Raw genomic sequence first — 104,450 nt, 5'->3', positions numbered from 1 at the left:
AGGACCTCAAGGATTCCAAGGACCTCAAGGGTTCCAAGGACCTCAAGGGTTCCAAGGACCTCAAGGGTTCCAAGGACCTCAAGGATTCCAAGGACCTCAAGGATCTCAAGGACCTCAAGGATTCCAAGGACCTCAAGGATTCCAAGGACCTCAAGGGCCGCAAGGATTCCAAGGACCTCAAGGACCTCAAGGATTCCAAGGACCTCAAGGACCTCAAGGATTCCAAGGACCTCAAGGACCTCAAGGATTCCAAGGACCTCAAGGATTCCAAGGACCTCAAGGATTCCAAGGACCTCAAGGACCTCAAGGGTTCCAAGGGCCTCAAGGATTCCAAGGACCTCAAGGGTTCCAAGGACCTCAAGGATTCCAAGGACCTCAAGGACCTCAAGGATTCCAAGGACCTCAAGGACCTAGAGGACCTGAGGAAGGTTTTGCTTTCATTTATGACACTACCGAGCAAGATCTAGATGCAAATGAGGCAGTTACCTTTCTTGTGAACGGAATCATCGCACCTCCAGGTCTTGTTACACACGTTCCTGGGGATGCTGAAATTGTGATCAATCAAGACGGAACCTATCTCATTACCTATGAAGTATTCCCTCAAAATGGGACTTCTGCATTCGCTTTATTCAATGGTGTGACCCAAATACCAGGTTCCAATTATGGATCACGCTCTGGTAACGAAACTTATGGGGGCCAAATTATCACAGTATTAGCCGCAGGGGATATTATTACCTTACGCAACATTGATGGTACGACTCATTTGAATAATACGGTTTCCGGTTCGGGTCCTTTGGTTGTAAGTGCATCTATTGTGATTCAACAGCTAGCATAAAACAAAATGTAAGATATCGCTGAAAAGAACCACCTCCATTTCATGTAATTAAATGGTGATGGTTCTTTTTTTTAGATAAAATATCCATTTCAAGGAAACAAATCACGAGACATGGTCTATTTATATGATTTCAGTACAGCTTGACTAACCTTGTCAACATCATCAGCCGCTTTCCGAAGTTTTTTAGCGTCCCCAGCTACAAATGTTTGAGCATAGTGGGCCATTAGCATGTGCTCTAATTTTATCAGCACCCATACAAATAACGGATGCAGAACTTGCCTCTATGCCCGTTTCGTCAAAGTAACAACTTCTTTATGGTCTTACAAATATCAATTCCTAAAAAAACATCACCACCATAAGAATTAACGGTAGTGATAAAGATAAATATAAAGATAATAAAGATACAGATTCCTCAAGTAATTCTAAAAATGAACCTTTAAAGGAGGAAGTATATCCATCATCGGGATACCAGGAATGCGTTGATCGTGCCTTTCGTATTCCCATATTTTTAAGCACATCAAATACGTTAAAATCAAAAACAACAACAGTTTCAAAACCGTCTTATTTTAGAGATTGAGAACGCATTGCTTCCACGTACTTGCCTGTAAGTGAACAATATCTAGAAACTATTTTAACAAGTATTCGTCGGTTGGTTTCATCAGGCTATAGAATGTTGGCAATCAACTTTCGTCGCTTCCTCGTTGAGATTATTGATACTAATGTAGGACAACCTCCATCATTCACTCCGTTTTGGGAAGGCTCAATTTTTTACAAAAAGAGCCCTCAATGGCTTTTCAATTTAGACTACCCATATTATTAGTAAGAGAAGATAATACTGACACAAATACTGGAATTTGGGCAGGAGGAATTGCCCCACTCAACACATTTATAGTTTGGGATTCTGAAAATCAATCTGTTGATGAATTCTTTAGTAGTATTCAATGGAGAGAAGCTTTGCGAATTTGAGCGCAGAGGTAAGAAATGGATATTTTAATCAGACAGAGCCTAAATTCAAGTACAGATCCAGTACACAGGATTAAAAAATTACTTGATTGGAGTACACTTTTTCAAAGCAGGATTATCGTAAATAAAAGAGTGATTTAAAACAAATTGAGATGATGTCTTTGTTTAGCGATCTGTGAACTGGCACTTTAGTACCAAATTGAATATTTTATAAGTCGAAAATATACATGTTTTTATTCATCTTTATATATATTTTCGGCTTATTTTACATACAAAAAAATATTGCCATAAACAGCAGTTTTTAGTTTCCAAATACACTCATCCAAATTGGAATTTTCAGGCTAAATTTTTTAAGTTAATGATAAATTTTTATTCTTATCATCCTTATATACTTTTTTTAATAAACTACTGATTTCGCATTCATTAAGTCTGATGTACATTTCGCTTTGAAGCCACTTTGCAGTACTAATAATCTCTCTGTCCATTTACTGAACTTATAAAGATTGGCCATGTTACCAGCTCCCTTTGCCTACTCAATTCGACACTATAGACTAATTCCCTGCTTTGTTATTCACTCTAAACCAGACACCACGGCTACACTAACCGGGCCACTTGTTAAACGATCATGTAGTTATGCATGTGCCACAGTAGTTTCTATAATCAGCAGTAAACAAAGTTAAATAAAAAAAATTTTGTGATTTATGTAAAAGGGACGAAAAGGAACATAGATATAAGGGAACACATCTAAAAAAATGTATTCCATTTATACAACTATGATTAGGAGTGAATTATTATTAGCAATCTGGTAACTTTGACGATAGCTTCAGAAACGTTTCTCTTGCTATCCTTCATCATTATTTTTTTATCAACCAGGAATACGAAAAAGAATGTTTTATTGGTCATCCTGCTCATCATTGGAGGTGCGCCGCTTCCATATTTAGCCATAGATCATGTGAACAGCGATTATGTGGATGCAAATATCGGATTGGGCCTTGCTTTTATGTTTACCTGGATATATAGCGTAATAGCTTTTGTCATTGCAATCATTCTTTTAGTAAAAAAGAAAAGGAATAATAATATTTCAAAAGAACAGTAAACATCACATTTTGTCTGGTTTGCAGTGAACAAGAAAGGTCTCTCGGCCATACTCCAAGCAACCACGAATAATAACCATTCAGGGAAAAAGGTGCAACAGCTAAAAACCATTACACTTAATTTAGAAGTCTTCTTCAAAACTTCTGTACTCAGAATATACAGGACTCCTCTGCAGAGAACTTTTCAAAAGCTCTAGGTAACAAGAGCATTGAGCAATAAATGTGGTCATTTAACTAAAAAAGCGATGGAGAACCCTATCAAATAAAGGATTCTCCATCGCTTTTAATTACATGACCCGCTTGAACATCTTCTCCATCTCATAAATCGAATATGAGATGATTATTGGTCTTCCGTGTGGGCAAGTAAATGGGTCTGTTGTTTGTCTTAATTCATCTAATAGTGCTTGAATTTCGTCATTGCGCAGATGACGGTTTGCCTTTATTGAGGCTTTACAGCTCATCATGATCGCCGCTTCTTCGCGCAGTTTTTTGATGTCGACTTTTTTCATAGATAATAATTGTTCAATCATTTCTTCAAGGATTTCCTGTTCAATACCTTTAGGAAACCACTGAGGATGTGAACGAACAATATATGCATTATAGCCGAACTCCTCTAAATAGACGCCGACTTTTTCCAGTTCATGCTGGTATTCATTTATTCGGATACATTGGTCGGTCGAAAATTCAAGTGTGATGGGAACCAGCATATCCTGTAGCTCGTTTTCGACACGTCCGACTTTTTCTTTAAAATATTCATATTTAACCCGTTCCTGGGCAGCGTGCTGGTCAATGATATACAAGCCTTTTTCGTTTTGGGCGAAAATATACGTACCATGCATTTGCCCGATAGGGTACATGGGCGGGACGCGGCTTGCCGTTTCATCGATTTCGTTTTCTTCGTCATGTTCGACTGTATATGTTGTATACCCTTCGGAGGATTCGACATATGGTCTTCTTTCGTCTTCCGGAATGACCGGGATATATACGTCTGCCATTTCCTGCTGTTCGTCAACACTGTAAATTAATTCCTCTATTGGTTCAATATCCATGATTTCTCCAACAGGGTCTTGGTAGTTCTTCTGCTCCTGATTTTCACGAATCAAGGTATTTTTCAGGAGTGAGGCTTCTTTCTTTGCTTCTTCAAGGACCCGCTTTCCGCTTTCCACGACATGATCTAAATCTAGCGTAGTTTGCTCACTTTTTACCTGTTCCAGCTTTGGTGAGGGTGTATATCCACTTGGTATTAAAGACAGTTTTTTGAACGCAGATTTAATTGTTTCCGACACTAAACTGTACAATTCCTGTTCCTTACTAAGTCTTACCTCCATTTTAGATGGATGAACGTTGACATCGACCAAAATTGGATCCATTTCAATATTTAATAAGGCAATCGGGAAACGGCCAATAGGAAGAAGCGTATGATATCCATCCAAGATGGCTTTCACAATTGCATAGTTTTTTATAAACCGACCGTTTATCATCGTTGATATATAATTTCGTGAGGCACGGGTGACCTCGGGCATAACGATATATCCAGATAGAGTGAAGTCCAATGAGCTTGCCTGAATTGGAATCATCTTTTTAGCGATATTCATACCGTAAATTGCTGCTAGTACTTGCCTCACATCCCCATTACCATTCGTATGCAAGATACGCTTATCATTGTGTGATAAACGAATAGAAACATCCGGGTGGGAAAGTGCTAGTCGGTTAGCTACATCCGTAATATTACCGAGTTCGGTATGAATTGTTTTCATATATTTCAACCGGGCAGGTGTATTGTAAAACAAGTCGGAAACCATGATATCCGTACCTTTCCGACTGGACGAAGCTTCGAGTTCCTTAACGATGCCACCTTCAAGAAGTATACGTGTTCCCACTCCTTCACCGGTGCAGCTTTTCAGTTCGAAACGGGAAACTGAAGCGATACTCGGCATAGCTTCGCCTCGGAATCCAAGCGTCCGAATCCGAAATAGGTCATTCTCATCTTTTATTTTACTTGTAGCATGACGTTTAAAAGCTGCCTCAATATCATCAGCTAATATCCCATCCCCATTGTCTACAATTCGGATGGAACCAAGTCCAGCCTCCACTAATTCAATCTCTATGATGGTACTGTTAGCATCAATGGCATTTTCCACTAGTTCCTTCACAACTGAGGCAGGGCGTTCAACAACTTCGCCAGCTGCGATTTTATTCGATAAAGCCTCGTCAAGCTGTATGATTTTCCCCATTTCCATCGCCTCACTTTAATATTTCATTTTAGTTTCTTTTGCAATTTATAAAGAATATTCATCGCCTCGAGTGGTGTCATTTCCAGGATATCAAGCGATTTAATGTCATCTAGCACCTTTTTTTCCTTAGGAGAAGAACTCATTTTTTCTTTAGGAGTCTCTTCTCTGAAAAAGGATAGCTGTGCCTCATTGACCTCCGCTTTAGGAGCTGTTTCAGTAATTGGTGCTTTTGAAACAACGGCTGGCTGAGCAGGCAATTCCTTTACTTGGCCATTTTCATTTTCTAACTGTGCTAAAATAGCTGCTGCACGGTCAATTAACTGTTTCGGTAAATCAGCAAGCTTTGCCACATGAATTCCATAACTTTTATCTGCTGGACCTTCTTTTATTTTATGAAGGAAGACAACATTTCCATTTTGCTCAATTGCACTAACATGGATATTTTTCAATTTAGGTAGCTCCGATGCGAGTACAGTCAATTCGTGATAGTGTGTTGAAAAGAGTGTCTTTGCACCAATTTCTTCATGAATATATTCTATGATGGCCTGAGCAAGTGCCATACCATCGTAAGTGGAGGTCCCACGTCCGATTTCATCAAACAAAATCAGACTGTTTTCAGTTGCATTAGTGATCGCATTTCTTGCTTCAAGCATCTCGACCATAAACGTACTCTGGCCGGAAATCAGATCATCGGCCGCTCCAATCCTAGTAAACACTTTGTCAAAAATAGGTAATTCAACTGTAGTTGCTGATACGAAGCAGCCAATTTGTGCCAGAATAGATGTTAACGCAATCTGACGCATATACGTACTTTTCCCGGACATATTCGGACCTGTAATTAAAAGTAGTTCCCCTTCGCTATCCATAAAGCAGTCATTTGGGACATACTCCTGTGATTGAAGCACTTTTTCGACTACAGGATGGCGTCCTTCCTTCAAAATAATTCTTCGATTCTCTGAAAAGACCGGCTTCACATAATGACGCTCTTCGCTAATTGTGGCAAAACATTGTAGAACGTCTAGCTCACTTACGCCTTTCGCTAGATCTTGTAAACGCGGGATATAGCTTTTTATCTCTTCGCGAAGATTGAGGAATAAGTCATATTCTAAACCGATGCTTTTTTCCTCGGCTTGTAAAATTAACGCTTCCTTTTCTTTTAATTCAGGTGTGATATAACGTTCAGCATTCGTTAAAGTCTGCTTCCGTTCATAGCGCCCCTCTTCAAGCAGATGTAAATTCGCACGGGTGACTTCAATATAATAGCCAAACACACGGTTATAACCGATTTTCAATGACCTAATCCCTGTGCGTTCTCGTTCCTCGCGTTCAAGCTGAGCAATCCAAGTTTTTCCGTTCCTACTGGCATCTCGGTATGTATCCAGCTCCGTATGGAAACCATCTCGAATAATATTCCCTTCTTTAACGGACAACGGCGGGTTTTCAACAAGCGCAGTTTCGAGCATATCTGTCACTTCTTCACATGGGTCCAATTTATCAGCTAGAACAGAAATATCCTGATTGGAGGCCATTGACTTTACGATTTCACGGATGACAGGCACCTGTTGCAACGAACGTTTCAACTGGATCAAGTCTCGCGCGTTAACATTCCCAAAGGCGACCCGTCCGGCAAGCCTCTCCAAATCGTACACTTCCTTCAGGCGCTCACGGAGGTCTTGACGTTCGAAGTATTGACTCTTTAGAGTTTCAACAAGACTTTGTCTCCGCTCAATTTGTTTTTTATTAATGAGTGGTCTGTCAATCCACTGCTTAAGCATACGTCCACCCATTGCTGTTTTTGTTTCATCAAGAAGCCATAATAATGATCCTTTTTTGCCTTTGGAACGTATGGTTTCAGTCAATTCCAAATTTCGTTTGCTATAATAATCAATTTTCATATAATGTGACGTCTCATATGCAAGAACCGGCTGCAAATGATCAAGACTGCGTTTTTGGGTACGATATAAATAATTCAATAAACGCGAGGTCGTTGTTCTCTGCTTTTCATCCTTTAATAGATGCAATAAAGGAGCGAACGACTCACTTTGTTCCAAGTTGTCCTCTTGTGATAAAGCGGCAGCGCCCCGTTCCTGAAGATTCTTTTTCCATTCTTCATTAAAATCACTAGCAATAACCACTTCGCTCGCACCAAGGATGGCAAATTCATTCAGTACCTCATCAAAGTTCTCAATCAAGGTGACCTTATTTTCACCTGTCGATAAATCGTTGTATCCAAAACCAAACTGGCCATCAGAAAAATTTGTGATTGTCGCGATGTAATTGTTTTCTTTCTCACGAAGCCCCTTGCTATCCATTTTCGTTCCCGGCGTAATTAGTTGGACGACTTCCCTGCGTACTACCCCTTTAGCTTGCTTAGGATCTTCTGTCTGTTCACAAATCGCTACTTTAAATCCTTTTTCTATCAATATATCAATATAATTAGCCGCCGAATGATACGGAATCCCACACATTGGAATTCGGTCTTCACTTCCACCTTCTCGGCTCGTTAATGTTATTTCGAGCTCCTGTGACGCATTGAGCGCGTCATCAAAAAACATTTCATAAAAATCGCCTAAACGAAAAAATAAAAAGGCATCCTGATACTCTGCCTTAATTTTTAAATATTGTTGAATCATCGGAGTATATCCAGCCATTCTTTCAAAACCTTTCCTAACTAAAATCTATTAATTTCATATGTCCTTTATTATAACATATGGGACAACATTGCCTGTATTCGAATTGCAGGGTAAATTCCTGAACCTGTGAGTACCTCTGATAAATTTACTATTATCAACTGGTGTTCTCAAGTAAAACTTAGACTAATTGACTGGTATATCAATATGCCTGTAAAAAGCCTGTCCCTCTTCAAATTAAATAAAACCGGATGAAGGGAATGTCATCCGGTAGTGACTTTCTATATTCTATTCGTCTTCGAATTCATCTAGGAAATCCGGATCTAAATCTTCGAACTCCTCATCATCGAAATCAGAGCCCCAGTCATCCTCACAGCGGCCATCTGGATTTACAGCGACACAAATTTTTGTTTCGCCGACGACTTCTACAAAGAATTCTCTTTCCACATGAACAATGATTTTTTGTCCACACGGGGAGATGCAAGCTTCTAAACAATTTGGCTGTTGGACAGCTTGTGCAACGATTTCGTGGTCATCATGACAATCCGGATCACGGTATTTCAGCGAAATCACGTCGGTATATTGTACTTTTTCAGTAACAACTTCCGTCTTTGAATTATGGTTATAGGAATACCAAACGTTGATTTCGTAGCTGCCGTGAATTTCTACCTTTTTGCCGACTTTCTTTGCATCGTATTTATGGTTGATGATCCAACAACCTAGAATGCTAGAAGGATGATGAGCCGGGCAAATGGTGTGAGAGGACTTAGTGAATTTCCGTCCCTTTGCCACCACCGCTTTAGTAATTATCTCTCTATATTGTGACATGCTAGCGAACCCTCCTCATACAGTTTCCATTCATCCTATGCGTGGTAAAAGTCTAGTGTGCGTAGAATTTTATAGTTTGAAAACTGCTGTATTGTTTTAAACCTAGGTTATTTTATGCGCATGTTTTGGGATATGTGTCACGAATGGGCACTGTATAAGGATTTACGAGTATAAAAAAGCCCTCCTGAAATCAGAAGGGTTTTAAAAAAGTTTATGAACAGCTTCCGCCGCCGGCCTGTACCTGCGAACCTGTTTCACCGCGAAGGATGTCTCCTTCGGTTGATTCAATAATTAAATCCGTAACCTTATTTGAAACTTGTGAGGAGACCATTTGTAATAGATCATTTACATCAACTTGGGATTGTTTGAATTCTTGGACAATCGGAAGTTCGTCTAATTGTTTTTCAAGTGCATCAATTTTGGCCTGAACTTGGCCGTACGCTTTCTCTTTTCCATAATTTTGGAAGTTAACAGCCTGCTTTTGCAGGCTTTTGATGCTGGCGATCATTTCACGGATTTTTTGGTTTTCGTTGATGTGAGCTTCCGCCCGTTTAAAGAAATCGACTTCCTCCGTGCTGGCAATCATTTCAGCCAACTCGGCCGCTTTTGTTAATATATCGTCTTTTGTATACTTCGTCATTTTACTCCACCTCAATTGCTGTAGCTTCTTCAACCATATCCCCATTTAATGACCATGTTTTCGTTCCAGTGATTTTCACCTTTACGATTTGGCCAATCGCAGATTTCGGTCCTTTGAAGTTCACAAGCTTATTTTTCGTTGTATAACCTGCTAACACATCCGGATTCTTCTTGCTTTCACCTTCTACAAGGACTTCAACAATCTGTCCATCATACTCTTTCATTTTTAACGCACACGTTTCATTAACAAGCGCATTCAAGCGTTGCAGGCGTTCTTTTTTCACTTCCATCGGTACATTATCCTGCATTTTCGCGGCTGGTGTTCCCTCACGTGGTGAATAAATGAAGGTATAAGCAGCGTCGAAACCAACTTCTCGGTATAAAGACATTGTTTCTTCAAAATGCTCTTCCGTTTCATTCGGATAGCCGACAATGATGTCTGTTGTTAAAGATGCAGTTGGGATCGCTTCTTTAATTTTTCTAACTAGCTCTAAATATTGTTCGCGCGTATATTTACGAGCCATAATCTTAAGCGTTTCAGTACTTCCTGATTGAACAGGAAGATGGATGTGGTCTACTAGATTACCACCTTTAGCTAGGACTTCAATCAAATGATCATCAAAGTCACGTGGATGACTAGTTGTAAAACGAATACGAGGAATATCAATCTTGCGGATTTCATCCATCAAATCACCGAGACGGTATTTAATATCCGTAAAATCTTTACCATATGCATTCACATTTTGGCCAAGCAAAGTTATTTCTTTGTATCCTTGTGCCGCTAAATGACGGACTTCCTGAATGATATCTTCCGGACGGCGGCTTCTTTCTTTTCCCCTCGTGAAAGGTACGATGCAGTAAGTACAAAATTTATCGCAGCCATACATGATATTGACCCATGCTTTCGTTTTGCCTTTACGCACTTTCGGAAGGTTCTCTATTACATCGCCTTCTTTAGACCAAACCTCAATGACCATTTCCTTAGAAAGATATGCTTCATTTAGGATTTGGGGTAGACGATGAATGTTGTGAGTTCCGAAAATCATATCAACAAAATGATGTTTCTCAAGGATTCTTTTTACAACTGATTCTTCTTGAGACATACAGCCACAAACACCAAGCAATAAATCAGGTCGTTCCAATTTCAATGATTTTAAATGGCCTAGTTCCCCGAATACTTTATTCTCTGCATTTTCCCGAATCGCACAAGTGTTAAGTAAAATGACGTTAGCATCATCCACAGTGTTTGTCGGTTGATAGCCTAGGGCCGTTAAGATACCAGCCATGACTTCTGTGTCATGTTCATTCATTTGACAACCGAATGTACGAATATAGAACTTTTTGCCTTCTCCCATTCCACGGAAATCTTCTGGAATCGCAAAATCATCATGATATTCGACTTCTTCTTTACCTCGTTTTTTAGCATCTTTTAAGGACGGCGGAATATAAACGGCCTGAAAGTACTTACTGTAGTCCTTGTCGGATTTTTTGTCCGCTGGATTTTCAGCCTGTACTCGTTGTGATTCTAATCGTTGTTTCTCGTTCATGTTAATCTCCTTTCAAAATAGTTAGTTTATTTGCTTCCCCAACTATTTCAAGACCTGTCTTGTTCTAATGATTTTTATACGTATTTTTCTTTTAAAATTACCAGTAAATATTAGCTATTAAGTGTGATATATCCACATTAACATAGTATAAAGCTTTTACCAGCAAGAAACAATCATTCTGTCGTGCCAACTTCATTTGTAAGAAAAATTTCACAAATTCGGTAAAGATAAGTATTAAAAAAGCTCAATTCACCACATTTCATGTGACGAACTAAGCTTCTTCTTATTACTTAATTAAATAATTCCTAGTTCCTTTCCGGGTTTTTCAATAGCCGACAATGCAATGGATAGTTCATCTTTTTTATGCTCGGCCGTCACTAGTGTTCGAAATGTTCCAGCTTTTTTTAAAGCATCACTTTCTCCTTTTAAATATCATAACCTTTCATTTCTCTTCTTTTCAATTGGCTAAGGTATTAAGAGAACCTTACCGCACTGTCCCTTGATCATCAGTTCAAATCCCTTTTCAAAGTCACTTAGTGAAAAACGATGCGTAATCATCGGTTTGACATCAACTTTTCCACTTCCTAGCAGGCTTGAAACCTGCTGCCAGGTTGAGAACATTTTTCTTCCTGTTATCCCTTGGACAGTAAGACCCTTAAACACAATATCCTCCGTTATATTAAGCGTGACCGATTGAGCTGGCAAACTCAAAATTGATATTCTTCCGCCATTTGTAGCCATTTTAAACCCTTGATCGATGGCTGTAGGATTACCGCTCATTTCACAGATCACATCCACCCCATCCTTATCTGTGAGTCTGGCCGTGATTTCCAGAGGATTTTGCTTGATTGAATGAATTGTGTGCGAAGCCCCCATCTTTTTTGCCAGCTGAAGTCGATAATCATTAACATCAAGAGCGATAACTTTATCTGCACCGGCCGCCTTTGCTACAGCCACAGCCATAAGCCCAATCGGCCCGCAGCCGATGATAGCCACCGTTTTTCCAAGCACTTCACCAGCAAGCACAGAATGGACGGCATTTCCCATCGGTTCTTGGATCGTAGCTATATCAAGTGGCATGTCAACCGGATTTTTCCAAAGGTTCTTAGCTGGCAAAGCTACATATTCAGCAAAGCATCCCTGTGTATCGAGACCAATAATGTTTGTATTTTTACAAATGTGTGACTGTCCCGTTAAACATTGCCGGCATGTACCGCACACGATATGGGTTTCGGCGGAAACGTAATCACCGACTGAAACATTACTCACATTCCCCCCTACCTCAATCACTTCTCCGGCAAATTCATGCCCAAATACATATGGTGGATTCACTCTTCCCTGCGACCATTTATCCCACGTAAAAATGTGAAGGTCCGTCCCGCAGATCGAAGCCATTTTAATTCGAATTAAGACCTCATCTTCACGAATATCCGGAATATCGACAGCTTGCAATTGTGCCCCATATCCTCGGTGATGTTTGACAACTGCTTTCATTTTCCCTTTCAACATATACATTCCCCCTGAAATAGGGCTACATTTCCTGAATATATTAAATGTATGAAAAACAGACTGAAAAAATACCAGTATTCCTAATGTACGTGCCATTTTCCCTTTACCTTTAATGACTAAACATAATGTTAGGGCTATCGTACATTTTCACTAACAAGGTCATATTCCCATAGCATCCTGTCCGCTCTTGAATAAGATATCTCGTACAACAAAAATAATTTAAGGAGTGACTTATATGTCATGTTCTGATAATCATAATCGTGACCACCATCACCATGAAAGGAACGAAGACGATTTCTGTCGTCGAGTGAGACGCTGTGATAGACGCGATCGTGACCGTGACCGCGATTGTGACCGCGATCGCGATCGCGACTGTGATCGTCACCGCGAGCATCATCATCATCATCATCATGAACGTTGTTGTTGTAGAAGAAGGAATCGTTGTTGCTTCGGTTTCGGAGGCGGTTTCTGTGGCGGTTTCGGTCGCGGTTTCGGTGGCGGATGCGGTGGCGGATGCGGTTTTTAACCGTAACTTCGGCGGATGCCATAACGATTGTTAAGCTAAGCCAGTAGTATGTGTTCTTACATTAGGCATTGCTACTGGAACGCTTAATTTCCCACAAAAAAGGTTCACCCCATCCATTGGGGTGAACCTTTTCTTTTACATAAATTCTGCAACAAGCTTATCAAAATGAGCTTGATCTAGAGTTAGATCAGATTTATTTAATGCTTCTTCTGCATAACCTGGAACTAATTCCTGATAAGAAGGGCGTGAAGAATCTTGATAGATGATCCCTGTCACAAGACTGTCATGCTTCATTAATGTTTGCATGGCCTGTTCTTTATTTGAAGAATCATAACCTTCAATCGTGCTTAGTTTTGTTAAGTTTTGTTTGAACCAATCGTACGTATTAATCTTGTTATATGTTACGCATGGAGAGAAAACATTGATAAAGGAGAACCCTTTATGATTAATCCCTGCTTCAATGATCGCTGTCAAGTCTTTTAAGTCAGTCGAAAAGCTTTGTGCAACAAATGTAGCACCAGCCGATAACGCTAATTCCATTGGTGAAACAGCCTGCTCGATTGATCCTTCAGGAGTGGATTTTGTCTTAAATCCAGCAGCTGATCGCGGAGAAGTCTGGCCTTTTGTCAAACCATAAATTTGGTTATCCATTACAATATACGTAATATCAATATTACGACGGATTGCATGAATAGTATGTCCCATCCCGATTGCAAAACCGTCTCCGTCTCCGCCTGAAGCTATAACGGTCAATTCACGGTTGGCCATTTTCACTCCTTGGGCAATCGGCAGCGAGCGGCCATGAATTCCGTGGAAGCCATATGACTTGATGTAACCTGAAATACGGCCTGAACAGCCGATACCAGAAACAACAGCCAAGTTTTCCGGCTCCAATCCTACATTGGCTGCCGCACGCTGCATGGCAGCCTGAACGGAGAAATCTCCGCAGCCAGGACACCAGTTAGGTTTAACATCATTACGAAACTCTTTAAACGTTGCCATATTCGAACATCTCCTTGCATTGTGTGTGAATTTCATGCGGGAGGAATGGGTTGCCATCATATTTTAGGATGCTTTTAATTTTATTAACATGTCCGACATTCATCTTGATAATATTAGCCAATTGTCCAGTCGCATTATTTTCAATTACTACTACTTCCTTAGCCGATTGTACTAAAGATAGAACTTCATCGGTTGGGAACGGATGAATCAAACGAATTTGCGCATGATTCACTTTTACTCCATCCGTTTCTAGTCTACCAATAGCTTCATCAATCGTACCACGGGTAGAGTTAAAACCAAGAATTAATAAATCCGCTTCTTCATGCGGTGTGTTTTTGTATACTGGTGTATGGAAAGTGTTAGCTAAATTATTCAGCTTACGCATCCGTTTATCCATCTGCACTTTACGATTCACAGCCGTCTCAGAAGGTCTACCTGTTTCATCATGTTCAACACCAGTAACATGGTGAATTCCATTTTTCATACCAGGAACAACACGAGGTGAAACGCCGTCTTCCGTTACTTTATAACGTTTGAAATATGATTTGTTTTCTGGTTCTTCAATTTCAAAATCTATCAATTTCCCGCGTCTGATCTCCACTTTGCTGTAATCAAGCGGCTGAACCGTTTGTTTACCTAGCGATAGCTGTAAGTCGGATAAAATGATAACCGGACATTGATATTCTTCCGCGAGATTGAACGCTTCTGCCGTATCATAAAATGCTTCTTCAACAGTACTTGGAGCCATGACGATTTTGGGGATTTCACCGTGTGTACCATAAATCATGGCCATTAAATCAGATTGCTCTTGTTTCGTAGGAAGTCCAGTAGAAGGACCGCCACGTTGTGTATCAACAATAACAATAGGCGTCTCGGTAATACCCGCTAAGCCAATTGCCTCCATTTTTAAAGAAAGTCCTGGACCAGCAGAAGCTGTGATAGCACGAACACCACCGTAGTTTGCACCGATTGCCATTGTGGCTGCTGCGATTTCATCTTCTGTCTGAATGACAGTACCACCTAGTTGCGGAAGTTTTTTGATTAGATATTCCATAATTTCAGAGGCCGGAGTAATTGGGTATGCTGCCATGAAGCGACATCCACCTGCCACAGCTCCTAGAGCGATAGCATCATTTCCGATCATGAATAAACGCTTCTGTCCGTCTGCTTTATCTAGCTCCATTGCGCCAAGCTTTTCTCCAAGCAGTACTTCCATGGCTTTGTAGCCTGCAGTAATGGCATCCATATTCTTTTTAACGATTTCTTCACCTTTACGACCGAAGATTTCATCAACAACATCGTTGAATACGGAAATTTCCATACCCAGTACGGCACATGTTGCACCGATAGCCACCATGTTTTTCATTAATGACGTGCCTAATTCTGCAGCGATTTCCGTAAATGGAACAATATATAATTCTGCCTTTGTATCTTCTGGGCAGACAGGTTTGAATTTTGCATCCGCGATTATGATGCCACCTTCATGTAATTCTTTATAATTGACGTCAATTGTTTCTTGGTCAAAAGCAACTAAGATGTCTAAATCATCAGAGATAGCACGAGTTTCGGTAGTACTTACACGAATTTTATTATTCGTGTGTCCTCCCTTAATTCGGGATGAGAAATGACGGTAGCCATACAAGTAATAACCTAAGCGATTGAGGGCAATACAGAATATTTCTCCTGTACTTTCAATACCTTCACCTTGTTGTCCGCCAACTTTCCATGAAAGTTGATTGATCATGTCTTACACTCCTTTAGAACGTTCGTATATAAATGCATTTAACCGCACCTCTCGCCAGAACATTAGACTATGTATATAAATCGTTCTATTTAGGAAAGGTGTACTAAACGCTTTCAATTCTATCGGTTAAATCATTAAATTGCAACCTTTTTGCTCCCATTTTTTATATTTTCAGAATATTTATTCATATCTATATAGTCAGATTTAATTTCATCACCTTTTAACGTGGAAAATTCCGAGAGAAATTCTCAAAAAGAAGTCCTTTTACAAACTCAGAAGAATAAAGCCTATTCAGCTCATTGATTAAGTTATAATAATCATTAAATGATGTTAAATTGTCTACCATATGTTCTATTCCATCGAAGTCAGACCCAAACCCAATTTGTTTTTCCCCGCCCAAACTGCATATATGGTCAATATGGTTCAAGATATCTTTTATAGAAGCCGAATGACCACTGGATAGAAATTGTGGAACAAAAGTTACCCCTATCACACCATTTTTTTGTAAAAGGGCTTTTATCTGGCTATCTTTTAAATTCCGCGGATGCGAACATAGATTATTCGCATTCGAATGGGATGCAATTGGAAAATCCGCTCTTTTTAAGGTGTCCCAAAAACCAGCTTCAGATAAATGGGATAAATCACACCAAATCGATTGCTCATTTAAAAGGGTCACAACCTCTGTTCCAAATCGTGTCAACCCACTTCCTCTTGTTTCTAATGCCCCATCAGCCACAAGATTGGCATAATTCCATGTTAGTCCTACTGAAGAAACACCCAGTTGGAGAAGCGTTTTTAGCTTTAATAAATCATTTCCAATACAATCGCAGCCTTCCAATGTAAGCATAGCACCGATTTCTTTTTCCTTTAGATTATCGATGTCCGTCTTGCTCCGTATAAATTTCATTTCCGGCTCTGATAAAATCTTTTCATGAAAAATATCAACCATCGCTAAGGCTGCCTGAAATCTCATATCTGGGTGTACTTTTTCTGGAATATAAATTGCAAAACATTGGACTTTTCCCCCTGCATCCAATAATCCCCGCTTTGTTATATGTAACTTATCACTGTCCAAAAAAGAAATATCTGGATCTATAAACATCTTCATTAACACATCACAATGCGCATCAAAAATCGCCAAAATAATCCTCCTCTCTTGTTTAACTTTTATAGCTAATATGTTCTTCTATTAAAAATTGGATAAGGTTTTTCGTCATTTGGATTTTAGTACAAAAAAGAGCCTGCTCGCCATCCGACAAACAGGGCATCCACATATGAAATCATCTTGGTTCAATGATTAGTTTAATCGCCGTTCTCTCTTCGCCATCAATAAGTATATCTGTAAAGGCAGGAATACAAATCAAGTCGACTCCACTAGGTGCGACAAACCCTCTTGCGATTGCTACTGCCTTGACGGCTTGATTTAACGCACCTGCACCGATTGCTTGAATTTCGGCTGCTCCTCTTTCTCTGAGCACTCCCGCTAGTGCGCCTGCTACAGAATTAGGATTAGATTTTGCTGAAACCTTTAATATTTCCATTCCTAGTCCTCCTTGTTTTCCCTGCCGATTATAACTTGGCTCAATAGTTATAACACTTTCCACTGCTACTATATTCAGTAAGTAAAACTTGTATGACAAAGAAAACAGGGATTGTCCATCAATCGATATTATTAATTAAAAAAATGGACAATCAGTCATTTGACTGGCTGTCCATTCAAGTCATGTGTAAAGCGGATGATCTTCATTAATTAGTATTCGGTCTATTTTTTTAGCCATGCCCGTCTTATCATCAATATCTAAGAGCACAGCACTTAATAGTGTACGCCCTTCTTTAGGCACTTCGAAACGAACAGGAAGGCTGGTCAAGAAGCGATGGATGACTGCCCCTCTCTCCATACCGAGAATGCCATCATATGGGCCTGTCATACCTACATCTGTTATATAAGCGGTCCCTTCGGGTAAAACCCGGTTATCGGCTGTCTGGACATGTGTGTGTGTACCTACAACAGCTGTCACTTTTCCATCTAAGAACCAACCCATCGCCTGCTTTTCACTTGTAGCCTCGCCATGAAAGTCGACAAAGATGATTGGTGTCCTTTTTTGAGCTTTCAATACTAGTTCTTCAGCTTTTTTAAACGGACAATCCAAATCAGGCATGAATGTCCTTGCTTGCAAATTGATGACCGCAATTTCCTGCTGGTTCAATTTTATGAATTTTATTCCTTCTCCGGGAGTTCCCTCTGGAAAGTTTGCTGGACGGACGAGATATTTCGCTTCATCAATAAAATTGAAAATATCGCGATTATCCCATGTATGATTCCCCATCGTTACCGCCTGCGCTCCCCACTCTAGAAAACTACGGTAAATCTTTTCCGTAATTCCACGGCCACCTGCAGCATTTTCCCCATTAATAACCGTGATATGCGGTTTATACTTTTCTTTTAATTTTGGAAGGTATTCTTGGACCATATCACGGCCAGGAGACCCTACAACATCTCCAATAAATAGCAATTTCATAGTAAAACCCTTTCTAAATCCACATGTCTAATGATAAAAATATTCAATGTCTGTATTTTAACATACTATAAGGTAATAATAATTTTGAAAAAAACACCCTATAATTGCAAAATGAAAACGAAGTGGTTTGCACCACTTCGTTTTTATTCCAAATTATTATTTGGCGTATTCCACTGCTCTTGTTTCACGGATAACCGTTACTTTTATATGACCTGGGTAATCGAGCTCTTCTTCAATCCTTTTCCGGATATCACGTGCGAGTCGATGGGCCGATAGATCATCTATTTGCTCTGGTTTCACTAGAATCCGCACTTCACGTCCGGCTTGAATCGCAAATGATTTTTCCACTCCATCATAGGATTCGGAAATTTCTTCAAGTTTTTCAAGTCTTCTAATGTAATTTTCCAGTGTTTCACTTCTTGCACCTGGTCTTGCAGCTGATAACGCATCAGCGGCTGCCACAAGCACTGAAATAATAGAAGTTGGTTCTGTATCACCATGATGTGAAGCGATGCTATTGATGACAGTTGGATGCTCTTTATACTTGGTTGCCAATTCCACGCCGATTTCAACATGACTGCCTTCCACTTCATGATCAATTGCTTTCCCTATATCATGCAATAAACCTGCACGGCGGGCAAGAACTTCATCCTCACCAAGTTCAGCAGCCAGTAATCCTGAAAGCTGGGCCACTTCAATTGAATGCTTCAGCACGTTTTGACCGTAGCTGGTACGGAATTTCAAACGGCCTAGTATTTTGATGAGATCTGGATGGAGCCCGTGAACACCAACTTCAAATGTTGTTTGTTCACCAATTTCACGAATATGTTCATCTACCTCACGTCTTGCTTTGTCAACCATTTCTTCAATACGAGCCGGGTGAATCCGACCGTCCTGAACTAGTTTTTCAAGAGCCAAGCGTGCCGTTTCCCGTCTAATTGGATCGAATCCAGATAAAATGACAGCTTCAGGAGTATCATCAATAATAAGGTCAATACCTGTTAGCGTTTCTAATGTCCGGATATTTCGGCCTTCACGTCCGATAATCCGTCCTTTCATTTCATCGTTTGGAAGATTTACTACAGAAACGGTGGTTTCTGCGACATGATCAGCCGCACAACGCTGAATGGCAAGAGATAGAACTTCTTTTGCTTTTTTATCAGCTTCTTCTTTGGCACGGGTATCACTTTCTTTAATCATAAGCGCTACATCGTGAGCAAGCTCGTTTTCCATTCGGTCTATAATGATTGCTTTAGCTTCTTCACGAGTTAAGCCGGAAACACGTTCAAGCTCTGTTTGCTGCTTACGAACCATCTCGTCCACTTTGCTTTCCATCTCTTCAATATGCTGTTGTCTTTGGTTTAGAGAATCCTCTTTTTTCTCCATAAGGCTTTCACGTTTGTCTAACGTTTCATCCTTCCGGTCAAGATTCTCTTCTCTTTGCAATAACCGATTTTCTTGTTTTTGTAATTCGCTTCTTCTTTCACGAGATTCTCGATCAGAATCAGAGCGAACTTTATGAATTTCATCTTTTGCTTCCAACAAGGCTTCTTTCTTAAGAGCGTCCGCTTCACGTTTTGCATCCTCAAGGATTTGTTCTGCAGAGCCCTTTGCCCCTGCTATTTTACTCTCAAATTTTGATTTGTGAATAAAATAACCAACAACTGCACCGACGATTAGGCCAAGCAAAGTGAAGATGATTGTCATGGGTTCCATCGTTTCACCTCCCCTTGCTATGAACTTTTTACATAAAATGTTGAACTGTCGGCAAGTACATTGCACATAAATTCAATATACAGCACTTAATTTTCAAAATTTTAGTTTGAAAAATTGTAAAATATACATATTAATTGTATAGTTGAGAATTTTTATTGTCAAGCGTTTGTCCCTTATGTATCAATGATTATTCAAGTTTTATTAATAATAATCGCTATTATGTACAACATTATTATGGAAAAAGACTGTAAACCCGTTTTCACGACCGTTTAATTCGCTGAAAATTTTGTACTTTTTCATTTTACTTGACTTCACAAAATATAGAAAAGACCTAAGCAAACAAGCTTAGGTCTTTTCCTATCATTAATCAAGTAATTCAAAATGTTCCTCTTCTGTCTCTTCTGGTAGTTCATGCTCTCCATCAAGGTTATAATGATCCCTGATTTTCTGTGAAATTTCCAGAGCAATATCCTGATTTTCTTTCAAGAACATTTTAGCATTTTCCCGTCCTTGTCCGACACGCTCTTCATTGTATGAATACCAAGATCCGCTTTTAAGGACAATATCAAGATCTGCACCCATATCAATGATTTCACCTTCCTGAGAAATCCCTTGACCATACATAATGTCTACTTCTGCTTGACGGAATGGGGGAGCTACCTTATTTTTCACGATTTTTATTTTGGTTTTATTACCGACAATTTCATTACCTTGTTTCAATTGTTCAGCACGACGTACTTCAAGGCGAACAGTTGAATAGAACTTCAATGCACGGCCTCCTGGAGTCGTTTCTGGATTCCCAAACATAACCCCGATTTTTTCACGGATTTGGTTAATGAAAATAGCAATGGTATTTGATTTATTAATGGCACCAGACAGCTTTCTAAGCGCCTGTGACATCATCCGGGCTTGAAGACCCATATGGGAATCTCCCATTTCGCCTTCAATTTCAGCTTTTGGAACTAGAGCCGCTACGGAGTCGATAACAATGATATCTACCGCGCCGCTTCGTACTAACGCCTCAGCAATCTCAAGGGCTTGTTCACCCGTATCAGGCTGAGAAAGAAGTAACTCATCAATATTCACACCAAGTTTTTCTGAATATGCTGGATCTAATGCATGCTCAGCATCAATGAATGCAGCCGTGCCTCCAGTCTTTTGTACTTCTGCAATTGCATGCAATGCAACAGTCGTTTTACCTGAGCTTTCAGGTCCGTATATCTCAATGACCCGGCCTCTTGGGTATCCGCCTACTCCCAATGCTACGTCCAATGCTAAAGAACCGCTTGAAATCGTTGAGATTCTTCGATCAGACTGTTCCCCAAGTTTCATAATAGAACCTTTACCAAATTGTTTTTCAATTTGCTTTAACGCCATATCTAAAGCCGCTTGACGATCACTCACTCAATTTCCTCCTCTATATTCAAATAATCGGCTGTCCGATTAAAGATGTTCTTACGTAAGCAATTATTTGAGAACAAGGTTTTTATCTTGTCTCAAAACCTATCTTTACTATATACTCTTTTTACTATTTTGCCAAGCAAAAAGTCGAACATTCATTCGTTTTTTTCTATTGAAATATACTTTACAAAAAAGTATTTTGCCTGAAGAAAATTCCCATTTTGATTCAATAACGTTTTTGAAAAAGCATTTTTATAGAATTAACTGTTTTCTCTTTTCCCTTTTTTACATGAAAGAAACTTCTTAAATCAAACAAAAAACAGAGCCTTTAAACAGCTCTGCTTCGTCTTTTATAAGTCCCTTAATAAATAATGACAGCCGTACTTCACACTACGAACACGGTTTTGCGCCCTGCTTCCAGATAAATTCAACTCTTTAAAGTGAGTGTCTCCCTCACGGTAGGAAATACCAATGAAGACCGTACCTACCGGCTTGCCTTCTTGTTCATCAGGCCCTGCAACACCCGTAAAACTGATACCAACATCCGCATCGAACTTTTGCCGGGCATTATAAGCCATTTCCATTGCACACTCACCACTGACTACACCATTTTTCGAGATTGTCTCGTTACTGATGCCCAAAACATTCGACTTCGCATCATTTGTATAACTGACAATACCACCCTTGAACACTTTTCCGGCGCCTGGTATGGTTGTCAGTTGCTCTTGAAACATACCTCCAGTCAAGCTTTCCGCTGCCGCTATAGAAAGCTTTCGGACCGTTAATTCTTTAACTAGTTCTTTTATGAGCGAAGTATTATCACTTCCATAATAAAACTTGCCGACCCTGTTTAGAATTTCTTTTTCCGCTTCTAAAATAAGCTCCTCACATTTTTCTTTAGAAGAGTCTTTAGCGGTAATCCTTAACGTTACTTCCCCTTCAGCAGCCAGTGGAGCGATTGTCGGATTCGTTTGATTGACAAGAAGATCATCAATCACTGTTTCCAGTTCCGCTTCCCCTATCCCGTAAAACCGAAGAACCTTGGAGTCGATCCGTTCATGCTTTTCAAGTTTATTCATAATCGATTCATAACCATAGCTTAAAAACATTGGTTCCATTTCACTCGGAGGACCAGGAAGCAACATATACGTGATTCCGGATTTCGCCAAGATCATCCCCGGAGCCATGCCATGATCGTTTGCCAAAACCTCACTGCCTTCTAAGACGAGAGCCTGCTTTTTGTTATTCTCCGTCATCGTCCGACCGCGTTTTTCAAAGTAGGCTTCAATGGATTGAAGTGCTTCATCATTAAAAACTAGCTTTTTTCCTATATGGCGAGCGATTGTTTCCTTCGTTAAATCATCTTTAGTAGGACCAAGCCCACCGGTAAATACAATCAAGTTAGCCCGGGATTCTGCGATTTCTATGGCTTGTTGTAATCGTCGGTCATTATCTCCAACGACAGTATGGTAAAAAACATTGACACCCATTTCGGCAAACTGTTGTGATAAAAATCTTCCATTTGTGTTATTAATTTGTCCCAAAAGAAGTTCAGAGCCTACTGCAATGATTTCTGCATCCATATTTTCAAAACCACCCATTCGTTTACTTAGAATTAACAAATACCTCTTTGTTTTTTATAAAATAATCCAAACCAGACCATATTGTAAAGATTAATGCAATCCATAAAGTGATATTAGCAAACGGCAGTGAAATGAAGGCAAATGGAAGGTTATGCAGCAATAATGCTGAAATAGCTACAATTTGTGCCCATGTTTTGATTTTACCAAGCTGGTTCGCTGCAACTACTTCCCCTGTACCGGCTAATACCAATCGCAATCCAGTCACAGCAAATTCACGGCTAATGATAACGATAGCAATCCAAGACTGATCGTACATTAAATTTAGATCAACCAATACAATTAGTGCAGCCGAAACCAGAAGTTTATCAGCCAATGGATCTAAAAATTTCCCTAAATCAGTAATCATATTATATTTTCTGGCAAAATGGCCATCGATCCAATCCGTAGTAGAAGCGATAATAAAGAGGATAGCTCCAGCTAAGTGCGCAACTGGCAAGCTGTATTCTCCCCATGTGAGCGTGCCCCATGAAAAAGGTACGAGCATGATGATTAAAAAAACTGGTATTAAGCAGATTCTTGCTACTGTAATTTTATTAGGCAGATTCAAAACTTTTACCTCCAAAATTTACGCCTGCCCTTTGGGCAATGCGTTATAGATCTAAATGTAATGGCGTATGGCCATGTAATAATTATATGTATAATTTAACTCGAAATCCAATCTTATATGCCGGGTAAACCAATCCCCGCCTTAATATTAAATAGAGAAAAAATAGTCATCTATAAGATGACTATTCGGCTTTCGTAAATTGTATCGTAACCAATTGCGTATTCACTTCAGTCGGTGAAATGGAATACTCCAGCTTCTCATCATTCACAAAAATTTCAGTTTCATACGCTCTGCCTATATTGATGACAGCTTCTTTTTCATTGGTGAAATCAATTTCCTGGCTTTCATTATTGCTGATAGTGCCCTGGAATAGTAATTTACCTTCACCATTCTTGATGCCAACCCATGGTGAGCCTTTAGAAGTCACCTTTAATTTAAAGGTATCTGTATTTTTCAATTCATACGTACTATTTTTACCGCTAGTGCTGATAACGGCAAGTTCCTGCTGTGTCTTTTCATCTACAGCATCATCTTTCTTGTCAGATGTATCTTCCTTTTTTTCATCTTGCTTATTGTCTGCTTTCTCTTGTTCTTTATTATTAAACTCATCACTTTTATTGTATCCAACCGCTTCATTCTGTTTATCGCTCTTTTTATCGTCACTATCAGGCTTACTCATATTATTGACTAGCACCCAAATTAATATAGCAGCACCAATAACTAACACGGCAGCCAGGATTTTAGGTAACATTTCTACAACCTTAGAATCCCCAGCAGGAATCGTTTTCCGAGACTGGACCCTCGAAAGTTGTTCAGGTAGTTCCTCACTATAAACAGAAGGCACTTCACTCTTGTACTGTTCAAAAATCTCTTCTGAATCCAGCCCTACCGCTTCACAATATTGCTTAATGAATGCCCGTACATAAAACTTTCCAGGCATCATACTGTAATTTCCCTCTTCAATTCCAATGAGGTAACGCTTTTGAATCTTCGTTAATTCCTGTAAATCTTCTAAGCTAAGCCCTTTGGTTTCCCTAGCTTCCTTTAATCGATTACCTAACTCAGTCAAATAAAACACCTGCCATTTTAAAAGTCAAAGGAACCAAATTCCGACCCTGAAAACTGGTCTTTTTGGTCGACAACTTCATATGTTATTTCTTCATCTGGATTGTTTCGCAATTCAATAATATAATCAAAGTCTTCGAGAGTATACTCCGTATTTTGTACAAAAACGTCAGGATGTTCGATGACTTTGACAGCATCAAGCCTCATGATTTCGCGGATTAGCTGCCAATGACGCTCATTTGCACGGCGAGTTGAAACAATCCCATCTAAAATAAACAAATTATCATTGTTATATTCATCTTCAATAAGCTGACTGCGAATAGTCTGCTTTAAAAGGGTCGATGATACAAATAACCATCTTTTATTAGCACATACACTCGAGGCTACGATAGATTCGGTTTTTCCTACGCGGGGCATGCCTCGAATCCCGATTAACTTATGACCTTCTTGTTTAAATAACTCGGCCAAGAAATCAACAAGCAACCCTAGTTCATCACGGACAAACCTAAACGTGTTTTTTTCATCAGCATCACGCTGAATATAACGCCCATGCCTGACAGCAAGTCGATCACGCAATTTAGGTTCCCTTAGCTTAATGATCTTTATCGTATCCATCGTATGGAGGATTGATTCGAATCTTTCTATATTCCGGCTATCTTCTGCCATTAGAAGTAAACCTCGCCTACCTTCATCGACACCGTTAATAGTGATGATATTGATGGACAGCATACCAAGCAGGGATGAAATATCCCCTAATAAACCTGGACGGTTGACTTGAATTTCATATTCAAAATACCATTCTTTTTTCTCCACGATAACACTCCTTAAGCCTAGAAGCTTTTACCCAACATTCGAGCAAAACTTATCCATCGTAAATTTCAAGGTCTGTAACCATTAATTAATATTGTCTAGCTTCTATAATATAGTATTTCGTGTTAAGTTAAAAGGAAAAACCCTATAAAAGTGTTCATTTTTATATAAGAGGATAGATCAGGTCTTCAAGCCAAAGGCCCTGTTATTTAAATAACAGGGCCTTTGGCTTGAAGATTTACTTTTTACTTTGTTCCGTTGTTTCCTACTAGCTTGACCATAACACTTGCTATGGCATGTTTTTCTTCTTCGCTTGCGACCGACCAAAGGTCAGCAATTACTTTCTGTTGATCATTTTTAGGCTCAACTTGCTGTGAAAGGTAATCACCAATTTCGAAAGCTAAGTTGTTAACAGCACCTTCTGACAAACCTTGTTGTTCACCTTGATTTAATCTGTCGCCCAGAAAATTTTTCCATTGATCCCAATTGTCTAGTATAGACATGAATGGTCACCCTTTCCTTCAAAATAGTACATAGATATTTTGTGAAGGAAACGTAGGAAATATACATAGTATTTAAAAAAATCAGGTGTACCAGCCACCGTTTACTCCTAAGATTTGTCCGGTTATATAAGAGGCCTTGTCAGACAGTAAATAGAACACGGCCTCGGCTACTTCCTTCGAACTACCCATACGACCCATAGGAATATCGCCTTTTATGATTTCCAAGTCTTCGGCACTGAAAGACTCAAGCATAGAAGTGGAAATTGCCCCGGGAGCAACTGCATTGACCCGAATTCCATTAAGAGATACTTCTTTGCTTAACGCCTTAATAAAAGCATTTTGACTGCCCTTGACCATTGAATATAGCACTTCACAAGATGCACCCGTCTGTCCCCAAATGGATGTGACGGCCACGATGGCAGCTTGTTCTTGATACATTAATTTCGGAAGTAGTTCCTTTGTTAATTGGAAAGGACTCGTTACATGCAACTGAACCATTTCATTAACGATTTGCTCATCCATGTCGGATATGAGTCCATAATAGCTATTACCACTGTTAAGAACGATGGCATGAAGGGCAAAAATATTTTGCGCCAGTTTCTTGTATCCGTCCGTCGATGCTAAATCAGCTTGAATCGGAATTATTTCAACCTGATATTGTTTAAGCTCTTCAATCAACTTCAGAATCGCTTCCTCGTTGCTGTTGTAATGTAAATAAAGTGAATAATTCTCCTCGGCGAGCTTTAAAGCAATTTCCCTGCCGATTCCTCCACTGGCTCCCGTAATAAGGGCAAAACGCTTCCCCACATTTACGCCCCCTTTATATATTATTTTGGAAGTACCTGACAGACTGTCATCCGTTCATCGGATATAAAGTCCTTCGCAACCTTCAAGATATCTTCAATCGTAAGTTTTTCCAATACTGATACCACATCAAACAAGTTCATATCATTGAAAGCATATCGGGTGAATTGATTCGCAATATATTCCGGTGAATTTAGAGAACGAAGGAATGAACCGATTTTCTTCTTAATCGTCCTTTGCAAGCTTTCTTCACTTAAGCCGGTTCCAGATTTGGACTTTTGCAGAATTTCCAATAAAGACTCTGTTAGTTCTTCAGGTTTTGTACTATCCCCGCCAATTAATGCAAACCCAAAACCTTGTTCCTGCGTATAGTCATAAGAGAAGCTTTGATCAATCAAACCTTTCTCGTACATAGTTTCGTGCAGAGGTGAACTTTTGCCGAACAACATTTCTAAATAAATATTGGTCGCCAACTCCCTTTTCAATAGTTGTACACCGGATTGATAAACATCGGAAGCCTTGATTCCCACCATCACTTTCGGTGTCTGGACATTCATTTTTAGTATTTCCTTTTCTTTAGCAACAGTTTCCGGCTCCGCTTCAAATTTACGTTCCACTTCCGGCTGTTCCTGATATTCTTTATTATTTTGATTATCCCGGATCAACTTCATGGTACTTTCAACATCAACCGGCCCTACAACGAATAACAGCATGTTGCTTGGATGATAAAACGTATTATAACATTCGTAAAGCATGTCTTTCGTAATACCAGCAATAGATTCCACCGTACCGGCAATATCGATTTTCACAGGATGTTGATGGTACATGTTTGCAATCGTCCCGAAATATAATCGCCAATCTGAATTATCATCATACATATTAATTTCCTGCCCGATGATTCCTTTTTCCTTCTCTACCGTCTTTTCAGAAAAATAAGGGTCTTGCACAAAGTCGATTAACGTCGTTAAATTCCTTTCAAAGTCGGAAGTGCTTGAGAATAGATAAGCTGTCCGGGTAAACGACGTGAAGGCATTTGCAGATGCTCCCTGCTTTGAGAATTGCTGAAAAACATCACCATCTTCTTTTTCAAAAAGCTTATGTTCTAGAAAATGTGCAATTCCATCTGGCACCTTTGTGAATTCCTTTTGATTCAATGGTTTAAAATGGTTGTCGACTGAACCATACTTCGTCGTAAACGTCGCGAAGGATTTATTAAACTCTTTTTTTGGAAGAATATATACTTCAAGGCCATTCTCCAATTTTTCATGGAATAGCTCTTCTTTCAATTGACTAAATTCTATTTTCTCCATTATCCTTGCACCTCCGCTTCTGTTAGGAAATAGATCGTATCAAGCTGAATCTTTTGACCAACGGCGACGATTTCTTCCTTTGTCGTCTGCTCTGTTTTTGCAAACCATTCGTCGAGTGAGATATCATGACCCGAAACCACATTATGATATAAAATTTCGACCAGACCTCTCGAAACGTCAATGGTTTCAAGAAGCTGATTTTTAATAACAGCTTTTGTCTGTGCCAATTCTTCTTCAGAAAAATTCCCTTGCTTCATTTCATTCATTTGTTCATTAATAATATTTAGCGCTTGCTTATAATTGGCATTTTCAATACCTGCCATAACCATTAGAAGGCCTTTATGGCTTTCGAGCCTAGAGGCTGCGTAATAGGCAAGGCTAGCTCTCTCCCGGACATTGATGAAAAGCTTTGAATGTGAAAAGCCACCAAAAATCCCATTGAACAGCTGTAGTGCATAATAATCCGAATCACCATACACGACATGGCTTCGATAACCTATATTCAATTTTCCTTGTTTCACATCAGAATTCTCAATGATTTCTTTTTCCTTATCTACTTCTTTGCCTGTATTTCTCTGCAGCCTTGTCGGCACACGAGCTGGTAGGAGTGAGACATATTTGTCAGCTAAGGATTCAACCTCTGCTTCGTCGATATCTCCGATTACATATAAATCAATTTCATCCTCAGTTAATACTTTTTTATAATAGGTAAAAAGCGACTCAGGAGTAATTGTCTCCAAGTCTTGTAGATTCCCGCTTGCTTCTAAAGCATATGGTTCATTTTTGCACATTTCTTCAACAAGCCGTGTAGCAGAATACCGCATTTTATCATCGGAAATTGACTGAATCCGCTGTTTTAATGATCGAATTTCATTAGAAACAGTCTTGGGATCAAAGGCTTCACCATTTTTCTTCGGATGAAATATCACTTCGGATAACAACATAAAAGCCTTTTCGAGAAGCGGCGTCGGGTCACTTAAAAATTTTTCATTGACGATATCGATTGTAAAGCTTAGGATTTGATATTCTCCTTTTTTAGCGACATCGACATAAAACCCTGCTCCATAAAGATCATCAAGATAAGATCGAAGCTCGGGTGTTGTAGGATATTTACTTGTATTGCTTTGTAGCACATATGGCAGTAATGCGCGATATGTAACGTTTTCTTTTGTCAACGGTGCTTTCATTTTTAGCACGAGAGTATTCGTTTTATATTTATCCGTGCGGACCACATGAAGCCTGTAGCCGCTTTTTTCCGTAATTGTATCGGAAGCAATAGACATGAATAATCCTCCTCAATATATAATTCATCTTTATTAGCTTATTGTTTGTAGATAGGTAACCTTTTAAACATCTACTTAAAATATACATGCGAAAGGAAAAATCATGCAAGTTACAGCTACTTTTTTTGATTTCAATCAGGACTCCACATATTACAGCTTAAGTCTATCCGCTCTTTCACAAGGAAAAACCGGTCGCACAAAAAGCGGACCGGTTAATAACTTATCTTTTCCCTTTAATATACGGCTGGCCAGAAGCCTTTGGAGCATCTGCGCGGCCAATGAAGCCAGTCAATGCTATGATCGTCAAGATATATGGCATAATTAATAAGAAAACGGAGGGTATGTCTTTTATGAATGGCAGACTGGACCCGACAATACTTAAACTTTGTGCCAAACCAAAGAATAACGCAGCTCCCATGGCTCCTAGTGGATTCCATTTACCAAAGATCATTGCGGCAATGGCCATAAAACCTTGACCATTGATTGTCGTATGACTGAAGTCATTCGCAAATAAAGTCGCATGGATAGCTCCTCCGATACCAGCAAAAGCTCCTGAAAGAAGGACAGCTTGATAACGGATCTTCGTTACATTTACGCCCATCGTATCCGCAGCCATCGGATGTTCCCCTACAGCCCGGAGACGAAGTCCGAATGGAGTTTTAAAAATGATATACCAAACGATAATTGCTACTATAATGGCAAGATATGCAATATAGTAACCATTTGAGAAGAAGATTGGACCAATAAAAGGTATATCACTTAACAAGGGAATATCTATCCTCGGGAAAGTCTCTGTAATAATATCCGTCTGCCCTTTATCATAAATCTTCTTTACTAGAAATAATGTGAGTCCAACTGCCAGTAAGTTAATAGCAACCCCACTTACCGTTTGATCCGCTCTGAATGTTATCGATGCCACTGCATGAAGTGCTGAAAATAGCAGGGAAGCAATCATGGCGACAACAACGGAAAGCCATGGTGTCCAGACTCCAAATACATCTGCATACATTAAGTTAAAAACGATTCCTGTGAAAGCACCAATTACCATTAACCCTTCTAACCCTATATTGATAACACCAGATCGTTCAGAAAACACTCCACCAAGCGCAGTGAAAATCAGCGGGGCAGCGTAAGCAATCATGGACGGAATGATGATTTGTAACACTTGATAAAAGTCCACTTATTTCGCCCCCTTCTTAAAGCGTTGCACAATCCAGCGAATAAAATAACTTGATGCAACAAAGAATATGATTAATGCTATGACAATATCAACAATTTCACTTGGAATCCCCGTTTGCAATGGCATATTGATTGCCCCTGCTTTAAGTCCACCGAACAAGAAAGCTGCTAACACGACCCCAATCGCTGAGTTGGCTCCTAGTAAGGCAACCGCAATCCCGTCAAAGCCGATTCCCGTGAACCCACCTTTAATGGCCGCGTAACCGAAAGTGCCTAAGCCTTCCATAGCTCCAGCAAGTCCTGCAAACGCACCAGAAATGACCATAGATAGAATAATATTTTTGTTTACGCTCATACCGGAATATTCCGAAGCCTGCTGATTAAACCCAACAGCTTTCAATTCGAAACCGGTTTTTGTTTTTTCCAGGATGAACCACATGATGAATACACAAATGATCGCTATAAAGATTCCCCAGTGAAGACGGGAGAAGTCTGTTAAACTCTCAAAAAATGGAGAGCGAAGAGATGCTGTTTCAGAAATCCGTTCAGTTTTGTCCTGGTTATCAGAAATAACATTTTGAATTAAATAATTCGTTACATATAAAGCAGTGTAATTAAGCATGATGGATACAATTACTTCGTGTACACGGAATTTAGCTTTCAAATACCCAGGAATAAAAGCCCATAGCGACCCAGCTACAGCACCAGCAAGCACTGCTAATGGTAAGTGAATGATCTTAGGAAGATCAAAAGCTACACCGACCCAAACTGCTGCAAGCCAACCAACAATTAATTGACCTTCTACTCCAATATTGAACAATCCTGTCCTAAAAGCGAAGGCAACGGCTAAACCAGCAAGAATATAAGGAATGATCGTCCTTAAGGTTTCACCTGCATAGTAGGAATCACCAAGGATTCCCGCTAGCATTGCTCCATACCCTTCAACCGGATTATACCCACTGACCAACATGATAATGGCACCGGCGAGCAATCCGAGTATGACAGCAAATAATGGACTCGTTAATTTATAAAAATATTTAGACATGCTCTCTTTCACCTGCTTCCGAACGCTTACTTCCAGCCATTAATAATCCCAATTCCTGTTCTGTTGTTTCTTTAGGATCAACTATTGCAACGATTTCCCCTTCATAAATAACAGCGATTCGATCACTGACATTCATTATTTCATCTAGTTCAAAAGATATGAGAAGTACAGCTTTCCCCGCATCACGCTGTTCAATCAATCGACGGTGGATGAACTCGATTGCACCAACATCCAATCCACGTGTGGGCTGTGCTGCAATTAATAAATCAGGATTCCGGTCGACTTCACGACCGATAATTGCCTTTTGCTGATTACCGCCTGATAGTGCCCGGGCCGGTGTATATTCATCAGGGGTCCTGACATCATATTCTTTAATGATAGTACGAGCTTTTTCAAAGATTTTCTTCGAATGTAAAATACCTCCTGTTGAAAAAGGCTCTTGATAATAAGTTTGTAGCACGATATTTTCCCCAATGCTGAAATCCAGGACAAGACCATGTTTATGGCGGTCTTCAGGAATATGCCCTACTCCAGATTCGGTGATTTTACGTGGTTTCATATTTTGTATTTGTTTTCCGTTTAATGTTATAGAACCTGAAGTCACTTTCTTCAATCCTGTAAGTGCCTCGATAAGTTCCGACTGTCCGTTGCCATCCACTCCGGCAATACCGATAATTTCACCGGCACGTACAGATAGGTCAAGGTTATGAACAGCTGATACACCACGGGAATCCTTCACTTCCAGATTCTTCACTTCTAAAACGACTTCTTGCGGAATTGCTACAGATTTATCTGTTTTAAAAACCACATCCCGCCCAACCATTAAACTTGCTAATTCATCAGGATTTGTATCTTTTACGTTCACTGTACCTATACCTTTGCCTTTTCTAATAACCGTGACCCGGTCGCAAACTTCCATAATTTCTTTTAACTTATGTGTAATCAGGATAATCGACTTTCCTTCTTTAATAAGAGCTTTCATAATCGTAATTAATTCTTTTATTTCCTGGGGTGTCAAAACCGCAGTAGGTTCATCAAAAATAAGAATTTCAGCACCACGGTACAAGGTTTTCAATATCTCTACTCTTTGTTGCATCCCCACCGATATATCCGCAATCTTCGCATCTGGATCTACGCTTAAATGATATCGTTCAGAAAGTTCCCTTACCTCTTCACTCGCTTCCTTTACATTAACTTTTCCATATTTGGATGGTTCTTTTCCAAGAATGATATTTTCGGTAACTGTAAATGGATCAACCAGCATAAAATGCTGATGCACCATCCCTATTCCGAGGTCATTAGCAACATTCGGACTTGTAATCTGAACAATCTGCTCATTTACTCGGATTTCTCCCTGTTCCGGTTGATATAATCCGAAAAGCACATTCATGAGCGTGGATTTACCAGCTCCATTTTCACCTAGCAATGCGTGAATTTCCCCTTTTTTCACTTGAAGGGTTATATTATCATTTGCAATAATACCAGGAAATTCTTTGCGGATATTAAGCATCTCAATTACATGTTCCACGTATAATCAACTCCTATAGAAATGAGGATTCTGATACCTGACTAGGAGATATTAATAGATTCCTAATAGTTCTCATGAATTGGTTTTTTTTATAAAAAACCAAATGAAAAACTATAAATTTTTTCATAGTCTTTCATTCGGTTTTTGCTTCAGTATGAAAAAGGATTTGAAGGCCTTTGACAGGCCTTCTTCTCTCCTTATCATGTTACGCTTGAATTATTTAAATCCTAATTCCTTCAACTCTTTTTCTGTACCAGGAGTTTTTTGTTCACCAGATTTAATTTTTTCAACGTATTCTTCAACCGCTTTTAATGATTCTTCGGTTACATTTTCTTGAGATTCCGAAATCATGATTCCGTTTTCTTCAAGACCATATTCAATGGTTTCTCCACCAGGGAAGTTACCCTCTTTTGTCTTTTTCGCTAAATCTTGTACTGCTACATCTACACGTTTTACCATGGAAGTCAAAGTGACATTGTAGCTCTTGCCATCCACTTTCAATGCGCCTTCTTCTTTTTGGTCACGGTCTACCCCGATAACCCAAATGTCTTTTTTAGGATCTTTTTTCTTCAATTCCTTAGCAGAAGTGAAGACACCGTTTCCAGTTCCCCCAGCTGCTTGGTAAATAATATCAATTCCAGAAGAATACATGTTGTTTGCCATTTGTTGTCCTTTTGCTGCGTCACCAAACGATCCTGCATATTGTGCTGTAATTTTTGCATCTGGATTGACAGAGAGAACACCAGCTTTAAAGCCTACTTCAAATTTCTTAATTAGTTCAGAATCCACACCGCCGATGAAGCCTACTTTATCCGATTTTGTCTGCAAGCCAGCAATAACACCTACTAGGAATGAACCTTGTTGTTCTTTGAAAACGATGCTTGCTACATTATCTTGTTTAACAATACTGTCAACGATTGCAAATTGAGATTTAGGACGCTGTGTTGCCACTTCATCAACAGATTCCGCTAATGCATAGCCAATAGCGTAGATAATATTGTAATCTTCTTTAACAAGAGTATTTAGGTTCGTCGTATACTCAGAATCTGATTTTGACTGAAGGTAATTATAGCCGTCTTTTCCTTTTTCCAATCCATTGTCTTTTCCAAAAGCTTGAAGGCCTTCCCAAGCAGATTGGTTGAAGGATTTGTCATCAATACCACCAATATCGGTAACCATAGCTACTGTGAAGTTATCCTTCTTTTCTTTCCCATTTGAAGATTCTTTATCATCATTCTCTGAATTACCACATGCTCCTAAAAGCGTACCAGCAGCAAGAACAAGTGAAAGAGCTAGACCTAATTTGCGCTTTTTCAATTTTTTACCCCCTAAGATTTATAGTTTTTCAGCAGGAATGTTCTGAAAAGTCATTCATGTTTGCGTTTTCACATCTCGGTAATTTTTTTTACATACGTTTGATCAATTTTTAAGAATCGAAACAAACGCTTGCATTCATCCGTATGTAAGAGTTTTGAACTAAACTCTCTTCCGAAGAACATGAAAACTAAACATATTGGCTTTAAAGTAGTTTACAGAATATAGGATAGGCTGGTCCCAATCATCCAGATGCATCTGCTTCAGAACGAGTAATGCGGCTTCAGGTGAACATTTCAGGATAGGAGAAACTTTCTCATGATACCCGATAGGCTCAATTTCTGCTACGGCATGCGTAATTTTCCGATTCGCATCTCTTTCCAATATATCAAAAAGAGACTCATCATTACGGTCAAAATTTTCTGAAAGAATTGATTCAGGAATTTTGTCGACACAGTAGATAACCGGCTCGCCATCTGCTGTTCTTACACGTTCAATAATCACGATGCGTTCATCTGGTGAACAAGAAAACCTGCGGATATCCTCGTCTGTAGGTTCTTGAGCCGTCGAGCTTAAGAAAATCGTACCCGGCTTCATCCCTGCCTCTTCAATCATGTTCGTGACACTTTTTAATTGCTCGATACCAGAAGTAAACCGAGGTTTTGGATTGACAAAAGTTCCAACTCCATGGCGGCGAATGATAATGTTTTCTTCTTCTAAAATCCGCAGCGCTTCTCGAAGAGTCGCCCTACTCACTCCCAGTTTTTTGGCAAGATCAAATTCAGAAGGGAATTTTTCATTTTCCTGATAAACTCCTGCTTCAATATCCTGCTTCAGGTAATCAATGACCTGCAAATATAAATGTCGACTATCTGATTTAATAGACATACAGTTTCCCCCAGCTAGTTTCTTAAGACATCAGACCTCTGATGTTGAATCATTCCTACTAATCGAAAATAATATAACATTTTTTTCGATATAAATAAATAGTGTTTTACTATTTAACATAAAAGAATTTAGGATAAATTACCCTCCCCTGTGCCTTTTACTCTAGTAAATGCCGTAGAAGTTGTACGATTATTCTCCTAAATCAGATAAAAAAATTTTTTTATAAATGCAAAATGAAAATCGGTAGCTTTCTTTTCAAGATACTTTTTTCCTGTATAATAGTATTTATCTTCTTTGAAGGGATGAACACATAATGTTAAACATTACAGAGTACAGCGTTGAAAAATTGAATGATCCATTCGGAATTTTATCCGGAGAGCGTTTCGAGTATTTCTTGGATATTGAAGTACCGGAAGAGGACGAGCTCTTTTCAGAGAATGGTTTATATATCCGGGTACTATTTGTTGTTGAAGAACAAGTAGGCAAGCTGATTAAATATGATATTTATGAAAAAGGGAACGACGAAGTACTCGATTTTGATTTAGAGGAAGAGGAAGAAGCAATGATTTCTGACTTCTGCCTTAAACATTTAGACGAAGCAATGATTAATTAAAAAACCGGGCGCCTGCCCGGTTTTTTAATTACCTATGATAAATGAGCTTCATCTTGTTCATCTTTAGATACCAATACATTTCGTGGTTTGCTGCCCTCATATGGACCGACAATTCCTCTTGCTTCCATTTCATCAATTAATCTGGCAGCACGGGTATAGCCAATCCGGAAACGGCGTTGCAACATCGAGACAGATGCTGTCTGCATTTCTATTATTAAGGAAACAGCATCCCCGTACAAACTATCTTCGACTTCACCGCTAGAAGTCTCTTGTATTTCGTCCGGAATCATTTCTTCATTATACTGTGCTTTCTGTTGCGAAATAACATATGTAACGACTTCCTCGACTTCATGATCGGATAAAAAGGCACCTTGGACTCGAACCGGTTTCGAAGCTCCCGCAGGCAAGAATAGCATGTCACCTCGTCCTAACAGTTTTTCGGCTCCCCCCATATCCAGAATCGTTCTTGAATCTGTCATCGATGATACACTAAAAGCAATCCGGGATGGGATATTCGCTTTAATGACCCCTGTTATAACATCGACAGACGGCCGCTGAGTGGCAATGATTAAATGGATACCAGCTGCCCGTGCCATTTGCGCAAGGCGTGTGATGGCATCCTCCACATCATTTGAGGCGACCATCATCAAGTCAGCCAATTCATCAACAATAACTACTATATAAGGCAGGAGCGGTTGCTTGGCATCTTCCTCAATATTATACCGATTAATATAATCGTTATAACCTTCAATATTACGTGTACCAGAATGGGAAAATAACTCATAGCGACGTTCCATTTCACTGACCACTTTTTGCAAAGCCTGAGCAGCTTTTTTGGGATTTGTCACAACCGGGGCCAGTAAATGGGGAATTCCATTATATACATTAAGCTCCACCATTTTAGGATCAATCATCATCATCTTCACTTCATGTGGTTTTGCACGCATCAAGATACTCGTGATAATACCGTTAATACAAACGGATTTCCCACTGCCTGTCGCTCCCGCTACAAGTAAATGCGGCATTTTATTAAGCTCCGCCTTAACCGCTTCACCTGAAATATTCCGCCCTAAACCGATTTGCAATTTCGCATCAGGCTTGTCAACTTCTTTTGCCTCTAAAACTTCCCGTAGTGACACCATCGCCACCTCAGAGTTAGGGACTTCTATTCCAATTGCGGATTTACCGGGAATTGGTGCTTCTATCCGGATATCTTTCGCTGCTAGAGCCAGGGCCAGATCATCAGAAAGACTGACAATTTTACTGACCTTGACACCTACATCCGGATGTACTTCATATTTGGTTACAGCTGGTCCTAAATGAACCTGTGTGACCCTTGCTTTAACTCCAAAGCTATGGAAAGTGCGTTCAAGCTTTGCTGCGTTATCATGAATTAATTGATACTCCCCGCTTTGGTCTGTTTTTTTTGGCTGCACTAATAAAGAGAGCGGCGGTAAAAGATATTCTTTATTTTCTATTTCTGTAAAATTCATAGGCGGAACAGCATCATCCTGCTCCTCTGAACTTTCAACTGAAGGTGTCGCTTTAACCGGAAGTACTTCAGTTTCGTCGCCATAGGCTTTATCAGCAAAGCTTGAAATGATCCGTTCCGTTGCCATTTGCTGTGTTTCATCTTCTGGCTGAATGGCTTGAACAGTTTCTTCCATCGATTCTTTTTCACGTTTTTTCTTTTTAACTGGATTTTTTTTCTTTTCCTTTTTGTCATCATTCCATGTTTTCATATCGTCTCTGAAAGCAGACCATTGCTTTTTAAAAAAGCCTCCAAGACCCATGAAAAATTTACCAAGAGTTTCTCCTAACGTTTTGCCGGTCAATAACACGCCCCCGACAATGATAAAGAGGAATGAAACTATTTTTGACCCTGCTTCATCGAATAAGAAATAAGAAGCAGCAAATAAAACCGCACCAATCATTCCACCGCCAAGATCCTTAGTACTTGTCTTGCCAGTCACTTCCATCCAGAATAATTCCCATGTATTCGAAATGACGCTCGGCTTCGTAAATGGGCCTCCATCTGCAAGCATATTAAAAAGAGTTACATGACTAAGTAACAGCATGCTCGCCACAAGGAAATACATTCCAATGAATTGTCGTTTCAGCAAGTAAGGGACTTCTCTTTTAATCATCAAATAAAACCCGGCTGCAATCGCTCCCAGTAAAAAGAGGATATACCATTCTCCCATAAAGAAGCGGATTAAAAAGACAGTTGCTTTTCCGACTGCCCCAAGCCTTGCAATTGCGATGATTGCCAGCCCTATTAAAGTCATGCCAATTAATTCATATTTCAGCGTAATTTTTAATTTCTCTGTACTTTTCTTTTTCCTGTGTTTTTTCTTTGCCATAACATCACCTGATTCTTCATGTAACTATTCTATCAATCCTATTCAACATCCTGTAGTGATTTCCCTTCACAAAACAAATGTTCGCTCACTAATTATACCAAAAAAAAATGACCTTGTCCCTTGATACAGCTATTATTACAACTCATAAGACAATTCGTTCATACAATGAATAAAGCAGCCAAGCGGCTGCTGATTTTTTTTAGTATATCATAATTTCCTCTGTTAACGTTTTTTCTAGCTTTTTAACTGGTCGAAAACATTGATGACAGCCCCCGGCTGAATGTGAACATTCATATAATCTTCAGGGTTTGTGCTCACAATTCGATCGATACGAAACGTTCTCCCTCCGTCATGTTCAACCATAACATGAACCCCATTATATATTATTTCAATTAAATTCTCAGTCTTTTCATGACGATGAGGGAAAATGATTTCTTCAGGAACGATGGTGTAGAGCGTCATTGTAGAAGCCCCTCTTCCCCTGCTATTTTTGGCCTTCTCTCATCCATAAAGCTATTTAGTTTTCTCATGGCTTGACCGACTCCACCAACATCATCAATCATCCCAATCTCAACCGCCTCGGCACCAATCACATTCGTGCCAATATCTCGGGTTAGATTTCCTTTAGCAAACATTAGGTCTTTAAAACTTTCTTCCGTGACATTAGAGTGCCTTGTTACAAATTTAATAACTCGTTCTTGCATTTTATCCAAGTACTCGAAGGTTTGCGGCACTCCTATGACAAGACCTGTCAAACGAATGGGATGAATAGTCATAGTCGCTGTTTCAGCTATATAGGAATAGTCACATGAAACAGCTATCGGAACACCAATTGAATGGCCCCCGCCAAGTACAATCGACACGGACGGCTTTGATAGCGATGCCAACATCTCTGCAATGGCTAGTCCCGCTTCAACATCTCCTCCCACTGTATTTAAAATAACTAACAGTCCCTCAATATTAGGATTTTGTTCAATTGCTACAATTTGTGGAATAACATGTTCATATTTGGTCGTTTTATTCTGAGGAGGCAGCTGCATATGTCCTTCAATTTGTCCAATGATCGTCAAACAATGGATTTTCGAGTCCTGTGATAGTTGCGGGACGTTTGTAGTTCCCAGCTGCTGGATTTTCTCAATCAAAGTCGAATTTTTACCTTCCTGCCGGCCTTCATTTTCATTTGGTAATGGTGCATTATCCACTATGCCAACCCCTTTCTCTAAAGCCTATAGCTTTATTATGTCACGAGTCTCAGACTTCATTCTTCCTTCAAGATAAAGAGGTTTCACTTAGACAAAAAAACCTGACAATAACTTGTCAGGGCAGACTGTAGACAACTCGATAAATAATTGAGTTTGTCTATAGTTTTTTTGAGGATTTATAAAATTTGAACGTTGATTGGAACGTAGGGCACTCGCTTTCCGCGGGCGGTCCAGGGCCTCCTCTGCGCCCTTTGCGCCTGTTGGGTCTCCCTTGGACGCGCTTTTCCCGCAGGAGTCTCGCACCTTCTTTCGTAAACATGAATATGTTTTACGATGAATTCTATGACTGTTACCTTTGCCCGGCAGATGAATCCTTGAAGTATTCTACAACCACTAAAAGAGGGCTATCGTGAGTACAAATCACCGAAACACATTTGTGTAACGTGTCCTTTTTTAGCACAATGTACCGAAAGTAAAGGTCATCAAAAAGTAGTGACACGTCACATTTGGCAAGAATACGTGGAAGAAGCAGACCATCTTCGCTATCACGAAGATATAAAACCAATTTATGCGAAACGCAAGAAACAATTGAGCGAGTATTCGCAGATGCAAAAGAAAAGCATGCGTTGGACAACGTTAAGGGGACTTAAAAAATTGTCGATGCAGGCGATGCTTACTTTCGCTGCCATGAATTTAAAAAAGATGGCCAACTGGACTTGGCGAGGGCCAGAAATGGCCTAAATAATGACTTCGGAGAGGCAACTATTCTCTATAACTGCTTCAAATCCAATAAAAAATCAAAAAGGTTTCGGAATGAGACCATTCCGAAACCTTTTTGTCTACAAACTGACCTGACAATAACTTGTCAGGTTTTTTTTACTTAATACTCCATGATTATTGGTAAAATCATTGGACGGCGTTTCGTTTTTTCATAGAAGAACTGATTTAAAGCATCACGCATTTCCTGTTTCAGCGTAGACCAATCGAAAGGTTGGCGCGATCCATTTTTCTTCACGATTTCACTTACAATCTCAGTAGCTTCCCCCATCATTTTTTCTGATTCACGTACATACACGAAACCTCGTGAAATGATTTCCGGGCCAGCAGCAATACTCTTATCTTGACGGTTCAATGTGACAACGACGATTAAAATGCCATCCTGTGATAACAAGCGACGATCACGGAGTACGATATTCCCGACATCTCCAACACCGCTCCCGTCAATTAGTATATTTCCTGCCGTGACTTTGCTGGATAGGCCCATTTTGTCACCTTTTAGTTCGATGACATCACCTTTTTCAGCAATCACTATATTTTCCCGTTTTATCCCTGCAGCAATCCCTACTTTTTGATGGGCATATAAATGACGATATTCTCCGTGTACCGGAATAAAGAATTTAGGTTTCATCAAGTTAATCATCATTTTCAGTTCTTCTTGACTGCCATGACCCGTTACGTGAACTTTATATTTACTTGCAGATACTACCTCAGCACCTACCCGGTAAAGTAAGTCGACGGTTTTCGATAAAATAAGTTCGCCACCCTGTAAGGGGGATGCACTTATCAAGACTGTATCTCCCTTTTTAATCGTTACCTGCTTATGAGTCTGTTTCGCCATTTTTTGAAGCGCAGCAATAGGCTCTCCTTGATGCCCAGTCGATAATACAACGATTTCACGGTCATCATAATTGTTAATTTCATTGACCGGAATAATCAGCTCTTCCTCGACCTTTAAGTATCCAAGATTTAAGGCAGTTTCATAGACACGTTGCAAGCTTTTACCTACAACAGCCACTTTCCTTCGACTAGCAGCCGCTGCATTGAAAACATGCTGAATTCTATTAATATTTGAAGCAAAGCAAGCAACAATAATCCTTCCAGAAGCTGCATGGAAAGCTTCTGTAATATCCCTTGCCACAACTGCTTCAGAAGGCGTATAACCCGGTCTTTCCGCGCCTGTGCTATCAGATAGCAAACAAAGTACACCCTCTTCTCCGATACTTGCCATTTTACCGATTTCCGGTTTGTAAAGATCGGTTGCAGCTTGATCAAATTTGAAATCTCCTGTATAGACGATGGCTCCATCACGCGTATGGATTACAACTCCGACAGAATCGGGAATACTATGGTTCGTCCTGAAAAAGGACACAGCTGCTTGAGGGAAACTTAAAAGAGAATCGGAATCAATCTCAGTGAATGTTGCCCTGCCATTAAAGCCGTCTTCCTTTAATTTTGTTTTGATTAAAGCAAGTGTAAGCTTCGTACCGTAAACAGGAACCGGTAAATATTTTAATACATAAGCAAGCGCACCCATGTGGTCTTCATGACCATGGGTAATGAAAATACCCTGTACCCGTTCTTTATTATCCATCAAATAAGAAATGTCAGGAATAACCGCATCGATCCCCAACATTTCTTCTTCTGGCAGCATTAATCCTGCATCAAGAAGGTAGATGTCTTCGTTTACCTCAATGACGTACATATTTTTACCAAGTTCCCCTTGTCCTCCAAGAGAAATAACTTTTATTCCATTATTTTTATCTTTACCCAATCGAATATCCTCCTTAAAAAATCGCCGTTCATAATTTCCCAATGATTTCATTATAACCGATGTTCAAAAAACATGACAACACATACCATTTTCTAAGGATTTTTTTTACTTTATTTCCTATTTTAAAAATAGTTCTGCATTTATGTAGAAGACATCCATTCCCTCTGCTTAAGGGTGAACACATGACTTTTATCCTTTTCTAATCGAAAGATAATTAAAAGTATAAACTTTTATCCTATAACTGGAAAGAAAAACATCTTTATTTTCCAAACAAATACATCTTTATGTAAAAACAAGCCAATCATAAATCGATCAGCTTGTTCAGAAACTATTTATTTTTTTAATACGGAGGCCAATGTTAGGCGCTCTTGTTCAGTCAATGGCACGATTGGCAGCCTGACTGAACCTACGTCAATTCCACATAACTGAAGTGCTGTTTTAACTGGGGCAGGGCTAGGCGCTGCAAACAAGCTTTTAATAAGGGGTAACAGCTCCTGATGTAGCTTGGCAGCCTCAGCCGTATTCCCGCCGATAAAAGCTTCAATTATTTTTTGTAATTCATTACCAGCAATATGGGAAGCAACTGAAACTACTCCTGCTCCGCCAATCGCTAGTACTGGCAGCGTTAATCCGTCATCCCCGCTGTATAACACAAAATCATCATCTGTTTCAGCAATGATTTGAGTCATCGCATTTAAATCCCCGCTCGCTTCTTTGACTGCTACGATATTGGGAATTTTCGAAAGACGGATAATTGTCTCCGGTTCAATATTAACAGAAGCACGACCTGGGATGTTATATACCATTACAGGTAGTGTCGTACTTTCTGCAACTGCTTTAAAATGTTGGTAAAGTCCTTCTTGATTCGTTTTATTATAATACGGAGCCACAAGCATGATCGCATCTGCACCGTTTTGTTCTGCCTTTTTTGTCAACTCAATGGAAGCATACGTATTGTTGCCTCCTGTACCCATAATGACGGGCACTCGTTTTTCTACTACCTTCGAAACATGACGCAATAAGGCGATTTTTTCCTCCGAAGATAAAGTTGGAGACTCCCCTGTTGTGCCCGAAAGCACAAGTGAATCCGTGCCATTCGTTAATAAGTAATTGACTAATGAAGTCGTTTTTTGAAAATCAACATTACCCTTGCTATCGAAAGGGGTGACCATTGCAGTTGATACTCTACCAAATATCATCATCTAACACCTCTTTAATTAATAAAACTTGTATGCTTACTGTGCTTCACTTTCATGCAAATGAAATGCATAATGAAGTGAATTAACAGCTACTACTAAATCTTCTTCTTTTACTAAAACCCAAATAGTCGTATGGCTGTCAGCAGATTGAAGAATAGCAATTTCTTTCTCTGAAAGCGCTGTGACAATCTTCGCTGCAACACCTGGCACTCCGTTGATACCCGCACCGACTACAGAAACTTTGGCACAATTCCGCTCAATTACTGGTTCATGACCAAGCTCGGCCAAAATAGAAAGAGCAAGTTCTGTCATCTCCTCCGAAACCGTATAAACAACGCCATTTGGATAAATATTGATAAAGTCTACGGAAATGGAGGCATTGGCCATCGCTTTAAAAACTTCTGCTTGTAAATTATATTGATCTTTTTTCGCGCGCACTTTAATTTGGGTTATTTTAGAAACGTGAGCTATTCCTGTAACTAATCTTTCCCGAATGTCACTACCCTGGCTTCCCTTATTTACACTTGTGACAAGTGTTCCTAATCCCTCACTGTATGTTGATCGGATCCGGATCGGAACTTTAGCCTGCATGGCAATCTCAACAGCACGGGGATGAATAACCTTCGCACCTTGATAAGCCATGTTGCAAACTTCCGTATATGAAACGACAGATAATGGACGAGCTTGCTCGGCAATACGTGGATCGGCAGTCATGATTCCTTCCACATCCGTAAATATATCGACCCTTTCAGCTTGTAAAGCAGCACCTAATGCTGCAGCTGATGTGTCGCTTCCGCCGCGGCCAATAGTCGTAAGGTCTCCGTTTTTAGCCGCACCCTGGAAGCCTGCAACAACGACAACGTCCTTCAATTCCAGTTCTTTCATAAGACGGTCACATTTCATTTCCAATATTTTAGCACTGGAATAGTCGGAATTTGTCAAAAATCCCGCCTGAGCCCCTGTATAAGCTACGGCATTAATACCATGTTCTAACAGCATATTCGTAAATACGACAGAAGAAATCGTTTCTCCTACTGACATAAGTAAATCCTGTTCTCGTTTTGAAAGGCTGGCTTTCGCTCCATTAACTAGAGAAAGTAAGGTATCTGTTGCATAGGGATCGCCTTTTCTTCCCATAGCTGAAACCACAACCACCACTTTGTATCCTTCCTTGATTGCCTTTTCAATATGCCCTCTGGCAAATGAACGGCCTTCCTCATCACGGACAGATGTTCCTCCGTATTTCTGGACGATAATTTTCATAATCTATACACCCCAAATATAAGCCAGCTTCCCAGTTCGGGAAGCTGACAAAAACTCTCTATCAATAAATAATTACTTAACAGCTACCAAACCTAATTTTAAAAGGCTTTCAGCGATTTGAACAGAGTTCCAAGCTGCTCCTTTTAATAGATTATCGGAAACCACCCATAAATGGAAGCCTTTATCTTCATCTAAATCTTTGCGAATCCGTCCAACGAATACATCATTCTTTCCGACAGATGAAGCAGGTGTTGGGTATACTTGTTGTTCCGGCTCATCTTCTAAGACAATACCAGGCGCTGTTTTCAGCAAATCTTTGATTTGAGAAGCTGATATGCCTTCTTTTTCAACTTCAATATAAACAGACTCTGAATGACCTGTTACAACAGGAAGCCTTACACATGTTGCGGCTACAGGAAGTTCTTCCATGTGCATAATTTTCTTCGTTTCATTAATCATTTTCATTTCTTCAAAAGTGAATCCATTATCCTGGAATTTATCGATTTGGGGAATGACATTAAAAGCGATTTGATAATGCTTTTCATCTCCTTTTACCGGTAAAATTTTCGGATTGATTTCTTTTTCATCCAGCAAATCGCGAGCTTGTTCTTTTAATTCGTTTATTGCTGCAACTCCTGCACCAGAAACAGCCTGATAAGTAGATACAACAACTTTTGATAAGCCGTAGGTCTGACGGATAGGTTCTAATGCCACAACCATTTGGATAGTTGAGCAATTCGGGTTGGCAATAATCCCATTATGTTGTTTTAAGTCTTCTTCATTTACTTCCGGTACGACAAGCGGTACATTTTCATCCATACGGAATGCGCTCGTATTGTCTACTACTATTGCTCCGCGTTTCACTGCTTCTGGAGCCAATTCCTTAGACACGCTTCCACCAGCACTGAATAAAGCGATATCGACACCTTCAAAGCTTTCAGGTTTTGCTTCCTGCACTTCGATTTCTTCGCCCTTAAATGAAAGTTTGATTCCTGCGGAACGAGCCGATGATAAAAAGATGATTTTCTTAATCGGTAAGTCCCGTTGTTCGAGTGTTGAAATCATTTGTTGTCCTACCGCTCCAGTTGCTCCCACAACTGCAATATGCAATCCCTGTGTCTCAGTCATTTGTCAATACTCCTTTTCTATCTCTAAAAGTTAGTTGGTTGTTAGATTTACTTCTTCTTGTTTAGAATATCATTTATTTTATCACATTAACATTCCAAAGGGTCGCACTTTAACAAAATATTCTGGTAGTGGAGTTGGTTTTTTATAATCAGATGCATCTATCGCTACAAAGTTATGCACTATTACAGTTTTTGGTAATGGGAGCGTACTTAGAGCTCATGATTATGTTATTCATCCTTAAACCTTTCGACAATAACTGGTTGAATTTGTTCTCTTTCTATTGCTGCAATGATTGTATCCCTAATCATGCTCATCCTGGCAACCATGGAACTTGGTTTGCCTACGGGGTTATCCTGGCCGTAAGGAACAAAATAAATATCTTTTGCGGCCATTAGCCTCATTAAATTGACACCATTTAATCCAAGAGCATCATTTGTTGATATGGCGACCACAACAGGACGATGATTTCTCATCGTTGCCTTTGCAGCCATAAGTACAGGCGAATCGGTAAGTGCATTAGCCATTTTACTCATTGAATTACCTGTCAAAGGAGCAATTACCATACAGTCGAGCGGTAATTTAGGCCCTAAAGGCTCTGCTTTGACGATTGTATCAACGACACGATTCCCCGTCAATTTTTCGATTCGTTCAACCCAGTCCTCGCCCTTTCCGAACCGGGTTTCCGTGTTTTGAACTGTCGATGTTACGATTGGAATTACTTCCGCCCCTTCATTTACTATCTTTTCTATTTCCGGAAATACTTCATCATATGTGCAATGCGATCCTGTTAACCCGAAACCAATCCGTTTCCCTTGGAGACTCATATCTTTTTCCCCTTCCTTTTCATGAACTCACCTTGGATCAAAAGTCCAAGTGCATTCGCTAAGATCTGACCCGCTGTTTTTGGGGCAACTATCCCCGGTAGACTCGGTGCCAAAAGTGCCTTTATTCCCCTTTTTTCAGCATAACGAAAATCCGTCCCTCCCGGTTTTGAAGCAAGGTCGATAATTAAAGTATGGACGGGCATGTTTGCAATTACTTTGGCCGTAATAATCGGAAAAGGGATCGTATTGATACATATATCAACATTTTTCATTTCTGCAGCAATATCATTTAAATGAAAGGGGGTTAACGCCATTTCACAAATCCTCGCAATATCTTCGCTTTTTCTTGCTCCAACCTTTACCTTTGCTCCAAGGGCTTGGAATGACCGGGCTACACTCATACCAACCCTACCCAGTCCGAGAACAGATACATTCGAGCCATGGATTGTGAAATCCGTATGCTGAATGGCCATCATGATTGCTCCCTCAACAGTAGGAATCGAATTGTAAATAGCCACATCATCACGTTCGAATAGTCGTACGAGTTTGCGGTTCGCTTTCTTAAATATTCCATCAAGGTAATCATTACTTATCCCTGAATAAAAAATGCAATGGGCTGGGGTGCTTTTTATCATTTCTTCGCTCAAAACAACTTCTTCACTGGAAAAAATCGTTTCCACCTTACCATTTGTATCGGTACCTCGGACGGGTAAAATAACTGAATCTAATTCGTTAAAATTTATATCCTCCATTTTTTCCTTAACCGCTCCTGTAAAAGCATGGTCGAGCTGTTCAAAACCTACCAATAGTAGCTTTGCATCTAGCTCTGTCAGTTTACGGACAACTTCAAGTTGACGCGCATCTCCACCAATTACAGCGATCTGCATGCCTGTGAGCATTAAAACCGTCACCTTCTTTATATAAAAGATCCTAACATCCCTCGCCTCATGGTAAATATTCCTCAAGAAGCAATTCGGTTTTTGCTACATTCTCTAGTTACCATGCCATCTTATGTTTTTACTTAAAAAACGGTGATAAGAAAAGCAAAAACGCCTTAGCAAATGCCTGCTAAGGCGTCTAGTATATTGATGAATAGTATCAATAGTAACCATCTATGCTATAATTTGCTTATCCATCCATATGCTCGCCATCTTTAATGGGAAGTCCCTCCTGAAAATCAATGATGAGCATATCCGTTCCTATTTTCTTAATATGCTCCCATGGGACACGAATTTCACTGCCATTTCTTAAGAGTCCGAACCATTTAACTGAAGGAATAATCAACGTGGTAATTTGTCCAGTTTCATCTACTTCCAAATCCGTCTGACCAAGAACTCCTAATCTCTCCGCTCTGTTCACATCAACAATTTCTTTACCACTCAGTTCACTCAATCTCAATACAAGCTCCCCCTTTTTCACCTTCTATTCAATCTATATCCGAAAAAGGTGAACTTAGAAGGCATTTATCAAATAATTGCACTTACCTAAGGGGTCCTTGTTATTTTCAAAAGCTTTTAAAAAAGCCTGCCCTTCTATAAAATAAACAGAAGTTCAGGCTTGTGAATTTTTATTTGTCCCAATTTTCCAGCGGGCTCACCAATGACAAGGAATGTTCCTTGAAGATTTGGTTTGCCATTTCATTGACGCTATTCTCTGTCACTTCATCAATCTTGAATATGATATCATCAAGAGAACGGTGCTCACCCAGCATAAGCTCATTTTTCCCGTTACGGCTCATGCGGCTGTTCGTGCTTTCAAGGCTTAGCATTAAGCTTCCTTTAAGTTGCTCTTTACTATTGCGCAATTCCTTTTCCGTGATACCATCTTTTTTAAGTGTATCCAGTGTTTCCTGAATGGTTTCATACAAACTATCAAGCTGACTTGTCCCTGTCCCCCCATACACTGTCACCAAACCTGTATCCTGGTAACTGGAATGGTAAGAGTAGACAGAATATGCAAGACCACGTTGTTCCCTAACGTCCTGGAATAGACGGCTACTCATGCTTCCACCAAGAATATTATTCAAGGTAATCAAGCTGTAGGTTTTGTCATTACCAATTTCCAACCCTTTAAAACCAAGGCAAAGATGGGCTTGCTCAGTTTCTTTTTTACGTGTGATCCTATTTTCATGGAATGCCGGCTTCACCAATTCAAGACGCTCTTCCCCTCCTTGGTACGAGCCAAAGTAACTTTCGACTTCCTGAATCAATTTTTCATCCACATTTCCTGCAATGGATACAACGACTTTATCAGGCGTGTACATATCGTGAACATATTTCTTTAATGTTTCACTATTGAATGTTTCAAGTGTATTTTCTGTGCCTAGTATTGGATAGCCAAGAGGATGATTTTCGTATACAGCCTTACTTAAGAGGTCATGAACAATATCATCAGGTGTATCCTCATACATTTTGATCTCTTCGTAGACGACATTCTTTTCTTTTTTCAATTCTTCCTCATCAAAAGTGGAGTTGAAGAACATATCAGCAAGGATTTCAAGCGCATAGCTAGCATGGTTATCCATAACTTTTGCATAATAGCATGTGTACTCTTTTGAAGTAAATGCATTCACCTGTCCGCCAATACTGTCAAACGACTCGGCTATTTCACGTGCATTCCTCGTAGTTGTTCCTTTGAAAAACATATGTTCCAGAAAATGGGAAACTCCATTCAATTCTGGAGTTTCATTTCGTGAACCTGTTTTGATCCATACTCCTATTGCTGCTGAACGTACTGTTGGAATATTTTCTAATACAATTCTTACTCCATTTTGACAAGTGTATTTCTTAATCAACTAACATTCCTCCCAATCATTCTATGCTGCTATCGTAACCAAAACGTTATGGATTCAACCGCTCTTCATCTACTGCTTCTGAAACGGTAACAACATCTAAGTCTTTCTTTTCTATATTAATAATTAACGTTTCCAATGATTTCGCGGTAGATTCTGTAGGATGCATTAATATAAATGCTCCCGGGTGAACCTTAGAAAGCACCCTTTGTTGAAGTACTTCAGGACTTGGTTTTTGCCAATCAATCGTATCCACACTCCACATAACAGTCTTCAAACCGAAAGAATCCGCGATTTTTACTGTTTCGTCTCTGTAGCTTCCGCTTGGAGGGGCGAACCATTTCATCTTCACACCTGTCACCGCTTCAATGACTTCATTCGTTTTACGAATTTCCTCACGTGTAGCCTGAGAGGAAATGTTTTGCATATTAGGATGCGAATATGAGTGGTTACCAATTTCGTGTCCTCCACCCTTAATCATCTTCGCCAATTCTGGGTTCTTCTTAGTCCAATTACCTTCAAGGAAAAATGTTGCCTTGACATTATGTTTTTTTAACACAGCCAACATATCTTGTAAGTATTCATTTCCCCAGGCAACATTGATTAAAAATGATACCACAGGCTTTTCCGGATGGGCCCGGTAAATCGGAGCCGGGTCGAGATCCTTTAAATGAATCTTTGCTGGAACTTGTTGATATACCAGTTTATCCTTATCGAATTGTCCCTCCTTCTTCATAGCTTTATACGAATCATCAATATTTACCTTCAGGCCATTATATGCAGGAACGGTTTTCCAAACCGAATCTATTCGTGCATCCTGTGGTGCAATCTCATATTTTTTTGTTGATTCTTTTATTTGTAAAAGAAGTTCATCTTCCTGCTTCATTGACGCAACTGAATGATCTGTTAATTGGGTCAAATAAATATTTGTATATGGATTTTGCACTAATAACCATGATATACCTGCAATGGCACTTATCGCAACTATCTGCTTCCATTTATTATTCATTTTTTACGCCCCCTTCATACAAAAATGTATGAAGAAAACGGACAAGGTAGAACATGACATACTTTTATTGCGAATTTCCATATATAACGATGAATCCTTTATAACAAAAAAGCATGCAGATTCACTAGGAACCGCATGCCGAATTTTCATTTCTATTATGACTGAGAAGGATTAGCTGCCTCTTTTTGTTCTTTAAGGACCGCTTTACGAGAAAGGTTAACCCTACCTTGCTTATCAATCTCAGTAACTTTAACTAATAGCTCATCGCCAAGTGAAACGACATCTTCCACTTTACCGACTCTTTCTTCAGCCAGTTCAGAAATATGGACTAAACCATCTTTACCATTGAAGATTTCAACGAACGCACCGAATTTTTCAATGCGTTTAACTTTACCTAAGTATAGTTCACCTACAACGACTTCACGCACGATGTCTTCGATAATTTTCTTCGCTTTTTGAATCATTGGTTCATCTGTAGAAGAAATGAATACCGTTCCATCTTGTTCGATATCAATTTTTACACCAGTTTCTTCAATGATTTTATTGATATGTTTACCGCTCGGTCCAATGACATCGCGGATTTTGTCCGGATTAATAGACATTGTAACGATTTTCGGAGCATATTTGGATAACTGCTCACGCGGTTGATTGATTGTTGCCATCATTGATTCCAAAATGTGCATCCGGCCATGTTTAGCTTGAAGTAATGCTTCTTCAAGAATTTCTCTTGAAAGACCCTCAATCTTAATATCCATTTGAAGGGCTGTAACACCTTTTGACGTTCCAGCAACTTTAAAGTCCATGTCTCCTAGATGATCTTCCATGCCTTGAATATCCGTTAAGATTGTGTAGTGCTCACCGGTTTTAACAAGACCCATTGCAATACCTGCAACTGGAGCTTTCAACGGAACACCAGCATCCATCATTGCTAGCGTACTTGCACAGATACTTGCTTGTGATGTTGAGCCATTAGATTCAAGAACTTCAGACACAAGTCTAATTGTATAAGGGAAGTCTTTATCATTCGGTATAACTGGTTCTAATGCTCTTTCACCAAGTGCACCATGACCGATTTCGCGACGTCCTGCACCACGAATTGGGCCTGTTTCACCAACACTGAAATGAGGGAAGTTATAATGATGCATGAAACGTTTCGACTCTTCAGTTCCAAGCCCGTCCAAAATCTGTACATCGCCAAGGGCACCTAATGTACAGATAGAAAGTGCTTGAGTTTGTCCACGTGTGAACAAACCAGAACCGTGTGTACGAGGCAGAATAGTTACTTCAGATGATAATGGTCTAATCTCATCCGGATTACGGCCATCTGGACGTACCTTTTCTTCCGTAATTAAACGACGGACTTCTGATTTAACCAATTTATTTAGGATTTCTTTGATTTGTTTTAGTTTAGCTTCATCAGTTTCTTCTTCATAATGAGCCAACACACGATCTTTTACTTCTTTAATTGCATCTTCACGAGCATGTTTTTCCTGAACTTGTACAGCTTTGTTAAGGTCTGATTCACAATGACCTTTTACTTCTGCTTCTAGTTCTGCATCCACTTGGTATAGAGCGATTTGTAGCTTTTCCTTGCCGATTTCAGCAACAATTTTCTCTTGGAATGCAATAACCTTCTTGATTTCATCATGTCCAAACATAATTGCTTCAAGCATAGTTTCTTCTGGTACTTCATTTGCTCCAGCTTCAACCATGTTGATAGCATCTTTCGTACCGGCAACTGTCAAGTTAATGTCGCTTTTTGCAAGTTGGTCAACAGTAGGGTTAATAATGAATTCATTATTAATTCTTCCGACAACAACTCCAGCAATTGGACCTTCAAACGGTATATCGGAAACTGAAAGTGCAAGGGATGAACCAAGCATCGCTGCCATTTCAGAAGAACAATCTTGATCAACACTCATAACCATACTGATAATTTGAACATCGTTCCTGAAGCCATCTGCAAATAGTGGACGGATTGGACGGTCAATTAGACGGCTTGCTAAAATTGCTCTTTCACTCGGTCTGCCTTCACGTTTGATGAAGCCACCTGGAATTTTACCGACTGCATACAGTCTTTCTTCGTAATTGACTGTCAAAGGGAAGAAGTCTACATTTCTAGGTTCCTTCGAAGCTGTTGCTGTACTTAATACAGCTGTTTCACCATAACGGACTAATACTGCTCCGTTCGCTTGTTTGGCCAATTGGCCAATCTCTACCGTTACATTACGGCCGGCCCAGTCAAATGAATACGTATGTTTTTCCTGTCCCATTTATTAAACCCCTCTCTGAATCTTCACTTAGAGGCTTAGTTTACCTAAACCTGTATTGGATTAAATCATTATATGTGAAAGTAACTGAACTCAAGTTAAAACCAAACTATTCCTATTATGCACGAAAAAAACAAGCATTAACAGTAAAATGAATAAATTTTTCATTCATTTAATTATGTATATCCTAATCATTTATAAATAGAAAAAGACCCGGCTCCTGCCGAGTCCCAAGGACGAAGGCTTAGCCTATAAATAGAACACGTCCAAATCATTTGATTAACATCAAAAAAGCGGGAAATTTCCCGCCTTCCTGAAAAAATTATCTACGTAGACCTAATTTGTTAATTAGTGTACGGTAACGAGTAACGTCTTTGTTACGTAGGTAAGTTAAAAGATTACGACGTTTACCTACCATTTTAAGAAGACCGCGACGTGAATGGTGGTCTTTTTTATGTGTGCGTAAGTGATCGTTCAAGTTGTTGATTTCTTCTGTTAATACTGCGATTTGAACTTCTGGAGATCCAGTGTCAGTATCGTGAGTTCTGAACTCAGCGATAAGTTCGTTTTTGCGTACTTGTGTAATAGCCATGTTATTATTCCTCCTAAAATTCTGTAAAATCACCTATTACCGAGCCAGCGTCGGAGTCTCGACTAGCCAAGCAATGGTTATTTTCATACATACAATAGAATACATGTTTTTCATTAAAATTGCAAGTATTGTCTTTTGCTACCCTTTTATACTTTCAGTTTTGAAAAATAAGCTAGCGCATTTTGCTTATCAGTTTCAATCTGTGCGACTAAGGCTTCAAGTCCCGAAAATTTCTGCTCACTTCTCAACCTAGTATGCCATTCTACTGAAACCTGATTGCCATAAATATCACCCGAAAAATCCAAAGCATGAACTTCTACAGTTGGATATTTCGGCTTTTCTTCATGAAACGTAGGTTTATAACCGACATTACAAACACCATTATACCATTGGCCGTTTATATTAATCTTGACAGCGTATACCCCAGCAGCTGGGAATATATAATCGTCACTTACTTCAATATTAGCAGTGGGGAAGCCCAACTTCCTGCCTCGTTTTTCACCATGAACGACATGCCCTTTCGTTAAATAACGGCGGCCTGCCAAATGATAAAAGTCGGTAAAGTTACCGTTACTGAGTGTTTCTCTGATTCTGGTCGAACTTACCTTTTCATCTTCAAGTGTTTGTTTCGCAACAACCGTCTGCGTAAACCTGCCTTGTGCGTATACAGGCAAATCTTCCATAGATCCTTGACCATAGCGTCCATATGAATAGTCAAAGCCGGCTACAACATGACGGACATTCAGCCCCGCAATATATTCGTCAACGAACTGTTCCGGCAACACCGAAGCAAATTCCTTGCTGAAGTGAACGATAAACAGATAATCTATCTCCATCGATTCTATGATATTTATTTTATCTTCGAGTGGTGTAATATAGCGGATATTTTCCGTTTTCCTCCCCAATACTGCGGAAGGATGCGGGTCAAATGTCATGACTGCTGACTTAAGATTCATTTCATCGGCTTTTTGCTTGGCGGTTTGAATAACAATTTGATGCCCTTTATGTATGCCATCAAAAAATCCAAGCGCCATTACAAGCTCCGGAAAATCATCCGAATTAAATTGATGAGGATGCTCTATTGCGATCACTTTCACCTTTCAATCTCCTCTTTCCGACGGCAAAACGGTCTATAATTCTTGTGCCAAAACTTTTACAGGTTTAATTAACCCCTCTTTGGTCGGATGTATTTGATAAATGGCAATAGCCTTATCAGATGGATCAACCACCACAAAAGGCTGCCCTTTCTCAACAACAACATCCTTAGTCTGTTCCAATACCGCACCGTTGAGTACTTTCTTTGCTACTTTATCACTAATCTGAATTTTGGGCAAATGAAATAATCCTCGCTCTAACGGCAGCAGAAACTCATCTGTTTGTCCGGTTTCCATGAATGCTTCCACCTCAGCGAATGTCAAACAGTCTTCAAGCTTAAAACCAGCTGATTCAATCCTCGTTAGGTCTGACATATGTGCTGGATATCCCAATTTTTCACCTATCATGACAGCAAGCGTTCTAATATATGTTCCTTTACTGCACTTAACACGAAAACGGAATGAAATGGTTTCTCCTTTGTATTCAGAACGTTCATCGAGAAGGGTGATTTCGTAAATGGTAACCTCCCGTGTCGGTCGCTCCACTTCGATGCCGGCCCGAGCATATTCATATAACTTTTTCCCGTTTACCTTAACAGCTGAAAACATCGGCGGAGTTTGCTCAATTTTCCCTGTTAATGATTCTAAAACTTCAAGAATTTGTTCACGCTGAATCACTTGAGTAATCCTTTTTTCAGCTACCTTATCGCCGCTTGCATCTTCCGTTGTCGTTGAAAAACCGAGGGTCACTTCCCCTTCATACGCTTTACCTGCTTCTGTCAAATATTCGGCGACTTTCGTTGCCCTCCCGATACAAATCGGTAAAACCCCTGTGACATCAGGATCTAAAGTACCTGTATGCCCAACCTTTTTTGTTTTTAATATCTTTCTTAATTTAAAAACACAATCATGGGATGTCAATCCCTTTGGTTTCCATAATGGTAGAATACCGTTCACACTTTCACCTCATTATCTAAAAAGTGTAAGCACCTTTGTCAGTTGTACAAACAATATGAACCTGAATTCGAAAGGTGCCTTTTGCTTTTTCTACGTTTTCCTATACTTCAAAAAAAAGGAGACCGACTCCAAGAAGTGCAAAGCACTGATTGAGTCGACCTCCTTTTACTGCTTGCTTATTATTCGTCTTTTCCAGCCGGTTTTTCCTCAGAATTGATTTGTGAAATTAACGATTCGATTCGATTTCCGTAATCAACCGATTCATCAAATTCAAAAAATAGTTCCGGGGTTTTGCGAAGACGGATTCTTTGCCCAATTTCTGAACGCATAAATCCTTTTGCCTTAGCAAGGCCTTGAAGAGTTTTTTCCCGTTGTTCCTGATCACCCAACACGGAAATATAAACAGTTGCCTGTTGTAAATCGCCTGTAACGTCAACATCTGTTACTGTTACAAATCCGATTCTTGGATCTTTAATTTTTCGGCCGATAATTTCACTCAGCTCTTTTTTCATTTGTTCGCCAACACGATTTGAACGAAGGCTCATAATATCACCTCGCTAGCTTAAAGCCAGTCTATATCTGTTATTGTTCGCTCTATTTCCGGAAAAGAATCTAGAAATTTAAGGGCATTTTGAAGTTCTCTCTCAGTAGCCTTCCTTGATGATGAAACGGTTACGATAGAAATCTTTGTTCGCTGCCATAGATCCTGAAAATCCGTTTCTGCTACTGATATATTGAACTTCTGTTTAAGCCGTGACATAACACGCTGCAAAACGGCTCGTTTTTCTTTCAAAGAATGGGTGTCATAGATGATGCACTCACATTGGACAGAGCCAACGATCATTTACGCTCTATCTCTTCCATTACATAAGCTTCAATTACGTCGCCTTCTTTAAGGTCATTGTAATTTTTAATGGTAATACCGCACTCATAGTTCGTTGCCACTTCTTTTACATCATCTTTAAAACGTTTCAATGCATCAATTTCACCTTCGTAAATGACGACACCTTCACGAATTAAGCGAATGCCGCTATCACGTGTGATTTTTCCTTCTGTAACATAAGAACCAGCGATCGTACCAACTTTAGATACTTTGAAAGTCGTACGAACTTCAGCCTGACCGATAATTTTTTCTTCAAATTCAGGGTCAAGCATCCCTTTCATAGCCGACTCGATCTCTTCGATAGCCTTATAAATGATACGGTGAAGGCGGACATCAACATTTTCTGATTCAGCCGCGCGTTTCGCATTCACATCAGGACGGACGTTAAATCCGATGACGATTGCATTAGAAGCTGTAGCTAGGATAATGTCAGACTCTGTAATAGCCCCAACGCCAGTGTGAATAATTTTCACTTTTGCGCCTTCTACTTCTATTTTATTCAGGGAAGCGGCAACTGCTTCAGCAGAACCTTGAACATCCGCTTTTAAGATGATGTTCAATTCTTTAATTTCCCCTTCTTTCATTTGCTCGAACAATGTATCTAGCGTTACACGAGATTTTTCATTACGTTGTGAAGCAAGCTGTCTTTGCGCACGAACTTCCCCAACTTGACGGGCTGTTTTTTCATCTTCAAAGACGATGAAACGGTCCCCTGCCTGTGGAACTTCATTTAAACCAGTGATTTCAACCGGTGTGGAAGGACCTGCATCCTTAACACGACGGCCAAGGTCATTAAGCATTGCACGAACGCGGCCGAATGTATTACCAATAACGATTGGATCTCCGACTTTCAACGTTCCGTTTTGAACAAGCAACGTTGCTACAGAGCCGCGCCCTTTATCCAAACGTGCTTCGATAACCGTTCCGTTTGCTTTCCGGCTTGGATTTGCTTTATATTCTTCTACTTCACTAACAAGTAGAATCATTTCCAACAAGCTATCGATTCCTTCACCTTTTTTAGCTGAAATAGGTACGAAAATTGTATCCCCGCCCCATGCTTCAGAAACTAAACCGTGCTCTGTCAATTCTTGCATAACGCGGTCTGGATTAGCGGCTTCTTTATCCATTTTATTAACAGCGACGATAATTGGAACTTCTGCTGCTTTAGCATGGTTAATCGCTTCAACAGTTTGAGGCATAACACCATCATCTGCTGCAACGACTAGGATTGTAATATCTGTAACCTGAGCTCCACGAGCACGCATTGTTGTAAACGCAGCATGTCCTGGTGTATCAAGGAATGTAATTTTTTTGTCGTTAACTTTAACTTGATAAGCACCGATATGCTGAGTGATTCCGCCTGCTTCGCCTTCTGTTACTTTCGTATTACGAATAGAATCAAGCAATGTCGTTTTACCATGGTCAACGTGTCCCATAATCGTTACAACAGCAGGACGTTCGATCAAATCTTCAGAAGCATCTTCAGTCACTAATGACTCAAGGTCAGTTAGGTCAACACGAATCTCTTCTTCAGCCAATACACCGTATTCCGTACAGATTAATTCAATAGCATCTTTATCTAATGTTTGATTAATTGTAGCCATCACACCAAGCATGAAAAGCTTTTTAATGATTTCAGACGGTTCACGATGAAGTTTTTTACCAAGTTCCATAACAGTCAAAGACTCATAAAACGTAATTTTCTCTGGAAGTTCTCTTTCTTTACGTTTAGTAACAGGAGCCTGCGGTGCTTGCTGTCTTTGTTTATTATTTTTATTTCGGTTATTTCTACCTCTACTAAACTGTCCTGCTGGTTTTTTCGTACCTACAGGTTTAACTGGAGGTTTTTTCTTTAGCTTTTCTTTATTAACCGTACTCTTCTCATCTGCTTCTGCTTCGTATTTTGCAACCGTAGCGTTAGCTTTTGGTTCAGCAGCTTGGCTTTTTTCTTCGCTTTTAGGCTTAATTGAATCGTTTAATTTATTTACAGTTGAATCGTCTAATGCTGTCATATGGTTTGTTACCTCTATATTCATTTCTTTAAGTTTAGTTATTACTTCCTTGCTTGAAACATTCTTTTGTTTTGCATATTCATATACACGCAATTTTGTCATACGTTCACCCCCGTAAAATTTAATCGAGCAGCGTTCGGAGTTTTTGTGCAAAACCTTCATCCAGAACTGCGACGGCAACTCTAGCTTCCTTACCAATCGCATGGCCGAGCATAGACCTGCTTTCGACTCTTTTTAAAGGAACCTGATAAAATGCGCACTTATCAGATATTTTTTTTTCAGTGTTTTTTGAAGCGTCCGCGGATAAAATAACAACTTTGGCATTACCGCTTCTAATCTCTTTAACCACTAATTCTTCACCCGAAATTAGCTTGCGTGCTCGATTGGCCAAACCTAATAGAGACATCCATTGTTGTTGTTGGGTCATGGTGTTAGTATTTCTCCTTATTCACTAATTCAAGCAATTGTTCATAAAGGGAGGAATCGATTTGGGTACTAAGGTGATTAGCCAGCACATTTTTCTTTTTGGCCAGTTCGATAACATCCCGATTAAGAGTCAAATAAGCTCCTCTTCCCGATTTTTTTCCGGTCGGATCAAGGCTGACTTCCCCTTCTTTAGATCGAACGATACGTATGAGTTCTTTCTTCGGCTTCATTTCGCCTGTGGCCACACATTTACGCATCGGGATTTTTTTTCGGCTATTCATCTTTTTTCACCTCTAAATTACTCGTTATCCTCTTCGAAATCTATATCCTCTTCATTCACATAGCTATCCCTGCTTAAAAGGAATTCCTGTTCTTCAACCGGGTAAATTCCCGCTTCACGGGCTTCTGTTTCACTCTTGATATCAATTTTCCAGCCAGTAAGTTTGGCGGCTAAGCGAGCATTTTGTCCACGCTTACCAATTGCAAGTGAAAGCTGATAGTCCGGAACGATTACAGTTGTCGCCTTCTCTTCTTCTTTTACGATAACTTCAAGTACTTTTGAAGGGCTTAAAGCATTCGCAACAAATATAACCGGATTTTCCGACCATTTAACGATATCGATTTTTTCACCTTTTAATTCATTGACGATGGCTTGAACACGTTGTCCTTTTTGGCCTACGCAGGAACCGACCGGATCGACTTCTTCGTTTTCAGAGTGCACGGAGATTTTTGAACGGTCACCTGCTTCACGAGCAACCGACTTAATTTCTACAGTTCCATCAAAAATTTCAGGCACTTCGATTTCGAATAAACGCTTTAAAAGTCCAGGATGTGAACGGGATACAAAAATTTGCGGTCCCTTGGACGTCTTTTCAACTTTTGTGATAAAAACTTTAATACGATCATGAGGTTTATACTGCTCATTAGGCATTTGTTCATTGACTGGAAGCAATGCTTCGATTTTACCTAGACTCACATAAATAAATCGAGAATCTTGGCGTTGAACAATCCCTGTCATGATATCCTCTTCGCGATCAATGAATTCAGCATAAATGATTCCGCGCTCTGCTTCCCGCACTCTTTGAGTAACAACTTGCTTCGCTGTTTGTGCAGCAATGCGGCCGAAATCTTTTGGCGTTACTTCCATTTCGACAATATCCTCTAGCTGGTAGTTGGGATCAATCGCTCTTGCTTCTTCAACAGAAATTTCCAGACGTGAATCGAATACTTCATCTACAACGTCTTTTCTGGCAAATACACGCATTGTTCCTTTACCAAGATTCAAGTCGATACGTACATTTTGCGCTTGGTTAAAGTTACGACGATATGCCGATATAAGAGCAGCCTCAATCGCGTCGATTAAAACTTCCCTGGAAATTCCTTTTTCGTTTTCTAAAATATAGAGAGCATCCAATAACTCATTGCCCATGGTGATCCCCCTTACGGATATTTAATTATTGATTTGCTTGACTTAAGAGAAGGTAATCGCCAATCTTGCTTTGGCTACCTTTTCGTATGGAATGACGATTGTTTTCTTTCTTGTCTTGATTTTGATTTCAAGCGTCACTTCGTTCCCATCAAAGCTAGTTAAGATTCCTTCAAATTCTTTTTCATCTAAAATGGGCTCGTATGTTTTTATGTAAACATTTTTACCGATAGCATTAAGGAAATCTTTCTCTTTTTTCAGAGGCCTTTCAGCTCCGGGAGATGAAACTTCGAGAAAATAAATTTGTGGAATTGGATCAACTTCATCAAGCTTTTCACTGAGCTTTTCACTCGCTTTTCCGCAATCTTCAAGATCTACGCCTGTTTCTTTATCAATGTACACTCGAAGGAACCAGCTTTTACCTTCCTTCACATACTCCACTTCAACTAATTCAAGCTGCAATTCTTCAAGAATTGGTAATGCTAATTCTTCTACAACTTCCGTTACCTTTTTACTCATTTGTTTCCTCCATACGTGCGTTGTATGCGCTTGGTTTCGGATTCAAAATAAATGGTCAATACAACACGAAAGAGTGGGTTTCCCCACTCTTGCCATTGGTTCCTCTTAGTATTTCCAATAAAAATATACCATAATCAAGATATTTATGCAAATATCATGTCTGTTTCTTCCTTTTTACCATCAGCTTCTCTTTTAAAATAAAGATAACTGGTTTTGTTCAGGCAGAGACTCGAGACAGCCTTGTTTATCAAGGTATTCAAGAATCGTCTTGGATACTTTCCCTCGCTGTTGTAAGTCTTCTTTCGAGAGGAATTCCCCATTCTTACGTGCATTAACAATATTGATGGCCGCATTTGTTCCAAGACCAGGTATTGAATTGAATGGTGGAATCAACGTGTTTCCTTCAATTATGAATTGGTCTGCACTGGATTTATACAAATCCACTTTAGCAAAGCTGTATCCGCGCTCACACATTTCTAAGGCAAGTTCAAGAACCGTCAATGTATTCTTTTCCTTAGTAGATGCATCCAATCCTTTTACACTGATTTCTTCAATCTTAGTTTTGATCGCCTGAGATCCCCGCGTCATCGCATCGATTTCAAAATCATCGGCACGAACTGTGAAATAAGCGGCATAATATAATAAAGGTAAATGCACTTTAAAATAAGCAATTCGGACAGCCATTAAAACATAAGCAGCAGCATGGGCTTTCGGGAACATGTATTTAATCTTTTTACATGAATCGATATACCATTCCGGCACCTCATTTTTTCTCATTTCTGCTTCGAATTCCTCGGAGAGCCCTTTCCCTTTACGTACTGATTCCATAATTTTAAACGCCAGGGAAGGATCGAGCCCTTGATAAATCAGATAGACCATAATATCATCCCGACAACCGATAACTTCGCTAAGTGTACATATTCGGTTGTGAATCAACTCCTGAGCATTACTCAACCATACATCGGTACCATGAGATAATCCGGATATCTGGACAAGCTCGGAAAATGTTGTTGGTTTCGTGTCTTCAAGCATCTGCCTAACAAAACGCGTCCCAAATTCGGGAATACCGAGGGTTCCAGTTTTACACATAATTTGATCTTCGGTTACTCCTAATGATTCAGTACTGCTGAATATTTTCATTACTTCAGGATCGTCTGTCGGAACCGTTTTTGGATCGATACCGCTCAAATCCTGAAGCATCCTGATCACAGTCGGATCATCGTGACCAAGAATATCAAGTTTTAAAATATTATCGTGAATTGAATGGAAATCAAAGTGAGTTGTTTTCCACTCGGAAGTTCGGTCATCAGCTGGAAACTGAATAGGTGTAAAATCATAAATATCCATGTAATCTGGAACAACGATGATCCCACCTGGATGCTGTCCAGTAGTCCGCTTTACTCCTGTACATCCGGCAACAAGGCGGTCAGTCTCAGCTCCCCGCATATGGATATTATTATCGGTAGAATATCCTTTTACATAGCCATATGCCGTTTTTTCAGCGACCGTACCAATCGTTCCAGCGCGGTATACATACTCTTCTCCAAACAAGACCTTAGTATAGTTATGGGCCTTTGGCTGATATTCACCGGAGAAGTTCAAGTCAATATCAGGAACCTTATCCCCTTTAAATCCAAGGAAGGTTTCAAACGGGATATCATGTCCGTCTTTTGTATAAGCAACGCCACAATCCGGACAGTCTTTATCTGGCAGGTCAAATCCAGAACCCACAGAACCGTCATTGAAGAATTCCGATTTTTTGCACGTTGGACACACATAATGCGGCGGCAGCGGGTTTACCTCAGTAATTTCAGTCATCGTTGCAACGAACGAAGATCCCACTGACCCCCGTGATCCCACGAGATATCCATCATTCAAAGATTTTTTAACTAGTTTGTGAGAAATCAAATAAATAACGGCAAATCCATGGCCAATGATGCTTTTCAATTCTTTTTCAAGGCGGGCTTCTACGATTTCCGGCAGGTTCTCTCCGTATATCTTCCTTGCCATGCCGTAACTCATCTCACGCATCTCTTCTTCTGCGCCTTCAATCTTAGGCGTGTATAACTCATCCTTGATAGGCTTGATTTCTTCTATCATATCAGCGATTTTATTTGTGTTAGTTACCACGACTTCTTTGGCTTTCTCAGAACCAAGGAATGAGAAGGCCCTCAGCATTTCATCAGTTGTCCGGAAATGTACATCCGGCAGCTTATGACGATTCATCGGGTTCGCTCCACCTTGTGAATTCACAAGGATTTTACGATAAATTTTGTCGTTTGGGTCTAAATAATGAACATTCCCTGTTGCAACGACAGGTTTATCCAATTTCTCACCAAGCTTGACGATATTAGTGATGATTGTTTCTAACGATTTATCATCCCTGATATATTCTAGCTCAATCAAATGCTGGTATACTTCCTTCGGATGAATTTCAAGATAATCGTAAAATTCAGCGATATCTATGACTTCCTCAAAACCTTTTTGCATCATCCCTTCAAAAACTTCCCCTTTATCACATCCGGATCCAACGAGAATTCCTTCACGATACTTTTTAAGTTGGGAACGCGGTAACCGAGGCACACGATAATAATAATCAATATGTGATATCGAAATTAATTTAAAAAGGTTTTTTAAACCAGCCTGTGTTTGCGCAATCAGCGTACAATGGGACGGACGGGAACGCTGATAAGCATTTCCTTTACCCATATTGTCATTTAACTGATCATGATGGGTAATGTCTTTTTCCATCGCATCCTTTAGCATCTTCAACATAAGGTAGCCGGTAGCTTCGGCATCATATATGGCCCTATGATGCTGGGTCAAATCGATATCGAACTTTTTACATAATGTATTTAAACGATGATTTTTAAACTCCGGATATAAAAATCGGGCTAGTTCCAATGTGTCCAGAACTGGGTTGGCCGCCTTTGGATATCCCATATTTTTATAACCTATATTCAAAAAGCCCATATCAAATGTCGCGTTATGAGCAACGAGAATGGCATCTCCAGCCCAATTCCTGAACTTTTCGAGTACTTCTGAGACTTCAGGAGCATTCTCTACAAGATCATCAGTGATTCCAGTTAAATCTATGGTCGTATTTGATAATGGATGATGAGGATTCGCAAATGACTCGAATCGATCAATAATGTCCCCGTCACGAATTTTTACTGCAGCAAATTCAATTATCGTATCATAAACGGCCGACAGTCCTGTCGTCTCTACGTCAAACACGACATAAGTGGCATCAGCCAATGCAATATGCGCCTCATTATATACAACCGGAACGCCGTCGTTTACAAGATTCACTTCGACACCGTAAAGAATTTTAATGTCATTTTTTTTCCCGGCACTATAAGCTTCAGGGAATGATTGTGCACCTGCATGATCCGTAATGGCAACAGCTTTATGCCCCCACTTGGCTGCCTGTGCAATTAGGGCAGAAGTCGGTGTCACCGCATCCATTTGACTCATCGGAGTATGCATATGCAGTTCGACCCGCTTTTCTCCTTCAGGAGCCTTATCCTGTCGTCCCTGTTTAGAAATTTCATTTATATCATTTGCAATCATAACCAAATCCCGTACAAATGTATCGTTTTGAATGCTACCTTGAGCACGTACCCACATTCCCTTTTTCACACGGGCAAGAATCGCGGCATCTTCTTTATCGCGTGAAAACATTTTGACTAAAATTGAGCTGGTATAATCCGTGACTTTGAACGTCAATAAGCTACGTCCACTGCGAAGCTCTCGGACTTCCGCATCAAACACAAAGCCCTCAATTGCAATTCTTCGCTCTTCATCGATAATCTGTTCAATTCTGCGGAAATCAGCATCTTCTTTAATCGTATAACCAATCTTAACCGGTCCTTCGTAGGCGCCATCGTCTGCACCTTTTTCCGATTCTTTCTTCTGCATTTCCACTAGGGCAGCAAGTCCCTTTTCTGCGTCTTCCTTTTGTTTCTCTTCTAAAAACTTCTGGTAATCAGGATTCGAAACTGTTTCCTTCACTTCCGCATCAAGAGTCAGTGGAGGGAAACCAAACGTTTGGTAGATATTTGAAATAAGTCCAGAGTATTTTCGTTTCAACTGACCAGCCTCAGTATCATTTCGAGCACTTACAATAATTTTATATCCGTTTACTGTAGGCTCTTGCTCATTTAGTAGTGATAATAAAGCTGGAGACATGCCTTGAAGCTCGCCTATGCAGTATTTCCAATACTCTTTAACTAATTGTTCGGTTACTTGCGGGTTAGCTACATTCAAAGTGAATGAGACCTTCGCAATATGGGCGAAGGTACTTGCTAATTGAGCATCAAGTCTTGTATAGACACTGCAAGGAATTATCGCAGGTATATTAAAGGCGAAATGCCATGTTTTGGACTCTCTCTCAATTGAGAGCTTATCAATTTCGGCACCAATGAAAAAGTTCACAAAGGCATCATCAGTCAAGCCCATCTGCTGGAGCAAGAGTTGAAATCTCTCTCTACCGCTATTTGGATTTTGATCCATTTCCTCTCTCCCCTTATCTACTATCTCTTAAGATTTTATTTACTATCATTTCAACTCTAATATCAGTGGTTATTATAACATAACACGTATCTTTCACGAGTATCTAAATCTAGGAAAAGGAAAAGCATCATTCAATTGAATGATGCCTCCCTTGGCTATTTTTTAAAATAACTATCCTAATATTTCGCGAAGTTTTTGAGTAAGTTCAGCTCTTTCAATTTCAAGAACTTCACCAGTTTTACGGATTTTCACTTCGACAATTCCCTCTGAAGCCTTTTTACCGACTGTTACACGGACAGGAAGTCCCATTAAGTCTGAATCAGCAAATTTAACACCGGCACGTTCTTGACGATCATCCATCAGAACGTCAAAACCTTGTGTTTTAAAATCATTATACAATTCTTCCGCAAGTGCAGACTGCGCTTCGTCCTTCATATTAATTGGAATCAAATGAACCTGGTACGGCGCTAAGTTCACTGGCCAAACCAATCCTTTTTCATCGTTGAATTGCTCTGCTACAGCTGCAAGTGTCCGAGATACACCAATTCCGTAACAGCCCATGATCATCGGCTGTGATCGTCCATTTTCATCAAGGAAAGTCGCGTTCATCGCTTCGGAATATTTTGTCCCAAGCTTGAATACGTGACCAACCTCAATCCCTTTAGCAAATTGAATTTTTCCGTTTCCATCCGGTGATGGGTCACCCTCTTGAATAAAACGAAGATCCAAATAATTAGCTACCTTAAAGTCACGGTCTGGATTTACATTCACATAATGGTAGTCTTCATCATTTGCACCACAGATTCCATTGACCATTACTTCGATAGCAAAATCCGCAATCACTTCTACGTCAGAAGAGACCTTGATTGGTCCAAGAGAACCAATTGCACAGCCTAAAACCTCTTTCGTCTCGTTTGGATCTGCCATTTCTACGACTGAAGCGTTATAGAAATTCTTCAACTTGATATCATTGACTTCATGATCACCGCGCACCAATACAAGTACATATTTCTCATCCACTTTAAACAACAACGATTTAATCAACTTCGTAGCATCCGTTTTTAAGAATGTTGCTACTTCCTCGATTGATTTTTGCCCAGGTGTATGAACTTTTTCAAGTGCCCCCTGTGCTTCTGAACTTTTTTCATAGTTCACACTTACTGGTGCCATTTCAATATTAGCTGCATAATCAGACGTATCTGAATAGGCAATTGTATCTTCCCCTATTTCAGATAGAACCATAAATTCATGTGTATCTTTTCCACCCATTGCTCCTGAATCGGCAATGACCGCACGGAAATCAAGACCGCAGCGGCTAAATACATTTGCATAAGCCGCATATAATTTTTTATAAACAGCATCAAGGCTTTCTTGATTAGCATGGAAAGAATAAGCATCTTTCATGATAAATTCACGTCCACGCAACAATCCAAAGCGCGGCCGCTGTTCGTCACGGAATTTCGTTTGAATTTGGTATACCGTTAAAGGAAGACGCTTGTAAGACTTCACTTCATCGCGAACTAGACTAGTAATCACTTCTTCATGTGTGGCACCAAGAGCAAATTCACGGTTATTACGGTCCCTCAAACGCATCAACTCTGGACCATATGTATACCAGCGCCCAGATTCCTGCCAGAATTCCGCTTGTTGTAAAGCCGGCATTAATAGCTCGACTGCACCCGCATTATCCATCTCTTCCCGAACAATGGCTTCAACCTTTTGAAGCACTTTTTTCCCAAGCGGCATAAAGCTATATACCCCACTGGAATTTTGTCTCATAAATCCTGCACGTAATAAAAGCTGATGACTTTTAATTTCTGCATCTGCAGGTACTTCTCTCAATGTAGGGATTAATGTCATACTTTGTTTCATATCTGCACCTCTTCAATAATTCCTTTAAATTAAACTGCCGCTACGGATAAATACATACTGCAGCTTTTATACGGTCATATAATACAAAAAAAGACTTTCTGAGTTATTCAGAAAAGCTGATTTAATATACTCATTCTCGATTATACTTACGATTTACCTAGAAAACAAACTATTTCCCCAAAACGTTTAAAAAACTTAAGAAAATGGTGATTTCCATTCCCATGATTAGAAACAGCCAACAGATAATTCTGCTGGCCTGTTATACCTTATTCGAACATGTTTTATAAGAAGAATCGCTGGATGTCATTCCAAGTAACGACAATCATTAACAACATCAGCAATGCAAACCCGATAAAGTGAACCATTCCTTCTTTTTGGCGGTCAATTGGTTTTCCTCTTAAGAATTCTACCACGAAGAATAGCAGTCTTCCTCCATCCAACGCTGGTAATGGAAGAAGGTTCATAATTCCTAGGTTAATGCTGAGCAATCCTGCCCATTTCATCAATGTGAATATACCTTGTTTTGCAACTTCTTCTGTGGATTTATAGATTCCTACAGGGCCTGATAAACTGTCGATCGTAAAGCCGCCTGTTACAAGGTCACCAAGAATGATAAAGATTTGTTTTGTCCAAAAATATGTTTCGGTAAAACCGTATTGTATAGCTTTAATTGGTGCTTTTTCAACTGGAGGGTAGACACCAATAATTCCAATTTTCTTGCCATCTCTTTTCACTTCTTGAGGAACAACTGGTACTTCTAGTGTTTTCCCGTTCCTATCAACGACAAACTCAATCTCTTGTCCAGGGTTTTTTTGTATGCTTTCCTGAACATCTCCCCAAGATGAGACTTCTGTTCCCTCAATCGATTGAATGACATCCCCAGATTTTAATCCAGCATTTATAGCTGAACCATCTGCAGTCAGTTCACCGAGTTTTGCTTCATCCACAACGACCCCTTGAAACAAACCAATCAACACAAAAATGACAAACGCCAAAACAAAGTTCATCGCTGGCCCAGCTACAATCGTAAGGAAGCGGTGTCCAAGCGACTTTGAGGCAAATTGACGGTCATAAGGTGCAATCTGATTTTCCACACCATTTTCAACGATTACCGCTTCTTTATGAATGGTAAAGGTTTTTACCGTATCTTCCTCTCCCTCTTCATAACCTGTAAGAATCAGTTTGTGATCAAGGTCGATCACTTCTACTTCAACAAGCCTGATATCAGGATATTTATCTTTATTGTTCAAAATGATTTTTGTAACATACTCTTCATTATCAAAAATTAATCCTACGCGATAGCCCGGCTTCAGCTCAATATTTTCAGCATCTTCGCCAGCCATACGCACATACCCACCTAGAGGAAGCAGGCGAATCGTATAAACCGTTTCCTTCTTTTTATACGTGAATACTTTTGGTCCGAAACCGATTGCGAACTCACGGCATAAAATTCCGGCACGCTTTGCAAACACTAAGTGTCCAAGCTCATGGAAAAATACAAGAGCACCGAAAATGATAATGAACGCTATAATCGTTTCTAAAGTCTGCATGTTCCGGTCACCTATCTTTCACTAAAGATTCTATATACTGCCTTGTCATTAAATCTACTTCCTGAATGGTTTCTAAATCAGGAAGTGCTATGACAGAATGTTGATTCAGCGCTTTTTCAATCAAAGTCTCAATTTCCAGAAATGATACCTTACCAGATAAAAATGCAGCAACTGCTGCTTCATTGGCTGCATTCAACACGGTTGTCATTGTTCCGCCCATTTTACCTGCTTTATAGGCAAATTGCAAACAAGGATATCTAGTAAAATCCATCTCGCTAAAGTGAAGGTTTCCTGCATCAGCCAAGTTCAGACGTTTACGCCCCACGAGTGGTTGACGGTCTGGATAAGTAAGTGCATATTGAATCGGTACGCGCATATCTGGTGTGCCCAGTTGGGCAATCACACTGGAATCATGAAATTCAACCATAGAATGGATGATACTCTCCCTATGTAGCAATACATCAATTTTATCGTATGGAAGATCGAATAGCCAGTGGGCCTCAATAACTTCCAACCCCTTATTCATCATCGAAGCAGAATCTATCGTAATTTTAGCGCCCATTGACCAGTTCGGATGGTTTAGCGCCTCTTCCACCGTTACACCTTTCAATTCCTCCCGGGTACGATCCCGAAAGCTGCCGCCTGATGCAGTAATGACTAGACGCTCGATATTCTTTTCCTTTTCGCCCTGTAACGCCTGGAAAATCGCTGAGTGCTCACTATCAACAGGGAGTAATCTAACTCCAGCTTTTTTAGCTTCATTTATGACCAAATGACCTGCAGTCACTAATGTCTCCTTATTGGCGATTGCAATATCCTTTTTAGCCTTGATTGCTTGTAAAGTTGGATAGAGTCCCACGCTTCCGATGACGGCATTGACTAATATTGTAGCTTGATCATAAACAGCAACAGCCGTCAGTCCTTCATCCCCGTACATGAACTCGATATCTTTTTTGCTGAAGAATTCACTTTTTAAAACATGATAATCCTCTTTAGTCTGTACTGAAACAAGTTTCGGTTCAAACTCTTGTATGTAAGTTCTGACCAATTCTATATTTTTTCCAGCAGAAAGCGCGACTATTTTGAATTGATCAGGATGAGCCCTCACTACATCCGCTGTTTGTTGGCCAATCGAACCTGTTGCACCCAAAAGGCTGATATATTTCAAATCGTTCATCTCCTAATTTATATAACACTTACCTATGCCAATATTTGTATTATAATACATGCAATAAATGCAAAATCGGTAAAATAAATATCAAACTATCAAGCCTGTCCAAAATTCCTCCATGACCTGGAAGAAGCTTTCCTGAATCCTTTACCCCATAATGACGTTTATAAGCCGATTGAACAAGATCACCCAATTGGCCGAATATCGCAATGATTAAAGAAATCAATAACAATTGAAATAATGTATAGTCGAGCGAAGAGAATGCATAAAATAGCACACCCACTATCAACGCGGAGAATATCCCTCCGAAAAATCCCTCCACTGTTTTATTTGGACTGATTTCAGGCCATAACTTTCTTTTACCAAGTGACTTACCAATAAAGTATGCTCCTGAATCGGTTGCCCAAATCGTAAATAATGCAAGCAAAATATATATCAGACCCAGACCCAAAGAATCACGTGTTTCAAATAGATAGTAGAATCCCATACCTAGATAAAGGATAGTGATCACTAAAAAGCCTGCGTCATCAAAAGTAAAACGATTTTTTGAAATAACTGTATAAAGAAGTAACAGTAAAACGCCCATTAAGAAAATTTGGACTTTATCGTAATTAATATTGGCTAAAAAAGCGATATTTTCATTGGGTAGTAAAAGTACCCACAACAAGATATGTGAAAGAATCGCTTCAAAAGAGAACACACGCATATTTTTCATTTTCATCAATTCATACAAACCAATGGATGCTAGCAGATAAACCATCAGTAAAAAGGGAATTCCCCCTAAAATAACTATTGGAATGAAGATAGCGGCTGCAACGACCGCCGTAATAATTCGCTGTTTCATTATTCCATTTTCCTCGCCTTCTACATTAAACGCCACCGAATCTTCGTGAACGCTTTTGATACTCCTCAACTGCCTGCAATAAATGCTCTTCACTAAAATCCGGCCATAAGACATCTGTAAACCATAGCTCTGTATATGCCGCTTGCCATAGCATGAAATTACTTAAACGAATTTCACCGCTTGTGCGAATCAGTAAATCTGGATCCGACAAATGTTTGGTCATTAAGTAACTTGTAAGTATTTCCTCCGAAACATTTTCCTTTATTATACCATTCTTAGCATCATCAATGATGCTATTCACTGCGGTTACGATTTCCCCGCGGCTTCCATAGTTTAGAGCAAAGTTTAAAATCATCCCATCATTATTCTTAGTATCTTCCATAGCCCGTTTAACGGCATGTTGAGTATGTGACGGGATTAGAGACAAGTCGCCAATCATCTCAACTCTTACATTTTCAGAAATAAGCTCAGGTAAAAAGGTCCCGAGAAATTCCTGAGGAAGCTTCATTAAAAAGTCGACTTCACTTTTCGGACGTTTCCAATTTTCAGTGGAGAACGCATAGACGGTTAATGTTTTGACTCCTAATTTATTGGCAACTTTCGTAATTTTACGAACGGTTTTCATTCCTTCATGATGACCGGCCACGCGTGGCAGTGCACGCTTCTTGGCCCAACGGCCGTTTCCATCCATAATAATGGCAATATGTTGAGGAACATCAAACTTCTTAATATGCTGAATCCTATTTGTTACATCGGAAGAAGCATCTTTTTTAACGAAACGCTTCCATAGTGAATACATATGTTAGTCCCCCATTAGGTTGTACTTATCTCTCTACAAAGTTAAAATATTCGCGCTCTATGTATATCAAGCCTTCTGCGAAAAAGAACAGAATCTTTATTATAATATCAAAAAAAAACTTGTTCTCATATTATTATGAAAAAAAATTCTTAATTAGAAGCCAGAAAGGGAGAAATAACCACTTCTCTTTTTCTAAAAACGGTTTATCATTTTCAATACAATAAAAAATACAAAAAAGGACCACCTCCAACGTTTGCATGCAGCTTACTAACTCAAGGCGTAATCATTATCGGAGAAACCTTATTATAACAGTTTTCTCTTTTTAGCACACCTATATGTTAGAACTAAGACATGACCAGTATGGATTCGGCCCTCTTTATTTTATCAATTCTTTAAGAAGATCATACTTCCAAAATTTCTTTTTCTTTATCTTTCGTAATCTCATCGATTTTCGTGATATTGCTATCTGTCATCTTTTGGATGTCATCAGCATAGCCGCGTAAATCATCTTCAGTGATTTCACCATTTTTTTCAAGTTTTTTCAAATCGTCATTACCATCGCGACGAACATTACGGACTGCTATTTTCGCTTCTTCCGCTTCTTTCTTGACAACCTTCACAAGCTCTTTTCTACGTTCTTCAGTTAACGCAGGAATGGCGATACGGATGATTGATCCATCATTGGAAGGATTTAAACCTAAGTCTGATTTCAAAATAGCTTTTTCAATCTCACCTAATACGGTTTTGTCATAAGGTTGAATCACTAAAAGTCTAGCTTCCGGTACAGAAATACCAGCAAGCTGATTAATCGGGGTTGGAGAACCATAATAATCAATAGATATTCTATCAAGCAACGAGGCATTTGCCCTGCCGGCACGGATGCTGGCTAATTCACGTGTGTAAGCTCCAATGGCTTTTTCCATTTTCGTTTTCGCATTTGAAATAACTTGTTTTGGCATCTTTTATTTCCCCCTTACAATTGTTCCAAGCGTTTCGCCTAAAACGGCTCTTTTAATATTACCTTTTTCCATAATCGAGAAGACAATCAATGGTATATCATTGTCCATGCAAAGTGAGGACGCAGTTGAATCCATTACTTCTAATCCCTCTTTAATCACATCAAGATAAGAAAGTTCATCATACTTCACAGCATTTTTATCTTTAACCGGGTCAGCATTGTAAACGCCATCCACATTATTCTTCGCCATCAAGATAACGTCAGCTTCAATTTCAGCTGCACGCAAGGCGGCAGTAGTATCCGTTGAAAAATAAGGATTACCTGTACCAGCTGCAAAAATTACAACTCTCTTTTTCTCAAGATGTCTGATCGCACGGCGTCTAATGTATGGTTCTGCCACTTGTCTCATCTCAATGGAAGTTTGGACGCGTGTTTCAATTCCAAGTTGATCAAGGCTATCTTGTAACGCCAATGAGTTCATGACAGTAGCCAACATACCCATATAATCGGCATTAGCACGATCCATGCCCATTTCACTTCCGATTTTCCCGCGCCAAATGTTTCCGCCACCGACAACAACAGCAACTTCTACATCAAGTTCAGCTACTTCTTTAACTTGTTCAGCAATTGATTTAATTACTGCAGGGTTAATTCCAAATCCTTCGTCACCGGCTAATGCTTCGCCACTGAGTTTTAGTACAACACGTTTATATTTAGCGTTACTCATGAAAACCTCCAACTATGTAATCTTTTCGTTCATTCATCCTGCTATTCTTGCTACCAAAAATTTATGACATTTCAAAAAATAGGGAACACTAGAGTGTTCCCTATTCAATCATTTTCTTGCAATTAGTCTTTTTTAACTTGGTTCATTACTTCTTCAGCAAAGTTTTCTTGACGTTTTTCAAGACCTTCGCCTACTTCATAACGAACGAATGATTGGATTTTTCCACCTTTTGACTCTACAAATTGTCCAACTTTTTGATCTGGATTTTTAACGAAAGCTTGTTCGTTCACACAGATTTCTTCGTAGAATTTGTTGATACGTCCTTCAACCATTTTCGCAACGATTTTTTCTGGTTTGCCTTCATTAAGAGCTTGTTGTGTAAGAACTTCACGTTCGCGGTCTAGTTCACTTGCATCGACTTGGTCACGTGAAATATATTTCGGGTTAATTGCAGCGATATGCATTGAAACGCCTTTAGCTGCCTCTGCATCAGTTGTGCCCTCAAGAACAGAAAGCACACTGATACGTCCACCCATGTGAAGGTATGCGCCAAATGCGTCATTATCTGTTTTTGTAACAACTTGGAAACGACGTAGAGTTAATTTTTCACCAATTTTAGCAACTGCTGCATTGATATGATCTGCAACTTTTGCTCCATTTTCCATTGTTTGTTCAAGAGCAACTTCAACGCTTTCAGGTTTGTTAGCAAGAAGGAATGCAGCCAATTCTTTAACAAGAACTTGGAAGCCTTCGTTTTTAGCAACGAAATCTGTTTCTGAGTTCACTTCAAGGATAACTGCTTGGTTTCCTTCAACAACGATAGAAGTTAAGCCTTCAGCAGCGATACGGTCTCCTTTATTAGCAGCTTTCGCAATTCCTTTTTCACGTAGGAAATCGATTGCTTTTTCCATATCTCCTTCAGTTTGTACTAGCGCCTTTTTACAGTCCATCATGCCGGCACCAGTTTTTTCACGCAATTCTTTAACTAATTGTGCAGTGATTGCCATAATATTTATCCTCCTCAAATTAAATGCAGTTTATTCAGTCTTTACCCATTTTGCCAGATAATACTTGTTTTTATCAATAAAAACAATAAATTATAGCAAAATCCTCAAAAAATCATCAACTGGTCAGTCTTATGGACAAAACCATGATGTCATATTATCTTCATTCCCTAAAAATCAACCGTAACGTTTTTTAAAGAGATTCGTACGGGATTTATGTATGCTTATTTAGTGCAAAAAAAAGGGATAAAAGGCATTATCCTCTTATCACCTTTTTTTCTTGCTAATTAAGCAACCTTTTTTTGCCTATTAAGCAGTTGTTGTTTCAGTCGCTGTTTCTTCGCCTTGTTTAGCTTCTAAGATAGCATCTGCCATTTTACCTGTTAATAATTTAACAGCACGGATTGCATCATCATTCGCAGGAATAACTACATCGATTTCATCCGGATCACAGTTTGTATCAACGATACCAACAAGTGGAATGTGTAATTTGTGTGCTTCCGCAACAGCAATACGCTCTTTGCGAGGGTCGATAACGAAGATCGCATCTGGAAGAGTCTTCATATCTTTAATACCGCCTAAGAATTTCTCTAAGCGATCCCATTCTTTTTTAAGTTGGATAACTTCTTTTTTAGGAAGTACTTCGAAAGTTCCGTTTGCTTCCATTTTTTCGATATCTTTAAGACGAGTAATACGTTTTTGGATTGTTTCAAAGTTTGTTAAAGTTCCACCTAACCAACGTTGGTTTACATAGTACATACCAGAACGGATAGCTTCTTCTTTAACAGATTCTTGAGCTTGTTTTTTAGTACCAACGAAAAGAACAGTTCCACCGTTAGCAGCTAGTTCTTTAACGAAGTTATAAGCTTCCTCAACCTTTTTAACTGTTTTTTGAAGGTCGATGATGTAGATGCCGTTACGCTCAGTGAAGATATATTTCTTCATTTTCGGGTTCCAGCGACGTGTTTGGTGTCCGAAATGCACACCAGCTTCAAGCAATTGTTTCATAGAAATGACTGACATTTTAGTTCCTCCTAAATGGTTTTGTTTTTCCTCCGCACCGATCATTTTCATACAGAAACTGTCTTAAACAGCACCATCTGTTAGAATCACGGGGCGTGTGTATTAACACCATTTCATAATATATCATAATGATACGACACAATCAAGCAAAAATTATCTATTCATGCGAAACTTTAATAAAAGTTCAATTTCTGTTTGGCCGCGATTTAATTTTTTTGCGATTTTTTCTATAGAATGGCCTTGATCCGCTAAATAGTCTACTTGTTCATTTAATGATAATTCAGTTAATCCAACCAGTAACTTGCCTAGAAATTCATTTCCAATCGGATTCTCCTCGTTGGACAGAGTAGGGACTTCTGAAGAAAGATCCAATCTATCTTCAGATTTTACAGGGAATCTATGATCCTCATTATCTTCAGGCTGTTTTTTATAGGCTTCGGCAGCCTGCTTTTTTGTTCCCATAGGCCGCCCTTCTTTGTAATCGAGCAACATCTTTTTCTCTCGCTTGATTTCGTTATCTCTCCTGGAATTCTTCACTACCACACGTTCTTGTTCTTCATGCTCATTCTTTGGTATTAATGGAACTGAATTCGTAAAAGTCTTTATCAATGTCTCGTTATCTTCCTTCATTTCCATTATATAACCAGATAAAAGTTCTTCCATCTCACTTATGATGGCCTTTTGGTCTTTTTCGAGCTTACTTAAACGATTTTGACGGAGATATAAAACGATAACGGCGAATATGGTGAATATGTTTAAAACAAACAGTAGAAACATAAAAATTGCTAACATGGTGCCTCCTCTTAACCCGAATAGTCAATCCTGATTCCTTTATACGGATGAGAATCTTTTTTCTCTGTTGTTGTTTCTTTCTTATTTTCTTTCTGCCTCTCTTTTTTTAGAAGCTTCCCTTTATCGGTATTCCCCTCTTTTTCATAAAAATGAGCCGGAAGCTTTTGTTCTTCACTTACTACAGTCTTTTGTTTTCGTTCTTGATTCTTTTGAACTTGATGGGCTGCATGATCTTGTTGGATTAAATTTTTTTGTTGATTTTGCTCTTGGATCTTCCCTGCATCTTGGGTTCTAGGAAGAGCAATTTGCATCTCGATCGCTTTTAAACTCATGACAACCCACCCTTTCTATAAAAGTGGAATTTACAACACTCTTTCTTTCCCAACAACTCAAAATACAGAACAAGTGCCTAGCATGTATTCTCGTCATCGTACCCAATTAAATTGGATGGACCTGAACTGATTTTTTGTTGGCGATTTGAAGAGTATTGCTGGTTTACTCTACAATTGGGAGGAAAAATGCACCTGAAGCTACCCTTTCAGGTACTAGCGATTGGGATATTATGTAATTTAAACACTTTTACAGAGTCTGTTTTCGAACACATGACGATTTAATATGGGTAATGATCAAGAGAACTCAATTAGAATAACTTCCCAAACATTTTATAATGCATTTTGAGAAGAAATCCTCATTACATATCTCGGAGAGAAAATGGAAAGGAACTCTTTATCCTCATAATATGAAACCCAGCCTCCATGCCCCTTCACCCTCTATTTTTCTGCTTGATTCTTTTTATCCAGCATCGCGTTTCTTAGTTTATATATCGTTTTAGAGTGAATCTGAGAAATCCGCGACGTAGATAGGCTCATTACCTGTCCAATTTCAGTTAATGTAAGCTCTTCTTTATAAAAAAGTTGTAAAACCAACTGTTCTTTTTCATTAAATGTTTCTATAACTTGGGCTAATTCCATATAAAGTTCTTCCCTTAACAGATGTTCCTCAGGTAGATTTGCTTTTTCATCTTTAATATGAAAGTTTGTACCTTCTTTATCATCATGCTCTTGAGGATTCTCATCTATTGATAAAACGTTGGCAAAGAAATTCTCATTTAATGCAGCATATACATCATCTTCCGGAATATTTAATTCAGATGCAATTTCATTTGGCGAAAGATTCCTCATGTATTTCTGCTCTAATTTTTCAATCGCAGACTCAATTTTCTTGGCTTTATCTCTTGCACTTCGCGGGAGCCAATCTTCTTTCCTTAATCCATCTAGTATCGCACCACGAATTCGAAATGAAGCATATGTGTCAAATTTCAGGTCACGTTTTGGATCAAAACGTTCTAGGGCATCGAATAACCCCATCATCCCCAAACTCCTTATATCATCACGGCTCACATTTTTAGGAAGGCTGACTGAAATACGTTGGACATGATACGATACAAGTGGGATATATTTTTTAACCAAAATGTCACCGGCTTGTTGATCTCTGCAGTCAATCCAATTTTTCCAGCATAACTGTTCCTCTCCGATAGTCAGATTAGACATGGGACTTCCTCCTAACATTGTATACATTTTGTAATCAAAACAGCCCTCGAAGGCTCTAGATGCAACAATATTTTGATTGTAAGTGTTCCTGTCATTTTCAAGTTGCACTTTTTTCTGACATGTCATAATCCCTTATTATATGTTTTTTGTTCCTTTATTCACGGTCCGGATATTTAACATACAATCTTTCGAATTAAATTCTATTGTTCTACCACTATTCCCACCCACATCTTCAGCAACAACATGGATATTCAAGTCTGCTAATTCTTTCCGGACGGCCTCCACATTTCTGGGCCCAATTCTCATTAAATCCCCTCCAGAGGCAAATTGAAACATTTGTGCCCCACCAGCTATCTTCGCTTTTAAAAAAATCAATCTTGCTCCTTCTTTTACTAAACGCTGCACTAATTCCTTTACCGCCGTATCTGCAAATTTAGCAACGTTAATATGTCCCAATTTAGCGAGTGAAGAGTCAGGCAACATGACGTGAGCCAAACCGGCAATCTCTTTTTTTTCGTCATAAATCACAACTCCAACACATGATCCTAGCCCTGAAGTACGGATCGAATAGGGAGATTTTACAATATTCATATCTGCTATGCCGACTTTTACAACTTTGACCTGTAATAATTTAGTCATTTGTTGTCACTCCTAAAGAGGCGAAAATGATATCAAAAGATTCAGGATCGGGTAACAGAAAGAAATGACCATTGATAGATTCCACAAACAACTGATCCTTTTCAAGTACAGTATCAATGACAATGGCTGTGTCACTTACTTGTGACAATTCCAATAATCCGTAACTGATTGATGCCCCGACCATGTCGATACTCAATGACGGAACAGATGGATATAAATTCAATTGGGTGAAATCTGATAGAGAAGATAGATAGGATCCCGATAATATATTCCCTAATTCCTGCAGGCAAGAAAGAGCCAAATCAGTATATGGAGTGGAATTTATTGAAAAGGTTTCATCTCCTGTCATCTGTTGAATGAAGTATTCAGCAACAGGTAGAGAAAGGATAAAAAACATACTACCGGAAGCATCGCCTTCTATTCGCAAGAAAATGCTAGCAACAACTTGATCAGCCCCACCAGCCATTTCCATCATTTCATCAAAGGAGACCACTCGGACATTAGGAACATTCATATCAATTTTCCTATTAAGAATTGCCGAAAGTGCAGTGGCTGCGTGTCCGGCGCCAATATTGCCAATTTCTTTCAAGATATCGAGCCGAAGGGGATTAATTTTCTCAATAAACGACATATGATTATCCTTCTTTTCTCATATTTTCATTTACTTCAAGACTTAAAGCCTTTTCCAAATTAATTAACACGAGCAGGCGATTTTCAATTTTAGCCACGCCGCTAATGTATTCAGACGCTGAATGACCAACAACTTCCGGCTGCGGTTCGATACTATCAACTGGTATATCCAATACATCGTTTGCAGAGTCTACTATTAACCCCACTTCCATATCATCTAAAATGACAATGATAATCCTTGTAGAATCGTTGTATTCTATCTCTTCAAAACCAAAACGGACCCGTAAATCAATAATTGGGGTAATTACACCCCTCAGATTGATGACTCCCTTAACAAACTGAACAGCCTTAGGAACTCTTGTTATATGCAAAAGTTTTTCAATTCCACTAACTTTATCAACTGGTATGGCATATTCTTTATCTTTAATTTGAAATATAATTACTTTCATTTCTTGAACGAAATTTGTAGTCGACATTTATTTCCCTCCTCGCATAACCACGGTTAAATCTACTGACCATTTCCTACCTATTTCTCTATGGTCAATGAATCAAAGTGTTGCAATCTATGATCAAAGCTACTTGACCATCACCTAATATCGTTGCCCCAGATATCGCAAAAGCGGATGTTAAATAATTCCCAAGAGATTTCAAGACGATTTCGAGTTGCCCGATAAATGAATCCACAACTAATCCTGCCAATTTATCGCCTTTTCTGACAACAACCACAGAGAGAAATTCCTCTTCTTCCTGATAGACAGGTACTTCGAAAATTTCCTTCAGGTACAGGAGCGGTAGAACTTTCCCCCTGAAGTCAATAACTTGTTGATTATGAGCATTCATGATATCTTCTTTTTTAATAATCGCAGTCTCTATAATAGAAGAAAGAGGGATGGCGTATTTTTCCTTTTGTATTTCAACAAGCATTACAGAAATAATCGATAATGTAAGCGGAAGTTGAATAAGGAATATAGATCCTTCGTTCTCTTTGGAATCAATCGTTACAGATCCACCCAATGACTCAATCGTATTTTTAACCACATCTAGCCCTACACCACGTCCAGATACATCTGAAATGGTTTCAGCTGTTGAGAATCCTGAAGCAAAAATTAATTCATAGATTTGCTTATCTGTTAAAGTAGTAGCAGCTTCCTTTGTCAAAATTCCATTGGAAAAGGCCTTGTTCAAGACAAGATCTTTATTTATTCCCGCTCCATCATCTTCAATTTCGATGAAAACATGGTTGCCGCTGTGATACGCCTTTAAAAGGATTTTCCCTTCTTCATTTTTCCCTTTCGCTAGACGTTCTTCAGGTGTTTCAATTCCGTGATCCATCGCATTTCTTATTAAATGGACGAGAGGATCACCAATTTCATCTATAACCGTACGATCAAGTTCTGTTTCAGCTCCGATGATTTCCAAATCTACTTTCTTATTCAAATCCCTTGCTAATTGACGAACCATTTTAGGGAAACGATTGAATACGTTTTCTACAGGTACCATCCGCATATTCAACACAATTGTTTGCAAATCACTGGTTATCCGGGACATTCTTTCCACTGTTTCATGCAGTTCCTGATTATCCAAATCGTTTGAAATTTGATCGAGTCTACCTCTATCAATTACAAGTTCCTCAAATAGATTCATTAATATATCAAGCCGCTCGATATTTACCCGAATAGTCTTACTTGAGGCCGGCTTAACAGATGCCTGCTTTTTAGTCTCCTTATTCTCACTTAAAAGCAAGGGGCTCCTTTCTTGTGCATGGGTATCCACTGAAGCTTTCTTTTCCTCCTTAGCATTGGCAGTGTGTCGTAGGTCGTCAAGATTAAGAGCATTTATATCAACATTTTCCACTTCTGAAACCTTCATGGTTTTTTTATGAAGCTCTTCACTCGATTCTTTTGTTACTACTGTAACAGTAAACTTCTGATCAAACTGTTCTTCCTCCAAAAGCTCAACTGGTGGATTGGACTTAATTACTTCACCTGATTTTTCCAACACCTCATATACCATAAATACCCTTGCTGCTTTTAAAAGACAGTCTTCACGCAAATCTATCGAAATTTCATAGCTGTCGAATCCTTGTTCTTTGGACTGCTGCAGGACGGTCAATTCAAATTCATCGTACTCAACGCTTGTCACTTCTTCCTTTTCAAGAACGGTAGTCGCAACTGCAGTCTCTGCGATAGAAGAGAAAACAGGCGACTCCCCTTTTTCAATCAATTGCAGCTGATGAACAACATTATTCACATCTCTTTTTCCATCGCCACCTACAGCAATAGACATGACAATTGCTTCTAAATCATCAACGGCTAAAAATATCACATCAAACAATTCAGGGGTAAGAATAATTTGACTGTTTCGAATCGCATCTAATACATTTTCCATTTTGTGGGTCAAGTTCGCTAAATCCTCATACCCCATAGTGGCCGACATCCCTTTTAAAGTATGAGCGGAACGAAAGATTTCGTTAACAATTGAAAGGTCTTCAGGGTTTTTCTCAAGTACCAACAGCTGTTCACTGCACGTTTGAAGATGTTCTTTACTTTCTTCAATAAATACCTCTAGATATTGATTCATATCCATACAATCTCCACCTCCACGTCTTAACAATAGCTAATAATTGTGCTTGCTATTGTTTCTAAATCCTCTATGCTATCTATCAAGTTGGTAGCAATCGCCGCTTTCGGCATTCCAAAAACGATTGATGTCTTCTGTGACTCTGCGATCGCTTTTAAGGGACCAGTTTGATTCAACTTAATAATCCCACTTGAACCATCCATCCCCATCCCGGTCATGATGACAGCTATTTTCGCAATATCAGTTATTTCACTTACTGATTCAAACAACACATCTACAGACGGGCGGTGGCCGCTACGCAGTTCAGATTGATCCAAAAGTACTGCAATGCTCATCCCAACTTTTCTCACTTTCAGATGAAAACCTCCAGGGGCGATATAAGCAACTCCTTTTTGGATCAGTTCCCCATCCTCTGCTTCCTTCACTTGAATCCTGCATAGTGAATTTAGACGGTCAGCCAAGGATTTTGTAAAACCAGGGGGCATATGCTGGACAACAAGAATAGGTGCCTCAATTGTTTCTGGAAGTCCTGTTAATACTGTCTGAAGAGCCCTTGGTCCTCCTGTCGATGTACCAATGACTATAATTTTTTTATTTCCATAGGACCAGTTATTTATGTTTTTTTCATTTTTCAACATTTCCCTTGTACCTTTTTTACTATACTTCCTCCAAAATGATGGATTCTCTTCAATATTCATAGCTTTTTTTTGTAGTTTGTGAATATTCGCACGGCTAGCCGCCATAACTTTTTCAAACCCGTTCTTCCTTAATTTTATGTAAATCCAGTGAAATGGCACCTAATGGTTTAGCCACAAAGTCAATGGCTCTACTCTACATAGAAGCAAATGCATTTTCCATTCTTTCTTTAAGTCGTGCTTGATAACATGACTTTAGCAGTTGGACATTCATCCATAATCCGCTTCTCTCTGTTCATAACAGGAATCTTTATTTCTAAGGTATCGAACTTCTCAAATACGCAGAATCATCCAACAATCAGCACTTTTACTTTAGCCATTTAAGGAGACTTACTTTCCAAGCAGATATCTCTTCATATTCCTAAGGAAGTTGCTTTTTTGTATAGTCAATTCTTCACCAAATGAATGACTTGTATATCTCGATGTAATGTCCAAAAGAGCTTTAGATACATTAGCTTCAGAATCAAAAAGGATAAAGGGTATTTGTCTTGATACAGCTTTGGAAACAGTTCTATCGTCCGGCAGGTAACCAAGTGATACACTTTCCAGACCCAAAAATTTCTTAAGCGCATTTTGAAGCCTCATAATCGTTTCTTTGCCTTCCTTATTTGTGAAAACCCTATTACAAACCAGAAAATACGGAATTTCTTTATTGACGGAATGTAAGCATTTCATTGTAGAGTAAGCATCCATTACGGAAGTCGGTTCAGGGGTTGTAATAACGATTAACTCATCAACACATAACAGAAATTTAGCCGAGTCCTGGGTGATACCTGCCCCCATATCAAACAAAATATAATCATAATTAGCCAACAGCAAACTAAATTCTTCATTAAACCGCATAAACTTGTTTTCATCGAGTGAAAAGTGGCTTGTCAGCCCTGTTCCACCTGTAATGATTGAAATACTTTCTGGACCTGTCGTCATAATATCTGTCAAACTACGACCACTTTCAAAGAAATCAACGATACTGTAAGATGAATGTTCACCAATCAAAATATCTATATTTCCCATCCCTATGTCCATATCGAACAACAGGACCTTTTTTCCTTGTTTAGATAAAGCAATGGAAAAGTTCAATGAAAAGTTAGATTTTCCGACACCACCTTTACCACTTAAAATGGCAATAGTTTTAGCCATTGAACGATTTTGGTGGGTTTCCAGTCTTCTTCGTAAGTTCTCAGCTTGATCTTTCATATTTTTTAGCTCCAAAAGCTGTTTTCAATAGTTGTGATGATGTAGCTTTTTCAATATCATCTGGTACATTCTGTCCATTTGTAATATAAGCGGCTCCTAAATTATGAGCGTATATAAAATTAAATATAGCTCCGAAAGTAGATGTCTCGTCAGCTTTTGTAAAAATGACCTGTTTAATTGGTATGGTCGCAAACTGCCGATAAATATCTTCCATATCCTTTTGCTTCGAAGTTAATGACAAAACTAAATAGGTTTCCATCTCATCTGTAAAATCAATGATTTCACTAAGGTCTTTAACATACTGTGGATTGCGAAAATTCCTTCCAGCAGTATCTATAAATACATTGTCATAATGAGAAAACTTTTCTGTTGCTTTTTTAAAATCTTCTAAATTATACGCTACTTCAATCGGAACATTTAAAATCTTTGCATACGTCTTAAGCTGATCTATTGCTGCAATCCTGTATGTATCTGTCGTAATGAAAGCCACTTTCTTACCATGCCTCAGCATGGTCTCTGCTGCTACTTTAGCGAGGGTGGTTGTTTTACCAACTCCTGTTGGTCCAACAATATTAATATATTTTTTTTGCAGACCGGGTTTCCCGTTTTGAACCTTCTCCAATATTTCAAATAAGGCTTCTTTTAACCAACCTTGTACCTCTTCGTCAGTAGATTGTTGTTTGAAAGCAAACCATTTTTCAAGTAATTCATCCATGATTTGCGAGCGAAGCTGTAAATCCACTTCCTGCTCTGTAAGATAATCATTGATTTTCTGCAGTTTTCCCGGATAGTGTCTATCAGATGTGATTTGTATACTATTAATCATATCCTTTAAACCTTCTATTTCTTTTAATAGATCTGTACTTTCATTGTTACCTCCCTGTGTAACAGTGCTATTACTCGTTATTTCTTGAATCACTGGCAACTTTTTCATTTTTTGTTTTGTTACCATTTGGCTGGGCTGTGAAACTGGATCGCTGGCTGCAATGACTTCGATATTCCGTTTTTTGAATAATCCGAGGAAACCACCAATATAGACAGCTTTTGAACTTAAAATAATCGCATCACTGCCTAATTCTTCTCTTACTTGCTTCATAGCTTCGGCCATTGATGGTGCCATATATTTCTTTACCTTCAATCGATATTCACCACCCCTACACTTTGTACTTCTACATTCGATTCGAGTTCATTGTATGAAAGAATCGGTACATTAGGAAAATAACGTTCTGTTAACTGCCTGGCGTACATCCGCACTGCTGGAGAACAAAGTAGGATTGGTTGATGTTCCATTAACGTCAGCTCATCCAATTTGGCCGCAATTGCCTCCAATATGGACTGAGATATATTGGGATCTAGTGATAAAAAGTTACCATGTTCGGTTTGTTGTACTCCATCTGCAATGGTTTTTTCTACTTTTCCCGATAATGTGATGACTTTTATTCGATTTTCTCCTACGATAAAGGTATTAGTAATCTGCCTGGCTAAATTCTGCCGTACATATTCAGTAAGCAAATCTGTATCCGTCGACAACTTACCATAATCAGCAAGTGTTTCAAAAATGATTGATAAGTTCCTTATAGAAACTTTTTCCTTTAACAATTTTGCCAATACCTTTTGTACATCACCTATCGACAAGGGATTCGGGGTGACTTCTTCTACAAGAATTGGTGATGATTCACCTAGATGATCAATCAATTGTTTCGTTTCCTGCCTGCCCAAAAGCTCATGAGCATTCGCTTTTATGACTTCCGTCAAATGTGTGGATACAACACTTGGAGGATCTACAACTGTATAGCCCATCATCTCTGCATGCTCTTTCATATCATCCGTAATCCATTTGGCTGGTAGACCAAATGATGGTTCTATCGTATCGATTCCATCTATTGAATCGTCTTCTATTCCTGGACTCATTGCCAAAAAGTGATTCAGAAGCAATTCCCCTTTTGCAATTTCATTTCCCTTAATTTTTAGTCGATATTCATTAGGGTTCAACTGGATATTATCTCGAATTCTAACGACTGGAATGACAAGCCCCATTTCAATTGCCAGTTGTCGGCGGATCATGACGACACGATCTAGTAAGTCTCCCCCTTGATTGGCATCAGCAAGTGGAATTAGTCCATATCCAAACTCGAATTCGATTGGATCGACACTCAAAAGGTTAACAATGCTTTCTGGACTTTTCATTTCATCGGTTTCCAACACTTCTTCCATTTCTTGTATTTGGATTTCATCCGGCTGTGGTATCCTAGAAATCGTATACCCACCAACGACTAATAACGCAGCAATAGGTAACGTAAATATATCCGAAATTGGAGTGAATAATCCTAGCAGAAAAATTGTTGCTGCAGTAAAGTAAAGCATCTTTGGAAATTGAAATAACTGTTTAACAATATCTGATCCAAGATTACCATTCGAGGCTGCCCGGGTTACGACTATTCCTGTTGCTGTTGAAATTAATAAGGCAGGCACTTGACTGACAATTCCATCTCCAACAGATAACATGGAAAAATGAACAGCAGATTCTCCAAAACTCATATCCAATTGCATGACGCCAATAATCATTCCAAAAATCAAATTGATGATGACAATGATAATACCGGCGATGGCGTCTCCTTTAACAAACTTACTAGCTCCGTCCATGGATCCATAAAAGTCAGCTTCATTGCTGATTTTTTCTCGTCTGGTGCGTGCTTCATTTTCTGAGATCATCCCAGCATTCAAATCAGCATCAATGGCCATCTGTTTCCCAGGCATCGCATCTAGCGTAAATCTTGCTGCCACTTCTGACACCCGTTCCGAACCTTTCGTGATGACGATGAAATTAATGATAACCAAAATGATAAATACAACTAAACCTACAAGCACGTTCCCTCCAACTACAAACGAGCCAAAGGTTTCGACTACTCCGCCAGCATCACCATAGGTCAAAATGGCACGAGTCGTCGACACATTCAAACCCAGCCTGAATAATGTCAGTAAAAGGAGCAAGGATGGAAATATTGAAAATTCCAACGGCTCTTTCATATTCATCGTGGTCAATAGAACCAACAGCGCAAGAGATATATTTAACAGAAGTAAAATACTTAACAACCATGTTGGTAATGGAATGACCAACATGGCAACAATCATAATAACGCTCGATATGACAACTAAATCTCTTGCTCGCATGTTCTTCTCTCCTAACTAGCGGGTCACATTTTACTTCTTTAAAGCTTGCCTTTCGTTTTATAAACAAAGGCGAGTATTTCAGCGACTGCCTTAAAAAATTCCTCAGGAATCGCATGGCCTATTTCCGCTTGATCATATAAAGACCTTGCCAAAGGCCGGTTTTCCACCATGATCACATCGTTTTCTTTAGCAATATATTTAATTTTCTGAGCTACAAAATCAACGCCTTTTGCCACTACAAACGGAGCCTCCGCCTTATTTTCATCATATTTTAAAGCAATCGCAAAATGAGTCGGGTTTGTAATGACGACATCCGCATTTGGCACTTCCTGCATCATTCTCTGCGCTGCCATCTGCCTTTGCTTTTGCTTAATCTTTGATTTAATTAACGGGTCGCCCTCGGAATTTTTATATTCATCCTTAATATCCTGTTTGGACATCCGGATGTTTTTTTCAAAGTCATATTTTTGATATAAATAGTCTAATAGAGCAATGAACAATAAAGCCACGGCAGCATAATACCCTACTTTTATCGTAATATCTGCCATTGTTGCCATTGCTTCTTCCACAGAAATCTGGGATAAAATCATAATCTCGTCCATTCGCTGCCAAAGTACATAAAAGGCAACTAGACCTACAAATGATATTTTAAGAATGGATTTCAATAATTCAACAATGGCCCTCAAGGAAAAAATACGTTTGAATCCTTTAATAGGATCCAATTTTTCAAGCTTAAACTGAATTGACTCAGTAGAAAACATAAACCCAATTTGCATCACATTAGCCAAAATTCCAGCAACCACCGCTGCTGTAAAAACAGGACCGAGGACAAGCCCCATCTCCTTCAAAACCTCTATCATGGTAATTTGTATATTATCCTCACTTAAACCTGCAATCGTAAAGTGTTGCAAATAATCTTTCATGAGACCGAGCAGATGATTGTACATATAAGGTCCCATCATCAATAGCACCGAAAACACAGCAATTAAATTCACAGAGGTATTTACATCCTGACTTTTAGCTACCTGTCCTTTTTTCTTCGAATCCTGACGTTTTTTTGGAGTCGCCTTTTCCGTTTTTTCACCAGCGAAAAACTGTAAATCCAGCTGAATCCACACCATGTTATACGCCTCCGATCAGCTGCATTAACTGACGCATCGTCACAAGTAAGAAATTAAAAAGTTGGGAAACAACCGCCATCATCATCCCCATGACTATCACTATAACCGCTAAGCCTGCTATAATTTTCACTGGAATTCCAACAACAAATACATTTAATTGTGGAACTGTCCTTGCCAGAATTCCAAGCGTGACATCCACTAAAAAAATGCTTCCTACTACTGGAATAGACATTTGAAACGCAATCATGAATGCCTTACTAAATGCTTTGGCCAAGTACTCTATTAATGCTTGATCCCCCAATGGCACAAATAATTGATCAATCGGGATGAACTGATAGCTATAAAAAATCCCATCCAAAAGCAAATGATGACCGTTTGTACTTAAAAGAAATAATAAGGCAATCGTATATAGATATTGTCCCATTAATGGGCTTTGAGCCCCTGTTTGCGGGTCGATGACATTGGCAATTGAAAAACCCATTTGAAAGTCAATCAACCCACCTGCAACTTGAACCGCTGATAAAATCATATAGGCAGCAAACCCGATGAAAAGCCCTACAAGTGCTTCCTTTATGATTAATAAATAAAATGTGACATCCAAGGCTAGAACCGGCGCTTCAATGGTATAGTACATAATCCAAGCAAGGAAAATCCCAAGTCCGATTCGATGCTGTAACGGTATAGATCGATACGAAAAAATCGGCATTGCCACGAAAAAGGTTGTAACCCTGACCACTATTAATAAAAATGCAGGAAAGTACGGATATATTCCCTCCATTCTCTACCCTACAAATCGATTCAAGTTACCGAATATTTCATTTGCGTATGATAATAGATGACTAAGCATCCATGGAGCAAGGAAAATAAGTGCCAATAAGACAGCCACAATTTTCGGAACGAAGGCCAAGGTTTGTTCCTGTATCTGTGTGGTCGCCTGAAAGATGCTTACTAATAGCCCGACAACAAGAGCTATTAACATCAAGGGTCCTGCGATAATCAATACCATATAAATTCCTTTTTCTGCTACATCAATAACAAACTCTGCGCTCATTTTTTCTCACCTGCTTAAAAACTCTGTAATAAAGACTTCACTACTAAATACCAACCGTCAACAAGAATGAAGAGGAGGATTTTAAACGGCAAGGAAATCATGACTGGTGGTAACATCATCATCCCCATCGACATCAGGACACTTGCAACAACCATATCAATAACCAGAAATGGAATAAAAATCATAAACCCTATTTGGAAGGCTGTTTTGATTTCACTAATTGCAAAAGCTGGTACAAATGCGGTCAAGGGAATATCCTGTATCGTTTCCGGCTTATCGGCCTTGGCATATTCTAGAAATAAGGCCAGGTCCTTCTGCCTTGTATGGGCACTCATAAATTCCTTAAAAGGAATCGCAGTCTGCTCATACGCCTCTTCTAAATCTATTTCTTCATTAAATAGAGGAGTTAATGCTTTTTCGTTCACTTCCTGAAAAGTCGGCGCCATTACAAAAAATGTCATAAAAAGAGCTAGACCAACCAGGACCTGATTCGGCGGCATCTGTTGTGTAGCAAGCGACGTTCTCACAAAACTGAGGACAATAATGATTCTTGTAAAGCATGTCATTAAAATCAAAATGCTTGGAGCAAGCGATAAAACAGTCATCAGAAGAACAAGCTTGACGGAAGTAGAGACATTAGTGGGATCGCTGTTATTAAAAAACTCCATAAACTCATTCATTGTCTCTTCCTTTCCTTTCAAGCTCATTTAACAACTTCTTCCTACTATCAGATATCTGATCGAGCTGATTTTTGAACTCTGAGGAAAAACTATTAGTTTCAATTTCTCTTTTTTTCAACCACTTATTTTTCAATTTCGATGCAAATTCTCCTGGCTGAATCATTTGATCCGCTTTTTCGTTGTAATCTTTTAATAGCTGTTCATATTCCTCGGGATTATCTATTTCCTTCAAGAGCTGTATGTTTTCGCCAACACCCACTACTAATATTCGACCGCCCACTTTAACAAGCTGAACCGACCGATTTGCTCCAAGGCTTGTGCCGCCTAAATTCTCTACCGAATTTGCTTTTTGATACGATTTACTTTTTTTATTAATGAACTTTAATATGATATATAAAAGCCCCACCACAAAAATGGTCGCAAAGATCATCCTAAGAAACTCCCAAATCGTTATCCCCACTTTTTCGGTATTTGAAGCTTGTTTGCTAGCTTGGAAGTCTTTTGATTTACCTGTTTTCAAATCATCTGACTGTTCATAAACATCCTTCACTGTTTTATCAAGATCTTCCGCACTAGCCTGAATGGCCCCTGAGAAGAAAACTGCTATCATAAGTGAGACCTGAAGCCATTTTTTAATAAAAAACAATATGAAGACACCCTCTTACTTGATTAACTTAATGCTTTATTTATGGCTTCCAATACCCGGTCTGCCTGAAATGGCTTCACGATAAAGTCTTTTGCCCCCGCCTGGATTGCATCAATAACCATTGCTTGTTGCCCCATTGCAGAACACATTATGACCTTCGCTTGCGGATTTACCTTTTTAATTTCTTTTAATGCTGTGATTCCATCCATTTCAGGCATAGTAATATCCATTGTTACAAGATCCGGATGCGTTTCTCTATATTTGTCCACAGCTTGAGCACCATCTGCTGCCTCTCCAACAATTTCAAAACCATTTTTAGAAAGGATATCTTTTATCATCATTCTCATAAATGCTGCATCGTCAACAATTAAAATTCTATTTGCCATTATTGTGTCCCCCAAATTTATCTAAGTTTTTTTAATCTATCGCTCTGACTCATAATGTCCGTAACACGAACTCCAAAGTTTTCATCAATCACAACAACCTCACCTTTTGCAATTAAGCGGCTGTTCACCAGGATATCCACCGGTTCACCAGCTAATTTATCCAATTCAATTATTGAACCAGATGACAGCTCTAGAATATCTTTGACAGAGCGCTTTGTTCTCCCAAGCTCTACGGTTACTTGCAATGGGATATCCATCAGTATGCTAAGATTTTTCGTTTCAGACTCTTGAAGCTGATACGGCTGAAAACTGGAAAAACTGGCTGGCTGAACATTTACCGGTTGTCCTGTTGGAACGGATGAAACTCCAAAATGTTGTGGTTCATTTGGTATTTTGTATGTCGGCTGTGTTTGGTAACCACTTTGTCCATAATTCTCATTTGTCGGCTGATTCGATACAGGATTTTGGAACGGGACCTGCTCTTTAGAAGCATTACTCTGTGTTGGATTGGTTTGTAACTGCTCCATTTTATTTTCATTGGCTTCACTTGTTCCATTTAATAGTTCACAGACTAACCCTTTTGCAAATTCTAAAGGCAACAGTTGCATAATGTTGGAATCAATTAATGTACCCACACGTAAACGGAAAGAGATTTTTGCAAATAAATCCTCATCCGGTATTGCATTTTCACCTTCACCATTTAAAAAGTTCAGTAAATCGATGCTTGGTGGTGAAATATCTACCTTTTTACTGAAAATGGTTGACATCGATGTAGCAGCCGAACCCATCATTTGGTTCATTGCTTCCTGAACCGCACTTAGTTGAATTTCACCTAGCATTTCTGAAGGATTCAAACCATCACCGCCAAGCATCAAATCGGCAATGATCGCCGCATCACTTTGTTTGATGACAAGCATATTAATACCTGTAAAACCTTCTGTATATTGCACTTGGATGGCAACATAGGGATGCGGGAATTCTTTCGCAATCTTGCCCCTTTCAATTAATGTAACTGTCGGGGTAGTGATATCCACTTTCTGATTTAACAAAGTAGATAAAGCAGTGGCGGAACTCCCGAAAGAGATATTCCCAATTTCACCGAGCGCGTCCAGTTCCATCATTGATAAATAATCTTCTATCGAAAGAGAGTTCACCTCATCTTCTATATCACTTGTACCTTTTAAAAGGGCATCTATCTCGTCTTGTGAAAGCATTTCATCACGTATCATTTTCGTCTCCCCCTTTCAAAATATCAAGAATCTGGATGGCGTGTTTATTACCTACTTTGCCTGGTTGTCCAATATATTTTGGAATTCCCCCTACCTTTATTGTTAAAGGTTCATCGATTGAATGATTTAAATCGATGACATCACCTACATCAAGCAGAAGGAAATCCTGGATAGCAATATCCGTAGTTCCTAGTTCGGAAATAATTGAAAGATCTGCATTCCTAATACGGTTTTCCAAAACCTTGATTTCCTCAGGAATTCTTTCTTTTTGGGAATTTTCCATCCAGTAGTGAGCAGATAACTTCGGTATGATTGGTTCTAAAACGACGTGAGGAATACAAATGTTAATCATTCCGCTCGTTTCACCGATTTGCGTATTAAGAGATATGACTACAACTGTGTCATTTGGTGAAACCAATTGTAAAAATTGCGGATTCACCTCAAACTCTGTCATTACCGGTTCGATATCAACAATCGTTCCCCAAGCTTCTTGTAAATTTTCAAAAGCCTTTTCAAATAAATTCGACATGATCTTTGTTTCTATTTCAGTTAAACTGTCGACTTTATTAATGCTGATGCCACGCCCTCCCAAAACTCTGTCCATCATGGAATAAGCGATATTCGGGTTGACCTCAAGAATGATGCGACCATCCAGAGGCGGTACCTCAAACACATTCAAAATGGTCATCTTAGGTATCGAACGTATAAACTCTTCATATGGAATTTGATCTGCAGATGCTACGGATATTTGAATATATGTCCTTAGCTGAGCAGAAAAATAAGTTGTCAGCAATCTTGCAAAGTTCTCGTGTATCCTAGTCAAACTACGGATTTGATCCTTTGAAAACCGAAGTGCTCTTTTAAAGTCGTACACTTTCACTCTTTTTTCTACTTCTTCTTTCTTTAAATCATCTGCATCCATTTCACCTGTAGAAATGGCCGATAACAAAGCATCGATTTCATTTTGCGATAATATTTCCCCGGACATTAGCACTCACCTCCAAAGCTTCCCCTTCTTATTTAATGAAGCAAGGATGTCCTTATTGAAGGATCAAGGAGGTTATATAAACCTTTTCAACTTTTCCTTCTTCCATTAATTCATTAATTCTAGTCTTTAACGTAATCTGAAGTTTTTCCTTGCCCTTTTTACCAGTTAATTCTGTGGCTTTCATTTCGGACAGCTCGGTAATAATAATGTTTTTCACCTGAAAACTTCTTTTCTCCAACTCTGCTTTTGATTTTTTATTTTCTGTTTGGACCATAAATGAGATTTTGATATAATCATTACCTGAAAGATTCGTTGTAATCTCAGGAATTTCAACAGATGATATGATAATTTCATCTATTGAGGGTTTACCCTCTGCAGATGTGGGGTCAGATAACTTTGTAACAACCACGACCGCTATTACGCCAACAAGAGTAATTGCCACCAGTATAATCAACATAATCGTCAATAGCTTTTTCTTCATTACCTTTCCTCCTCATCATTACGAAATCCGAGAACATTCACGGTACGATAAAATTGTATAATAGCTTGAATTATTTCTTCTTCCTTTTCGAGCACCACGATTTTCTTCCCATTTGTAAAAGTAATTGTCGTATCCGGCAGCGTTTCGACCGTATCTATGTACAATGCATTGATATGAAAGGTTTTGCCATTCAGTCTTTTGACTTTAATAATAATATTTAGGAGCCAGAGTAAATAAGCACCTGGCTCCTCCCTCCCTTAACTTATCGTTTTAAGTTAACCAGCTCTTGTAAAATTTCATCCGACGTCGTGATAATTCTTGAATTCGATTGAAATCCACGTTGCGCGACGATCATTTCCGTAAATTCTTCTGATAAATCGACGTTGGACATCTCCAAAGAACCTGAAGCAATTGTTCCGCGTCCCTCACCTGCGACATTGATGTTTGCTGTACCTGAGTTTATCGATTCTTGGAATATATTCCCTCCTGTTTTAGTCAATCCGGATGCATTTGAAAACTTGGCAATAGCCAGTTGACCCAAAGTCACAATTTTCCCATTTGAGTATATACCGCTAATTTCACCTGATGGCCCAAAATTAAAGCTTTCCAGTTTCCCTTCTTTATTCCCATTCGGATTGACCATAGCTGTAGTTGTTCCATTAACTTGGGTGAGAGTAGAGAAATCGAAATCTAGTTTTATTTTTTTACTATCATCACTGTCATCATCTTTACTAATAGCAATGGATAGGTTAACATCGCTTTTCACATCGCATTTACCATCCGTAAAACTAAGAGTAGTTACTGGCTTTAGCTCAGAGTCCGAAGTTGGATCCTGATCATAAACTCCCCAGTTATTCTCACCAGTTTTCTTGAAATAAATAGTTGTTGTTTGTTCTTTTCCTTTTTCATCGACGACTTTTATTTGCTGGCTGAATACCGAACCCTCAATTGCGTCCGCTGCCAAGTTTTCACTTACGGTTACTTTTGTAGTTGTTACAGCAGGTAAAACCGCATTAACGTTTACAGTTACATCTCCGATTGTTTTTGATGGTTTTCCGTTTGCATCAACCTTGTAGGCTTGCACTTTCAGTCCATTAGAATTTACAAGCGTACCATTATCATCTAAATAGAAGTTTCCAGCACGTGTATAAGATAAAACATCTCCTTCTTTGACGACGAAATAACCATCTCCAGATATACCTAAATCAAGATCGCGTCCAGTAGTTTGCAGGCTTGATTGAGTATGAATAGTGTCAATTGTTGCGATAGTTGATCCCAATCCAATCTGCTTTGAGTTGGTACCACCTTTATTTGCTGTCGCGGCACTAGCACCAGATATCGTTTGGTTCATTGTATCGCTGAATGTTACGCGACTTTTTTTGAAACCATAGGTGTTGACATTAGCCACGTTATTTCCAATAACATCTAATTTTGTTTGTAAGTTCTTCAATCCGCTAATTCCTGAGTACATTGAACGAAGCATTAAAAACTCCCCTTTCATTTAGCGACTGCTTCTGTCATTCCACAGCCTAGGCTTCCTATACTAGGTGTGGCCTATTAATCCAATAGTATGTTTCCATTAATATTCGTAAATATTTGAGACGAAGCTTCCTCTCTATCCACGACAGTAATGACATTGTTATTTTTCGTGCTGATTACGAGTGCCGCGTTATCGATGATAATAAGTGATTCTGTCACACCCATCTTTTTGGCCTCATTTGCTTTATCGGCTATTTTGTCCCAAGTTTGTTGCTCTATTACTATTTTCCTTTGATCCATCCGCATTTTGGCATGTTTACTAGTTTGTCAGCTTTTCATTAGTAGATATGGCTTCTTGAAAATGATTTTGAAATCCTTGTTGGACCAATTGCCTTTGTCTCAAGGGTGTTTTTGTTAGTGGAATCATCTAAGTGGAATTTGCTTGAAAACCGAGTTTATACATTTTCCCGCTCCTTAAGCACTAGCGATTTTGATCAATTGCTCTAATGATAGTTTTGTGCCACTTTCATCATCCACTTCTAACTGCACCTTGCCTTTAATCATGGATACTGATGAAACAACGGCAGAAAGTTCTCCATTTTCTTCATCATTCCATGTGACACGTTTGCCTATTAATTCACTTGCATTAGTCAAGCTGTTAGATGTCGTGCTTGATTGTTTCATTGCCGAAATATTTGCTGGTTGAAGTTTTGTGCCATCTTCTAAAATGAAGTAAACATTGTCACCTTTATATTGAATCGATTCCACGATACCTACACCTTCTTCTATCGCAAGGTTTTCATTGCTTTCACCCAATTTATGCCAAGTGACTTCCTTACCAACAAAAGAGTTATAGTTCATTAAACTATTTTGTTGGTTTAACCCAATTAGTTCATCTATTTGGGATCCTATATTCATCATTTGTTCCAAAGAAGAAAACGTGGCCATTTGGGCTATAAATTCTGTATTGTCCATCGGACTGGAAGGATCTTGGTTTTGCAGCTGGGTAAGTAATAATTTCAGGAAATCATCTTTTCCGAGTGAATCGCCTGTTTTTCTAGTTTCTGTTTGATAGTTTGATAATAATAGTGACGTATCAATGGTCGCCATCTCTTCACCTACACCTCTAGATTTAACAGAGCTTCTGCAAGGGAGCCAGTAAATTCACTTTCCGCCTCATCATTGCCTTCCCTCTTATTCTCTTGTTGTCTATTATGTTCATCCGCATCTTTCTGGCTGAATTTCTCAGAGTTGAAAGTATTGAACGCCTGTGATATTTCAATTTTTTCAATTTGAATGTTTTGGCCGTTAAAGGCTTGCTTTAACCCGTAAATTTGTTTCTCCAGCATATCTTTTGCTTGCGCTGATGTGGCCAAAATTTTCGCTGTCATCATGCCATCCTTTTGAATCAACTCAATTCTAAGTGATCCTAGGTGTTCGGGATTCAATCTTATTAACAGTTTATTTATACCGTTAGCCCCTGTGAAATTTGCTTTACTCAAGATATTTTCAAACTGTTTAACAAATTCTTCCTGACTGACGGTTTGATCACCCTTAGCAGCAATCAAGACGAATTGTTCAAGCTTTGTCATTAGAAACGACATACCTGAACCTTGATAGTTACTACTATCCGCTGTTTTTAAAGTCATATCGATACTATTTTTTCCATCTTCACTTACCTTGTCGCTTCCGTTTAATTGTGAGAATGCGCTTTTCACTGTTTGCAAAGTTTTACTCTGCCCTTTTTCCAAAAAAAGCGAAAAATCAAGGTTAGTATTTGTTTTCTGCTGCTGATTAGATAGCCCTTTTTCCAGTTTTCCAGTTATCCCTTCAAGCAGATTTTTCATTTGCTTATGGATTGTCGATTCATCTTGTCTCATATCTTTATTCTCTGTAAAAAGATCGTGAAGTTTTGCCAACTTTAATAGATTCACAGTCCCCTCTAATGGGAGCTGTTTCCACTCTTCTTCACTCAACGAAGCAACCTGTTTTAGGATTGTATATAGTTCCATGACATTGGCTGATAACAGGTTTTGTAAATCCAGCTTCAAGTCTTCCGGTTCTTGTTCTAAATTGATTTCCTCTATTTTCGTAAAGAATTCTGTAAGAGTCTCTTCTTCATTAATACCGCTAAGCCTTTTTAATAACTGTAAAAGGAGGGATTTAACATCCACTTGATTGTTTACTAAAGTATCTTCAGTAACACTTTCTTCCTCAAGGTCACTTAAACTGTTAAGTTTCAAAATATCTAGTAAATCCTTTAAAGTTGACAACCCCTCATTGGAAAGATGCAAGGATTCAGTATCCAATGGACTGCCTGATTCTGCCTCTACGGCGGATTGAAGGATTGAATCAAACCCCAATTTCATCCCCTGGTTTTGCTTTAGATCCGTTTGACTTACTGATGCCAAGGGGAGTAAAGAATTAATCGCCAAATTCATATATTATTCACCTCCATTTAAGCTTCCCCTTAAGAACTTTGCTCCGTTAGTCTCTTCGTTAACCTGGCAGCATCTGCTGCTGTCATTTGCTCTAATACCTTCGCTAATGTATCAGCTTTCATACTTGCCAGGATCTTCACAGCATCTTCATCATTCATTTCTGTAATGATAGGAGCTGACTTCTTTGGTGCCATGCTTTCATAAGTGCGTATTATATCTTTGAAAGACTTATTACTCCCATCCTGACTTTCTCTAAGCTGGTTCACTTCAGACTGAAGCTGCTGTTTTTCTGCTTCAGCCTTTTCAACAGCCTTGTCTCGTGTATCAATTATTCTTTCCAGTTTCTCTATCTCTTTTTCTTTGTTTTCTATTTCGGTTTCTAACTTTGCCAATTTTCTTGAAACTTTCTTAGTGTCTTTGACTGAGTTTTCTTTTACCTCATCCTTTTGAATCAGTTCGGCGAAGGGGATTTTTGCGGACATCTCCTTAGCCTTTTCCACTACATTAACCCCCGCAACTGAAAAAACGACCATAGCTACAGTTACCGCAAAGATAAAAGGGATGAAGATGACAAGAAACCATTGAAATTTGCTTATTTTATTTTCTTTTAATTCATCTAATCCAGTAGATTCACCTTTTTTACGCATTCTATCACCTAACGCCCTTTGCATAAGAATTGCCGGATAGATATTTCATCCATTTGTTTATTCTCAGCTTCCTTTTTGACATCCAGGAATTTAAGAAACTCATTTTCTTTCATTTTCTCGTACTTTTTGACTTCAATATTTCTTTCCAATAATACTTCCTGCAGGACATTCATTTTGTAACGAGCTTCAATGACTTCCTGTTGACAATGGTTTAAGAGCTTTTCCAGATTATCCATAAATAACTGATGATGGCGAATTTCCTGAACAGATAATCCATTTCGGAGCTTTTCCTGTTGGAATTCCAGCAGGTCTTCTTTCTTTTTTAAGAGCTTATACAATTTTTCTGCTACTTCTTCAAAGGTTTTTAGAGCAGCATTATATTTAGAAAGTGCATCCCTTTTTTCTTTTTCCTTGATGGTTAGGATCTTCTCAAATTTATATTGATAAATCATTGTTAATCACCTTTCTCCATCAATTCTACGAGGTTGATAATACTCTTGTCTTTGGGTGCTTTTTCATGGGTGCCTTGCTTTAAAAATGAAATGATTTCTGGATATTGTTTAATAGAGTTATCAATTTCCTTTGAAGAACCTTTTTTATAGGCTCCTATATTAATCAAATCTTCAGACTCAATATAGGTTGATAAACATGCTCGTAAGTTTTCTGCTGACCTTTTATGCCTGTCCTCAACAATATTGTTCATGACACGACTTATACTCTTTAGAACATTGAGAGCCGGAAACTGTCCTTTATTGGCTAAGTTTCTGTCTAAGATGAAATGACCGTCCAATATTCCCCTGACTGCATCGGCAATTGGTTCATTCATATCATCACCGTCGACAAGAACCGTATAAAAAGCTGTAATGGATCCTAACTGATTTGTGCCTGTTCTTTCTAGTAGTCTTGGAAGGATTGCGAAAACGGATGGCGTATAGCCTTTTGTGGTGGGTGGCTCGCCGACAGCAAGGCCAATCTCCCTTTGGGCCATCGCAACCCTTGTGACGGAGTCCATCATTAGCATCACGTTCAATCCTTTGTCACGAAAATATTCTGCAATGGCAGTAGCCGTCAAAGCACCTTTAATTCTCATCAACGCTGGCTGATCAGAAGTCGCTACAACAACAATTGATCTGGCTAACCCTTCCGGACCAAGATCTTTCTCAATGAATTCACGCACTTCTCGACCACGTTCACCAACAAGGCCAATCACGTTTAAGTCAGCCGTGGTATTCCGTGCTACCATGCCAAGCAAAGTACTTTTTCCAACACCGCTCCCAGCAAAGATGCCAACACGTTGGCCTTTCCCTACTGTTAATAAACTATCAATCACACGTACACCTACATCAATCGGTTCATCAATCGGAGGCCTTTCCATGGGGCTGGGTGGATCTTGATCCACCGGAACCGTAGCAAGTCCTTTTGGAAGCACCGAATCGTCGATTGGATGTCCTAAAGGATCGACAACCTTTCCTATTAATCCACTGCCTACCTTTATCTCAAGGCTTCGTCCGCTTCCTTCAACAATACATCCTGGTCCAATATCACTTACCGCTGTAAACGGCATTAAAATGACCATTTCATCACGAAAACCGACAACTTCCGCTAATATTTTCTTTTTCTTTTTTTGTATACCTGTATAGATATAACAAACGTCGCCTACAGAGCTTTCAGGGCCTTGGGATTCTATCATTAACCCTACGACACGTTTGACCCGTCCATAGTGTTTAAATGGATCGACTTCATCAACTAAGGGTAAGAGATCCTTCGCTTTCATCTTTACTCACCTTCCAGCAACTCAGTTAGTTTCATTTTAATTTCATGTAGCTGACTATCAACGCTGGCATCTATTCTTCCATTCTCCGACTCGATGATACAACTAGTTTCATCTAGATCATCATCCGGATAGATATACAATTCTGTATCTTTTGGAAAGATTGAAATCAACTCTTCCTTATGAGTAAGAATCGATTGGTATTGAACCGGATGAATATGCAGCTGCACTTCCTGGTAATCCCTCGCTTCTTTAATGGCTTTCTTGACGATGGATAAAAAAGACTCTTCATTATTTTCAAGCTGGCGGCCAATAACTTTCCCAGCCACTTTCATAGCAAGATCCAAAATAACTAATTCAGATGATTCGATATGTTGCTGATAATCTTTTTTAGAGGACTTTACCACTTCCTTTGCAAAAGCAATCTCCCCTGCAACCTCGTTATAGCCCTTTTGGATTCCATCTTCGATTCCTTGCTGATACCCTTCTTTTTGAGCCTGTTCGATATACATTATTTTTTCTTGCTTCTCCCAGTGTTCGCGGGCTTGCAAGACTTCATCGACAACCTCTTTGGCTTTTTGTTTTGCTTCTATTAATAGAGACTCTGCCTCCTGCTTAGCTAGGTTTAGGAATTCATCTGATTGAAAATGATGAACGATTTCCCCCTCATCCTCACTTTCTGTTTCAAGAGAGTCCAAACGGCGAATTTTTATCGCTATCTTTTTGCTTTTCTCCTGATGTGCTTGGTGGGACTTAATAATTCTAGACAATAATGTCATCCCCTCCGCCGCGGGCGATCACAATCTCGCCCGTTTCTTCAAGGCGGCGAACAACAGCAACAATTCTGGATTGTGCTTCTTCTACATCACGCAAACGTACAGGACCCATATATTCCATTTCTTCCTGGAACGTTTCGACCATTCGTTTCGACATGTTACGGAAAACGATTTCCTTCACCTCATCGCTTGCCACTTTAAGGGAAAGTTTGAGATCTTCGTTTTCAGATTCCCGTACAACACGCTGAATGGCTCTTCCATCAAGAGTCACGATATCTTCAAAGACAAACATCCGTTTCTTGATTTCTTCTGCAAGTTCTGGATCTTGGGTTTCAAGTGCATCTAAGATAGTTCTTTCTGTTGAGCGGTCAACTCCGTTCAATACTTCAACAACCGCTTCGACTCCGCCAGTCTGGGTATAATCCTGGGTCACAGTTGCAGATAGTTTTCTTTCTAATATCTGTTCTACTTCATTAATGATCTCCGGTGAAGTGCTATCCATTAAAGCGATCCTTCTGGCAATATCAGCCTGCACCTCTTGCGGAAGTTCAGACAAAATATGGCCTGCCTGTGTTGGATCAAGATAAGATAAAATTAAGGCAATCGTCTGCGGATGCTCATTTTGGATAAAATTCAATATCTGTCCAGGATCCGCCTTCCTTGCAAAGTCGAATGGACGAACTTGTAAGGAAGATGTTAAGCGGTTTATGATTGCCGCCGCCTGATCAGTCCCTAACGCCTTTTCAAGAACCTGCTTCGCGTATCCAATCCCACCCTGTGATATGTAATCCTGTGCTAAAGCTATATTATGAAATTCCTCTAAAATTTCTTCTTTGTCCTGCGAATCTACTTTTCTAACTCCCGAAATTTCAAGAGTCAATCTCTCAATTTCCTCTTCAGAAAGATGCTTATATACGGATGCAGAAACATCCGGTCCTAAGGAAATAAGGAGGATTGCAGCTTTCTGTTTGCCAGTCAATCCTGCCTTTTTTTTTCTTTCTGTCACTTGCACAGCCTCCTAGCCTAATCTTCTGCTATCCAACTTCTTAATAATTTTGCAAATTCATCCGGCTTTTCTTTTGCCAGTTTCTCAAGTTGTTTTCTTTTTAACGATGCCTCTGTTTCCTTTTCTTTATTTAAATCTGGAACCTCGAATACGACTTCTTCCCCTTCCTCCACGTATTCCTCTTCCATTTCTGATTGCCTTCTTGAGCGGAAAAATAAGAATACTAGAATGATAATGACTACTAATAATATTCCACCTACAATGTAAATCCAAATGGGCATTGAAGAACTCGTTCCATCTTCTGGTATCGTCATTTTTCCGTTAAAAGGCTGAACGGAAATCGCAATCTTCTTATCTAGCTCATCGTCTGTCAGTTCTTCCCCTGCAGCTTTTTTTTCAATTGTCGTACGGATTATTGTGCTAAGGATTTGGGTAATATCATCTACACTCTGCTGAGATAAGGAGTTCGGATCATCTGCAGTAGGAGGCTCAACCATTACCTGGATACCTAAATCCTTTACTTTGTATGGACTTTCCACTATTTCTTTCTTGATTCGGTTCACTTCACTATTTATTGTTTCATCAACTTTTTCATAATCACCGGATCCGTTTGTTTCCTCTTTATAACTAGATCCTAATGCATCAGAGGAATCCTCACTTTGCGGAATGCCACCAGCCCCAGCTGCATCCCCACTATACGATTCATTGATTCTTTGCGCAGAAATCTCAATTCCTGCCATATTTTCTTCATCCACCGGTTCAACTATATTCTCTTCCCTATTTTCCTGAGTGAAATCAATGTCTGTTGTGACAGAAACGACCACTTTATCTCTGCCCATTTTTGTTCCTAACATGTTTTGTACTTGTCTTTGAATATCGCGTTCAATTTCTTTTTTTATTTCGTTTTGTGTAACAAAAGTAGACGCGAAATTAGTATTTTGATTTTCAAGGTCATAATACTCAAATTCTTGGTTCATAATGACGATATTATCTGTAGGCAGGTTCGGAACACTTTTTGATACAAGATGATAAAGTGATTTAATTTGATTTTCTTCAAATTTATAGCCGGATTTCGTATTCAAAACAATTGATGCTGACGCTTCACCAGCTGTATCACTTACAAAAACCCCTTTATCAGGAAGTGTAATCATCACACTTGCATCTTCAACCCCGTCAATCTTCTTTATTAAATTGGCTAGTTCCGTCTGCATCGAGTCCAATTTAATAACATTGAATTCATTTTCGGTCATTCCGATACCAGCGCTCTGACTAAAAAATGAATAGTCGATGCTTCCAGAGTCCGGGATTCCTTCAGCTGCAAGCTCCACTTTGAGTGTATCCAATCTTTCTTCAGGAACTTTAATCGTTTTACCATTGTCTGAAATTTCGTTCTTTATTCCTTGACTATCTAAATTCTCTTTAATACTTCCCGTTTCTGATGGTGTTAAATTAGAATATAAGGGAACCAGTGTTGTACGGGAGGCCAAAATCGAGACAACCATAATGACGATGATAATCAATGCCGTTGAACCAATCATCATGACTTTTTGTTTTTTACTGCGGCTAGTCCAGAAAACAGTTATTTTATTTTTAAAATTCACTAGTACATCATTCATTTAAATCCCCCGGTCAGTCTATGAATTTATGAGAGGGGATATTTTTTTCCCCCTGGCCATTTTTCTTTATATTAATGAGGTTTTAAAAATGAATGCTATATACTCATTCTCATCATTTCCTGATAGGCTTCAACCACCTTATTCCGGACCTCTAGTGTAGCCTGCATGGTAACGCTGGCTTTTTGTGATGCAATCATCACTGAATGAAGCTCAACATCTTCTCCGTTAACCAGTTTATTTGTCAGATTATCTGATGCAACTTGAGTTTCATTAACTTTATTCAGCGATTCTTTTAATACGGACGCAAAATTTTGCTGTGCTTCGTATGGTGTATTTGTCTTACTCTGTTCATTTTTCAATACATTAAATACACTGCTCCCTGCCGAAAGAGAAATCCCCTCCATATCTCCACTCTCCATTCAAGATTATTTGCCGATTTCCAATGCTTTCATCATCATTCCCTTTGATGCATTTAAAACTGTCACATTTGCTTCGTATGAACGGGTTACACTCATTAAGTCGACCATCTCCCTAAGTGGATCAACGTTTGGCATTTCTACATATCCATCATCATTGGCATCGGGGTGTTCTGGATTGTAATCCAACTCAAAAGGCGTTTCATCTTTTACTATTCCCGTAACCTTTACACCATTTCCAATCCCACTGTTTTTCCCAGTGGCTGCATTTAAGAAGCTTGAAAAACTGCCTTCCTTACTTTGTAGCACAACTGATTTTCTTGTGTATGGTTTCCACTCCTTGGTTTCTGCATCATATTCCGCTCTGGTCGTATCTGAATTCGCCATATTAGAAGAAATCACATCCATCCTTAACCTTTGACTAGTTAGGCTTGAGCTAGTCGTATTTATACTTTGGAAAATCCCCATTACTTACCTCCCCTAATTACAGTTTCCAATGATTTGAATTTACCTGAAAGCCGATCGGAAACTGCATTATAATAAATTTGATTTGCAGCAAGGTCAGTCATTTCTTTATCAATGTCCACACTATTTCCATTATTGTTATATTGCGCATTCCTCTGCGTCACGATTGAAGAAGATCCACTGCCCTCTGATTTAAAATTAAGATGTCTTTCATCGGTACGGTATGACTGGATGGAAGATTCTAGCTCAGCTTGAAAGGACTGTTTTTTGGGGACCTCTTTAGCTTTATAATTCGGAGTATCAGTGTTCGCTATGTTCTGTGAAATAACTTTTTGTTTTGTATTAGAATAATTCAGAGCGTTTTCTAGCGATCGAAAAGTATTTGAAAATAATTCCATATTATTACTTGCCTCTTTCCATTTTAAACAGATAATAACTTTAGATTTAATTTAACCCAACCTGTTCATGGTTTAATTTTAAAGAAACATAATAACTATGTCCACAGACAACTTTAGTACTTTAGCCCTATTAAAGTCGAAAAATGTCACAATTTGCTCAAATTTACTGTTTTTCTTAGTATAATTCCAGGTCTGTTATAACGTTTTGTTACATTTTATCAAATTTTTCGACAATTAAACCAAAATTTATCTCTAATTACTTATTTATCATATCGAAAAACAAATCTATATACCTGATACTTTAGAACTAATTTTTGATATTTGTTCATAAGTATTATTTTCAATCTACCTTTTTAGCCTTGTTTTATAAAGGTTTCTTTAAAATTCTATATTGAAATCTTTTTTAAAAAAACGAAAATATTTTTAAGAAAATTACATTCGACAAATTCCGCATCATTATTTCATAATTAAGACACATATAAACACTACTTATACCAAATAACAATTTGCATAAGAAGGCAGGGGATTTATTACAAATTCTTTTTTTATTATCAATATAGTTATAGTAATATAATTACTCTTTTTAAGAAGAATTTAACTATATTTCCTGTGGAATCAGAATAATATTTCAATACTCACCTTTCAAATTTAGGTTTTCAATTAAATGCCTCTTTTTTTCTTGGATAACGAATCTTGTCTAGCTTGGAAGTTCTATCTAGCTGTCGTTCAAATTACATACAAAAAAGGCAGCCTTTTTCAAGGACTGCCTACAGTTTTTTTTGTTTTAAAATGGAAGTATTAAAACTTGAGGTAATGAGGATGCTTTCTAAACATGATTCTATTCAGCGAGATCAGCTTGAAATGATTACTTTAGATCAACTGGTGCCAGCGAACCATTTGGTTCGAAA

At 39.1% G+C, this 104,450-nt stretch carries 99 protein-coding genes and 2 pseudogenes; 8 read left to right on the top strand and 93 right to left on the bottom strand.

Features of this window, described 5'->3' with window-relative positions; all coding sequences use genetic code 11:
- The 4 genes and pseudogenes from ACQKMR_RS15240 to ACQKMR_RS15225 all read left to right on the top strand — a co-directional run.
- Positions 1–467, top strand: a 467-nt coding sequence (locus ACQKMR_RS15240; protein WP_427698046.1) for a hypothetical protein, incomplete at its 5' end; no start/stop codon positions are given.
- A 26-nt stretch (positions 468–493) separates the two neighbouring features.
- Entirely contained in the window at positions 494–835 is a 342-nt protein-coding gene (locus ACQKMR_RS15235) for a hypothetical protein (protein ID WP_427698045.1), read from the top strand.
- A gap of 361 nt (positions 836–1,196) precedes the next feature.
- Positions 1,197–1,875: pseudogene (locus ACQKMR_RS15230) on the top strand (hypothetical protein).
- Positions 1,876–2,609: 734 nt separating this feature from the next.
- The gene (locus ACQKMR_RS15225; protein WP_427698044.1) at positions 2,610–2,894 is read left to right on the top strand and encodes a hypothetical protein; all 285 of its coding nucleotides are present in this window, start codon (positions 2,610–2,612) and stop codon (positions 2,892–2,894) included.
- Between the two features lie 285 nt (positions 2,895–3,179).
- Here ACQKMR_RS15225 and mutL read toward each other — a convergent pair whose 3' ends face one another.
- The 6 genes from mutL to tdh all read right to left on the bottom strand — a co-directional run bounded on the left by mutL (position 3,180) and on the right by tdh (position 12,279).
- On the bottom strand, positions 3,180–5,126 hold the full coding sequence (mutL, locus tag ACQKMR_RS15220; protein ID WP_427698043.1) for a DNA mismatch repair endonuclease MutL: 1,947 nt from the start codon (positions 5,124–5,126) through the stop codon (positions 3,180–3,182).
- Positions 5,127–5,149: 23 nt separating this feature from the next.
- Complete coding sequence (mutS, locus tag ACQKMR_RS15215; protein WP_427698042.1) at positions 5,150–7,777, bottom strand: DNA mismatch repair protein MutS; 2,628 nt, start codon at positions 7,775–7,777, stop codon at positions 5,150–5,152.
- A 267-nt stretch (positions 7,778–8,044) separates the two neighbouring features.
- Complete coding sequence (locus ACQKMR_RS15210; RefSeq protein ID WP_056526911.1) at positions 8,045–8,584, bottom strand: outer spore coat protein CotE; 540 nt, start codon at positions 8,582–8,584, stop codon at positions 8,045–8,047.
- 211 nt (positions 8,585–8,795) lie between these two features.
- On the bottom strand, positions 8,796–9,224 hold the full coding sequence (locus ACQKMR_RS15205) for a RicAFT regulatory complex protein RicA family protein (RefSeq protein ID WP_427698041.1): 429 nt from the start codon (positions 9,222–9,224) through the stop codon (positions 8,796–8,798).
- A gap of 1 nt (position 9,225) precedes the next feature.
- Positions 9,226–10,770, bottom strand: coding sequence for a tRNA (N6-isopentenyl adenosine(37)-C2)-methylthiotransferase MiaB (gene miaB, locus ACQKMR_RS15200; RefSeq protein WP_427698040.1), 1,545 nt, complete (start codon positions 10,768–10,770; stop codon positions 9,226–9,228).
- Positions 10,771–11,235: 465 nt separating this feature from the next.
- Complete coding sequence (gene tdh, locus ACQKMR_RS15195; RefSeq protein ID WP_427698039.1) at positions 11,236–12,279, bottom strand: L-threonine 3-dehydrogenase; 1,044 nt, start codon at positions 12,277–12,279, stop codon at positions 11,236–11,238.
- Positions 12,280–12,596: 317 nt separating this feature from the next.
- Here tdh and ACQKMR_RS15190 point away from each other — a divergent pair, with 317 nt between their 5' ends.
- The gene (locus ACQKMR_RS15190; protein ID WP_427698038.1) at positions 12,597–12,839 is read left to right on the top strand and encodes a hypothetical protein; all 243 of its coding nucleotides are present in this window, start codon (positions 12,597–12,599) and stop codon (positions 12,837–12,839) included.
- Between the two features lie 101 nt (positions 12,840–12,940).
- Here the strand turns inward: ACQKMR_RS15190 and ACQKMR_RS15185 are convergent, their stop codons facing one another.
- The 20 genes from ACQKMR_RS15185 to ACQKMR_RS15090 all read right to left on the bottom strand — a co-directional run bounded on the left by ACQKMR_RS15185 (position 12,941) and on the right by ACQKMR_RS15090 (position 35,106).
- Positions 12,941–13,807, bottom strand: coding sequence for a 2-oxoacid:ferredoxin oxidoreductase subunit beta (locus ACQKMR_RS15185; protein WP_427698037.1), 867 nt, complete (start codon positions 13,805–13,807; stop codon positions 12,941–12,943).
- Positions 13,794–15,551, bottom strand: coding sequence for a 2-oxoacid:acceptor oxidoreductase subunit alpha (locus ACQKMR_RS15180; RefSeq protein WP_427698036.1), 1,758 nt, complete (start codon positions 15,549–15,551; stop codon positions 13,794–13,796). The genes ACQKMR_RS15185 and ACQKMR_RS15180 overlap by 14 nt, the downstream gene beginning before the upstream one ends.
- A 220-nt stretch (positions 15,552–15,771) precedes the next feature.
- Entirely contained in the window at positions 15,772–16,692 is a 921-nt protein-coding gene (locus ACQKMR_RS15175; protein WP_427698035.1) for a dipeptidase, read from the bottom strand.
- 139 nt (positions 16,693–16,831) lie between these two features.
- Entirely contained in the window at positions 16,832–17,092 is a 261-nt protein-coding gene (gene spoVS / locus ACQKMR_RS15170; RefSeq protein ID WP_029281188.1) for a stage V sporulation protein SpoVS, read from the bottom strand.
- Positions 17,093–17,272: 180 nt separating this feature from the next.
- On the bottom strand, positions 17,273–18,070 hold the full coding sequence (locus tag ACQKMR_RS15165; protein ID WP_427698034.1) for a TIGR00282 family metallophosphoesterase: 798 nt from the start codon (positions 18,068–18,070) through the stop codon (positions 17,273–17,275).
- Positions 18,071–18,226: 156 nt separating this feature from the next.
- Positions 18,227–19,786 carry a ribonuclease Y gene (gene rny / locus ACQKMR_RS15160; RefSeq protein ID WP_427698033.1) on the bottom strand — a complete coding sequence of 520 codons (1,560 nt, stop codon included), beginning with the start codon at positions 19,784–19,786 and terminating at the stop codon, positions 18,227–18,229.
- Between the two features lie 363 nt (positions 19,787–20,149).
- On the bottom strand, positions 20,150–21,190 hold the full coding sequence (recA, locus tag ACQKMR_RS15155) for a recombinase RecA (protein WP_053345392.1): 1,041 nt from the start codon (positions 21,188–21,190) through the stop codon (positions 20,150–20,152).
- Between the two features lie 347 nt (positions 21,191–21,537).
- Positions 21,538–22,770: a competence/damage-inducible protein A gene (locus tag ACQKMR_RS15150; RefSeq protein ID WP_427698032.1), complete on the bottom strand. Its 1,233-nt coding sequence runs from the start codon at positions 22,768–22,770 to the stop codon at positions 21,538–21,540.
- A 22-nt stretch (positions 22,771–22,792) separates the two neighbouring features.
- Complete coding sequence (gene pgsA / locus ACQKMR_RS15145; protein ID WP_427698031.1) at positions 22,793–23,377, bottom strand: CDP-diacylglycerol--glycerol-3-phosphate 3-phosphatidyltransferase; 585 nt, start codon at positions 23,375–23,377, stop codon at positions 22,793–22,795.
- 181 nt (positions 23,378–23,558) lie between these two features.
- On the bottom strand, positions 23,559–24,455 hold the full coding sequence (locus ACQKMR_RS15140) for a RodZ domain-containing protein (protein WP_427698030.1): 897 nt from the start codon (positions 24,453–24,455) through the stop codon (positions 23,559–23,561).
- Positions 24,456–24,463: 8 nt separating this feature from the next.
- Positions 24,464–25,255, bottom strand: a complete 792-nt coding sequence (locus ACQKMR_RS15135) for a DUF3388 domain-containing protein (RefSeq protein ID WP_427698029.1) — start codon at positions 25,253–25,255, stop codon at positions 24,464–24,466.
- Between the two features lie 242 nt (positions 25,256–25,497).
- Positions 25,498–25,755: a DUF3243 domain-containing protein gene (locus tag ACQKMR_RS15130; RefSeq protein ID WP_252430752.1), complete on the bottom strand. Its 258-nt coding sequence runs from the start codon at positions 25,753–25,755 to the stop codon at positions 25,498–25,500.
- An 81-nt stretch (positions 25,756–25,836) separates the two neighbouring features.
- Positions 25,837–26,562 (bottom strand): elongation factor P 5-aminopentanone reductase, encoded by a 726-nt coding sequence (ymfI, locus tag ACQKMR_RS15125; RefSeq protein WP_427698028.1) that lies wholly within the window; start codon positions 26,560–26,562, stop codon positions 25,837–25,839.
- Positions 26,563–26,582: 20 nt separating this feature from the next.
- Positions 26,583–27,869, bottom strand: coding sequence for an EF-P 5-aminopentanol modification-associated protein YfmH (gene yfmH, locus ACQKMR_RS15120; RefSeq protein ID WP_427698027.1), 1,287 nt, complete (start codon positions 27,867–27,869; stop codon positions 26,583–26,585).
- Positions 27,869–29,152, bottom strand: coding sequence for an EF-P 5-aminopentanol modification-associated protein YfmF (yfmF, locus tag ACQKMR_RS15115; RefSeq protein WP_427698026.1), 1,284 nt, complete (start codon positions 29,150–29,152; stop codon positions 27,869–27,871). The genes yfmH and yfmF overlap by 1 nt, the downstream gene beginning before the upstream one ends.
- A gap of 220 nt (positions 29,153–29,372) precedes the next feature.
- A complete protein-coding gene (locus tag ACQKMR_RS15110) occupies positions 29,373–30,332 on the bottom strand; it encodes an ABC transporter permease (RefSeq protein ID WP_427698025.1) in 960 nt (319 codons plus the stop codon).
- Positions 30,333–31,376 (bottom strand): ABC transporter permease, encoded by a 1,044-nt coding sequence (locus ACQKMR_RS15105; protein WP_427698024.1) that lies wholly within the window; start codon positions 31,374–31,376, stop codon positions 30,333–30,335.
- Entirely contained in the window at positions 31,369–32,904 is a 1,536-nt protein-coding gene (locus tag ACQKMR_RS15100) for an ABC transporter ATP-binding protein (RefSeq protein ID WP_427698023.1), read from the bottom strand. Before ACQKMR_RS15100 ends, ACQKMR_RS15105 begins: the two co-directional genes overlap by 8 nt.
- A gap of 216 nt (positions 32,905–33,120) precedes the next feature.
- Complete coding sequence (locus ACQKMR_RS15095) at positions 33,121–34,221, bottom strand: BMP family lipoprotein (protein ID WP_427698022.1); 1,101 nt, start codon at positions 34,219–34,221, stop codon at positions 33,121–33,123.
- 159 nt (positions 34,222–34,380) lie between these two features.
- On the bottom strand, positions 34,381–35,106 hold the full coding sequence (locus tag ACQKMR_RS15090; protein WP_427698021.1) for a GntR family transcriptional regulator: 726 nt from the start codon (positions 35,104–35,106) through the stop codon (positions 34,381–34,383).
- A 313-nt stretch (positions 35,107–35,419) separates the two neighbouring features.
- Between ACQKMR_RS15090 and ACQKMR_RS15085 the strand changes: the two genes are divergently transcribed.
- Positions 35,420–35,719, top strand: a complete 300-nt coding sequence (locus ACQKMR_RS15085) for a DUF6509 family protein (RefSeq protein ID WP_098175318.1) — start codon at positions 35,420–35,422, stop codon at positions 35,717–35,719.
- Positions 35,720–35,751: 32 nt separating this feature from the next.
- Here ACQKMR_RS15085 and ACQKMR_RS15080 read toward each other — a convergent pair whose 3' ends face one another.
- From ACQKMR_RS15080 to ACQKMR_RS15070, 3 genes are all read right to left on the bottom strand, one after another.
- Positions 35,752–38,082 (bottom strand): DNA translocase FtsK, encoded by a 2,331-nt coding sequence (locus ACQKMR_RS15080; RefSeq protein ID WP_427698020.1) that lies wholly within the window; start codon positions 38,080–38,082, stop codon positions 35,752–35,754.
- 234 nt (positions 38,083–38,316) lie between these two features.
- Positions 38,317–38,544: a YlzJ-like family protein gene (locus ACQKMR_RS15075; protein ID WP_427698019.1), complete on the bottom strand. Its 228-nt coding sequence runs from the start codon at positions 38,542–38,544 to the stop codon at positions 38,317–38,319.
- Positions 38,541–39,224 (bottom strand): ClpP family protease, encoded by a 684-nt coding sequence (locus ACQKMR_RS15070; protein WP_427698053.1) that lies wholly within the window; start codon positions 39,222–39,224, stop codon positions 38,541–38,543. Before ACQKMR_RS15070 ends, ACQKMR_RS15075 begins: the two co-directional genes overlap by 4 nt.
- A 441-nt stretch (positions 39,225–39,665) precedes the next feature.
- Between ACQKMR_RS15070 and ACQKMR_RS15065 the strand changes: the two genes are divergently transcribed.
- Entirely contained in the window at positions 39,666–40,025 is a 360-nt protein-coding gene (locus ACQKMR_RS15065; protein WP_427698052.1) for a transposase, read from the top strand.
- A 139-nt stretch (positions 40,026–40,164) separates the two neighbouring features.
- Here the strand turns inward: ACQKMR_RS15065 and ACQKMR_RS15060 are convergent, their stop codons facing one another.
- The 64 genes and pseudogenes from ACQKMR_RS15060 to flgB form a co-directional block, all read right to left on the bottom strand.
- Positions 40,165–41,835 (bottom strand): ribonuclease J, encoded by a 1,671-nt coding sequence (locus ACQKMR_RS15060; protein WP_427698018.1) that lies wholly within the window; start codon positions 41,833–41,835, stop codon positions 40,165–40,167.
- A 332-nt stretch (positions 41,836–42,167) separates the two neighbouring features.
- Positions 42,168–43,037: a 4-hydroxy-tetrahydrodipicolinate synthase gene (dapA, locus tag ACQKMR_RS15055; protein ID WP_427698017.1), complete on the bottom strand. Its 870-nt coding sequence runs from the start codon at positions 43,035–43,037 to the stop codon at positions 42,168–42,170.
- A gap of 33 nt (positions 43,038–43,070) precedes the next feature.
- Positions 43,071–44,297 (bottom strand): aspartate kinase, encoded by a 1,227-nt coding sequence (gene dapG, locus ACQKMR_RS15050; RefSeq protein ID WP_427698016.1) that lies wholly within the window; start codon positions 44,295–44,297, stop codon positions 43,071–43,073.
- A gap of 72 nt (positions 44,298–44,369) precedes the next feature.
- On the bottom strand, positions 44,370–45,425 hold the full coding sequence (gene asd / locus ACQKMR_RS15045) for an aspartate-semialdehyde dehydrogenase (RefSeq protein WP_427698015.1): 1,056 nt from the start codon (positions 45,423–45,425) through the stop codon (positions 44,370–44,372).
- A gap of 227 nt (positions 45,426–45,652) precedes the next feature.
- Positions 45,653–46,249 carry a dipicolinate synthase subunit B gene (locus tag ACQKMR_RS15040; protein ID WP_427698014.1) on the bottom strand — a complete coding sequence of 199 codons (597 nt, stop codon included), beginning with the start codon at positions 46,247–46,249 and terminating at the stop codon, positions 45,653–45,655.
- On the bottom strand, positions 46,246–47,148 hold the full coding sequence (gene dpaA / locus ACQKMR_RS15035; RefSeq protein WP_427698013.1) for a dipicolinic acid synthetase subunit A: 903 nt from the start codon (positions 47,146–47,148) through the stop codon (positions 46,246–46,248). Before dpaA ends, ACQKMR_RS15040 begins: the two co-directional genes overlap by 4 nt.
- A gap of 229 nt (positions 47,149–47,377) precedes the next feature.
- Entirely contained in the window at positions 47,378–47,647 is a 270-nt protein-coding gene (locus ACQKMR_RS15030) for a YlmC/YmxH family sporulation protein (RefSeq protein WP_053345371.1), read from the bottom strand.
- A gap of 169 nt (positions 47,648–47,816) precedes the next feature.
- On the bottom strand, positions 47,817–49,043 hold the full coding sequence (locus ACQKMR_RS15025; RefSeq protein WP_427698012.1) for a M16 family metallopeptidase: 1,227 nt from the start codon (positions 49,041–49,043) through the stop codon (positions 47,817–47,819).
- 46 nt (positions 49,044–49,089) lie between these two features.
- Positions 49,090–50,049: a polysaccharide deacetylase family protein gene (locus ACQKMR_RS15020; RefSeq protein WP_427698011.1), complete on the bottom strand. Its 960-nt coding sequence runs from the start codon at positions 50,047–50,049 to the stop codon at positions 49,090–49,092.
- A 155-nt stretch (positions 50,050–50,204) separates the two neighbouring features.
- Positions 50,205–52,322 carry a polyribonucleotide nucleotidyltransferase gene (pnp, locus tag ACQKMR_RS15015; RefSeq protein ID WP_427698010.1) on the bottom strand — a complete coding sequence of 706 codons (2,118 nt, stop codon included), beginning with the start codon at positions 52,320–52,322 and terminating at the stop codon, positions 50,205–50,207.
- 319 nt (positions 52,323–52,641) lie between these two features.
- The gene (rpsO, locus tag ACQKMR_RS15010; RefSeq protein ID WP_034313598.1) at positions 52,642–52,911 is read right to left on the bottom strand and encodes a 30S ribosomal protein S15; all 270 of its coding nucleotides are present in this window, start codon (positions 52,909–52,911) and stop codon (positions 52,642–52,644) included.
- A gap of 146 nt (positions 52,912–53,057) precedes the next feature.
- Entirely contained in the window at positions 53,058–54,008 is a 951-nt protein-coding gene (gene ribF / locus ACQKMR_RS15005) for a bifunctional riboflavin kinase/FAD synthetase (protein ID WP_427698009.1), read from the bottom strand.
- A gap of 33 nt (positions 54,009–54,041) precedes the next feature.
- On the bottom strand, positions 54,042–54,962 hold the full coding sequence (gene truB, locus ACQKMR_RS15000) for a tRNA pseudouridine(55) synthase TruB (RefSeq protein ID WP_427698008.1): 921 nt from the start codon (positions 54,960–54,962) through the stop codon (positions 54,042–54,044).
- Between the two features lie 179 nt (positions 54,963–55,141).
- Positions 55,142–55,507, bottom strand: coding sequence for a 30S ribosome-binding factor RbfA (gene rbfA, locus ACQKMR_RS14995; RefSeq protein ID WP_427698007.1), 366 nt, complete (start codon positions 55,505–55,507; stop codon positions 55,142–55,144).
- Between the two features lie 17 nt (positions 55,508–55,524).
- The gene (locus tag ACQKMR_RS14990) at positions 55,525–55,806 is read right to left on the bottom strand and encodes a DUF503 domain-containing protein (RefSeq protein WP_427698006.1); all 282 of its coding nucleotides are present in this window, start codon (positions 55,804–55,806) and stop codon (positions 55,525–55,527) included.
- Positions 55,803–57,959 carry a translation initiation factor IF-2 gene (infB, locus tag ACQKMR_RS14985; protein ID WP_427698005.1) on the bottom strand — a complete coding sequence of 719 codons (2,157 nt, stop codon included), beginning with the start codon at positions 57,957–57,959 and terminating at the stop codon, positions 55,803–55,805. The genes ACQKMR_RS14990 and infB overlap by 4 nt, the downstream gene beginning before the upstream one ends.
- Before the next feature lie 19 nt (positions 57,960–57,978).
- Positions 57,979–58,284, bottom strand: a complete 306-nt coding sequence (locus tag ACQKMR_RS14980) for a YlxQ family RNA-binding protein (RefSeq protein ID WP_056526846.1) — start codon at positions 58,282–58,284, stop codon at positions 57,979–57,981.
- Positions 58,285–58,288: 4 nt separating this feature from the next.
- Complete coding sequence (rnpM, locus tag ACQKMR_RS14975; protein WP_427698004.1) at positions 58,289–58,564, bottom strand: RNase P modulator RnpM; 276 nt, start codon at positions 58,562–58,564, stop codon at positions 58,289–58,291.
- A gap of 17 nt (positions 58,565–58,581) precedes the next feature.
- On the bottom strand, positions 58,582–59,712 hold the full coding sequence (gene nusA, locus ACQKMR_RS14970) for a transcription termination factor NusA (RefSeq protein ID WP_053345359.1): 1,131 nt from the start codon (positions 59,710–59,712) through the stop codon (positions 58,582–58,584).
- A 42-nt stretch (positions 59,713–59,754) separates the two neighbouring features.
- Complete coding sequence (gene rimP, locus ACQKMR_RS14965; protein ID WP_053345358.1) at positions 59,755–60,228, bottom strand: ribosome maturation factor RimP; 474 nt, start codon at positions 60,226–60,228, stop codon at positions 59,755–59,757.
- Positions 60,229–60,420: 192 nt separating this feature from the next.
- Positions 60,421–64,743, bottom strand: coding sequence for a PolC-type DNA polymerase III (locus ACQKMR_RS14960; protein ID WP_427698003.1), 4,323 nt, complete (start codon positions 64,741–64,743; stop codon positions 60,421–60,423).
- A 171-nt stretch (positions 64,744–64,914) separates the two neighbouring features.
- Positions 64,915–66,615 carry a proline--tRNA ligase gene (locus ACQKMR_RS14955; RefSeq protein WP_427698002.1) on the bottom strand — a complete coding sequence of 567 codons (1,701 nt, stop codon included), beginning with the start codon at positions 66,613–66,615 and terminating at the stop codon, positions 64,915–64,917.
- A gap of 281 nt (positions 66,616–66,896) precedes the next feature.
- Complete coding sequence (gene rseP / locus ACQKMR_RS14950) at positions 66,897–68,165, bottom strand: RIP metalloprotease RseP (protein WP_427698001.1); 1,269 nt, start codon at positions 68,163–68,165, stop codon at positions 66,897–66,899.
- A 7-nt stretch (positions 68,166–68,172) separates the two neighbouring features.
- Positions 68,173–69,333 carry a 1-deoxy-D-xylulose-5-phosphate reductoisomerase gene (gene dxr / locus ACQKMR_RS14945; protein WP_427698000.1) on the bottom strand — a complete coding sequence of 387 codons (1,161 nt, stop codon included), beginning with the start codon at positions 69,331–69,333 and terminating at the stop codon, positions 68,173–68,175.
- A 49-nt stretch (positions 69,334–69,382) separates the two neighbouring features.
- Complete coding sequence (locus ACQKMR_RS14940) at positions 69,383–70,180, bottom strand: phosphatidate cytidylyltransferase (RefSeq protein ID WP_427697999.1); 798 nt, start codon at positions 70,178–70,180, stop codon at positions 69,383–69,385.
- A 25-nt stretch (positions 70,181–70,205) separates the two neighbouring features.
- Positions 70,206–70,979 carry an isoprenyl transferase gene (locus tag ACQKMR_RS14935; RefSeq protein WP_427697998.1) on the bottom strand — a complete coding sequence of 258 codons (774 nt, stop codon included), beginning with the start codon at positions 70,977–70,979 and terminating at the stop codon, positions 70,206–70,208.
- Positions 70,980–71,380: 401 nt separating this feature from the next.
- Entirely contained in the window at positions 71,381–71,938 is a 558-nt protein-coding gene (gene frr / locus ACQKMR_RS14930) for a ribosome recycling factor (RefSeq protein WP_427697997.1), read from the bottom strand.
- A 3-nt stretch (positions 71,939–71,941) separates the two neighbouring features.
- A complete protein-coding gene (gene pyrH / locus ACQKMR_RS14925; RefSeq protein WP_053345351.1) occupies positions 71,942–72,664 on the bottom strand; it encodes a UMP kinase in 723 nt (240 codons plus the stop codon).
- Positions 72,665–72,786: 122 nt separating this feature from the next.
- On the bottom strand, positions 72,787–73,671 hold the full coding sequence (gene tsf, locus ACQKMR_RS14920) for a translation elongation factor Ts (protein ID WP_427697996.1): 885 nt from the start codon (positions 73,669–73,671) through the stop codon (positions 72,787–72,789).
- A gap of 306 nt (positions 73,672–73,977) precedes the next feature.
- Positions 73,978–74,691, bottom strand: a complete 714-nt coding sequence (gene rpsB / locus ACQKMR_RS14915; RefSeq protein WP_056526825.1) for a 30S ribosomal protein S2 — start codon at positions 74,689–74,691, stop codon at positions 73,978–73,980.
- A gap of 153 nt (positions 74,692–74,844) precedes the next feature.
- Positions 74,845–75,483, bottom strand: a complete 639-nt coding sequence (locus tag ACQKMR_RS14910; RefSeq protein WP_427697995.1) for a hypothetical protein — start codon at positions 75,481–75,483, stop codon at positions 74,845–74,847.
- Positions 75,484–75,494: 11 nt separating this feature from the next.
- Entirely contained in the window at positions 75,495–75,815 is a 321-nt protein-coding gene (locus tag ACQKMR_RS14905; protein WP_427697994.1) for a hypothetical protein, read from the bottom strand.
- A 438-nt stretch (positions 75,816–76,253) separates the two neighbouring features.
- Positions 76,254–77,033, bottom strand: a complete 780-nt coding sequence (locus ACQKMR_RS14900) for a FliA/WhiG family RNA polymerase sigma factor (protein ID WP_427697993.1) — start codon at positions 77,031–77,033, stop codon at positions 76,254–76,256.
- Between the two features lie 135 nt (positions 77,034–77,168).
- Positions 77,169–77,672, bottom strand: a complete 504-nt coding sequence (locus tag ACQKMR_RS14895; protein ID WP_427697992.1) for a chemotaxis protein CheD — start codon at positions 77,670–77,672, stop codon at positions 77,169–77,171.
- Positions 77,665–78,303 (bottom strand): chemotaxis protein CheC, encoded by a 639-nt coding sequence (locus ACQKMR_RS14890; protein ID WP_427697991.1) that lies wholly within the window; start codon positions 78,301–78,303, stop codon positions 77,665–77,667. The genes ACQKMR_RS14895 and ACQKMR_RS14890 overlap by 8 nt, the downstream gene beginning before the upstream one ends.
- A 4-nt stretch (positions 78,304–78,307) precedes the next feature.
- Positions 78,308–78,778, bottom strand: coding sequence for a chemotaxis protein CheW (locus ACQKMR_RS14885; protein ID WP_427697990.1), 471 nt, complete (start codon positions 78,776–78,778; stop codon positions 78,308–78,310).
- Between the two features lie 64 nt (positions 78,779–78,842).
- Positions 78,843–80,888 (bottom strand): chemotaxis protein CheW, encoded by a 2,046-nt coding sequence (locus ACQKMR_RS14880; protein WP_427697989.1) that lies wholly within the window; start codon positions 80,886–80,888, stop codon positions 78,843–78,845.
- 20 nt (positions 80,889–80,908) lie between these two features.
- On the bottom strand, positions 80,909–81,625 hold the full coding sequence (locus ACQKMR_RS14875) for a CheB methylesterase domain-containing protein (protein WP_427697988.1): 717 nt from the start codon (positions 81,623–81,625) through the stop codon (positions 80,909–80,911).
- 282 nt (positions 81,626–81,907) lie between these two features.
- Entirely contained in the window at positions 81,908–82,774 is an 867-nt protein-coding gene (locus ACQKMR_RS14870; RefSeq protein WP_427697987.1) for a MinD/ParA family protein, read from the bottom strand.
- Positions 82,758–83,912, bottom strand: coding sequence for a flagellar biosynthesis protein FlhF (gene flhF / locus ACQKMR_RS14865; RefSeq protein ID WP_427697986.1), 1,155 nt, complete (start codon positions 83,910–83,912; stop codon positions 82,758–82,760). Before flhF ends, ACQKMR_RS14870 begins: the two co-directional genes overlap by 17 nt.
- The gene (gene flhA, locus ACQKMR_RS14860) at positions 83,909–85,945 is read right to left on the bottom strand and encodes a flagellar biosynthesis protein FlhA (RefSeq protein ID WP_427697985.1); all 2,037 of its coding nucleotides are present in this window, start codon (positions 85,943–85,945) and stop codon (positions 83,909–83,911) included. Before flhA ends, flhF begins: the two co-directional genes overlap by 4 nt.
- A 38-nt stretch (positions 85,946–85,983) precedes the next feature.
- Positions 85,984–87,063 carry a flagellar biosynthesis protein FlhB gene (gene flhB / locus ACQKMR_RS14855; RefSeq protein ID WP_427698051.1) on the bottom strand — a complete coding sequence of 360 codons (1,080 nt, stop codon included), beginning with the start codon at positions 87,061–87,063 and terminating at the stop codon, positions 85,984–85,986.
- 4 nt (positions 87,064–87,067) lie between these two features.
- A complete protein-coding gene (gene fliR / locus ACQKMR_RS14850) occupies positions 87,068–87,844 on the bottom strand; it encodes a flagellar biosynthetic protein FliR (RefSeq protein WP_427697984.1) in 777 nt (258 codons plus the stop codon).
- A gap of 3 nt (positions 87,845–87,847) precedes the next feature.
- The gene (gene fliQ / locus ACQKMR_RS14845) at positions 87,848–88,117 is read right to left on the bottom strand and encodes a flagellar biosynthesis protein FliQ (protein WP_427697983.1); all 270 of its coding nucleotides are present in this window, start codon (positions 88,115–88,117) and stop codon (positions 87,848–87,850) included.
- Between the two features lie 14 nt (positions 88,118–88,131).
- Complete coding sequence (gene fliP, locus ACQKMR_RS14840) at positions 88,132–88,797, bottom strand: flagellar type III secretion system pore protein FliP (RefSeq protein WP_427698050.1); 666 nt, start codon at positions 88,795–88,797, stop codon at positions 88,132–88,134.
- Positions 88,790–89,443, bottom strand: a complete 654-nt coding sequence (locus ACQKMR_RS14835; RefSeq protein ID WP_427697982.1) for a flagellar biosynthetic protein FliO — start codon at positions 89,441–89,443, stop codon at positions 88,790–88,792. Before ACQKMR_RS14835 ends, fliP begins: the two co-directional genes overlap by 8 nt.
- A gap of 23 nt (positions 89,444–89,466) precedes the next feature.
- Positions 89,467–89,829, bottom strand: a complete 363-nt coding sequence (locus ACQKMR_RS14830; protein WP_427697981.1) for a response regulator — start codon at positions 89,827–89,829, stop codon at positions 89,467–89,469.
- A gap of 17 nt (positions 89,830–89,846) precedes the next feature.
- Positions 89,847–91,058, bottom strand: a complete 1,212-nt coding sequence (gene fliY / locus ACQKMR_RS14825; protein WP_427697980.1) for a flagellar motor switch phosphatase FliY — start codon at positions 91,056–91,058, stop codon at positions 89,847–89,849.
- Positions 91,048–92,046 (bottom strand): flagellar motor switch protein FliM, encoded by a 999-nt coding sequence (gene fliM / locus ACQKMR_RS14820; protein ID WP_427697979.1) that lies wholly within the window; start codon positions 92,044–92,046, stop codon positions 91,048–91,050. Before fliM ends, fliY begins: the two co-directional genes overlap by 11 nt.
- Positions 92,047–92,098: 52 nt before the next feature.
- On the bottom strand, positions 92,099–92,527 hold the full coding sequence (gene fliL, locus ACQKMR_RS14815) for a flagellar basal body-associated protein FliL (RefSeq protein WP_427697978.1): 429 nt from the start codon (positions 92,525–92,527) through the stop codon (positions 92,099–92,101).
- Positions 92,527–92,691 (bottom strand): flagellar FlbD family protein, encoded by a 165-nt coding sequence (locus ACQKMR_RS14810; protein ID WP_427697977.1) that lies wholly within the window; start codon positions 92,689–92,691, stop codon positions 92,527–92,529. The genes fliL and ACQKMR_RS14810 overlap by 1 nt, the downstream gene beginning before the upstream one ends.
- Before the next feature lie 98 nt (positions 92,692–92,789).
- Positions 92,790–94,010, bottom strand: a complete 1,221-nt coding sequence (flgF, locus tag ACQKMR_RS14805; RefSeq protein ID WP_427697976.1) for a flagellar basal-body rod protein FlgF — start codon at positions 94,008–94,010, stop codon at positions 92,790–92,792.
- Positions 94,011–94,084: 74 nt separating this feature from the next.
- Positions 94,085–94,318 (bottom strand): annotated as a pseudogene (locus tag ACQKMR_RS14800) (TIGR02530 family flagellar biosynthesis protein); the annotation flags it as partial.
- 162 nt (positions 94,319–94,480) lie between these two features.
- Entirely contained in the window at positions 94,481–95,116 is a 636-nt protein-coding gene (flgD, locus tag ACQKMR_RS14795; protein ID WP_427697975.1) for a flagellar hook assembly protein FlgD, read from the bottom strand.
- 8 nt (positions 95,117–95,124) lie between these two features.
- Entirely contained in the window at positions 95,125–96,447 is a 1,323-nt protein-coding gene (locus tag ACQKMR_RS14790; protein ID WP_427697974.1) for a flagellar hook-length control protein FliK, read from the bottom strand.
- Between the two features lie 29 nt (positions 96,448–96,476).
- The gene (locus ACQKMR_RS14785; protein ID WP_427697973.1) at positions 96,477–97,094 is read right to left on the bottom strand and encodes a MotE family protein; all 618 of its coding nucleotides are present in this window, start codon (positions 97,092–97,094) and stop codon (positions 96,477–96,479) included.
- Between the two features lie 8 nt (positions 97,095–97,102).
- Positions 97,103–97,546: a flagellar export protein FliJ gene (fliJ, locus tag ACQKMR_RS14780; protein WP_427697972.1), complete on the bottom strand. Its 444-nt coding sequence runs from the start codon at positions 97,544–97,546 to the stop codon at positions 97,103–97,105.
- 2 nt (positions 97,547–97,548) lie between these two features.
- Complete coding sequence (gene fliI / locus ACQKMR_RS14775; RefSeq protein ID WP_427697971.1) at positions 97,549–98,868, bottom strand: flagellar protein export ATPase FliI; 1,320 nt, start codon at positions 98,866–98,868, stop codon at positions 97,549–97,551.
- Positions 98,869–98,870: 2 nt separating this feature from the next.
- Positions 98,871–99,644 carry a flagellar assembly protein FliH gene (gene fliH, locus ACQKMR_RS14770; RefSeq protein ID WP_427697970.1) on the bottom strand — a complete coding sequence of 258 codons (774 nt, stop codon included), beginning with the start codon at positions 99,642–99,644 and terminating at the stop codon, positions 98,871–98,873.
- A complete protein-coding gene (gene fliG / locus ACQKMR_RS14765; RefSeq protein WP_427697969.1) occupies positions 99,628–100,647 on the bottom strand; it encodes a flagellar motor switch protein FliG in 1,020 nt (339 codons plus the stop codon). Before fliG ends, fliH begins: the two co-directional genes overlap by 17 nt.
- A 17-nt stretch (positions 100,648–100,664) precedes the next feature.
- A complete protein-coding gene (fliF, locus tag ACQKMR_RS14760; protein WP_427697968.1) occupies positions 100,665–102,263 on the bottom strand; it encodes a flagellar basal-body MS-ring/collar protein FliF in 1,599 nt (532 codons plus the stop codon).
- A 95-nt stretch (positions 102,264–102,358) separates the two neighbouring features.
- A complete protein-coding gene (gene fliE / locus ACQKMR_RS14755) occupies positions 102,359–102,667 on the bottom strand; it encodes a flagellar hook-basal body complex protein FliE (RefSeq protein WP_427697967.1) in 309 nt (102 codons plus the stop codon).
- Between the two features lie 21 nt (positions 102,668–102,688).
- Complete coding sequence (flgC, locus tag ACQKMR_RS14750) at positions 102,689–103,147, bottom strand: flagellar basal body rod protein FlgC (protein WP_427697966.1); 459 nt, start codon at positions 103,145–103,147, stop codon at positions 102,689–102,691.
- Complete coding sequence (gene flgB, locus ACQKMR_RS14745) at positions 103,147–103,542, bottom strand: flagellar basal body rod protein FlgB (RefSeq protein WP_427697965.1); 396 nt, start codon at positions 103,540–103,542, stop codon at positions 103,147–103,149. The genes flgC and flgB overlap by 1 nt, the downstream gene beginning before the upstream one ends.
- 693 nt (positions 103,543–104,235) lie before the next feature.
- Between flgB and ACQKMR_RS14740 the strand changes: the two genes are divergently transcribed.
- On the top strand, positions 104,236–104,450 hold a 215-nt coding region (locus tag ACQKMR_RS14740), incomplete at its 3' end, for a hypothetical protein (protein WP_427697964.1).

Origin of the sequence: Peribacillus sp. NPDC096540 (assembly GCF_050278525.1) — a bacterium.
In the GTDB taxonomy this organism is placed as follows: domain Bacteria; phylum Bacillota; class Bacilli; order Bacillales; family DSM-1321; genus Peribacillus.
This window is presented reverse-complemented; position numbering and strand designations above follow the sequence as displayed.

Coding starts and splice junctions, on each gene's coding strand:
- fliE (WP_427697967.1), bottom strand. CDS start 102,667: ATGGAGGGGATTTCTCTTTCGGCAGGGAGCAGTGTATTTAATGTATTG.
- ACQKMR_RS15130 (WP_252430752.1), bottom strand. CDS start 25,755: ATGTCTATACTAGACAATTGGGATCAATGGAAAAATTTTCTGGGCGAC.
- ACQKMR_RS15075 (WP_427698019.1), bottom strand. CDS start 38,544: ATGACGCTCTACACCATCGTTCCTGAAGAAATCATTTTCCCTCATCGT.
- rnpM (WP_427698004.1), bottom strand. CDS start 58,564: ATGAATAGCCGAAAAAAAATCCCGATGCGTAAATGTGTGGCCACAGGC.
- ACQKMR_RS14785 (WP_427697973.1), bottom strand. CDS start 97,094: ATGCGTAAAAAAGGTGAATCTACTGGATTAGATGAATTAAAAGAAAAT.
- fliH (WP_427697970.1), bottom strand. CDS start 99,644: ATGACATTATTGTCTAGAATTATTAAGTCCCACCAAGCACATCAGGAG.
- fliP (WP_427698050.1), bottom strand. CDS start 88,797: ATGAATGAGTTTATGGAGTTTTTTAATAACAGCGATCCCACTAATGTC.
- fliL (WP_427697978.1), bottom strand. CDS start 92,527: ATGAAGAAAAAGCTATTGACGATTATGTTGATTATACTGGTGGCAATT.
- ACQKMR_RS14910 (WP_427697995.1), bottom strand. CDS start 75,483: ATGTTAGCAATTTTTATGTTTCTACTGTTTGTTTTAAACATATTCACC.
- tdh (WP_427698039.1), bottom strand. CDS start 12,279: ATGTTGAAAGGGAAAATGAAAGCAGTTGTCAAACATCACCGAGGATAT.
- fliR (WP_427697984.1), bottom strand. CDS start 87,844: ATGGAGGGAATATATCCGTACTTTCCTGCATTTTTATTAATAGTGGTC.
- fliM (WP_427697979.1), bottom strand. CDS start 92,046: ATGTCCGGGGAAATATTATCGCAAAATGAAATCGATGCTTTGTTATCG.
- flgD (WP_427697975.1), bottom strand. CDS start 95,116: ATGGCGACCATTGATACGTCACTATTATTATCAAACTATCAAACAGAA.
- mutS (WP_427698042.1), bottom strand. CDS start 7,777: ATGGCTGGATATACTCCGATGATTCAACAATATTTAAAAATTAAGGCA.
- ACQKMR_RS15185 (WP_427698037.1), bottom strand. CDS start 13,807: ATGGCAACGTTTAAAGAGTTTCGTAATGATGTTAAACCTAACTGGTGT.
- infB (WP_427698005.1), bottom strand. CDS start 57,959: ATGACAAAATTGCGTGTATATGAATATGCAAAACAAAAGAATGTTTCA.
- fliJ (WP_427697972.1), bottom strand. CDS start 97,546: ATGATTTATCAATATAAATTTGAGAAGATCCTAACCATCAAGGAAAAA.
- ACQKMR_RS15105 (WP_427698024.1), bottom strand. CDS start 31,376: ATGTCTAAATATTTTTATAAATTAACGAGTCCATTATTTGCTGTCATA.
- ACQKMR_RS14955 (WP_427698002.1), bottom strand. CDS start 66,615: ATGAAACAAAGTATGACATTAATCCCTACATTGAGAGAAGTACCTGCA.
- ACQKMR_RS15090 (WP_427698021.1), bottom strand. CDS start 35,106: ATGTCTATTAAATCAGATAGTCGACATTTATATTTGCAGGTCATTGAT.
- asd (WP_427698015.1), bottom strand. CDS start 45,425: ATGACTGAGACACAGGGATTGCATATTGCAGTTGTGGGAGCAACTGGA.
- flgB (WP_427697965.1), bottom strand. CDS start 103,542: ATGGAATTATTTTCAAATACTTTTCGATCGCTAGAAAACGCTCTGAAT.
- miaB (WP_427698040.1), bottom strand. CDS start 10,770: ATGAACGAGAAACAACGATTAGAATCACAACGAGTACAGGCTGAAAAT.
- rpsO (WP_034313598.1), bottom strand. CDS start 52,911: ATGGCTATTACACAAGTACGCAAAAACGAACTTATCGCTGAGTTCAGA.
- ACQKMR_RS15020 (WP_427698011.1), bottom strand. CDS start 50,049: ATGAATAATAAATGGAAGCAGATAGTTGCGATAAGTGCCATTGCAGGT.
- ACQKMR_RS15080 (WP_427698020.1), bottom strand. CDS start 38,082: ATGGCAAAGAAAAAACACAGGAAAAAGAAAAGTACAGAGAAATTAAAA.
- ACQKMR_RS14790 (WP_427697974.1), bottom strand. CDS start 96,447: ATGAATTTGGCGATTAATTCTTTACTCCCCTTGGCATCAGTAAGTCAA.
- ACQKMR_RS14940 (WP_427697999.1), bottom strand. CDS start 70,180: ATGAAACAGCGAATTATTACGGCGGTCGTTGCAGCCGCTATCTTCATT.
- rbfA (WP_427698007.1), bottom strand. CDS start 55,507: ATGAGCCTTCGTTCAAATCGTGTTGGCGAACAAATGAAAAAAGAGCTG.
- ACQKMR_RS14895 (WP_427697992.1), bottom strand. CDS start 77,672: ATGACTAAATTATTACAGGTCAAAGTTGTAAAAGTCGGCATAGCAGAT.
- flgC (WP_427697966.1), bottom strand. CDS start 103,147: ATGGGGATTTTCCAAAGTATAAATACGACTAGCTCAAGCCTAACTAGT.
- rseP (WP_427698001.1), bottom strand. CDS start 68,165: ATGCAGACTTTAGAAACGATTATAGCGTTCATTATCATTTTCGGTGCT.
- ACQKMR_RS14980 (WP_056526846.1), bottom strand. CDS start 58,284: ATGACCCAACAACAACAATGGATGTCTCTATTAGGTTTGGCCAATCGA.
- yfmF (WP_427698026.1), bottom strand. CDS start 29,152: ATGTCTATTGCTTCCGATACAATTACGGAAAAAAGCGGCTACAGGCTT.
- ACQKMR_RS14960 (WP_427698003.1), bottom strand. CDS start 64,743: ATGGATCAAAATCCAAATAGCGGTAGAGAGAGATTTCAACTCTTGCTC.
- spoVS (WP_029281188.1), bottom strand. CDS start 17,092: ATGGAAATATTAAAGGTTTCAGCAAAATCTAATCCTAATTCTGTAGCA.
- frr (WP_427697997.1), bottom strand. CDS start 71,938: ATGCCAAAACAAGTTATTTCAAATGCGAAAACGAAAATGGAAAAAGCC.
- pyrH (WP_053345351.1), bottom strand. CDS start 72,664: ATGAGTAACGCTAAATATAAACGTGTTGTACTAAAACTCAGTGGCGAA.
- tsf (WP_427697996.1), bottom strand. CDS start 73,671: ATGGCAATCACTGCACAATTAGTTAAAGAATTGCGTGAAAAAACTGGT.
- nusA (WP_053345359.1), bottom strand. CDS start 59,712: ATGGGCAATGAGTTATTGGATGCTCTCTATATTTTAGAAAACGAAAAA.
- flgF (WP_427697976.1), bottom strand. CDS start 94,010: ATGCTTCGTTCAATGTACTCAGGAATTAGCGGATTGAAGAACTTACAA.
- rny (WP_427698033.1), bottom strand. CDS start 19,786: ATGGAACCCATGACAATCATCTTCACTTTGCTTGGCCTAATCGTCGGT.
- flhA (WP_427697985.1), bottom strand. CDS start 85,945: ATGCGAGCAAGAGATTTAGTTGTCATATCGAGCGTTATTATGATTGTT.
- ACQKMR_RS15040 (WP_427698014.1), bottom strand. CDS start 46,249: ATGAGTCTCCAAGGGAAACGGATTGGTTTCGGGTTAACAGGATCGCAT.
- ACQKMR_RS14935 (WP_427697998.1), bottom strand. CDS start 70,979: ATGTATTCACTATGGAAGCGTTTCGTTAAAAAAGATGCTTCTTCCGAT.
- fliY (WP_427697980.1), bottom strand. CDS start 91,058: ATGATACGTGATGAAATGCTTTCACAAGACGAGATAGATGCCCTTTTA.
- ACQKMR_RS14870 (WP_427697987.1), bottom strand. CDS start 82,774: ATGAAAGATCAAGCTGAGAACTTACGAAGAAGACTGGAAACCCACCAA.
- pnp (WP_427698010.1), bottom strand. CDS start 52,322: ATGGGACAGGAAAAACATACGTATTCATTTGACTGGGCCGGCCGTAAT.
- ACQKMR_RS15210 (WP_056526911.1), bottom strand. CDS start 8,584: ATGTCACAATATAGAGAGATAATTACTAAAGCGGTGGTGGCAAAGGGA.
- ACQKMR_RS15085 (WP_098175318.1), top strand. CDS start 35,420: ATGTTAAACATTACAGAGTACAGCGTTGAAAAATTGAATGATCCATTC.
- fliI (WP_427697971.1), bottom strand. CDS start 98,868: ATGAAAGCGAAGGATCTCTTACCCTTAGTTGATGAAGTCGATCCATTT.
- ACQKMR_RS14890 (WP_427697991.1), bottom strand. CDS start 78,303: ATGTCGTTTATTGAGAAAATTAATCCCCTTCGGCTCGATATCTTGAAA.
- ACQKMR_RS14905 (WP_427697994.1), bottom strand. CDS start 75,815: ATGAGTTTAAAAGCGATCGAGATGCAAATTGCTCTTCCTAGAACCCAA.
- dapG (WP_427698016.1), bottom strand. CDS start 44,297: ATGAAAATTATCGTCCAGAAATACGGAGGAACATCTGTCCGTGATGAG.
- rpsB (WP_056526825.1), bottom strand. CDS start 74,691: ATGTCAGTCATTTCTATGAAACAATTGCTTGAAGCTGGTGTGCATTTC.
- ACQKMR_RS14990 (WP_427698006.1), bottom strand. CDS start 55,806: ATGATCGTTGGCTCTGTCCAATGTGAGTGCATCATCTATGACACCCAT.
- fliQ (WP_427697983.1), bottom strand. CDS start 88,117: ATGAGCGCAGAGTTTGTTATTGATGTAGCAGAAAAAGGAATTTATATG.
- ACQKMR_RS14900 (WP_427697993.1), bottom strand. CDS start 77,033: ATGTCTAATCTGACTATCGGAGAGGAACAGTTATGCTGGAAAAATTGG.
- ACQKMR_RS15180 (WP_427698036.1), bottom strand. CDS start 15,551: ATGATCAATCAACTTTCATGGAAAGTTGGCGGACAACAAGGTGAAGGT.
- rimP (WP_053345358.1), bottom strand. CDS start 60,228: ATGAGTAAAAAGGTAACGGAAGTTGTAGAAGAATTAGCATTACCAATT.
- yfmH (WP_427698027.1), bottom strand. CDS start 27,869: ATGGAGAAAATAGAATTTAGTCAATTGAAAGAAGAGCTATTCCATGAA.
- ACQKMR_RS15150 (WP_427698032.1), bottom strand. CDS start 22,770: ATGGATGCAGAAATCATTGCAGTAGGCTCTGAACTTCTTTTGGGACAA.
- fliF (WP_427697968.1), bottom strand. CDS start 102,263: ATGAATGATGTACTAGTGAATTTTAAAAATAAAATAACTGTTTTCTGG.
- dapA (WP_427698017.1), bottom strand. CDS start 43,037: ATGATGATATTTGGTAGAGTATCAACTGCAATGGTCACCCCTTTCGAT.
- ACQKMR_RS15205 (WP_427698041.1), bottom strand. CDS start 9,224: ATGACGAAGTATACAAAAGACGATATATTAACAAAAGCGGCCGAGTTG.
- ACQKMR_RS14885 (WP_427697990.1), bottom strand. CDS start 78,778: ATGTCGACTACAAATTTCGTTCAAGAAATGAAAGTAATTATATTTCAA.
- ACQKMR_RS15165 (WP_427698034.1), bottom strand. CDS start 18,070: ATGAAATTGCTATTTATTGGAGATGTTGTAGGGTCTCCTGGCCGTGAT.
- dpaA (WP_427698013.1), bottom strand. CDS start 47,148: ATGCTCACAGGCATGCAGATCGCTGTAATTGGTGGAGATGCGCGTCAA.
- ACQKMR_RS14830 (WP_427697981.1), bottom strand. CDS start 89,829: ATGGCAAATAGAATTTTAATTGTTGACGATGCAGCATTTATGAGAATG.
- mutL (WP_427698043.1), bottom strand. CDS start 5,126: ATGGGGAAAATCATACAGCTTGACGAGGCTTTATCGAATAAAATCGCA.
- ACQKMR_RS14880 (WP_427697989.1), bottom strand. CDS start 80,888: ATGGATATGAATCAATATCTAGAGGTATTTATTGAAGAAAGTAAAGAA.
- ACQKMR_RS14875 (WP_427697988.1), bottom strand. CDS start 81,625: ATGGCGGCTAGCCGTGCGAATATTCACAAACTACAAAAAAAAGCTATG.